Origin of the sequence: Brumimicrobium oceani, from assembly GCF_003143775.1 — a bacterium.
Classification (GTDB): domain Bacteria; phylum Bacteroidota; class Bacteroidia; order Flavobacteriales_D; family Crocinitomicaceae; genus Brumimicrobium; species Brumimicrobium oceani.
Genome location: NZ_QFRJ01000010.1, coordinates 1 through 115,343, shown reverse-complemented (window position 1 = coordinate 115,343; position 115,343 = coordinate 1). Strand labels below are relative to the sequence as shown.

Here is a 115,343-nt window from a genome sequence, read left to right as displayed (position 1 = left end):
CCATTTACAGTATATAATTCAGTTTTAAAGAAATAAAAAGTAATTATAACTATAAAACTACGAAAAGTAGAATATATTTTATTGCGAAGAAGTCATAAACGCAACGAATCAACTATCTTTGCCTAAAAATTTAGAATTTATGTCAGATAAATCAGTTCGCGTAAGGTTTGCGCCATCTCCAACAGGACCTCTTCACATGGGAGGTGTTCGTACTGCATTATATAATTATTTATTTGCTAAAAAAAACAACGGTACTTTTATTCTTAGAGTAGAGGATACGGATCAAAACCGTTTTGTTGAAGGTGCAGAGGAGTACATTATTGAAGCTTTAAAATGGTGCGGAATTACTCCGGATGAAGGCCAAGGAATAGGAGGAGACTTCGGACCCTACAAACAGTCGGAAAGAAAGGCAATGTATAAACCTTATGCTGAAGAGTTAATAGCATCAGGTCATGCCTATTATGCTTTTGACACTTCCGAGGATTTAGACAGAATGCGAAAACAAGCCATTCAAATGAAAATGCCCAATTGGCAATATAATTCTGTTACCCGCTCTTCGATGCAAAATTCTTTGACTTTGCCAGAGGATGAAGTTCAGAAAAGATTGCAAAATGGCGATCCTTATGTAATTCGTTTTAAAATGCCGCGTAATGAGGACGTGAGATTCGAAGACGAAATTAGAGGATGGGTTGTAGTAAATACAAATAACCTAGACGATAAAGTTTTATACAAAAGCGATGGAATGCCAACCTATCATTTGGCAAATATAGTGGATGACCACACGATGGAAATATCACATGTAATTCGTGGTGAAGAATGGTTACCATCTGCTCCTTTGCATGTTTTGTTATATGAAGCGTTTGGATGGAATGCTCCAAAATTTGCGCATTGTCCTCTTTTATTAAGGCCTGATGGAAATGGAAAACTATCTAAAAGAGATGGAGACCGCTTAGGATTTCCTGTTTTCCCAATAGATTGGTTGGCTCAAGATGGCGAAAAATACTCTGGATATAGAGAGCAAGGGTATTTACCTGGCGCATTCATAAATATGTTGGCGTTTTTAGGATGGAACCCGGGTACAACACAAGAGATTTTTTCTTTGGAGCAAATGGTTGAGGCTTTCTCTCTTAACCGAGTTAGTAAAGCAGGAGCTAAATTTGATGCTGATAAAACCAAATGGTTTCAACAACAATACTTACGTGCAGAGTCTGCAAGTTCTCTAGCTAAAATGCTACGCGAAGAAGTGGGCGCTAAGCTCGGAGAAGTTTGTGATGAGTATGTTGAACAAGCATGCCATTTAATGAAAGAACGCGCCACTTTTGTTGAGGATATATACACAGAAGGACAGTATCTTTTTAAAAACCCGACGGAATTTGATGAAAAGACTATAAAGAAAAAATGGAAAGAGGAAGCTGAAGAATTAATGGCCGATTGGTCGAAGGAATTAGACGCCATTAAAGAGTTCAAATCAGAGCATATTGAGCAATCATTCAAAGCATTTTTAGAAGCGAAGGAAATGGGAATTGGAAAAGTTCTTCCCTTATTCAGGTTGGTATTGACAGGTAAAGGAATGGGTCCAAGCATGTTTGAAATTTCGGCATTATTGGGTAAAGAAGAATGTTTGGAAAGAATGAACAAAAACATTCCAACCATTGTAGAATTGAAAGCTTAAAACATCATGCAACATACAATTGAAGTAAACGGAATAAAACTATATGCTTTTCATGGCTGCTTGGTAGAAGAAGAAAAAATTGGCGGTCATTACACTGTTGATGTATCCATAAAAACCGATTTTACAGCTTCTTTCGCTTCAGATGAACTAGCTGATACTGTTGATTATGTAAAAATAAACCAAGTAGTAAGAGAAGAAATGGCCATTCGTTCCAAACTTATTGAGCATGTTGGTTACCGAATTAGTAAACGCTTACAAACAGAAATTAAAGGATTAATAACTTCAAAAGTTAAAGTCATAAAACATTGCCCTCCAATAGGGGGCGATGTTAATGACGTGGCGATAATTATTGAAAATTAATTCAAATTTTATTTTCCTTGCAAAAGCAATAGATAAAATGAAATATATTTGTATATTTGCAGTCCATTAAAAAAATGGTCCTGTGGCCGAGTGGCTTAGGCAATGGTCTGCAAAACCATCTACAGCAGTTCGAATCTGCTCGGGACCTCTAGAAAGTCCTTAACCTTAAAAAGTTAAGGGCTTTTTTTTTGAATTAACAATTTAAAAATCAGCAATAATCTGAATATTTAATTCCATTGAAATAGTGAATTTATGCCTCAGATAGCAAACTATTGCTTATTTTTGCTAAAAGCTATAAAAAACCAGATACTAATTATGTCCAACAAAAGTTTTATCGTTCCTCACGATTTTTCAGAGGTAGCAGATTGCGCATTAAACCATGCAATTACAACAGCAAAAGTTGTTGGCGCAAAAATCTTCGTTCTCCACGTTGTTTCTAAAAACAAGGAAATTGCAGAAGCTGAAACAAGACTAAAAGCAATTACAGATTCACACGGATCTAAGGGGGTTGAATTAACTCCAAAAGTAAGAGTAGGAACAATCTTTGAAGATATTGGAGATTTCGCTGCAGAACACCACGCAGAACTAATTTTCATGGGAACTCACGGTGCTTCTGGCTGGCAACACATTGCAGGATCACACGCGTTAAAGGTAATTACTCACTCCACCGTTCCTTTTGTAATTGTACAGCAAACAAAGGTAGGTGAAAATGGATATGATGATATTGTTGTTCCGCTTGATTTACACAGAGAGACGAAACAAAAATTAGCTATCGTAGCATCAATGGCAAAGTTCTTCAAGTCAAGAGTACATGTCATTACACCAAATGAAACAGACGAATTTTTGAAAAATAAGGTCACTGCAAATATTCTATTCTCTAAACGCTTTTTTGAAGAAAGAGGCATTGAAATGACAGCAACCTTGGCTCCTAGTAGTGGATTTGATAAGGAAGTAGTGAGATTGGCTGTAGAAAAAGACGCCGATCTAATTGCTATTATGAATCAGAATAAGAGCAACTACTTGGGTGCATTTGGATCAAACTATGAACAATACATGATTACTAACGATGCATTAATACCTACATTGGTAGTTAATCCTATTGAAACTCCTTATGGAAGCAGTGTCCTGTTTTCTTAAAGAATAATTTTTTTGATAAAAAGACCGTAATGTACGGTCTTTTTTTTTGACTATTTTATAGCAAAAATTCAATTAACAAACCTTTTTTTATCATCGATCGACAGGCGGTCTACAAAGTTATTTACTCCCTGGTAGCTTCTTTATCCAACCACTTTTTCAGCGATCATTAAAACAATCTGGAATACTCCATAAATCTCTGATTAATCTAAGCTATTGCAACACTTAAATCCGAGAAATTAACAAGGCAGAAAAATGCGATTAAGAAGAATCTTTTCTTCCGCTTTTAACGCTATTTAATCCCTGTATTTATCTTCTTTCAGCTTTTGCTTAATCTCCTCTAGGTTTTTTCTTTTCTTATCTAAACGCGTCTCTATAGACGTTCTTGTGAAATATCTGTGTTTAGTTAAAAACCTCACCTGCATTTCATCCCATTTTCTATCGCTATCTATCTTACCATGCTCCCTCAACTCCCTTCTTAATCTGTCCGCAATTTCATGAAAATCATCTCTTCCAAGGTAGTCCAAGTCTGCATCACAAATAATTTCTTCTAGGTTATTCTTTGGTTTGTGTGGTACTTGAGTCACGAAAATGAGTTCTTTAATTCTTTCAATATGCGCTTCTGTATAACCAAAACTTGGAAGAATTTCGGCAGCCATTTTTGCACCAATTGGCTCATTTCTTTCATATTGATCTATAAATCCAGCATCATGAAAAGATGCAGCAGACTTTAATAAAAACAAGTCTTCGTCCGTAATCCCTTCACCTATGGCAATTCTTTCCGCTTGACGAGTGACATCTTTTGAGTGATCAAAAGAATGGTAATGCAGCTTAGGACTTAAATCCTTTTTTAGTTTGGCCAAGATAAAACGTTCTGCCTTATAGTAATTTATTTTGCTGTAATGATGGAGATTGACTAGCTTATGAAAAGATTTATTTGGTTCTATTCCTAAACCATCTACAGATAATTCAGGCTTAATTGAAATCACCTCATACATCATGATTTCCACACCACTTTTAGTTTCTACTTTCCCTATCTTATTGCACTCAAAGTAAGGCTCAATATCGTCAAATGTATCTTGTGTAACCGCTATTTTCTCAGGCTCACATAACTGCTCCATTCTTTGCGCTCTGTTTACTGCATTACCCCAAACGTCGTATGCATAGCGTTTCGTTCCAATCACACCAGCCGAGACTCCACCGGTATTGATTCCTATTCTTAGCTGCCAATATGGTTTTCCAAGTCTAATCTGTTGCTCTTTAAAGTCCAACATATAGTACTTAATTTGAACCGCTGCCAAGGTTGTATTAATTGGGTTTGTCTTATTACGAATTGGAACACCTCCTGCACACATGTAGGCATCTCCAATAGTCTTAATTTTCTCTAGATCATTCTTATCAATAATAGAATCAAACTTTCTAAAATGCATATCCAAAATAGAGACTAAATCTTTAGCATCCATGGTTTCCGCAATTTTGGAAAATCCAACAAAATCGGTAAACATGATCGAAACCTTACTAAAGTCTCTTGCAGCTGAACGTCCATCTTTCTTCAATTGACTGGCTGTTTCTTTTGGCAGTACGTTATTGAGCAATCTCTCAGATTTATCTCTCTCCCTTTCTAACTCTTCTGTTTGTAAAACAAGACGCCCTTTTTGTTGCAGCACTTTTTCATTCATTTTTCTAAGTTCTCGCGTGCGTTCGGCGATTTTCATTTCAAGTCTTACTTGCTGTCTTCTTTCTTTATCTATACTTTTTCTAACTCTGTAGAGTATAAATAATCCAACAAAAACTACAATTATTGTATAAAACCACCACTTCATCCAAAAAGGTCTCTGAACCTCAATGGTTAACTTTGCAGGATATTTAGTCCAATCTCCATTGGTATTTCTTACATAAATATACAATTGATAAATTCCCGGCGCAATACTAGTAAAACGCAGTTCGTTTGATGCACCAAGCTCTTCTTCGACATCATCATCACCAGACATCACATATTTGTACTCTATACGCTCAGGATTACTTAAATCATTCGCGAAAAATCGTAATTTCAAACTTCTTTGCTTATACGGAATAACAATGTGATCTGTGAAAGCAATACTTTGCGTTAGTATTCCATTTTCTTTTGGAAAAATAGCTTCATTTTCAAGTTCAATTCCTGAAAAATAAACCCTAATATTATTATTCACCTGAAAAGCTTCCGACGGCTTTACATAATTGAATCCTTGAATTCCTCCAAAATAAATTTCTCCATTTTTGGATACGAAACTTGCACCAGAGTTTAATTCATTACTCATTAATCCATCCGTCTCAGAAAAGGTATAAACTGCCTCTGATTTGGTATTTAACGCTATCACTCCCTTGTTGGTAGAAATCCATATAAATTGAGGATCGCTTTCAATTGCCTCAATTCCATAAACTACATTATTGGGCAATCCCTGCATTTTATTGAATTGACTTATCTTATTTGTTTTCGCATCAAATTTAAACAGACCATCTCCCATAGTACCGAACCAAAAAACATCATCACTGGATTGAAGAAAGTCTGAGAAATAATCTCCAGTAACTTCATTCAATGCCGAAAATTCATGAGTTTTTGTTGCAGAAAGTTGTTTATTCTCGTCTTTAATTAAATATAACGCACCAGAAGAAGGAGCAACATAATAATTTGCATCCTTTTTAAAGATCAGTCGACAGGCTCCAGCACCAATAGAAGACTTTGTTTTTTCAGTATTAAAAAGATAACGAAAACTTTTGTCTTTTAAATCCAATAAAGCCACACCTGCGCGGGTTCCCAACAAGTACTGACCTTCATTTTTATACTCGAGAAGTGTATAGGTCATATCAAATTCCCGGGAAACATTTTCGCCATGTTCAATTTTTGTAAAACTGTACTTTTTAGGATTATTTTTATCTATTGAAAGAATAAAAAGTCCATCTAAACAACCTACCAGCAGCTCATACTCTGAAAGTACTTTTATGGTGAGTGTTGTAAGATTTTCGTAGTTATTTGGTCTGCGATAATAATGGTAGTAAATGTGATTTGTACGATCAAAGGCAGAAACACCATGATCTGCAGCGATATACAAATATTTTTGATTTTCAGACTCAGCAAATCCCCATATATTTTGAGAAGGTAAACCTTTATTTAAATCAACAGAAACCCCAACTCCTTTAAAACCAACAAACTCCGGATTAAAACTACTTAATCCTCTTTGGGAAGTTATCCATATAACTCCTTGATTATCTTTAAATAAACTCGACAGATTATTAGAAATAATAGCTCCCTTTTGAAAAATATCTGCCGAATAATTGATCACGTTAATACTATCATTTTCATCTTTTGAGAGTTGAAAAAGTCCAGAATTTTCTGATGCCACAAGTACTTTTTCCTTTGAAAGATAGAGTGCATCTACCACCTTAATGTCCTTTAACGCAGAGAAAAAATTATTCAAGGGTTTAAAAAAACTATAACTTTCATCCAAATACAGAACTCCTTCACTGGTTGCAATCACTATTTCATGATCGGGAGATTCTATAAATCCATTAATAATAAAATCATTTTGACTTTTGGCCGTTGGTTGAATAACTTTTCTATTCTTAAACTTCGAATCTGTTAATAAAACCCCTTCAAATTCACTAACAAAAATAAGGGTATTTCTTTTGTAACGAATATCAATTATTTTAGAACTAAATGTTTGGTCATCAACAAGTTTAAATGTATTATTTTGTGTATCGAAATTAAAAATTCGTCCAAACGCTGTTCCAATCCAAATATTACCTTTGGCGTCCTCTGTAATTGAATTTATGTCTAATCTTTCGTTATTGTCAATAGTGTAGGAAGAGAATTTAACTGTGTGTGGATTGTACTTCGTAAGTCCATTATAAGTACCAAACCACATATTTTCGTTTCTATCGGTGAAACTTGTATTGATATATTCGTTTGAAATATCATACCCTTTGTCCCCCGAAAAAACCTCAAAGTTTTTTCCATTAAACCTGTTTATGCCGTCTTGCGTTCCTAGCCATAACGCTCCCAACTGATCTTGCACGATGCAAGACACTGAACTTTGGGAAAGACCTTCAGTAATAGTATAGTTTTTGAACTGTATGTGATCTTGCGCGCTAACGGTTAAGTAAGAACTCAAAAAAATCACATACAGCAAAAAACATTTAAAAAGTAATTTATAATTCATTTATTCAGTGTAAAAACACTTTTTACCGCTCCATTAGTTAGGAGTTGCAGCCGTAATATTAGAATTTTGCATGTCTCTGTCAAATAAATACAAACCACCTTTGTCAGATCCAATTAATTTTAATTTATCCATAATATTGCGTGCTAAAGCTTCCTCCTCTAATTGCTCAGAAACATACCATTGGATAAAATTGTGTGTTGTATAATCTTTCTCACTTAAACATGCATCAACAATATTGTTAATACTTTCTGTGACTTTAACTTCATGATCTAGTAATGATTGGAAAATAGATTCCATAGAGTCAAAACTTACATCTGGTTTATAAATAGCCGGAATAACAGCAGTTCCACCGCGCTCATTGATAAATTTTACCAATTTCAACATGTGTTCGCGTTCTTCATCACTATGTGCATATAAAAAAGAAGCTGTTCCGTTAAATCCTTGGTTTTCTGACCAAGAAGCCATAGATAAATAGAGTTGACTAGAAGAATATTCTTTTTCTATTTGATCGTTTAATAATTTTTCGATTTTTTTATTCATTTTCAAAAGGTTTTAAACAAAAATACGAATTATTAACAACTATAGAACCCCCTTTAAAGAATGGAATTATTCTAATTAACCATAAGTCTTAACTTTTACATAATGCATTAAGTTATCATTAAACTGTAAATTCAACTATATTTGAAGTAAAATACAATAAATGTCAAAATACAAACTCAAAAAAAAAGGATTACAATCCGCCATACGAAAGATATTCGATAGACAACCAGATCAAAAATACAACGCCAAAGAAATCAGTGCAATTTTACAAATTACGGACAAAAACATGCGAAAGCTAGTTTTGTCTATTTTGAACGATTTAAAAAGTGAGAATTTTTTAAATGAATTTCAGAAAGGTTACTTCATTCTCAACGATAGCTTTACTAATCATTTTATTGGAACTGTAGATTCTACATCTAGGGGAGCTGCTTACATTGTAAGCAAAGATCGTGACGGTGATATTTATGTTTCACAGGAAAACATGAATAAAGCATTTCATGGAGATGAAGTAGAGGTTGAAATAATCCGACAGAAAAAACACAAAACAGAAGGCAGAATTACCAAAATAATCAAGCGAAAGGCTGTTAAATTCGTTGGAACCTTGGATGTAAGGAAAAAATTTGCATTCTTAATACTGGACAACAATAAAATAAATGTAGACCTCTACATACCTTTAGAAAAACTTAAAGGCGCAAAAACTGGTCAGAAGGTAATTGCCCGAATGACCACATGGCCTAAAGGTGTTGATAGCCCATATGGAGAAGTCCTTAAGGTAATTGGTTCACCAGGAAACAATGATGCAGAGATGTACTCCATTTTATTCAAAAATGAATTTGAAATAACTTTTCCACAAGAAGTCATTGAAGAAGCTGAAACAGTTGGAATTGAACTTGACCAAGAAGAGGTAAAAAACAGAAAGGATTTAAGAGATAAGCTCACTTTTACCATTGATCCTTTTGATGCCAAAGACTTTGATGATGCTTTATCTTATGAAGTTTTAGAGAATGGAAACGTAGAAGTGGGAGTTCATATTGCAGATGTGAGCCAATATGTGCAACCTGGCACCGCCATGGATGCGGAAGCCCTTAAACGAGGTAACTCAGTATATTTAGAAGATAGAGTTATCCCAATGCTTCCAGAGCAGTTGTCTAATATGGCTTGTTCTCTTCGTCCCAATGAAGATAAATTTGCTTTTTCGGCAATATTTGAACTCGATGAAAAAGGTAATGTATTGAAAGAATGGTTTGGAAAAACAGTGATTCATTCAGATTACCGTTTTGCTTATGAAGACGCTCAAGACGTAATAGAAGGCAAAAGCGATACTTTAAAGGAAGAAATATTGGCCATGGATAAAATTGCTAAAACCATCCGTAAAGACAGAATGAAAAATGGTGCGCTATCTATAGAATCTGAAGAAGTGAGTTTTGTTTTTGATGAAGATGGAATGCCTAATGGTGTGGTTAAAAAAGTATCAAAAGATGCCAATAAACTCATTGAGGAATTCATGTTGCTCGCCAATAAAAGAGTAGCTTTATTCGTAGGAAAACTACCTGGAGATAAAGGATCAAACAATCAATTTATTTACCGTTGTCATGATAAACCATCGCTTGAAAAATTAAAAACATTCTCTGTTTTTATAGAAAAGTTTGATTATGATTTAGAATTTGAAAACGTCAATAACGTAGCACAAAAAATAAACGGTTTATTAGAGAAGATTAAAGATGCACCTGAATATGGTTTGATTCAAACCATGGCCATTCGATCAATGGCAAAAGCCAATTATCAAACAAACAACATTGGACATTATGGTTTATCCTTTGATTATTACACGCATTTCACCTCGCCCATTAGAAGGTATGCAGATTTAGTAGTTCACCGTTTACTCCAAGATAAACTAGACCATAAACAGAAAAACTACGGCAATACACTAAATGAAATTTCTGAGCATATTTCTGCACAAGAAAGAAAGGCGATTGAATCTGAAAGAGAATCTAATAAATTCTTTCAAGCTAAATTTTTACAAGATAAAGTAGGCGAGGAGTTCGAAGGAACAGTATCTGGATTAGCAGACTTCGGAATGTTTGTAAAAATGAACGATAATCACTGCGAAGGCATGATTACAATGCAATCATTACCAAATGGTAGTTACTATTTTGATAATGATAAATTTCAAATTGTTGGGAGAAGAAACGATGAAGTCTTCAATTTTGGTGATCAGGTTAAAGTAAAGGTTATTGGTGTTGATATGTTGAAAAAACAAGTAGATTTAGAATTGGTATAGGGACGCTTTGTAGGGGTGATTGTATGGGTGATTTGCAAATCACCCATACGTAACACCCGAACCATATCACCCACAGGCAATCTTATCAACTCTCTTCTGGTGTCTTCCTCCTTCAAAACTGCTAGTTAAAAATTTATCTACCATTTTAATTCCTTCTTCTTCCGAAACAAATCTGGCAGGTAATGCTATAATATTGGCGTTATTGTGTTGTCTGGCCAATTCGGCCAATTCCACTGTCCAAGTTAATGCACTTCTTATTCCTTGGTGCTTATTAACAGTCATATTAATACCGTTTCCACTTCCACATATTACTATTCCTAAAGTATCCTCATTGTTTTGCACATGAATTGCAACTGGATGTCCATAATCTGGATAATCTATACTATCCTCAGAATATGTACCATAATCCTTAAATTTGTAACCTCGTTCTGTGAAATGCTTAATAATTGCTTCTTTCAACTGAAAACCAGCATGATCTGCTCCAATAGGTATAATTTTAGCTTTTGTCATAACATTGAATTTTTTACAATATTACGTAATTAACAATAGGCTCTAATTATTAACAATGACTTTTTTTTAAATTCTTTACCCCCTGAATATGCTCACTTTTAAAATTCGAGTTATTGACATAGATATTAACAATGTGTTTTTTGATTGTTTATTACTTTCAATAACTTTAGCTTGGATTATCAAAATATTATTCCAAACCAAAACGCAAATGACAAAAACAATAGTAAGTTATTAGTTTTTACATTTAATTATGAACAGGTAGAATGGGTCAATAAAATTCAGAAATGAAAATTACTTATACAGAATTATGAAATCAACAAGAATGTTAACAAGTCTATAAAAGCTTATACAGTAATAGATTAAAATAATTTACAATGTGTATAACTCCATGTATTATGTTTACAACTTAGAAAACAAATAAAACACTAAAAAGTAATGCACCGTATTAACAGTACTATAATAATAGTAAAGAGGTTTTTAAAAAATTTTTCTTTATTTCAATTATATACTCTTTAAGAAAAAAACAAGGATTTGATTTTTCAAGAAAAAAAAACTATCTTCTTTTCTGAGGATACAAGAAAGCTTTAAACTCCCTTTAAATAAGGGCTTCTATAGATATAGAATTCAAATTAAATTTGAAATAATGTAAGTTTAAATGAAGAGAAAAAGAAATAGAATTTGTATATTTAAAGTTGTTTAAATAAATCGGAAATAATATGTCAAAAATAAAAGTTTTAGTCGTCGAAGATGAGTCGATAGTTTCTAAAGACATTCAGCACAGTTTAAAAAGGTTAGGATATATTATTTCTGGCGCTTCAGCAACTGGTGAGAAAGCCATTAGACTTGCCTCTGAGGAACTTCCAGATATAGTTTTAATGGATATCATGCTCAAAGGAGATATGAATGGTATTGAGGCTGCTGAAGTAATAAAAAGAGAACAAGGCATTCCGGTTATCTTTCTTACCGCTTATGCTGATGAAGCAACCTTGGCAAAGGCGAAAATTACAGAGCCTTATGGTTATATTATTAAGCCTTTTAAAGAAATAGATTTACACACTTCTATTGAAATGGCGTTGTACAAGCATCAGAAAGAAAAAGAAGTGGAAAAAGAGCGTGATTTACTCTATTCTATTGTCGAAAACAAGAGTACACAAGATTTTATTTTCGTAAAATCAAACTCGAAATTAGTAAAGCTCAACACAAAGGATATCTTTTTTGTTGAGGCATTAAAAGATTATGTAGTTATCAATACTGCTGATACAAGATACACCATTCACTCTACAATGAAAGATATAGATAAGAAGTTAGGCGATTCAGATTTCATTCGTGTTCATCGATCTTTCATTGTTCGTTTAGATAAAATATCGACCATTGAGTACCCAAATCTTCAATTGGAAAATGATAAAAAATTGATTCCAATTGGAGGGTCTTACAAAGATAAATTGGTGAATAAAATTAATTTGGTATAAGGAACAGCGGTTTTCAATAAGGAATATTCAAAGTATGTATCTAGTACTTTTGCTTTTCTCGTTTTGAAAATGAATTGAGTAAATATCCAAAAAACACTATTATGAAAAATATTTTTTTCCTATCAATTTCTATGATCTCCCTTTCATTGTTTGTTTCATGTAATAAAAATGAACGATATAACTGTATGAATGGTAATTGTATAGAAAGTAAAAATGGTAAATTTAGATCATTAAGTGAATGTGAGGAATTCTGTATTCCAACAGCTGATCCAGTTATATTTAATCCGGATTTAGTTTATGGTGAAGTATCAGATGTTGAAGGAAATGTTTATAAAACCATTTCAATTAACGGAGAATTATGGATGGCTGAGGATTTAAAAACTAGCAGATATTCAAACGGAGATACCATAAATCATGTTATTGATGAGTATGAATGGTCTGTTAGTGCAGAAGGAGCTTGGTGTTACTTTGCAAATGATGTGAATAATGGAGTAACGAAAAGTAAATTATACAACTGGCATGCTGTTAATGATAGTAGAAATATATGTCCAGAAGGTTGGCATGTACCTACTTTAAGTGAATATGAAGAATTAGAGAGTTATTTAGACACTATAAAACCCATTAATGAAGCGGGGAATAAAATGAAATCTACTGGAACTTTAAACTTAGGAAGTGGATACTGGGCCGATCCAAATGAGGGAGCATCTAATTATTCTGGATTTTCAGGTCTTCCAAATGGACTGAGAAATAGAGAGGGGAGTTTTGTGCGAATTGGCTTAACTCATCCCGGAGGATCTGGGAGTTGGTGGACCTCTACGGACATAAATTCTTTTGGTAATTTAAATGGTTTTTCAATTCTATTAACAACGCATAATAAAACACTAATCTATCAAGACCGAAGACAAACCTCTGGTCAATGTGTTAGATGTAAACAAGATAACTAATTACATTTCCTTTTAGGGCACTCATTCTTTTAGTAAACGTTCAATCAGCTCTTTGGTTTTTCGTTTGTAATCTGTATAGATTTTTCCTGTTCCCGGGCCATTAAATCCCGTGTGAATTTTCACGACTTCACCATATTTATTGATAAAAATAGAAGTTGGAAAAGAGCTAATATTATTTAGCATATCAAAGTCTTTCGAGCATTCTTCTTTTGAGGCATCACCTCCTACCAAAATAGGATAATTAACTTCTTTGTTTTGCGTAAATCGATTGATTCTTTTTACTTTATCTTCAAAAGATTCCGGTCTTTCGTATGCAACTGCAATAATTTCTAATCCTAGATCTTTATATTCCGCGTACAAGTCTTTATAAAACATTGTTTCATCTAGGCAGTTTGGACACCAAGTACCTAAAATTTGAACGATTACCACTTTATTTTGTAATTCTTTATTAGGGTAATTATAATCTTCACCCTCGACAGTTTTAAAATTGAAAGAGAAATTATCTTTTACCATATAGGTTAAGGAATCAGGATTTTCTAATTTAAAATTTTCATTTTTAGATCCAATCCAATTTGTTTTGTAGCCACTACCAGATATAAATTCACCTCTTAAAGTATCATTTTTTAATGTTGCGGTAAACAAAAATACATGGGCACCATCAAAGCTAGAAAGCATTAGTTTATTATTTTTAAAACTTCCACTTAAAAATCTGAAATCACCAGTTTCCGTTAAAAAGGTGCCCGTAACTTTATTTTTTTCTTGATTAAAAATCCCTATTGCAGGAAAATTATGTTCTGTATCAGGATCAAATAAAACTTGCCATTTGCCATCTATTTTGTTCTTCATATTTCCACAAAATTTAGGCTGTTCCTTCCCAAAGTATTTTCCGTTAAAATCTATTCTAGCAAATTCATTTTTACGATCGGGATTAACAAACGATCCAGAAATTCGTTTTTCAGACTCAACTTTAAATATTAAAAAGTTCGGAAAACTTGAGAAATAATACTGAAGACTATCATTTTTTAGGATAGATTCTTTCATTAAGACACTTTCTTCTGCATTTATTATAGTAATTTTTTGATCTTGGTTTACTGAAAAAATAAAAGGTAAAACTTTGTTACCAATTAGTTTAAGTTCTCCTTCCCAATAGCCTTCCCTTAGTTCAATAGCATTTCCTGTAAAAAGAAGTGACATAAAAAAGAGCAACAATAAAATTGTGTAGTGTTTCATTTTTTTAATTTCGGTTTTCCAAAAGTAATAGCTTCTTTATATTGTTGCAACCTTTTGTTTAATATTGTAGTCTTTAATCTGAAGTAACGAAATGGATGATGAAATTCTTGTACAGAAATGTGTTTCTGGAAACGGTGAAGCGCAACGCGAGTTGTTTGATCGTTTTTCCCCGTTAATGTTAGGGGTTGCAATGCGTTATATTAAAGATAAAGAAAGAGCGGAAGATGTTCTCCAAGACGGATTTATCAAAGTATACAAAAATCTTCATCGATTTGAACACAAAGGTTCTTTGGAAGGATGGATTAGGCGAATTATTGTTAACACAGCATTAGATCAGCTAAGGAAAAATAAAAAGAGTCAAAACAATTTACAGTTAGACGATTCAAGTTTCGAGATAGTACAAAAAAGTGATGCCATTGGGCGCTTGGAAGCAGAAGTGTTAATGGAAATAGTTCAGCAATTACCCGATGGTTATCGTATTGTTTTTAACATGTTTGCCATTGAAGGTTATAGTCATAAAGAGATTGCAGAAACCTTAAAAATATCTGAAAGTACCTCCAAATCTCAATATTCGCGTGCCAAATCCGTACTTCGAAAAACTTTAAAAAAATATAATATTGAACGATAAAGACGAAATAAAAGAATTGTTTCAAAAGGAACTAGGAAATTACCAAGCAAAGGTAAACCCTAATCTCTGGAAAGGAATACAAGCTGGTCTGGGTAGTGCGGGAGCTGCATCTGGAGCTGTAACATCTTTAGGTTTTGTAGGTAAAATTGTCATAGGTGTTTCAATTGTAACTGCTGCTGTGGTAGGAACATTTTTGGTGGTAAACAATGGTGAAAAATCTCTCCAACAAGAAACATTAGTTTCAGATTTGAAACAAGCAGACACACTTAAAAAAGAAACAGAGAAACTAAGAGAAGTTATAGAATTTAGCCAAGAGATTAAAAAAGATGCTTTAAAAGAGCAATTCAACTTAGTTGAGAACAAGAAAACATTAAATAATGTAGTAACTGTTGAAAAAGAAGATGGGGGTGAAAATTCAAATGCTAAGCACCTAAACGAATCAATAAAAGTTAAAGATAATCACTTGGAATCTATACCCGTTCAAGAAAACAGTGGGCTTGCGCAAACATCAAAAATTGCAGATCAAAAAGAGTCAATAAAAGAGAATTTAGCTAATTCGGCTTTGGCTACTGTACCTGTCCTGGATTCGTCAAAAGAGCAATTTGTTTCAGAATTATCTGAGGTTGAAATTTCAATAGCCAATCAAGAAAATCAATACGTTTCTTTTAAAAGTGAAGGAATTCCTGACGACGCATACGTGGTTTGGAATTTTGGAGATGGGACAATTGATAGAAGTTTAAATCCCGATCATTTTTATTCAGAATCAGGAATTTATGATGTAACGCTTACCGTTAAAACTGACGATGAAGAAGTGAGTAAAAGAATAAGTATTGAAACCATAATTCAGGGAGAAATAGGTAACTTACCTAACGTTTTTACTCCTAATGGGGATGGAGATAATGATGAGTTTTTCGTGAATTGTAAACACATAAGAAAATTCCAATTGACCATTATGGATAATAAACAAAACATTATTTTCACAACAAATGATGTAGATTTCCGATGGAGAGGTTTGAATAAAATTGGTCAACCGGCAAAAGAAGGTATTTACTTTTACATTATTGTAGCGGAAGATGAATCTGGAAATACGATAAATAAGTATCAACAATTACGACTACAGCGATAGTTTAGTTTAAAAATATGAATTTTTAAAAAATCGTTTATTCGCCATAATTTTATTAATTTGGTCGCAGACTTTTATGTTAAAGCACCTGTAATTTTTGTATGAAAAAAGTAATTTTTGCTCTCTTATTTCTATCCATTAGCGCGGTTTCATTTTCTCAAAATCGAAATTTCAGAATGGTTAAGCCCTACAAATGGATGCTTGGTGTTTATTGGAACGGAGTAATAGATGATGGTTTAGGTTCAAGCTATCTTTTGAATACAGATAAATCTTGGAATATTTCAGAGCTACCTACTTCATTGAATTTAGATGTATACTTTTTAAAAGGGATGAGCGTAGATTTTATTGCTTCTGTAAATACCTATAAATTGGGTAAAACAATCGACAAAGATACCACTCGTTCAGGACAATTTATTTCTATAAAATCGCACTTTAAATACAGTTTTGGTTATGTTATGGACCAACAGTGGTTTGATCCTTTTGTTTTTGCTGGAGTAGGTTATACTTCAAGAGAAGCGCTGGATAATGAAGGTATGATAGGTGCAAGTTTTGGAGCTGGATTTAATCTTATGATGATTGGTGGATTTGGTATACAAGTTAGAGGTTCTGGAAATATTGGTTTTTTATCTGGTGAGTCTAACTATGGACATGCTCATTTGGGTTTTATTTATAAAGTTCAGGATTTGGACAAGAAACCAAGTAGATCTTTTACGAAGAAAAAATACCAATGGGGTTTCAAAAAACCTAGATATAAAAAACCGCGTTCACGAAGAATGTAATAGTTTCTTGTGCAATCCCCATAATCCATCATATTCTCCGAACATTTGTTATTTTTGTGTATGCACCACCTTTTTAAGGTGTAAAAATAAACAGTATGCAAAATAAGAGACCAAAGGAAAATGTAAATATAAAATCGAACAGAAAACCTATTCGTGTGGGAATTTCTGTTGGAGATATCAACGGAATTGGACCAGAAGTAATCATTAAAGCACTTCGGAATACTGAAATTTTAGCAGAGTGTACACCCATTATTTATGGTTCGACTAAAACCATGTCTTTTCATAAAAAAGCAATAGGTGATGATTTATTTAACTATCAAAGGGTAACTGATGCTGCTGATGCAATAGATAGAAAAGTAAACATAGTTTCTTGTTGGAACGAAGTGGTTGAAATTCAGTTAGGAAAAGCAAATGAAATAGGAGGTAAATATGCTTTTCTATCTTTAGAAAAAGCAACACAGGATTTAGCCGCTGGGAAAATAGATGTTCTTGTGACTGCACCAATTTCCAAAGAAACTATTCACTCTGCAGGATTCAAATTTCCTGGACATACAGAATATTTAGCAGATTTATCGGGTAAAGAAGATGCATTAATGATGATGGTTTCTGGCGAATTGCGCGTTGCTTTGGTTACCAGTCATATCCCTTTAAAACAGGTGATTGAAGAAGTAACACAGGATAAAATTTTAGCTAAAATTCAAGAATTAAATAAAAGTTTAAAGAAGGATTTTGGTATCATTCGTCCAAGAATAGCTGTATTGGGATTAAACCCTCATGCCGGAGAAAAAGGAGAAATGGGAACAGAAGAATCTGAACAAATTACTCCAGCAATTCAAAAAGCAATGGAAGAAGGAATAGTGACTTTTGGACCCTATCCAGCTGATGGATTTTTTGGAAGTCGTCAATATGCCAGCTTTGATGCTGTTTTAGCGATGTATCATGACCAAGGATTAACTGGTTTTAAATCCTTAGCGTTTGAAGATGGAGTAAACTTTACCGCCGGACTACCAATCGTGAGGACATCACCAGACCATGGAACAGCTTTTGATATTGCTGGAAAAGGTGATGCCAATGAACAATCTATGCGAAGTGCAATTTATTTAGCGATTGATGTTTATCGAAAGCGTAAATTCATAAAAGAAATTAATGAAAATCCATTACCCAAACGCACGGTAAGGGAAGAGAAAAAATCAAAATTTTTCTAGTAGAGTCGCAATGCATTGCGACTCTACGGAAAAAATTTGCATTGCGTCACCACGGAAAACATTTTGCATTGCATGATATTTACGAAGAGGCGAAAATCATTGCGACTCCACGGATAAATAGTGAATTCCTCCTCCATAGAAAAACACAAAACAATTTAAACCCTATCAAAACATGAGCTTAAACCTTGAATTATTAAGTGCTATTTGCGAAGCTCCAGGCGCACCAGGATACGAACAAAAAATAAGAACTTTAATTTTAGAAGAAATTCGTCCACTTGTCGATGAGGTTGAACTCGATAACATGGGGAACATCTATGCCATAAAACGGGGGAAATCTGACAAAAAGGTAATGATTGGTGCACACATGGATGAGATAGGTTTCATTGTAACGCATATTGATGACAAGGGATTTATTCGTTTTCATACTTTAGGAGGATTTGATCCAAAAACATTGACAGCTCAACGTGTTTTAATTCATGGAAAAGAAGATGTGATGGGAGTGATGGCAGCAAAGCCAATTCACGTAATGACACCTGAAGAGCGCAATAAAAACCCAAAAACAACAGATTTTTTCATTGATACAGGGCGTTCAAAAGAAGAGGTAGAGCAGTTGATTCAAATTGGTGATCCAATCACCAGAGAACGTTCATTTATTGAAATGGGAGATTGTGTAAATTCTAAATCTTTAGACAATCGCTTGGCAGTTTTTATTTTGATCGAAACTTTAAAAAAACTAAAAGATAAGGAAGTTCCTTTTGATATTTATGGTGTTTTTACAGTTCAAGAAGAAGTAGGAATTCGCGGGGCAAATGTTGCTGCTTTAAAGATAAATCCTGATTTTGGATTTGGTTTAGATACTACAATTGCTTATGATTTGCCGGGCGCTGCAGCACACGAAAAAATTACTTCCTTGGGTGAGGGAACGGCAATAAAAATTATGGATGCTTCCACGATTGCCGATTATCGAATGGTAGAATACATGAAAAGAACTGCTGATAGACATAATATAAAATGGCAACCAGAAATTCTGACTGCTGGTGGAACAGATACTGCAGGAATTCAACGCATGACTGCGGGGGGATCAATTGCGGGAGCTATTTCTATTCCTACAAGGCATTTACATCAAGTCATTGAGATGGCGCATAAAGAGGATATTCAACGCAGTATTGATTTATTGATTGCTTGCGTTTCAGAATTAGATGGGTTTGATTGGTCGTTTAGTTAACGAGATTATTGGTAAACAGAGCGAGAGTAGAAAGTAAATAATTTCTATTGGTTTATGTTTTGAAATAAATTCAAGTAGTGGATTTTTAGGAATCGGATATAGTTATTTTTTCTGGTCGCAGAAATAGTTAAAACTATTTACTCTGGTGAATCTAAATTTTTTCTAAAAACCTTCTCAGTATATAAATGATTGGCAAATGTGTCAGATTCAATGCTTGGTTCTTTCAAACCCATATCATTTTATTCTTATCTAAACCTATGCTATTTGGAGTTTATATTGATATGGTTTCGTTTTAGCCTTTTGATGAAGGGTGTGTTTTATTCATAGATTTCATCAATTCTTATAAAGTAAAATAAGTTTTTCTATTATTTCACCTGAAATAGTTTCCCTGTTATATAATTTTTATATTTATGGGGAAAAAAAAACACTAATGCTCTATTAATCAAAATATTTAATGAAAAAGATACCTTACGATTTATATATCTACTTGGATGATTTGCGTTCTTTTTTTAAAGGGAATTTAAAGAAAACAGAAAACTTCTTGAGCTGTGGAATGGCTTCTTTAGAAATATCAACGTATTTGATGGGTAGTTTACTTCGGGTCCAAGAAGATAAAAACATAGAGAAGATAGAACATATCCTTAAAGGAATTGAAACACAATTTAATTTATTGAATGCCTATAATTTCAATTCAGAAAGTATAGGTTTTAATGAGGGATATTCAAAAAATATTGAAAACCTAAAACTCCTTGATCTTAAATATGCAAGAAGAATAGATAGGATTACGGAGCTTTATTTTGAGGTTTCCAAAAAAGTACAATTAGGTCTCGATGATCAAATAAACCAAATAAGAGATTATTTTTTCTTGGTTAAATTGCCTGCGAAAAAACATAATAGTGAAAAAATAATTGAATATCCTGATATTGTAGAGGTGCTCAAATTGAATGAATTGGAATATTTTAATTCCGAGGATGAAACCTTTATGATGGTTCATCAAATTTCCGAATGTTGGTTTAATATTGGAATAAACGAACTAAAAACAATTGAAAGGTCTTTAGATAATGCAGAACTGGATAGCGCTGAAATAGAAGAGAAATTTAAACTTACATTCAAGGTTCTTAATTATTTATCTGACAATATTTTATTGCTAGACCTTATGGTTTTAGCCGACTATCATCCATTAAGGGTTGCGCTTAGAGGAGCAAGTGGTGGTCAGTCTATGCAAGCTTATGAGTTATTCAAAATTTCAAAAAAGCTCTTTGAAAAGTTTTTAATCCTTATAGAAAAAGAGAATAAAAATCTTGTTCATATCATAGAAAATCCGAAAACAGAAGGCGATTTACTATCTATTATAAATAATTTTACGCTGCTAGAACGCGGGTTAAAGAACTTTTTCTTTCAGCATTATGTGTTGACTTCAAATATTATTGGATCTGAATCATTTGGTTCAATTGGACATGATTTAGTTTCATTGGTCGGTAAGTTTATTCAACCAATTTTCAAAGAAATAGATCAAGCAAAATATGATTTAACATTAAAAACGAACTATCAATACGGGAAAATAGCAGGTAAATTAATTTTGGAGAAAGAAGACACTATTCCAGCTCCGACAGAAAAACATACTTCGGATATAGATACGATAATTAGAGTAACAGATGCGTATTTTGCTGCCATTAGTAGTTTCAATCAAGAAAATTGGATAAATCTTTTTGCAAAAGATGGTTTTATTGAAGATCCAATAGGCAGTAGACCTTACCATGGTCATCAGCAGTTGGCTATATTTTTTAAAGGGGTAATACGGTTTTTCTCAGAATTTAGCATGACCATTGAAAATATGAACATTGAAGAAGACTGCGTAAAAGTGTTTTGGAATGCGAAGGCAAAAAGTTATAATAATAAAGAAATTAATTACAGTGGTTTAGAGATATTTAGAATTAATGATAGTGGTAAGATAATGTCGGCCCAAGTAGAGTGGGAGCCTGCGATTATCGCCGACCAATTATAAACTAATTATGATTTTAAACCCTTTATATATTGTAAATCAGTTTTTTATTTTTATTATGTTTACATATAAATTTTCTTAAAACATTTGATTTAGCGTTGATATTCGATATATTTGAGAGGTTAAAAATTATTTGATAAGAGCTCAACAGTTTTGATTCGTTTTATACCCAACTTAATTTCTGCTAAGTCTTAAAAATATTAAATGGAGAGATATAATTCAATAGAAGATCTTAAGTTGTTAAGTGAAAGTGCTTTAGAAAGTTCCCTAGCAGGTTTTTGGGACTGGAATATGATTACGGACGAGGAATACCTTAGTCCACGTTTTAAGGAAATGTTTGGTTACAAGGAGTCTGAGATGGAAAATAGTCCTGAGGCTTGGAAGAGAATTGCTTATCAAGAGGATTTACCAGATATGTTTAATGAATTAGAAAAACATATATTATCAAAAGGTAAACTTCCATTTAATGTTACACTGCGCTATCACCATAAAAATGGAAGTACTGTTTGGGTAAGGTGTAATGGGAAAGTAGTTGAATGGGGAGAAAATGATGAACCACTTCGAGTAATAGGTTGCCATGTTGACATCACTGAAGAAAAGAGAATAGAGGAACAATTAATAAAAGCATTAAAAGAACGTGATATTTTACTTAAAGAAGTACATCATCGCGTTAAAAATAATCTTCAATTATTATTGAGTTTATCTAGACTAAAAGACAAGAATGGCAAGATTGAAACACACGAAATTGAAGACGCAATAAATTCTATTGCTATGGCTTATGAGGCTATTTATAAGACAGATGATTTAAACATTGTTTCAATTAAAACCTATATTACGCAAATCATTAATCCAATTATTTTAGGACAGCACATACAGCTCAATATTGATTCAATTGTTTATGAACAAAATATTGATTTTTTAATTCCTATAGGTTTAATAATTACAGAACTGGTTAACAACTCGCTGAAACACGGACGCGATGCTAAGGCAGACCAAGACGCAATGAAGATATCTATAGAGATTAAAAAAGAAGCAAATATACTTAGCTTAATTTACTGTGATAATGGTGTAGGTTACGGAGAGGTGATCAATTCAATTAGAGAAGATAATTCATTTGGAATCGCTATTATTGATGGGCTAACGGAACAGTTGGATGGTACCATAGATTTTTATGATGACTCGGGAGCTTGCGCCCTATTAAAAATTGATTTAAACTCAAGCAGCAGTTAGCGCAGGTTGTGCTGATGGCTTCTGTTGGTACTAACTTTACCGATGCTAATAACTTCAATCGTTACAAAAATATCTACTTTAGTAAAAGGTGGTTGAACTTCAGTTGTAGTAAATGAAAAAGTACTTAGGGTTCTATTTACTTCCTAAATATTTAGAACTAAGAATACCTGGAGCAATAAACCATAGGGCCAATAAAACCTACCCCTCCAAAACCTCCAAATACTTCCGAAAATTGCTATCCACAGAATATTCTTCCACTATAGTTTTTCTCCCTGCTTGACCAATTTCTTTTCTTTTTTCAAGATCTGTCAATAATTCAACCAAACGGGCTTTCCATTCTTCAGGAGAAGAACATAGATAACCGTTTACGGAGGCTTTTACAATTTTGGTGTTTACACCTACGGGAGACAAAATAGTTGGAATTCCGAGGGCCATATATTGCAGCGCTTTGAAACCACATTTTCCCTTCGACCATTGATCTTCGACCAGCGGCATGACTCCGATTTGGAATGTTGCCAAGTCTTTTATTTCGCTTTCTTTATTCCATGGAACAAAATCTAGAGATTTGAGATTGAACTGCGGTTTTTCATTGGAAATCACACGGAAAATGAAATTATGTTCTTTTTCTAATTCGGCTAAAATAGGCACCAAATCCTCTAAATAACGCAAAGTGGTTTGGGTTCCTGTCCAACCAATTACAACAGGAGAATGATTGTAATTGGTAATTAAATTGTGGTGATTTTTTAAATCTATGGTCGTTGGAACAACAGTGATATTCGCATTAAAAGGTCTAGCATAATCTGCCAAATAATCATTTCCTACGCTTAATTGATGTGCCCATCTCATGCAATATTTGACTTTCCAATAGGCTTTTAGGCGATGTGCTTTGGCATTGACTTCACTGTAATTAGGCAACCAAATGGCATCATCGAAATCGTAAATGTATTTTTTGCGTAAAACTTTAGCCACAAACCATTCAAAAATAGGCGGTCCAACATGCGACATTTCTCGGTGAACAAAAAGAATATCTGATTTTTTTAAGTTAAGAATTGATCGTCCACGTTTAAAAAAACTACCAAGCATTCCCAGTCCTTTCTTTACGAAATTCCCTTCCATATAAAGTAATTTCCAAGTTTTATCGTCCAAAAAGCTATTGTAAACAATTTCATATCCTTCTTTTTCTAACAAAGGCAAATACTGCTCAAAACGAAAACGTTGAGAAGGAGCAGTTCCTCTGGGATATGGTGCAAATATGACGATTCTGGGTTTCATAGGTTCAAATTACCATTCTAAAACTACTTTTCCTGTAGATTTTCCAGAAGACAAGAATTCGTGTGCTTTGTTTATTTCTTTCGCATTATAAACAGCGCTAACCTGAGGCTGAAGCTTTCCTTCCATTGCCATGCGAACCACTTCTTTTAAGCAATGTTGAAGAACAAAAGGTTTTGTATCGGCTACTTTAAGCATGTTTATTCCGATTATACTTTTGGATTGCATCATTAATCCAATTGGAATTATAATTCCCATTTTTCGCACGAAATTCAACTTTGAGAAAATCCCCCATTTTTTACCCGACATCTCACTTCCTCCAAAAAGAACTAGAGTTCCCGTAGTTCCTAAGAGTTTCCAATCTTTTTTGAATGTGGAACCTCCAAAAGGATTAAAAGAAATATGAATAGGCTCTGTATTTAGAATTTGCTTTAACTGTAATCCGTAATCACTTTTGTTGTAATTGACAATGAAGTTTACACCTTGTTTTTTTAAATAATCGACTTTAGCTTCATTTCCAATTTTTGCGATAATTTTCACTTCTTTATCGCGCAATAATTGAATTAAAGCTGTACCTACGCCACCTGCAGCGGCATGAATTAAAACATTATCTCCATCTTGAACAGTAGTGGCAACAAAAGCCATGTAGTAAGCTGTAACGTATTGTGTGGCCAAACACAAAGCTTTATTTCCGTCGTAATCTCCAATTTCGGCAACGGCAAAATGTTTGGTATTCACGCACTGACTATAGCCTCCAAAACGAGTAAAAGCGACTACTCTTTTTCCAAGTAATTCTTTAGGTGCGCTTTTCCCAACTTTAGTGATTTCACCTACCACTTCGTAGCCTAAAACACAAGGTAGAGGAGGAGCTTCTTTATAATTTCCTTCTCTTGCCATTACGTCGGCATAGTTAATTCCAAAACGTTCAACAGCAATTTGAACTTCATCTGCTAAAGGCTCTGGAATAGCTAGTTCAGTAAAAGAAAAAGCTTCTTCTGGAGTTCCAAATTTAGTAAGTTGAATAGATAGATTAGTCATTTTTATTTGCTTTGGTTTTTGCACTAATTACGATTACAATCTCTCCTTTAGGCGGAGTTTCTTCAAAATAAGTAAGCAATTCTTGCGCTGTTCCACGGTGAAAAGTTTCATACATTTTAGAAATTTCTCGTGCAACACAAACTTGTCTATCTGGAGCTAAAAATTCTATCATTTCCTTCAAAGCTTTTACCAAACGATGAGGTGATTCATATAAAATTACAGATCTAGATTCCTCGGCAATCGCTTTCCATTTGGTTTGTCGTCCTTTTTTATGTGGAAGAAAACCCTCAAAAATGAAACTATCGCAAGGAAAACCACAACCAACAATTGCAGGAATTATGGCCGAAGCTCCGGGTAAACACACTACATTAATATCGTTCTCTATACAGGCTCTAACCAGTAAAAATCCAGGATCAGAAATTGAAGGTGTACCGGCATCAGAGACAATTGCTGCAGATTTAGACGCTTTTATTTGATCTACTATTCGTTCAACAGACTTGTGTTCGTTGTGAATATGATGCGAAATTAACTGATTTGAAATTTCATAATGTTTTAGCAATTGTCCTGTAGTTCGGGTGTCTTCTGCCAAAATAAAATCAGCTTCTTTCAGCACACGAAGCGCACGTAAGGTAATGTCTTCTAAATTTCCGATGGGTGTAGGAACAACGTATAATGTACTCATATTTTATCTTCTTAAAACGATGGTTTCGTTATCAAGGCATAAAGGTAATTAATAAATGTAAAAGCTTTTATAAGATAAAAGGAAGTATAGATATTGTTTCAGGCAACTAATTCTAAACTATTTTTAGATTTTCTCTCTGACCAGAGAATAATATCAGCATTTTTAGATTTTAGGGCATCAATATATTCACTTTTAATTTCTTTGTCTAAATCATTTATGATTGCAATGGCTTTAACTTCTTTCTTAGTTATTTTCTCTCTCACAGGTTTAATATCATCCCAAGCAAATAAAAAGGAAGACAAATTTGATTTGTTGATTGTGTTAAAAGATTTTAAGACGGTTTCACTTTTAATTTTTGCAATTTGGAAATCAAAATTGAACTCTAATCCTGTGTGTCCTTTTGAAATAAAGTCAGGAGTATAAATAATATTTTTTTTGTCTAAAAAAAGTCTTACATCTTCTTTAAAAACAGTGCTAACATTTTGTTTAGAAAGTACATATAAATCATTAATCTCAATTATAGCAGATAAAAGGTTGTGTTTAGACTGAGAAAATTTCTCTAGACTACTTTCTAAAATTAATTCATCATGTTGTATTTTAACACCATAATTTAATAAAATAGTGTCCAATAAATCCTTTCGTTTCTTTGATCCTTGAATAAATAAACCTTGTAACTCAAGATTAGTCATAGTTTCGCCATTATCACTCAAAATCAATTGATTATTAGTTTTTCGTGCATAAATTTCAATACTGTCATTAAATGCTCCTAAAAACGGCGTGTTTATTACAAACCAGTCAGTATTTATATCTTTTTGGATATAAGTTTTTTCCTTTAACCAATTGTAATAATCATTTACGTATGTATTTACCCAGTTCAAATTATGGCGCTTTGAATATTAATTTTAGAAATTAAGTTTATTTTTTTACCAAAGTTAAGAATTAAATCACTTAGGTCTGAAGGGTGTTTCAAATCTTTTATAGGAAAATCACTTTCAATCAATGGAATAGCCCAAACCAAAGCTTTGTATCCCTCAACATATATGTGCATATGTGGTTCAGTTGGTTTTATCCATTTTCCCGCAAAAGGGACCAGAAACTTGGGTAATTTATCGCTTATCATTGTGGGATTTTTGTGACCTCCTTTAAAATCTATTCTTAGCAATCCTATAAAAGAATTGCATTCCATATGGTGTATTGAAGTCTTTAAAATTATTTTTTTATTAGAACTTATATCAACTCTAAATCTATAATTAAGGTCTTCATTCGATATAAATCTAAGCTTATTTTTTCTTTTTTTAGATCCACAATTTGATTTGGGGTGACTAAGACTTTATTCAATTTTATTAGGTATTCAGCTTCTTGTTGTGTTAGCATTTTAAATGATTTAGATGTTCCGATTTTAAAAACAGAAACAAGTGGTTACTCTAATTTACGAAATATTTCTTCTATTCTTCGCTTATTATTGATTCATTGTTAAATCTTTCAGACTAAAACCACCTAGTTTATCGCACGAAAACTTAATTTTGAAAAGAATTATCCGTAGCTATTATCAAAATGATTCAATGAGAAACGCTTTTTCATACCTATTACAAGTTAAAAGCTTTACGTTTTTTACAGCCCTTTTTGTGAGTCTTTTGATTTTACAAGTCATTTATCAGAATGCTGATTTTGAATTGGTTGAAATGAATAAACTCATTATAAGCCAGGCGACTGCTGATGGGGTTTCTATTCAATCTCGCATTGATTTATTTTATGGTTTAATTTTCAGATTGATTGCTTTACTGTTGATTAATTTGACTGTTTTTCATTTTGTTTTTGAGCAAATTGGCATTCGGAAATTTCAAAAATCTGTTCTATTTTTATTGAGTAGTGCTGGAATTTCAATTCTCATATTGCAAGTCATTGGGGTGAAAACAGAAGTCCTTATTCATTTGATTTTCTTTGTTTTAATCTATAAAATCGTAATTTATGGATTAGCGAACAGTAAAATAAAGTCCTTGAAATTGTTCCGTGCGGAAGTGCTCAGTAATTCAATTTTAGCGTATGGATTTCTAGGTTATTTTGCGGTGCTTTATCTCACGGGAACAGATCTGTTTTTAATGATTTATATTTTATCCGTTTTCTTTTTAACAGCTCTTTTTCCCCTCCTTAAGTATTTTACGAAGTTCAGTATCCGGCAAATAAATTACCTTCTTGTTCCTATCATTTTTCTTTCTGTTTTATCATTTTTAAGTATTGAAATGGTGATGTTTCAATATCAAAAAGGATATGATATTTTGGGATACAGAAAGCTTTATTTGTTGCTATTTTTAGTTTTTTCTATTGTCTTTTATGGCATCATTTATTTCAAAAAGAAAACACTCAAAAATGCTTCTTCTATCTTTAGAAAAGTGCTCGCTCCTTCGGTAATTATCGCTTATTGTTTGTTGATTTATTATTTCCCAATCGCCATTCATAACACAGAAATGTTTGAGTTGGGAAATCCGGCAAATGCATTAATGAATGTCTTTAAATTTGGCGAAATTCCTTTTGTAGATTTCATGAGTTCGCACATGTTTTCTGAACAGTGGTATGGAATTATTTACTCACTTATTTTTGGTTATGACAACAGTTTAGATTTTCAAATTTACTTCTTTTTCAATCGACTTTTGTTTCTTTTAGTAGTTTATGTCGTATTGAATAAACTGTTTAAAAAGCCTGCCTTTTCATTATTATTTGTGCTTGTTTTTCCGTTTTTAACAGAAGTGTTTTCCAATGATTTAATTTTCTGTTTACTTCCATTTTTTATTGTTCAAAACATTGTAAAAGAATCGAAATCAAAACTTTACTTTTATTTATTTGGGTCTGTTATTTTGTTAATCGTCTGGAAAATTGACACAGGATATGCAGCCTTAGTTTCTACTTTTTTCTATTTTATTTTCTTGGCAATCACACAATCAATTAAGGTCAATTGGAAACATTTATTGAAAGGATTTTTGTTTACCGTTTCTATTGTTTTAGCATTACTTCTATCAGCTATTTTATTGCGAGGAGGCGAAACTATTCTGGAAAATTTCAAGACAGCATTGCATTATGTGAGTGGAAATCAAGCGCATGGTTATACAGAAATAGCCCATAATTATCCGCATCAGTTTTTTATTTCATATTTCTTTTTGCCTTTAATTTCAGTGCTTTCTGTTCTTTATATTGGTTTTCGTTTATGGAAAAAAGAAAGCTTATTGAACATCAAAAAAGCAGATCTTTTGATTTTACATGCTTCCCTATTTTTCTTCTTGATTTCGCTTGCCAACGCGCAAAGAGGAATAGTAAGACATGGATATGCAGAAAATAATGATGGTGCAATAATCACCACATTTTATGTTGCTTTAGCCATGTTAATGGTGTTTTTATTCAGAAACCATGTAGTAAAAAACCGACTAACTTTCTTTTATGTCGCGTGTTTTTCTTTGTTTCTCATTTTTAGGTTTTTCCCTTATCAACCAGCGTATGGAACATTTGATAAAGCAATCAAGAAGAATGCTTTTATTTCGTTAAATGTTGATATTGCTGCGAAAACAGAACTGCGAAGAACAAAAGCAAATCACGGGTTTTATCATGCGCAACTCAAAGATTTCAAAAACTTTGTGGATGATAATTTAACAGAGGAAGAAACGTTTTTAGACTTTTCGAATACGCCAATGTTGTATTATTATTCTGGGAAAAAAGTACCAGGCTATTTTTGTCAGAACTTACAGAATAGCATAGATGATTTTTCGCAATTACAGCTCTTAAAATCGGTAAATCCACAAGATGTTCCAATGGTGGTTTTTTCTTCTTACCCGAAATCTTGGTTTGATGAAACAGACGGAATTCCGAATAGTATGCGCTATTATTTAGTGGCAGAATACATTTATAAAAATTATGAACCTTACGCTATTATTAGCAATAAGCGCATTTGGATGGCAAAGGATTTTAAAATTAAAAAGGATTATAACTCATTAAAAGACACTGTTTCTAATGTTCCGGTAGAATATAATTATAAGAAAACAGCACATTTTATTCATGAGTTTTATCAACGTAATGAATTTGAGGATTTAGAGAAAATAAGTGAATGGAAATCCGGATTAAATCAACCAATTTCAATTAGAAAATCATCTAAAAAGACTTCAAATGCTTATCTATTGTTTGAATTTTCAGAAGATTTCGAAACAAGTACAAAAAGCTTAATTTTACAGGATTCTTTGGGAAATAAGCTGGACATGTTTAAGTTTGAAATCAATAAAAAATTAGGAAATAAATACATGATTCGCATTTCAAATAGTTATCATTGGCACAATGGAAATGCAGTTTCTTTTTTATTGGAAGATGATAATTTAAAGGAGTTAGAAAAGATTACTTTGTTTAAAGACGCACGATTTGAAGACTAAACATCAATTAGCAATAGATAATTACCTCATTAAACCAATTGCGTTTTTGATGAATTTTTTGGTGCGAATTGTTGGGCAAATCACAAGGATAGACCATAGTTTAGATAAAGATTTTAAGCACATTGTAGTTTGTAAATTCAAAGGAATGGGAAGTATAATTCAAGCAACTCCTATGCTTGAAGCGTTGCGAACTCAATTTCCTAATGCTGAAATTACCTTTGTTTCTACCAAAGCCAACAAGACCGTTTTAGAGAAAATAACGCATGTTGATTCCATCATTTGTTTAGATGATAAAAACATTTTGAAACTCCTTTCTACGATGTTTTCTTCGCTATTCAAATTGATGAGAAAACGTCCGGATGTTTATATTGATTTAGAGATTTATTCCAATTTCAGTACATTATTCACCCTTTTCACCTTTTCAAAAAACAGAATTGGTTTCTATTTAAGGTCAAGTTCTTTCAACATGGGAATTTACACCCACATGATGTTTTTCAATAATAATGTTCCAATTTCGGAGGTTTATTTGCAAATTTCGCGTCTTTTTGGCGTAAATCACACAAAAAACGAATTGTTTCCATTGCACGAAAACACACCAGAATTTCTTGAAATTCCAACAAAGGATTACATCATTATCAATCCCAATGCTTCTGATTTAAGATTGGAAAGACGTTGGGGAGCTAAGAAATTTAATCAACTCATTTTGAATTTGGTTGAACTTTATCCCGCGATGGAAATTCTTGTTGTAGGAAGTAAAGATGAAAGACCTTATAGTGAAAAAACGCTGGAAGGAATTTCTCATCCCAATGTGAAAAACATGGCCGGAAAAACATCAATTGATGGACTAATTTCTTTAATTCATAAAGCAACTTTGGTCATCACAAATGACACAGGACCAATGCACATTGCCTTCGCTTGTAAAACACCAACTGTTTGTTTATTCGGACCTTGTTCGCCGGATCAATATGGTGGAAACGAATACACGACGGTCATTTACAAGAAAGTTTTCTGTAGTCCTTGCGTTCATGATTTCAATATTTCACCATGTAATGGCGACAATGTGTGTATGAAACTCATCACAGTTGAGGAAGTTTTAACGAAAGCGAAAATTCATTTAGATAATGAGTTCGTTCCAGATTTAGAAAGTAAAAACAAGACGATTTATTACAGCGATCAAGGGCAAAAAACTTTGGGATTGGTGAGGAGGACGCTATAATGTTGATTTCAATAAAAAACTATTCATTATTCTTTCTCCTGTTTTGCGATAGGCTTCAAATTGGTCCACTTCAAAAGTGAATGTTAAAACGTAGGCATTGTCTTCAAGGACATAAAAGTATTGTTCGAACTGTAAATCAAAAACTCCCTGCTGACCTAAATAAATAATTTTATGAAACTCATTTTCTCCAACTTTAATTCTTTCACTTTTTATTATTTTGCCATTGGTTATGATTGTTTTTACTTGAGACTCTGAAATTTCAACATATTGATCTAAGTTTAATTTAAACCCAGATATATCTTGTATCATGAAGTTGACATTCTCACGAAAATTATCAATTTCTGAAGTTAGTGGACTAAAACAAATAAACTCAGTTCCCATTATTCCAGAAGTGTTGAGCTCCCAACTTTCAGGATATTCAATTGAATATAATTCCTCATCTAAAGTAATCCACTTTTGCGCTTGAATTTGAAAAGAAGTGATTGTTATTAATAACCCAAACAAAAAAAGAGTTCTCATATTTTAAAATGATTGATGAAAAGATGATAAATATAAGATTATTTATGCACTTCCTCGATTTCTCTCAAGGTTTCAATTTCCCCCATTTTTGTAGCCAATACACTGATAATCAAAATCTGAATAGCATGAAAAAGCATTAATGGTAATAGCATTAGCCCCATAATACTAGTTTGACCAAACAGCGCTTCAGAAAAAACTGTTCCATGTACCAAAGATTTTTTCGTTCCACAAAACTGAGCGGTAATGCTGTCTTCTCGGCTGAAATGTAAACGTTTTCCTATCCAACCAGTTATGAAAAATACAAGGAAGAAAAGTGCGATTACCAAAAATAGCATTACCAATAAATCAAAGATGCTTAGACTGCTGAAAACCCTTTCTTCGAAGGAATGAACGAAGCTTTTGTAAATGATGAGCAGAATTACACTTTTATCGAATAAATTCAGAGTACGTTTGTGCTTTTGGGCGAATGTTCCAAGGTATTTACGCAACAATAATCCAAAAATAAGTGGCAGCAAGATTTCTGTTCCCAATTGCAAATAAATAGCAGAGAAATCATAAGCAATATCTGTTTGTTGAATGAAAGAAGTCATCCATAATGGAGTAATAACAATTCCTATAATTCCCGAAATACTGGCATTAAAAATAGCTGCTGGAATATTTCCTTTGGCCAAAGAAACCATCACAACGGATGAAGAAACTGTGGAGGGCAAAGCAGCCAAAAACAGCAAGGAAAGCCATAAAGTTTCCTGATTTGTGTCTTTCACCAAAGGATAGAAAGCTACGACTATCAGCGGAAATAGAATGAAAGTACTGGCTTGCACCACAACATGGAGTTTCCAGTTTTTTAGACCACTTTTAATGGCTTCTGTGGAGAGTTTTAGTCCATAAAAAAAGAAGATGAGTGATATTCCTAGACTTGCAATGGTGTCTAAAGGAATTGGACTATTAGACGCACCCAGTTGAGGCAAGAAATACGCCACAATAATGCTGATGATAATGGCGATAACGAATTTGTCTATTTTCATAGAGGGTAAAGATAAAAATTAAAGCATCAAGTTGTAGAGGTAAGAAAGAGAAGAATCAAAACACTATTTCCACGTCGTTTCTAAAATTTCGTATGCTTTTTGAATTTCAATAAATCTTTTCTGAGCAATTTCCTGATGTTCTATTCCTTGGGTGGCAAAAACATCTGGATGATGCAGTTTTACTAGACGACGATAAGCTTTTTTAACCTCGGCTTGCGAAGCATTTTCAGAAAGTCCCATCACACGGAATGCAAGTGCTATCGCAGCGATTCTAGAATTGGAATTTTCTGATGATTTTGTTCTTTTTTGTTGCTGCGTATACATCGCTATAATGCTATCAAAATCCTCTTCTGAGAGTTTTAAAAGTTGGTTTATTTCTTTTAATAATGCTATTTCGTGTTTGTTCATAGCACCGTCAACATTTGATAACTCAGCCAAAAAATACATGATTTGCAAGCGTTGTTCTCGCCTTGGTAATTTTCTTCGCAACCATTTCGAAATTACGCGCAAACGAATAGGATTTTTTAAACTTTCTGTGAACGAACGTCCAAAATCATAATGAGAATGGGGAAAGTGCTTAGAAAAATAATTGTTTAAATAAAGTATTTTCTCTCTATAAGAAGACCTATCTCTGCGAACCATAAGTGCTCCAAGACTTATGTATGCTTCTAATAAAGGATCATGCGGAGGTATTTCCTTCGTCTCATGTTCATTCTTTACTAAATTATGGTCCCACGCCCTGTCATTTGTAATGTTATCAAATATCCGAATGAACACAACTAAGAATGCAAAAAAGAAAACTAACAAGTAAGACATCATTCTACCGAGATTAATATTAGTGTTTTCAGAATATAAGTGATTTAAGCAATGGATTAGTTTTGAAAATTACAACTTAAGTCCTGACGAAAATAGTTAAAATGAGCGTAATTGGTGTTTGCTTTATGTTTTTCACTCGCTATTTTATTTCTTTTTCAGAATTATTGAACTGAAGTTTTATAGATTTATCAACTCATATTCTCTGGTGTAATGTTAACTTTAAATGCATGAATAATATCACTATTTACCTAATAGCGGGAGTTGTACTAGGAGCACTGCTTGGATACAGAAAATTGAAGGAAGCCAAACAAGGTTTCCACAACTCAATAAAGCCATTAAACAAGAACTCATCGAAAAAACCATTTCCAAGCTTATGGAGAAGCATTCTTCAGGACCGTGTTAGCTTTTATAACCGACTTTCAAGAGAGGAGAAAACGGAGTTTGAAAGAAAAGTACACGTTTTTCTTTTGAATGTTAACATCCGAGGAATAAATACTGAAGTATCGCATGAAGATAAAATACTGATTGCAGCGGGAGCCGTAATTCCTGTTTTTCGTTTTTCGAGGTGGAACTATGCCAATCTTAAAGAAGTTCAGCTGTATCCAGATAAATTTCAGATACCAGATTCAACAAGAATGGCGCATGGATTGGTAGGTTGGGGAGCCATGGAAGGAATAGTTATGTTGTCTCGAAAATCTGTGCTTGAAGGCTTTCATGATAATTCAGATAATAAAAATGTTGTGATACATGAATTCATCCATATTCTTGATAAACAAGATGGAAAAATTGATGGGGTTTTAGGAAACTCCATGAACGACGTTGACTTAATGCCTTGGCTCCACATCATCAACATTAAAATGAATGAAATTGATTTTGGAACTTCTACAATTAGAGATTATGGGGCGGCCAATCGTGCTGAATTCCTTGCCGTTGTGAGCGAGTTCTTTTTTGAAAATCCAGAACGATTAAGGGTAGAACACCCAGGATTGTACAATGCATTGGATGCGTTTTATGGAGAGAAAAGTGGAAAATAGAGTTTGGGCGGCATGGTAGGGGTGGTTTTGTAGGGGCGGTTTGCAAACCGCCCTTACAAAACCGCCCCTACCAAAACCACTGACATCATTCCATTTCCACTACCAAATCATCGGCATGCACCATAGTCCCCTCTTTCAGGTAAATTTTCTTGATTTTTCCATCCGTATTTGCGCAAATTGTTGTTCCCATTTTCATGGCTTCAATCACAAATAAACCTTGGTTTTTCTCCACTTTATCTCCTTCTTTTACTAAAATGGAAGACAAAGAACCTTGAAGTGGAGCGCCCACTTCATTGACATTGTTTTTATCGACTTTTTGATGAACAATTTTTTCTACCGCAATGTTATTGTCTTTAATATCAGTACTTCTTGTTTGTCCGTTGATTTTAAAGAATACTGTTTTTTCTCCATCATCATTGGCTTCTGTTACAGAAATTAACTCAATTAACAGCGTTTTTCCTTTGTCTAATTCAATGATTATTTCCTCACCAGGTTTAATTCCGTAGAAGAAATTCTTGGTTGGAATTTGCATCACTTTTCCAAATTTCACATAGTGATCATACAAATCAGTAAATACTTTTGGATAGAGTTTATAAGACAAGAAATCAGTAATTTCTAGTTCACGGTCCATTCCATCGTCGAATTCCTTCTTGAATTCTGCAAATTCTTTATCAAAATCTATAGGCTTTAAATGCGCATTTGGACGATCAGTGTAGGGCTTTTCATCTCTTAGAATAATCTTTTGAATGTCCTTTGGGAATCCTCCAACTGGCTGACCTAAGTCTCCACGGAAGAAGCTAATTACCGATTCTGGGAAAGAAAGTGTCTCTCCTTTTTCCATGAAATCTTTAATCGTTAAGTTATTGCTCACGAGGTATTGCGCCATGTCTCCCACCACTTTAGAACTTGGTGTTACTTTAACAATGTTTCCGAAAAGTTTGTTTACATCGGTGTACATTGCCGTAATTTCAGAGAATCGGTCTCTCAATCCTAAAGACTCTGCTTGTGGCAATAAATTTGAATATTGTCCACCCGGAATTTCGTGAGTAAATACTTCTCCAGTTCCAGATTTTAATCCAGATTCGAATGGATAATAGTAATCTCTAACATCTGACCAATAAGTAGAATATTCATTTAATTTCTGAATGTCCATTTTATTTTCACGTTCTTGGAAACGCATTGCTTCCGCTACAGAATTGAAATTAGGTTGAGATGTCAAACCGCTTAATCCACCCAAAGCAACGTCTACAACATCAACACCAGCCTCAACTGCTTTAATGTAAGTGGCAGACTGAATAGAGGAAGTATCGTGCGTATGCAAATGAATTGGAATTTTAATTTCTGACTTTAGTGCCGTAATTAACTCTGTGGCTGCATAAGGTTTCAACAATCCCGCCATGTCTTTAATCGCTAAAATGTGTGCTCCAGCGTTTTCAATTTCTTTGGCTAATTCTAAATAATATTTTAAGGTGTATTTGGTCTCATCAGGATTCAAAATATCGCCTGTATAACACATCGCTCCTTCGGCTAATCCTTGTGTATTTTTACGAACGTGTTCGATGGCTGGACCAATAGATTTCATCCAGTTTTGAGAATCGAAAATTCTGAAAATATCGACTCCATTTTCCCAAGCTTCTTTAACGAATCTCTCGATTAAATTATCTGGATAAGCGGTATAACCTACACCATTTGAACCACGCAATAACATTTGGAACAAAATATTTGGCATTGCTTTTCTTAAAATACGCAAACGTTCCCAAGGGTTTTCTTTCAAGAAACGCATACAAACGTCGAATGTAGCGCCTCCCCACACTTCCATACTGAAAACTTCTGGGTGATTCATCGCAAAACCTTTCGCTACTTTTTCTAAATCGTAAGTTCGCATCCTGGTCGCCAACAAACTTTGGTGCGCATCGCGCATTGTGGTATCTGTGTAATGAATTTTCTTTTCATTACTCAACCATTTTGAAAATTCTTCTGGACCTAATTCTGTCAATAAATCTTTTGTTCCTTTTGGATACGCAGCTGTTGAATCAAATTTAGGAATATGTGGTTTAATTAGTTTCTTATTTGGGTCGATGATTTTTACATCTTGATTACCATTCACAATCACATCTCCAAGAAAATTTAACAGCTTGGTAGCTCTGTTTCTTGGCTCTCTAATGTTGAAAAGCTCTGGTGTATTCGCAATATAATTTACTGTTACTTTTCCTTCGCGGAAGGTTGGATCATTTAGAATATTATCTAAGAATGCCATATTGGTTTTTACACCTCGCACTCTAAATTCGGCTAAAGCTCTTCTCATTTTACGACAAGCACCATCCAAGGTTCTACTGTTGGCAGTGATTTTCGTTAACATAGAATCAAAAAACGGAGAAATGGTTACCCCTTGATAAACACTTCCTGCATCCAGTCTAATTCCGAAACCACTTCCGCTTCTGTAAGTTGTGATTGTTCCGTAATCTGGTTTAAAATCGTTTTTTGGATCTTCGGTTGTAATTCTACATTGAACCGCAAAACCGTTTGTAGAGATAGACTCTTGACTATAAATTTTGATTTGTTCATCTCCCAATTTATAACCACCTGCAATGAATATTTGGGATTTTACAATATCAATTCCGGTGACCACCTCCGTTACCGTATGCTCTACCTGAATACGGGGATTTACCTCAATAAAGTAAATACTTTGGTCTTCATCTACTAGAAATTCTACGGTTCCAGCATTGCTGTAATTTACCGCTTTACCTATGTCTAGGGCATATTGATAGAGTTTCTGTTTAACTTCCTCCTGTAAATGAATAGAAGGCGCTATTTCAATTACTTTTTGATATCGGCGTTGTACAGAGCAATCGCGCTCATACATGTGAACTAAATTTCCGTGTTCATCACCTAGTAATTGAACTTCAATATGCTTTGGATTCTGAACATATTTTTCAATAAAAACGGTATCGTCTCCAAAGGCTGTTTTCGCTTCTCTTTTCGAATCAGGATAAGCTTGCTTTAATTCATCTCTGTTTTTAATAACGCGCATTCCACGTCCTCCACCACCAGAAGCCGCTTTTAGCATTACAGGATAACCAATTTTTTCGGCTTCTTCAATGGCTATTTCTACTGTAGATAATTCATTTTTATTGCTTTCAATAATTGGAATATTGTTTTCAATGGCTACTTTTTTGGCCATCACTTTATCTCCTAATGATTTCAAAACTGAAACATCGGGACCAATAAATTTTATTCCGTTGTCTTTACAAGCCTGTGCGAAGGCCGCGTTTTCAGATAAAAAACCATATCCAGGGTGAATAGCATCAATGTTGTTTTCGACAGCGACTTGAATAATTTTATCAATGTCAAGGTAAGGTTTGATTGGGTCATCATCTTCACCAATCTGATAAGCTTCATCAGCTTTATATCGGTGCAAAGAATAACGGTCTTCAAAAGTGTAAATTCCAACGGTTCTCAAGCCGATTTCTGTGCAAGATCGAAAAATTCGAATGGCGATTTCACCTCGATTGGCAACAAGTACTTTTTTAATTTTCATCTCTCTATTTTTATGATTTTGGTGTGAAATATTTAACAATAGGCATAATATCGTGTTTTTTAGGCGAAAAAAGCTTCGTTTTCTAAAGTTTTACCTTTTTTTAGAAAATGGGATTCCAATAGTTCAGGGTGTTAATAAGCAGAACAATTTCTAAATTTATTGTTTGTCATGCTTAAAGTTTAACTTTTTTCGGTTGGATATTATTCTTTATCTGGATTTCCAAATAATAAATTTATACCGAAATTAAAATGGACATTTTTTGTGCTTTCTGGATCGATGAATCCAAGAATATTGTCTGAAGAAAGAAAGAACTGAACCGGACCACCTCGCAAAGAAACACCAGCTCCAATACTCCCCAACGATCTTGCATATTGGGAGTAATTAACCGTGGCGCTTAACCATTGTTTTAATTGTACGCTTCCAGAAACAATTGCTGCAGCACGATAATTAGATTTTATAATTTCGTTGTAAAGTGTTGCTCCAATCTTAAAGTTCTTAGTCACTGCATAGGATCCTCCTAAATAAAATCGAGTGGCCAATCCTGTGTTATAAGCTGCGTTACTTTCTTTCTGTACGAACACATCATTAATTGTATCTTGAAGTTGCTCAAATACGGCTCCTGCTGAATCTGTAAAAAGCTGATTAAAATATATTCCTTCAAAACGATAATTAAACTCTTCGACTTCATAGGTTGCATTCTCTGTTTTCCAAGTAATAAATCCTAAATCGAGTAAACTTGCAGAGATTTTTATTTTATCTGTTAGTTGATAATTAACCCCTAAATCTAAAGCTAAACCAAAGTTTTTAAAATTATAGGCATTTTCATAGGGTTGATAATCTTCGGATGCCAAAGAATCGTAGAACGGTTTGACTCCAGAAGTATTGATAATCGCGGAGCCGTCAAAAGTTAAATCGAAAGTATTTTCTTCTGTATGTATTCCGAAATTGCTTTTACGGGTATTTACATTTGCTATTCCAGAAAGAAATTTTATTCTCGTACCCACATCGAGTTTATCATTGATTTCTCTATTAAAACCCAAGGCGTATTCTACATAAGAATTAAGGTTGATTCCTGTTTCATCAAAACTTGCCCGTTTGCCTAAAAGAGATTGCCGGTTTCCTTCTGCGATTAGGGTAAACATATCTTTTGTATAAATGAGACTCGAATTAAAGCGATTAGTTACAGCAAAGCTGAAATAATTTTTCTTTTGCCTTATTCCAAAAGCAAATATTTCATTGTAGCTTTCGAAAGTCAGTATATTCTTATCTTTCATTTTCAGAAGTGCATTTTCGGGATCTATTTTTAAAGAATCTTCTTTCGATTTTTCCGTCAATAAGTCACCCAAATTAAAACCACTATTTGAAGCTCCAAAACTGTGCATGGACAAGCCTGGAATACTCACAGAAACTTTTGCAGAAGGCTTAAATGATGGATTTAAATAATGCGCCTGAGCTGTGTTTTGAAGTCCATAAAGCGTGTAGTTTTTTTGTCCTAACAGCTCTCCTGAAATGAATAGGGAGCAAAAGGCTATCCAAAAAATTTTTATGTTTAAGTTTTTCATAATGTTAGATTTAAGTAATTACATTTAGTGAGTTCAGGATTATAATCCGCATACACTATTTAGTGTCTGGACGGAAACACATCAAAATTAAAAATATTTCTTTTTGCGATAGTTCCCTTCATTTTTAATCGCCTGATGCTAAGGCATCACCTCATAAAAATAAATTCAACTCTCATCAAAAATAATCTATTTTATAAAATTCGTCTGTTTCCGACCAACCACTATTTAAAATAAGCCGTTTTGAAAATTATATTTTGTCATGCATACAATGGATAACCAATCCTAAACTAAATTAATAACTAAAAAGCTACAATCCTAATTATGTAACTTGTTTTGAAAAAATATACTTAAACTCAATCCCAGAAATAAATTTCCAACCTAAGAAAACCCAGAGCGCAAGAACGAGGGAGAACACCCACCCCAGAAAACTTCTGCGTCAATCTGCGAAGTCTGCGGGAGAAAACCCCAGAGCAACCCAGCGCGAGAAAGATCGCAAGCATGAGTGAGAAAGAATGCAAGCATAAGGGAGAACACCCACCCCACAAAACTTCTGCGGCAATCTTATTCAGTCAACACGACGTAACCCGAAATATTTTTCAAAAAAACCTTCTAAGTGCTTTACTATTCAATAGTTATGTATTATATTTACCGATGGAAGGAGAAGTCTTTTATATTCAATAGCAGATATTTGCAGGGTTAAGAAGTAATAAACAGTGAGTAGATTTAGACGACTCCCCACATAAACTAATAATAAATCAAATAACAAAAAAATTATGAAAACCACATTATCAATTTTTATCGGAATTCTTTTAAGTTTAACATTCACATCTTGTGAAAAAGACCTTTTGGATGTTGATTTCAACACAACCATCAAAGAAATAATTGTTGCAAATATTGATGAAGGTCAACAGACCATCGACCATAAAGTACTTTTAAGTCTAGAAAATGAAGACACTAAGGATTATCTAGATAAGCTAAAGGAAGTGAAAATTAATAAATTGACTTACCAAATAGTTAGTTTTTCAGGAAATGAAGATGCAACTGTTGATATAGAGTTTACAGCAGCGAATACTCCATTAAGAAAAGATGCTTTCGTTGTAAGTGAAGCTTTTAATGAAGGTACCGTTTTTGAGATTACAGACCTAGACAAGTTAAGCAGCATTGCGGATGTATTAAAAGAAAACAAAAAATTAGAAACAGGATTCTCAGGTGAATCAGTTTCAAATGGAGAAGGTGTGAAGTTTGAAATTGAAGTAATCGCTGAATTAGAAATAATCGCAAGTCCATTAGAAAAATAAAGCAGGAAATAAACTTTCTTAGCTGAATGAAAAAAGTCTCCATTTTGTAGTGTTTTTGGAGCAATAAGGGGTAAAATAATGAATAAATTTATTCATTATTTTACCCCTTATTTTTGTATTGTATTAAATAGTTTCCTTCTTTGTTTAATTTGTACATTTTCATTGGTTTAACTATGTGTTTTTTTAATTCATGAATATTTTTTTAGAATATGGGTATCAATTGGATTTTACTAATTATCGGAGGCTTGTTTGAAACTGGGTTTGCCATTAGCCTTGGAAAAGCGCAACAAAGCACTGGAAAGGAGCTTTGGTTATGGCTTATTTCTTTCACTATTTGTGTGAGTTTAAGCATGTATTTGCTTTACAAAGCCATGGGTGGAGAAAATGCCATTCCCGTGGGAACAGCCTATGCTGTTTGGGGAGCCATTGGAGCGGTAGGAACCGTTATAGCGGGAATTCTCCTCTTTAAAGAACCTGTTAGTTTCTGGCGTTTGTTTTTCCTGATGACACTGATTATTTCTATTGTAGGGTTGCAGGTGGTGAGCAGTAAATAGATGCGGTTTGTTGGGCGGTTTGGTACGGGCGGTTTGCAAACCGCCCCTACTACCGAACCACCAACAAAGGCATTTTCCTATTTCTAATCAATAAATCATTGGTTACACTTCCAATAAACAAGGATGCAATTTTATTTCCTCCTCTTGCTGAAACTACGATGAGGTCAAAATCTTCCTTTTCTGCATGTTTTTCAATGGCTTCAACAACCGACAAATCTTTTCTGTCCATATACTTAAAGGGAATATCCTCAGGAACTTGATAACGTTTTCTGAATTGTTGTACTTTTTCTTTTAATTGATTTCTTGTTTTATCTATCGCTTTTTCCGTGTTGATATAAGGGAAGAAAAATGATGGAATATTATAAACATGTAAGGCCTCAATCTTCCCTTTTGATGAAGCAATTATGGTTTTTGTAACTTTAAAAGAGTTTGCAGAATCGGCGCTAAAATCTGTTGGAATAAGCACTTTACTGAGCTCATGACGTGTTTTTTCGGGAACCAACAACACATTTGCATCCATCATTCGCACCAGCTTTTGACTCATTGCGCCAGTTCCTTGTAGCGCATCTTTATTTCCCGTGAGCATAATATCGATTTTATATTCTTTCGATAAGTGGGTCAAAATACTTTCTGTGTAATCATCAGAAGTGAGTAAAACAGTATAGGGAATATCTGCGGTGTAATATTGTTCGATGGACCTTTGTAGTTCCTTGTCAATCACCTCTTCAATAGAAATTCCTTCTTCTAAAAAGCTTTCTTGCAGACTTTCTAGTTTGTATTGTTTGATGTTGTGCACAAAGTAAATGTGCTCCATTCCCCAAACTGTGCAGAGGAAATTTACATAGTTGATAAGAATGGGATCCATTTTGGTTAAATCCAATGCTACCATTATCTTTAAATTCGATTTTAAGTCTTTCTTTCCCATCTTTTATGCGTTTTTATCGTCTGTGTTTTCATTACCTAATGGCTTAGAGGTGTCTTTATCTTTTGGTTTTATTTTCGCCAAATTTTTCTTCTCTCTGTCTTTATTCACTAATTCTAAAATGTTTTTTCGATAGTCTTCTCGTTCAATAAGCTGTTCTTTCCGTTCGGCTTTATCATAATCTTCTTTCACACCAGAAAAGAGCGAAAAACACATCATAACCAGCAGTATGGCAAAGGGGAGGCCGGATATGGTAACTGCGGTTTGCAAAGCATTTAGTCCTCCTCCATACATTAAAACCGCTGCAACAAGTCCTGTTAAGGCAGCCCAAACGACTCTCTGATACTTTGGAGTTTTCGCCTTTCCTCCAGAGGTAATACTGTCTATAACAATAGCTCCAGAATCTGCAGAAGTAATAATAAAACTACTGATTAAAATTACACCTAAAACTTTAAGCACCATTGCCAATGGAAATTTATCGAAAAACACATACAAAGCAGTTGAAATATTGTCTCCAACGGCTGCAATCATTTCCATATCCCCTGTTAGAATATCGCGCATTGTGATTCCTCCAAAAGCACTAAACCATAGGAAAGTTACAAGTGAAGGCAAGATAAGAACGCACAATACAAATTGTTTGATTGTTCTTCCTTTTGAAATTCGGGCGATGAATGTTCCCACAAAAGGAGACCATGAAATCCACCATCCCCAATACATAATTGTACGTGTTTTTTGCCAATCTGTTCCGCGCAGAGATTCTGTCCAAGTGGCCATGTCAACGAAGTTTACCAAGTAGCTTCCTAAATTCTGAATATAGGCACTCAAAATATAAGTTGTTGGCCCTAAAATCAAAACCAATAAGAATATGGCTGAAGCTACACGGATGTTCAATTTACTTAAAGACTGAACTCCTTTATCTAATCCTGTAAATGCGGATAAAGTAGCGGCTAATGTTACTGCAATAATTATGACTATTTGGTAAAATAATGAACTTGGAATACCAAAAACATGAGTTAATCCGGAGTTAATTTGGCCAACTCCAAAACCTATAGTTGTTGCCAAACCAAAAAGCGTTGTAATTACCGCCATTATGTCTATTAGACTTCCCATCCAGCCATAAATTCGGTTTCCAAGGATGGGATAAAAAGCAGAACGCAGCGTTAGAGGCATTTTTCTGTTGAAGGTAAAGTAGGCCAATGATAGTCCTACGACAGAATAAATTGCCCAACCATGAATTCCGTGATGGAGAAATGAAAAATTAATGGCTTCTTGCGCAACTAAAACAGGATCTTCTCCTGCGAGTCTCGGCGGATTTAGAAAATCACGAACTGGATCTGCAATACTAAATAAAACCAACCCATTTCCAACTCCAGCACTGAAAAGCATGGCAAACCAAGCCCACAAACTAAATTCTGGCTTTGCTTTTCGTCCACCGATTTTAATTGGACCGTATTTCCCAAAGGCCATGTATAGACAAAAGACAATGAACATATTTACAGATAAAGTATAAATCCATCCTCCATGCTCTGAAACATAGGTTTGAGCTATTCCGAAATAATGATCTGCTTGTTCTTGGAAGATTAATGTAAAACCTACGCTAAAAATTACAACGGCTACAGTTGCAAAAAAAACGGTTTTGTTAACGACCAATCCAAGAAACGTTGATGTACTGTCTTTTCTGGAAACTTTTATTGACATAAGTGCTTGAAAATTTTTTGAAGGCACAAACTATCATAAATAGATTCATTTTGCAAGTTTTTCAAGTTTTTTGAAGAAAAAGAGACGTTTTTTGATTAAATGAAACGGATTTTGGTAAAAAACTGTATTGTTTTTAATTAAAATTCTTAGTAAAATGAGTACCTTCTAATTGTATTTTAATGTTTATCGAGTACCTTTAATCTGTACTTAAACTTTAATTTGGAAAGATGAATTACGTCAAAATCTCTATTATTTTATTGTTAGCACCAATAATGTTCAGTTGCGAAAAAGAGGATTATCCTAATACAGGGCAGGGAAATACAAGGTGTTTTGATCCGGAAATTCCTGGAGATTATTTCCCAGCGTATGCCAATTCTTGGTGGAGTTATTACGACGAAAACAATGAAATATTTGAGATTAAAATTGCCCCAAATTATCAAGAGTGTGAGGGAGAATGTAGTCCAATTCTAGAAAATATGAATAGATGTATTCAAGGAAATGCTTTGCTTCAGCCCTTTTATGCTGGTTTAGGAACAAGCGGTGTAGCTACTTCACCTATATACTCAACGGTTTTGGATTCAGTTTTAATTTGTCCCATTTCATTTGCTACTTTCGAATACCAAGATGCTTTCCTAGGGTCGAATGATATTCGATACAGGAGAAAAGCAACGAATATCGACACAATTATTTCAGTTAATTCAACGGTTTATGACAATGTACTTGTAGTTTATGAGTACCATATCTTCGATTCTTTACATCGCTATTATGATTATTTTGCTAAAGATATTGGTCTGATTAAACGTGATTCAGTAAATGCGCAAGACACAACAGATTTAATTGAAATTTTAAGACTAAAAGATTATTCCATAAAAGAGTGAGTTAATTTTTTTGAGTAGTTGATTTTAAAGAATAAGCAATTCAAAATCAACCATTCTTAACTATAGGTAATTTCAGTAAGCATTTATCACAGAACTAGAAAATTATATTCAAGCCAGTTTTGGAATTCTTGAAAAGGAATGGTTTTTACACCAACAATTATTACTCTTGGAAAAACCCCCAAAATTTGTTTGGTTAGGGCACTTTCTATTTAAAGGGGTATTGGATGGACAACATCAATTCGAAATACGCGATAATGGAGATGGAAAAACAGTTTTTGTACAAAGCGAACGGTTTAGCGGTATTTTAGTTCTTTTTTCCGATAAAAAGTTCGATTTAATCACAAAAAACGGATTTGTTTTAATGACTGAGGAACTTAAAAAATTAGCAGAAAACTGTTAAAATATTTAAAAAAACGACTAGATTTGGTGTCATTAATACTGCTAAATGTTATTAATGCTAAAACTAACACCAAAGATTAAAAAAATTATGAGCCAAACCCTAACATCACGCGAAAGCGACGCTTTACTGAAAACACTTAAAGAAAGGTTTGAGGAAAACGTAAATAGACATGAATCACTAAAGTGGGAGGATGTTTTCGAAAAATTAAAGGCACAGCCAGAAAAATTATGGTCTCTTCATAGAATGGAAGAAACAGGAGGAGAACCCGATGTAGTAGACTATGATTCAACTACAGATACCTATACTTTTTATGATTGTTCGGCAGAAAGTCCTAAAGGACGCAGAAGTTTGTGCTATGACAAACAGGCTCTGCTGTCTAACCCAAAAGCGCGACCAAAAAACAATATCGTGGATGTCGCCGAGGAGATGGGAATTGAAATTTTAGATAACATTCAATACAGGCAACTGCAAGAGCTTGGTATATTCGATGCAAAATCTTCGAGTTGGTTAAAAACACCAGATCGAATTAGAAGCTTAGGTGGTGCTATTTTTGGAGATTATAGATATGATGAAGTCTTTATTTATCACAATAGTGCAATCTCCTACTATGTTTCTCGAGGGTTTAGAGGACTTTTGAAGTTATAGCAGAAGTTTGGTTGTCTTTCTTTACAATCATTTTTTGAATAAATAGATTACTAGGAATGGTGATTAATCCACCATCCTTGTTTCTAACTGTTACAAAAAATATTCCCACATCGCTTATTCGCCCTGTGACAGGATGGTCTACATCAAAGATTTCTATTTCATCACCAATTTTTGCAGGGTGATTAAAAAAGATAATTAATGTAGCGGTAATGTTTGAAATGATAGACCACTGTGCAAAAAATGCAATTCCTAATACGGTAAGTAAAGAAGAAATAAAGAACATTAACTCTGTTTGCTCTACTCCCCAAATGAATAATAATAGGAGTGCGCTAATGGTAATCAAAATTAATTGAATAATCTTCTTGATAATTTTGACCCTAGTTTGTGATTTAGAAAACTTTCTGGCGGCTCTATTCGTAGCTTTTTTGGTGATATACTTAAGTGTGAAATAAGCAATAAGAACAGCAATTGTTTCTATAATATGCAAAGTATATGGTTCCATTTCTTACATTTTTAAGTGCAAAGGTAATTTATTAAACCTGCGAAAACAAAAAAGTCATTCCCAAAGGAATGACTTTTAAAACTAAAAAACTATTACTCATGATAGCACACTACTACTATATTTTACTCTTTAAGCTAGACCATCCGCCACCATTATAAACTTCAAATCCTTCACTTTTCAGTATGTTTTTAGCGCTTCCACTGCGCATGCCAGACATACAACAAGTGATGATGACTTGGTCTTTCTTTAAGCTTTTTATTTTATTCTTTAATTCAGGTAAAGGAATATTTTTGGCTCCCTTGATATGTCCGCTTTTAAATTCACCCGGATTACGTACATCAAGAATTAAGGCACCATTCTTTTTTAATTCAGCCAAATCAACCTTAGGCCCTCCACCAAATAATCTACTTAAAAATCCCATAAATATTATTGTTGCGCCATTTGATAATTAACTTCCATCCAGCCACCGCCGTTTTCACATTCGATGCCATTAGCTTTCAAGAATTGAACTGCTTGACCGCTTCTATTACCTGATGCACAACAAAGAATAGGGTTGTCCATTGCTCTAAATTCTTCTAAACGATTGGGTACTTCCTGTAATGGAATATTGATGCTTCCTGCAACATTTCCACCCATGAATTCCATTTCTGAACGTACATCTATAACCTTTCTATTATTGCTCATGTCTCTATATTTAAGTTTCAAATTGGGTACAAAGGTAAGCATAGGATGAGGTTTTTACAGTTACTTTTGTCACATAAATGTATAGACGAGGAAAAATTTTGAAAATTCCTATAACAAAAACACCGTTCTATACAGTTGTATAAAACGGTGCTTTACTCTTGAACTAGTTTTATTAGTTTATCCGATACTTTACCAGTAAATACATCTAATCAATGATGTGATTAAGCGGTGAACCGACAAGATCCTTCGCAAATTTCTATTTTCAACAAATTGAAAAAGAAATTTTCCTCTCCTTTGCCCCACCAATCCCCACAACTGTCATCCTTCCATTGTTGAAAATCATAATTTTCAACAATGGAAGGATCTTGTCAAATTAAAGAGAAAACCGTTTTCTATTGTAATTTATTAAACTGCTGGTAAAGTTCCCGACAAGCATTTAGTTTTATTACTTTATCACTTTAAAATTCACATATTTCTCCAATACTTCAGGAATTTCAATTCCCTCAGGAGTTTGGTAATTTTCTAATAATGCGGCCAAAATTCTTGGTAATGCCAAAGCACTTCCATTTAAAGTATGGCATAATTGCGTTTTTTTATTTTCATTTCTGAAACGCAATTTCAAACGGTTAGCCTGGAATGTTTCGAATAATGAAACAGAACTCACTTCTAACCATTTTTCTTGTGCCGCAGAGAAAACTTCAAAATCGTAAGTGATAGCAGAGGTAAATCCTAAATCTCCTCCGCATAATCGTAAAATACGGTATTGTAGACCTAATTTTTCCAATAAACCTTTTACGTGGTTCACCATTTCGTCTAATGCTTTCTGAGAGTTATCAGGGTGTTCTATGCGAACCAATTCCACTTTATCAAATTGGTGCAAACGGTTTAATCCGCGTACATCACTACCATAAGACCCCGCTTCTCTTCTAAAGTTTGGCGTGTACCCTGTCATTTTGATTGAGAATTTCTCATCTGGAAGAATTACATCACGGTAAATATTCGTCAATGGAACTTCTGATGTAGGAATTAAATACAAATTGTCTTTTGCATCGTGGTACATTTGACCTTCTTTGTCTGGCAATTGTCCCGTTCCAATTCCACTTGCTTCATTTACCATCAATGGCGGAATATACTCTGTATATCCTGCTTTTTCTGCTTCTGCTAAGAAGAAATTAATTAAAGCTCGCTGAATCTTCGCACCTTTTCCTTTGTAGAAAGGAAAACCTGCTCCAGTAACTTTAACACCCAATTCAAAATCGATGATATCATATTTCTTGGCCAATTCCCAATGTGGTAAAGGTGTTCCAGAAAATTGAACTTTTTGTCCTACTTCTTCAACAGTGACATTATCATCTTCTGACTTTCCTGCAGGAACTATTTCTAAAGGAACATTGGGAACCTCGTAAAGTAACTCTTGAATTTTAGCTTCTAATTCAGCAACTTCTTCTTTCAAGCTTTGCTCTTCCGTTTTAAGCTTTGCAGTTTGTTCTTTTGCTGCATTTGCTTCTTCTTTTTTTCCTGCACCCATTAGTTTTCCAATCTCTTTTGAGATTTTATTACTTTCGGATTGAACTGATTCTAATTCAGATTTTTTTGTACGCCATGACTCGTCAAGCGAAGTAATCTCGTTGATTTGCGCGCTAAAGTCAACGCCACGTTTTTTTAATCCTTCAATTAGGATGTCTTTCTCTGCTCTAATCCTTGTAATTTCCAACATAATGTATGATTTTTCGAATGCGCAAATTTAATAGTTATTGCTTGAATAACGCTGAGTTCCTAAGATTTCTTTTTGATGGTGAGGAACAATGGCTTCTTTTGAAATGGGTTATGGATATAAATGGTTTTTTCCATGTTAAGAATCCATTAATGAAGCTAAAGTTGTTTTAATTCTAATGCTAGTCTAAACTATACTTCTGCTGTAATTTCATAAATTTGAGTTTATTACATGTACTTTATACATCATTTTTACGTCTTTATTTTGATTTAAGAGCACTATGCGAATTTATTTCATTGGCTCACCCCTTCACTGTCCTTATGAACTAAGGAATGTTTTAGAGGGTTTAGTTCAAATTTTGACAACAACTTAATACTTTAATTATGAAACCAATTGCTTTAATCATTACTTCTTTGATGTTTGTCTTGAATGCCTTTTCACAAAACCCATGCAATCTCAATTTTTCAATTGGAAACGATTCGACATTGTTATGTGGGCAAAGCTACACACTGCAAGCTAATCCGGGTTTAGATAATTACTCTTGGAGCACAGGTGCAACGCAGTCGTCTATCACTGTTTCAACATCAGGAGTTTACTCATGTACAGGAACAGAATTAGGAACAGAACTGGTGGTAAATGGAGATTTTTCAGCAGGTAGTACTGGTTTTACCACGGGATATGTTCCTGGACCAGGTGGGTCTTACGGTTTATTGTCTATTGCGGGTTCGTATGCCATTGCTACCTCCCCAAGTAATGCGCACACCAATTTTAGCTTCTGTTCAGACCATACAACCACCGGCGTAGGTAACATGATGGTGGTCAATGGAGCGAGCACTCCCGGTATTAGTGTTTGGTGTCAAACAATAAACGTAGCTCCAAATACCAATTATCAGTTTAGTGCATGGATTGCTAATGCGCTGAATGATCCAAATGTAGCTCAACTACAGTTTACAATTAACGGTGTCAGTTTGGGAAATTCCTTTTCTACTTCAACGACTGCCTGTGTATGGAATCAATTTTTTGAGATTTGGAACTCCGGAGCCAATACTTCGATTGATATCTGTATTACTAATTTGAATAGTTCAGGAGGAGGAAACGATTTCGCTTTAGACGACATTAGTTTTCGTCCAGTTTGTACTTATACAGACCAAGTGACGGTGACTATTCCGCCAAACCCAGTAATCCAAGTAAGTACAAATCAGACCATTTGTGAGGGCGAAAATGTGGATATAACGGCAAGTTCTGTTTCCTCAAACATGAGTTATACATGGACACCTGGAGGGGTTGGTGCAACAATTAATGTTTCTCCAACAACAACATCAAGTTACAGTGTTGTAGGAGAAGATGCAAATGGTTGTATATCAAACACGGAAACCGTTACCGTAAATGTTAATCCTTTGCCAGTAATCACTTTCCAGGGCAACGATACAATATGTGAAGGAACCGCAGAAATAATTACAGCGAGTTCCTCTATTTCTCAAAGTGATTTTATTTGGACGAACAACAATATTGCGCTTCCCACCATTACTGTTGCACCCGATACAACAACGGTGTATGAAGTAATCGCAACTAGTCCGAATGGATGTTCAGATTCTGCAGAATTTGAAATGACTGTTATTGAACAATTAGCAATTGAAATTGAAGGAAATACCGTTTTTTGTGAGGGAGATCAAAACAGTTTGGAAGGCGTTTCTAATTTATCGGGAACAGATTTTTTATGGTTACCTAGAAATGAAACGGGTTCGGTTTTAAACACAACAATCGCAGATTTGGGATGGGTTTATCTTGAAGGAACTCACCCAATTTGTGGAACAGAAATAGACTCGATTGAACTTGTTTTGGGCCAAAAGCCAACAGTTTCATTACCAGACAGCATAAATATTTGCTTAGGCGATGAAGGAAATGTGCTTGCAACTTCCTCTCTTCCCAATTCAGGATTCACTTGGTTTCCTGGAGGAGCTATTGGTGCGAGTCAAACGTTTTCGCCTGCTGAATCAAGTTATTTTTATGTGCAGGCCAATGTTGAAGGTTGTCTTTCTGATTTAGACTCTATTTTCATTTCAGTTAATCCTGTTTGTGATGTTGAAGTACCCAATGTGTTTACTCCAAATGCGGATGGAATTAATGACTTCTTTAAATTAATTTCTCACGAAGGAATTCAGTCCTTAGAGTGTGTCATTGTAAACCGTTGGGGAAATGTCATCAATGAATTTGAGCAACCAGACTTTAAATGGGATGGAAAAGATAAAAATGGGAATTCGATCTTAGATGGAACCTACTTTTACATTATAAATGCTAAAACAATCACAGGAGAAGAGGTGAAGAAGTCGGGGTTTGTTCAGTTAATCACGAAATAATGATTGATGGGGTTGCGCTGGGCGTTTTAATTATCAATGTTCAATGTTTAAGGGGTAACGTGGGTGGCACTGGACGTTAAACATTAATAATTAAACCTTAAACATTATCGCTTAACTCTATATGCCTTTGCTTGTAAATAACTTTGATAACAAAAGGATCTGTTATGATTTATTCTGGTTGATTATCCGAACACAATATTTTAATTATTAAGGTTTAGTGTTTAACGTGGGTTGCACTGGGCGTTAAACATTAATAATTAAACCTTAAACATTACTCATGTCTTCTCATCAAAATTTTAGTAGGGAAATAGGAAACAATTAACCCCAGAACAGTTACAGAGGCGATAATCATAAATGCATCAGACCATGTGGCCAGCATTGGGAAATTGTCTCCAGGTGCGCTAGGCATAGCTATAAGTCCGAGGCTGATTTGAGCGAAAACTACTAAATAACCAAGCGCTAAGCCGAAAATTACTCCTCTTCCCACAATCATTAATCCTTCAAAAAAGAAGATGTTGAAAACGGTATTCTTGGTCGCACCAAGTCCAAATAAAGTTTTTATATCCGCTTTCTTTTCTACGTAAAGCATGGCGATTGATGCGATTAGATTGAATGAGGCCAAAATGAAAATGAACACCAAAATGAAGTAAACGATTAAACGTTCAGATTGACTGGTTTTAAAAATCAATTCATTTTTTTCAAAATTGGTTTTAACTTCAAAATCTTCCCCTACCACTTCTTGAATGCTCTTTTTAACAGAATTCAGATTGTAGTCATCATTTACATCTACATATAGTGCAGTAATATCTTCTCCGTACTCCAATAATTCATTGGCCAAATCATAAGGTATAACCGCTTTATCTGCATTCACTTCTCTATTGAAATTCATGCGAGAGGAAACGCTGACCACACGAACATTTAAAGGGTTTTTACCGGGTCTCAATTTTCCTTCTCGTAAGGGAACATTAAAAGTGATTTGCTCTTGAATGTGGTCTGACATTGGAATATATCCACCCAATTTATCCAATAAATAAGCGCCAAAAATGGCTTGAGGCTTATTGTTGATATACAATTCAGGAACGCCATCTACAAGGTGATTCTTCATTTTAGACATCGTTAAAAAACTAGTGTCTACACCTACCATTTGCGCATGAACCCATTTGTCTTCATGTTTGAGAATGATGACTTCTTCTATGGCACGAGATGTATTTTGAACTCCTTCAACAGCTTTGATTTTCTCTAAATCTATAAAACCTTGGTTAAAAGTTTTTGCTTTAGCAGAACGAATACTGATTGAAGGATCAAAATCGCTGTATAACTTAATTACCATTTGCTCAATTCCATTAAATGCTGAAAGTAAAATCACCAAAGCCGCTGTAGAAATAGCAATCCCCACAACACTAATCATAGTAATGAGGTTGATTACATTTCGAGACTTTTTAGATTTAAAATACCTTCGCGCTATGAATCGAGCAACGTTCATGGCTTACTTTTTTAACAATTCATCGATTTTTTCAGCGTAATCTAAAGAATCGTCAATAAAAAACTCTAAATCTGGAATATGGCGCATGTCTTTTAATCTGCGGCCAACATCACCACGAATTTTTCCTTTATTGATTTGAATGTTTTGAAGAACCTCCTCTTTAGGTGGCCCAGCAAAAATACTCAAATACACACGCGCCATGCTTAAGTCAGGGGTAACACGAACTACAGTTGCGGTTACCATTGCTCCCAAACACAATTCACGCGCATTCTGTTGGAAAACTTTAGAAACTTCCTCCTGAATGACTTTCTCAATCTTATTTTGTCTTATTGAACCCATACCGCAAAAGTAGTCATAATTTAGATATTGAGTAAAGGCATTCAATGATAAACGTGGAGACGAGAAATGATAAAACCAAGAGATGCAAAATGGAAAAACTTAGAGTGGCACAATGATAAAACCTAGAGACGCAAAATGATAAACATAGGAGACGCAATGCATTGCGTCTCCACGTTTGTGATTAAAATTTTTCTGTCCACTATTTAAACTTGAAATAATCCTATATTTGCCATGTATGAAACAATTATCTACAATTTTTAACGCAACGTTTGTATATAAATGGAGGGCAATTGCAACCATTCTTTTCAACCTTTTTTACGTTTTGTTTAACCTTATTTCTTTGGTGCTTTTTGTACCATTTTTACAGGTTATTTTCCCTTCAGAAGATATTGAAATTGTGAATAAACCCTCATTTAGCGGAGGTGGTGTAACTGCATATTTCGAATATGTGAGTGATTATTATAATTATTTCATGGTTTCAATGGCGCAGGAAGATCCGAAAAATGCATTGCTATTTGTTTGTGTTACCGTGGTAATTGCATTCTTCTTCAAAAGTTTATTCCGCTATTTGGCCATTTATCATCAATCGCAGCTAAGAATGGCGGTGGTGAGGGATTATCGCGATAAAATGTTTTCAAAATCTATGAATTTGCCTGTTTCTTTCTTTACAGAAGAAAAAAAAGGAGATCTAATGTCGAGAATGAATAGCGATGTAAATGAAATTGAAATTGCCGTTGTGGCGGTGCTTGAGTTAATCTTCAGAGATCCACTTTCTGTAATTATTACCTTGAGTGTTTTAGTTTATTGGAGTCCATCGCTTACTTTATTCTCGCTTATTTTATTGCCAATTTCAGCGTTAATTATTTCTAGAATTGGTAAAAGCTTGAAACGAACAGCCAGCAAAGGTCAGAAGCAATTGGGCGTTTTATTTTCTTTCTTAGATGAATACCTCGGAGGAATTAGAATTGTGAAAGCTTTCAATGCAACAGAAGAGTCGGTAAAAAAGTTCGCAAACATCAATTTACATCACCAGAAATTAACTACAAGAGCTTTCCGAAAACGAGATGTTTCCTCTCCTTTAAATGAGTTTTTGGGTGCAGTTGTGATGATTTCCATCGTTTGGTTTGGGGGTTCAATGATTCTCGATGGAACAGGAAACGGGTTTTCAGGTGAGGAGTTTATCGGGTTTATAGTTGTTTTTTCTCAACTTTTAGTTCCTGTCCAAAATATCGCAAAAAACAGTGCAAACTTGAGTAAAGCCAAAGCCAGTCAAGAAAGAATAGAGGAAATTTTAAATGCTGATGAAAAGATTTTAGATCCTAAAAGTCCTCGTGCAATTCAACCACTAGAAAAAAGTATTTCTTTTACCAATGTTTCTTTTGCTTATCAATCCGAATTAGTACTCAAGGAATTGAACTTTGAATTACTAAAAGGTAAAACTGTTGCGTTGGTCGGAGAATCAGGAAGTGGAAAATCTACAATTGCCGATTTATTGCCGCGTTTTTATGATGTAACTGCTGGAGAAATCGCTTATGACGGAACCAACATTAATTTGTTTTCGCTGAATGATTTGCGTGAACAAATAGGAATTGTAAATCAAGAATCCATTCTCTTCAACGATACCGTTTTCAACAACATCGCCTTTGGAATGAAAGGAGTAACAGAGGAAGAAGTGATTCAAGCAGCAAAAATTGCCAATGCTCACGAATTTATCTTAGGCATGGATGAAGGCTACCATACCAATATTGGTGAAAGGGGGAATAAACTTTCTGGTGGACAAAAACAGCGGGTAAGTATTGCCAGAGCAGTATTGAAAAATCCACCAATTATGATTTTAGACGAGGCCACTTCTGCCTTAGATACCGAAAGTGAAAAATTGGTTCAAGATGCCTTAAATAACTTAATGAAAAACAGAACTTCATTGGTCATTGCACACCGCCTAAGTACAATTAAAAATGCGGATTTAATCTTGGTTTTACGCAAAGGAGAAATCGCTGAACGAGGAACCCACGAGGAGTTATTTGCCAAAAAAGGATTGTACCATAAGTTGAGTACGATGCAAGGATTGTAGGTACTCAAACACTTGTTGCCCTTTGAGGTCGATGGAGATTCATTCAATATTTATATGACGTCATTCTTTGTCAAAGCTGGAAACTGGCTTTTAATGTTCAATAGAAAAGAACACAGTGAAATTCTATTTGAGTCATTCTGTTGTCAAAGAGATTTATTCGCATAGGTTTTTCAACATCTTTATTGTAAATTTACTTCAAAACTAATAACTATGAATGAATTTCCTCTTTCCAATATTATAACATTGGCTATTGTCATTTTCTTGATTTACGGCATATTCTTCCTTGTAAAACAGCAAACTTCCGCCATAATGGAACGCTTTGGTAGGTTTCAGTCGGTTAGAAACTCCGGATTACAACTTAAAATTCCTTTGGTGGATAGAGTTGCAGGAAGAATAAACCTTAAAATCCAACAATTGGATGTTATAGTTGAAACCAAAACAAAGGACGATGTTTTTGTTCGTTTGAAAGTATCTGTTCAATTCCAAGTAATGAAAGACAAGGTTTACGATGCTTTTTACAAACTCGAAAATCCACAGCAACAAATTACTTCTTATGTATTTGATGTGGTGCGTGCTGAAGTTCCAAAAATGGTTTTAGATGATGTTTTTGAGCGTAAAGATGATGTTGCGAACGCTGTAAAATCAGAACTGAATGAGGCAATGCAAGAGTATGGATACGATATTATTAAAACTTTAGTTACCGATATAGATCCAGACGAGCAAGTAAAAATTTCAATGAACAGAATTAACGCTTCTGAGCGTGAAAAAGTAGCTGCCGAATTTGAAGCAGAAGCGGAACGTATTAAGATTGTAGCTAAAGCAAGAGCCGAAGCAGAAAGTAAAAGACTGCAAGGACAAGGTATAGCAGATCAAAGAAGAGAAATTGCACGCGGACTGGAGGAAAGTGTTGATGTGCTAAACAAAGTAGGGATTAATTCTCAAGAAGCTTCCGCATTGATTGTGGTAACGCAACACTACGACACTTTACAATCGATAGGTGAAGAAACAAATACGAATCTAATTCTTTTGCCGAATTCGCCACAAGCGGGTAGTGACATGCTCAATAACATGATTGCCTCATTTACAGCTTCAAATCAAATTGGTGAAGCGATGAAAGAAGCGGAAAAGAAGAAGAAAAAGAAGAAAGATGAAGAATAATAGGATGGTAAATAAGTCTTTACCTTACTCATAAGAATTCTCCATTTTTGAGCTTATTTTGATTGCTTGTTCAATTATTGTTGAAAGAAAAAAGTGTTTCAATAAAAATGCTTTTCCCCTCTCACTTGAAATATGAACCTAGCTTAATGTCATCCTGAAGCGAATTTCTTTTTTCAACTGGTTGGAAATGGAAATTTGCGAAGGATCTTGTCAGTTCACCGCTGAATCACATTATGGTAGGGTTAGATATATTTACTGGTAAAGTATCGGATAGGCATTAAAATGAATTTTCCTGAAAAAGAGGTTTCTATAAATTCTCTTTTTCAGGACAAATCAAAGTTCAAAATTCTTTTTCTTTTATTGTTCAATTTCCATCGCTACTTTTTAATTACTTTCACTGGAGTAACACCGTTGATTCCTATTGATTGTACTAAATACACACCTTTGCTCAACCCCGTTTCATTAAAGTAAACTTCATTTTCACCTTTAAGAATATCCAACACTTGTTTTGCGATTATTCTTCCATTGAAATCTAAAAGTATAATTTCAGCATTTGAAATCGCTTGTTGACTTTGAATTTTCACTGTTATTTTACCCTCTGTAGGATTCGGATAAACAATCATACTGTTACTTTTTGGAGAACAAGAAACACTGATCGGACCAAAAACTTCTTCCTTTCCATCAAAATCTATTTGTCTTAAACGATAATAATGAATGCCATTTGAGATATTTCTATCTGTTAATTTGTAATCTATTTCATTTACAGAATTTCCAGCAGCGGATAAACTTTCTACAAAATTCCAATTAATTCCATCCCTACTTTTTTCAACTATAAACTGATCTGAATTACTTTCTGATGCTGTCGTCCAATTGATTTCTACTTGCTCCTCACAGCTTGCAGAAAAGTTTATTAACTCCACAGGTAAAGGAGAGTCAGTGGAACCATGTAGCCACAATTCTGAAAAACCAGGAATGGTAAATTGAACATACTTCCCGTTATTGACCTCTTTTACAAATGAATTTGATAAAGTAATATCACCATTTGAGGTTTGAGTATAAACCACTGTTGTACCGTTTCCACAATTGTCTGCAGCATCATCATTTTCGTTTAATCCGTTATATTTACTTAATCTAACATCAGAAACATTTGTAATATCGTCATTCGTGTTTAAATTGTTATTTGCTTCATCCGTAAGTTTATTAAAATCCACATCATAAAAAGGTAAACGTACATTCACATTGTTTTGAGATGGATTTGATTCAACAACTACCCAATGTCTGTTCATTACAGTATTTCCCCAAGTAGGATTAGGAGACACACAAGCTGGAACAAACAAAGGTGCTGGTTCTTCATACATAATCATTTTCACTAAGCCCAAATCTTGTCCTTCTGGATTTATTGAACCTATTAAACTGCCCGAAGAGTGATAGAAATGAATGTAATTGTTTCCTTTTACATAGCATTCAGCAAACTTTCCATTATCGGCTATCTCATTATTCGTTGCTGGTAAAGTAACTTTTGTTGAACCAGAAAGTGCGGATGGGCAAGAACCTGTAACATTATTAGTTAACTCAAAAATACTAAACACTTCTGTTGAACTTGGAGAAACATTCTTTGACCATGTTCCTGGGCCATTTCCATTAATAACAGAATTATCGCTCAAAGTTAGAGTCCATGGTCCATCAACATCTACATTTCCCGAAACCTCTACTGTAGAACCATGACAAGCAGTAAAATCTGCAGTTGTAATATTTCCACTTGGATATTCTTTTTCTATGACTTTGATCACAATGAATCCGTTTTGTCCATCTGAGCTAACATCACCTCCTCTACCGTAGTTCTTTTGGTTGTATTGATGATTTTCCTGTGCTGCTTTTTGTTGGGAATTACCAGGTAAATCACCATCTCCACCAGCAATAGTTGATGCGTTGGTTAATCCTCCAATATAAGAAGATCCACCACCACCGCCTCCAGCACCAAGACTGAAAGTATGACTTTTACCAGCACCACCTCCGCCGCCAAAGTAGCCTCCGCCACCTCCGCCACCTTCAATATTAGATCCATTACTTCCTAATCCTCCTTGAAATTGTGCTCCAGGAAAACCATGGTGTTGACTGTTGTTAGGATTGTTTCCTATACCTCCAGCACCACCTGTGTTTTGGGTTCCTCCTTTTCCTCCCTGTGTGACAGGTTTGGTTAAGTAGCCTTGACCACGAGATCCATGTCTTCCTTTAATTCCTCCACCAGCGCCGCCAACACCACCTAGTTTTAAACTGTCCTGACCTGAATTCCCCCTAGATTCTCCACCGCCACCACCTGCACCAGCAGTTGCAATAACCGTATTTCCTCTTCTAATTTCAGACCTTCCGCCACCAGTTCCAGTGTATCCACCTTGGTAACCACCTAATCCACCACCTCCATAAATTACAAGATTTTGATTAGAATTTCCGTACTTTCCACCTTCACCAACAATGATTAATAGTTTTTCTCCGGGAGTAACATCAAGTTCACCCTCTACAAAACCACCACCCCCACCATGTGTTTTTGCATTTTGGTTAGAAACATCTCCTCCAGCACCGCCAGCACCCCACATGTATACCTTCACCTTTGTAACACAGTCAGGAACAATTTATTCTTGATTGGAACGGGTAAGTTTAAATTCTTGAACAGCGTTTTTGGGTAGGTTTGGATTGCTTGTCGAAAAATCCTTATCCAAAGTATCTGTTTTTATGTAGCTTTCTTGATGGATTTCAATTTGTGAAAAACTGTAGGACGTGCTAGCAAATACGATATAACTTAGAACTATCGCTGTTAAGAAAAATGTGATACGTGGGAATATAATTTTAGTATTTGAGTTTGTCATTTTTAAAGTTTGAGGGTTCTATTTATGAAGACTCCATTATTGTTTTTAAATCTAATTACTTAAAAAGCAAACACATTGATAATTTAAATATAAAAACACAAAATACAAGGTAGTAATTATTAGTGAATAAAAGAAAATGTGATTTTATGATTTAGTAAAATAATTTATGGAATATCATTTCTTCCCGCATCTCAACACTGAACCAATACATAGAAATGATGAAAACAATAATTAAATTAATCGCAGCAATTTTCTTTGTGAATTTTGCAATGGCTCAAGGAGCAGTAGGAGATATAAGAGGTCAAATTTTTGAAGATCCAGATACAGAGAAACCAGCCATGTTTGCTAAAGTTTGGGTGGAAAGAGGTGCTACAAAATTTGGTGCAGATACAGATGAAAACGGAAGATTTCTAATCAGCTCAATTCCCACAGGAATGTATGTTTTAAATGTAAACTATCTTTCTGATTCTATTCCAAGAACTGTTCTGGCAAAGGTAATGGCAGATGGAACAGAAGATTTAGGTCGAATAAACTTCTACGAGGAAGTAAAAGAATTGGAAGGAATTGATGTGATTTCTTATACAGAACCTTTAATCAGTATTGATTTCGGACAAGAAAGAATTAACAGTCTAGATATCGCTCAAAGTGCGGTTAAAAACGATATAAAAGCCCTAATTATGAGCCGAAATTCCGACATAAAAGTCGATGATAACGGACAAATGATGATTCGCGGATCTAGAGGGAATAACCTTGTTTCTTACATTGATGGAGTGAAAATGAATGAAGTAAAATCTGTTCCCAGTTCAGCAATCGGAGCAATTACAATATACTCAAGTGCCATTCCTGCAAAATATGGAGACACAACAGGCGGCGTAATCATCATAGAAACCAAAAGTTATTATGATTTATGGCGTGCAGCGAAATTGAAAAGAAGTGCTGAAGCGATGAAGTAATTGTAGTTTTAATTTGAAGGAAGTGTGGTTTGAGAGAGCTGCACTTTTTTTATTCCTTTATTATTCTTCCTTTACTTATCCATTTGTATTACTTTAGAGAAAACTACTAAACAACAAAACAAATGAAAATAACATTTGCGGGAGCGGCCAAAACAGTTACAGGAAGTAGACATATTGTTCAGTTGTGGGACAATACAAAAATCTTGTTGGATTGCGGAATGTATCAAGGAATGGGGAAGGATACACATGCTTTAAATTCCGAAGATTTCGCAGATCCACTTTCTGTTTCCGCTATTTTACTTTCTCATGCACATATCGATCACTCTGGACTCATTCCTAAGTTTGTGAAAGATGGATTTACAGGACCAATTTTTTGCACCGAGGCCACACATGCTTTGTGTGAAATTATGTTGCGGGATAGCGCTTATATTCAAGAAGCTGATGTTAATTATTCAAATAAACGACACCAAAGAGAAGGCGATGCAGCTTATGAACCACTATATGGATTTTTAGATGTGGAGCAAGCACTAAATCAATTCGTAATTGTGAAGGAAAATGAGAAAACAGCAATAACAAATGGAATTAAAGCGACTTTTATTCCCAACGGACATATTTTAGGAAGTGCTGCGATTTATTTAGACATCGACGAAATCAGCGAAAAACATACATTACTTTACACTGCAGATATTGGAAGATATGACGCTACTTTAATGCGAAATCCGGAGCGACCACCACAGGCAGATTATGTGATTTGTGAATCCACTTATGGCGACCGTTTGCACGACCATACCATAGATGCAGAACAAGAATTATTGAATGCCGTTTTGCATACTTTAGGAGAAAAGAAAGGAAAACTAATCATTCCTGCTTTTAGTTTGGGAAGAACACAAGAATTGGTTTTTGCTTTGAATAAACTAGATTTGCATGGCCTACTGCCTGATGTGAAAATCTTTGTTGATAGTCCGTTGGCCATTGATGCTACAGATATCATGCGCCGATATTCTCACCTTTTAAACCGTGAAGTTTCACGTTTTAAGAAGGGAACGCGCCATGATCCTTTTGGTTTTAAAAAATTGATTTACGTAAAAGAACAGAAATACTCGCGCAGAATAAATGATTTAGACGAGCCTTGTATTATAATTTCTGCTTCAGGAATGGCTGATGCTGGAAGAGTAAAACACCATATTTATCATGGTATCGAGAAAGCCAAAAACACTATTCTTTTTGTAGGATATGCAGAACCAAGTTCCTTGGCGGGAAGATTACAACGAGGTGATAAAATAGTTACTATTTATGGAGACGAAAGAAAAGTAAATGCCGAAATAAAATACATTAAATCTTTAAGTGCCCATGCCGATTACAGCGAAATGCTTCGTTACCTTGAAGGAAATAATTCAGGAAAAGTGAAACGCTTGTTTTTGGTGCATGGCGAAGAAGAGGTGGCCGAACATTTTAAAAAACACTTAAAAGAAAATGGCTATCATAATGTGCATATTCCTGATAAAAATATGACCTTTACTTCATGAAACTTTATGCAAAATATCTTTTGATTTTTTCCCTTGCATTACTCTTTTCATGTAGTGAAGAGGAGGTGATTTTGGAGAAAGTACAGGTAGACCCACCGCTTACTTCGCAATTGGTTAATTGGAGCGTAATGAATAAGGATGGATGGAAAAACATGAGTTTCCCCACTTGGTTTTCTAAGGCTTTAATTGATTCAAATAATATTGAAAACATAAGGATAGGTTTTACCAATTTCAATTTTACAGACAGCATTATCAGCATCACCGACACAATGCCCAACAGAACAATTGAGATTAATTTTGACCAAAAAGGAAGCGTTATAAAAGTGACGATGGTGGAGTTTATTGACGGAATTCAATTGGCACAGCACATTTTTAGTTATCAATCAACAACTGATTCATTAGGATATTCTGCTCCAGCGGTTTCCAGTAATGTAAAATACCGACAGAAAAGTATGGCTTCTTTCTTAAATACTATTCAAGAATTGCAACAATATCAAAGATTAGTTTTAGAAGAATCCGATGAAAAACTGCTTAAATTTGTAGACAAGAGCAGTAAAAAGGGGATTAATCATTACTTCATTCTGGACAGCGCCAATTGGAATGTTTCCTATATAGATTTTCAATTTAAACCAGAAGGAAAACACGTGTTTTATTATGGCTCACCCAAAGATTACACCTCATCTTTTTCACTAGAGAACTTGGTGGAAAAATCAAAGAAAGAAACCCGCGAATATTACCCTTCGAAAGTTTTAAAAAGACAAGAATTTCACACCAACGATTTTATTACAAAACGCTGGTTTAACTATGATTTAGACGGTGTTTTAACAGGGTTTAATGACAGTTTGATCTCTGCCAGTGATGAATTCCTACACAGCGATATTGGAATAATAAAATACCAAGAAAACTTGCCTAAAGAAATTAATTTTTATTCGGCAGAAGATACTTTGAGGAAAACACCGATTAAGAGAATAGGCTTTGAATATTCAATTACGAAATAAGGAATTACGAATTACGAATTTTTGAAATTACTATCTCAGAAATTTATTGTTTTCAATTTTCAATAAGGCAAACACTAATTAGGGTCAATTATTTCTTATGGTTTTTAATTCGTAATTTGTAATTTTCAAATTCGTAATTCACTTGTAGTTGCCCTCTCCCTTGATCCCTTCCGATTTTTTCGGGACAAGTTCTCCAAAAGAGGGAGACCGGAACTCAACCATTGCTTGAGGGTTTTTAAATTGAAAAGTTTCAATAATAGCATTAGGCTTCGTTCTCCAACAAGATCCTACCCATTTATAAAATCAACGATTTTACAAATGGGTAGGATGACAGTCTATAGTAGTTTTGGAGTGAAAAAGGGGGAGAAAAAGTTGATGCAGAGCATCAACTTTTTCTCCCCCTTTTTCAAAATACTCCGCCTCCGACTGTCATCCTCTGAATATTTTATAAATCAACTTGTTGGTAAATAAAATATTTGGAGGATCTAGTTAGTTGATAGAAGATCTCTTTTGTGTTAAAAATAGGTCAAAACCAAGAAAATGATTTGACAAAATTCGTTTTAAATAAACATTTAACCATCTGATTTTCAATAAAAAACCCCGTCAATAATTAAACCTTAAACATTAATCATTAAAAAAATCATATCCTAAAAACCACCCCTTCATTATCATGGTGTTCCTCGTTGATAAAAGCATCCAATAAAACAGCAACTTCTTGTGGAGTTCTGAGCTCATTGTTTTCTTTTAGGTCTACGAAATTTTGGTGACTAGAAAAGTTTTTTGCTCCACTATTTCTAATGGTCACTTGCATTTCTGTATCTACAACACCGGGTGCTATATTGAAAACCTTTGTGGATTTCCCGAGTTCTTTAATTTCTTCGTTTAAAGTTTCTGCAAAAATGTCCATTGCTGCTTTGGTGGCACAATAAGATCCCCAAGAGGGAACTGGGCGTTGAGCTGCACCAGAAGAAATGTTCACGATGGTATCTACATTTTCAAAACCAAAGGTTGATAAAACATAGCTGCAAAGGTATTGAGGGGCAACAAGATTCACCATTGCCATATCCACATAATGCGTGAGAGTTAATTCGTGCGTTCTTTTAATTTCTCCAATTATTCCTGCATTGTTAATTAAACGCACAGGAAAATCTTCTTTAGAAACATGGTCCAAAAGTGCGATATCATACAATTGATTTTTATCCGATAAATCACAAGCTACATGTGTGAAGTTATCGTCTGTAATGGAATTATTTCTAGAAATTCCAATCACTTTTTCTCCTTTGTTTAGGTAAAATTGAGCTAAGGCTTTACCAATACCTGATGATGTACCTGTTATTATATAAATCATGATTCGTTTACGTCAATAAAGCGCTGTACGTGTTTGGCTGTTCCAAAAACCACCAAAGTATCACGCGATTCAATTACGGTATCTCCCTTGGGAACACCGATTACATGCTGTTCTACTTCGTACTGACCTTTCTTTTTAATGTCATATTCGCGCCTCATGGTTACTAATGTCAATTGATATTTATTTCTAAAATCAATGTCTTCTATTGTTCTGTTCAAGGTTCCTTTCGGAGGTTTTATTTCGGCAATTTCGTATTCTTCCGACAATTGAAGGAAAGATAAAATTGAGGGATTTAGTAATTTTTCTCGAATAACGAAAGCGACCTCGTCTTCTGGTGTTAAAATTTCTTTAATTCCAATTTTCTCGAGAATCAGCCTTTGGTCAGCTCCATTTGCACGAGCAATAATTCTTTTGACACCTAAATCCATCAAATGCACAGCCGTAAGAACAGTAGCTTCAAAATTTTCACCGATTGCTACCACAGCGGCATCCATTTCCTCCAGTTTTTGGGAAGACAAAATCTTGAAATCAGTACTGTTCAATGTCACAGCAAATGCAACATCGTCTTTAATGTTCTCAATTTTCTCTTCGTTATTGTCAAAAGCGAAAACCTGCGCTCCTTTCTCTGCCAATCTTCTGGCGATGTTTGAACCGTATTTCCCAACACCGATTACTGCAAATTTGTTAAATCCCATTTTTATATTTTAAGCCAAAGCTTGTTTTAAGTCATTTATTAAATCTTCTGCATCTTCCACGCCCACGCTAAGTCTGATTAAAGAATCTACAATTCCTGTTGCTTGTCGGTCTTTTGCGGGTAAAGCGGCATGGGTCATTGTTGCAGGGTGACAAGTTAAGGATTCTACACCACCTAGCGATTCAGCAAGAGCAAAAATTTTAAATTTCTCCATAACAGAAAAAGCATCTTCTGCTTTATCACTTTTCAAAGAAAAAGAAATCATTCCACCAAAATTTCGCATTTGTTCTGTCGCAATTTCATGATTCGGGTGATCTTTGAAACCTGGCCAATACACCTTGTCCACTTTTGGATGGTCTTTTAAGAAATAAGCCAGATTTTCACCGTTTTCACAATGTCTTTGCATGCGTAAATGAAGTGTTTTTAATCCGCGTAAAACCAAAAAGCAATCCATTGGACCAGCAATTGCTCCGGAGCTATTTTGAATGCGATAAATTTCGTCTGCAATTTGTTTATTGTCTGTAACAACTGCGCCCATTACCACATCTGAATGACCTCCAAGATATTTTGTTGCACTGTGCATTACTAAATCTGCACCCAAATCAATAGGATTTTGAAGGTAAGGTGTAGCGAAAGTATTGTCTACTCCTAAGATTATCTTTTTATTCTTGATGAGTTCAGCAACACCTTTAATGTCAATTATATTCATCATTGGATTGCTGGGTGTCTCAATCCAAATTAGTTTTGTGTTTTCATTCATCGTCTGTTTTAAAATAGATAAATCATCCATTTTAATGAAGTGAAATTTTATTCCATACTTTGCAAAAACAGTAGTAAATAATCTGTAAGATCCACCATAAAGATCATCAGTGGTAATTACTTCATCACCCGGATTTAGCATTTTCAAAACAGCATCAATGGCTGCTATTCCACTTCCAAAACAAGCGCCATATTTGGCATTTTCTAACTCAGCCAAAGCATTTTCTAGGGCATTTCGTGTAGGATTTGCTGTTCTAGAATAGGCATAGCCTTTATGCTGACCCACTTTTTCTTGAACATAGGTGCTGGTTTGGTAAATAGGAGTCATGATCGCTCCAGTTGCGGAATCCGGCTCAACCCCAGCATGAATTGCTTTTGTTCCGAACTTGTAATTGTTTTCTTGCATGTAATTTTTAATACACACAAATGTAAGAAAATTCAAAGAGAAAGGCGATTTAGAATGACACCAACAAGGATTTCATTAAGTAAGAAGGTACTCTTTTGGTGTGATATGTCTATTTAATTTTGTCATCACCTTAGAGGAATTTGATTTGTACAAAAAGTGTTATTTGAAAAATTATATCTTTACGATTCATATAAACAATTTTGAAGCTTTTTTCGAGTTGAAACGAGCACTTGTTGAAGACATAACTACTTAAAATATATTCTACCAGATGAGTAATTTAAAAACTCCAGACAGCATTCTATATCGTTTTCAGGAAAAAGCAAAGTTTAATTTTGTTTGGCGTATCAACATAGTTTTCACTATTGTAGGATTTGCAATGTCAATTTTTACACTTTTGGTTGAAGATCGCTTTTTTATTTACTATCTCATTTTTGTTCTTACTACCTCCACAAGTCTATTCTTATTAAAAAGGTATGGAGCTTATCATCAAATAGCGAGAGTACTTTACCTGGTAGTAACTTTAGTTATAGGAATTGCAATATTTACTGTTCCAGAATCTCTACACCTGCAAGAAGCCTTATGGATGGTGGTGTTAATTCTTTCAGCTTTCTTTACCTTAGGGAATGTTTGGGGCTTCTTTTATCTTGCTGTGAATGCTTTGTTTTATGGGGTTTACTATAACTTTCAATTTGCAGGAACGGCCTATTTAAGTCTTACGATAAGACCAGACGCCTTGTTTTTATTATCTGTTGAATTTGCTGTTGCTATGTTTATGATAGGTTATGTTATGTACCAATATGGCTTAATCAACAAATATGCTTTCAAACATGCCTCCGAAGCTTATGAAAAACTAAATAATGAAAAGAAAATTGTAGACCACCAAAACAAAGAGAAAACTGTTTTATTGCAAGAAATTCACCACAGGGTAAAAAACAATTTACAAGTCATTGTGAGCTTGCTGCGCTTACAATCTAGAGATATTCAGTCGGAAGAAGCTAAAGTAAGTTTCGAAGAAGCAATTACTCGAATTCTAGCCATGTCACTGATTCATCAAAAGCTATACGAAAAAGAGTCATTAATGAACATTGACATAAAGGACTACATTAGTACTTTAATTCAGAATCTTATCGACAGCAGTGCATTAAACAAGCAGATTGATTTTGAGGTGAATTCGAGCCTTGAAAGTGTTAGTGCTAAGAATATTGTTCCGCTGGGTTTAATTATAAACGAACTAGTTATCAATACAGTTAAGCATGCCTTTGAGAAATCAGGTAGAATAGACCTTTCTTTGGTTTCAGGAAAGCAAGGAGAATTTATGATGACTTATTCTGATGACGGAGTTTGGAAAGAGAATCCTAAAAAAACCTTTGGAACACAATTGATTGAAGTTTTTACAGATCAGTTAGACGGAAGTTTTAAAAGGGAAATTAATGATTCTGGAACGCACTATCATTTTGTTTTAAGCGAAGATGATACTGAGTAAAAGACTTCATTGAGCTTTAAAAGGGTTATTATTCATTTAATTGGTGTAATTGTTTGACACGCTAAACCGGCACCCTCTTTGTGTTTATTGTTTGAAGATAAATTGAAGCAATGGGTTGTGTTTTGATAATCAATGTTTTATCCTTTTACGTTGGTATAAGTTCTTCATTTTTAACTAACTAAGTTTCAAATATTGATTGGAGTAAGGATAAATTTCCTAGCTGACCTTAAATTAACCGTTCAATTACCAAATATTGGCAGAATTAGTGTGTTTTCATTGCTTTTCGATTCTAAAAAAAATTACCTTCGTCAACATTTTTAAAATCTAAGTGTTAGCAATCTAGAATGAAGTCAACAGAAAAGTTTGGTACCGCACCACTGGGGAAATTGCTAGCAGAGCAAGCTATTCCTGCTTCTGTTGGAATTCTAACCATGTCTATATATGCGATAATTGATACGATTTACGTAGGACATTTTGTAGGTCCAGAGGGAATTGGAGCAATCACTGTTGTTTTACCCATCACATTTTTGATATCGAGTATTGGAATGGCGATTGGGGTAGGAGGGTCTTCTGTACTTTCCCGCGCTTTGGGAAATAACAAAATGAAGAAAGCTTTTAAAACATTTGGAAATCAGGTCGGAATGACCATGGTGTTGGCCGTTTTCTTTGTTCTTTTGGGTGCTTTTCTTACCGATGATATTATCCACGTTTTCGGTGGAATGGGGGATATTGAGCAACCCGCCATTGAATATTTTACCATTCTTTTAATTGGTGTGCCTTTCTTGGCTTGGGCAATGATGAGTATCAATGTTATTCGTGCGGAGGGATACCCGAGAGTAGCTATGTTTGCTATGATTGTTCCGGCGATTATTAATTTAATTCTTGATCCAATATTTATTGTAGCACTTGATATGGGAATTAAGGGAGCAGCTTGGGCAACAACGATTTCTTATATTGGAAGTGCTGCCTTTACTTTAAGACATTTTCTTTCTGGTAAGTCGGTGTTAAAAATTTCACTAGAAAACTGTAAACCTTCTTTTCCAATCATTAAAGAAATAGCCTCATTAGGCTCAGTAACATTGGCCCGACAAGGTGTAATAAGTGTTCTGGCTGTTGTATTGAATAACTCTTTGTTCTTTTATGGCGGAGAACAAGGGCTGTCCGTTTACGGAATTATCAACAGAGTTTTAATGTTTGCAAATTTCCCAGTGCTAGGAATTACACAAGGCTTTGTCCCTATTGTTGGATATAATTTTGGAGCACGACTAAAGAATAGGGTTCAACAAATCGTAAAAATATCGATTGCTTGGGCATCAGGGATTTCTGTTTTATTGTTTATCATTCTCATGACCTTTGCAGCAAATATTTCAGAATTATTTACCTCAGATCTGGAACTTATTGCGGAAACCACTCCTGTCATTCGAACCGTTTTTCTTGCCACACCTTTATTGGCGGTGAGTTTAATTATTAGTGCCTACTTTCAAGCCATTGGAAAAGCAGGTCCAGCCTTATTTCTCGCCCTAACAAAGCAAGGAATATTCTTAATTCCTTTGGTTTTGCTTTTGCCATTGTACTTTGGATTAAACGGAATTTGGATGGCTTTTCCATTAGCGGATATAGGAGCGGCTTTGGTAAGCTTTGTTTATTACAAAACGAGCAAAACAAAATATCCTAAAACAGTGGAGGCGGAAAGTCCTTCTACATCAGAAATTTTAAGTCATGAATAAATCAATTGAAGAAAGAATTGCAGCAGCGGAAACAAAAGTTTTTAAGGCAGTATTTCCAAACACCACCAATCACTACGACACCTTATTTGGGGGAGCAGCGCTTCAGTTAATGGATGAAGTAGCTTTCATTTGTGCCACAAGGTTTAGTCGACAAAAAGTAGTTACAGTAAGCTCAGACAGAGTAGATTTTAAAAAGCCTATTCCCAGTGGAACCTTGGTTGAATTAATAGCAAATGTTGAAAAAGTCGGTAGAACAAGTATTGTTGTCTCAGTGGAAATTTTTGTTGAAGAAATGTACTCCCAAAAACGTGAACAAGCCGTTAGAGGAACCTTCACTATGGTAGCGATGGATGACAATAAAAAACCTATCGCCGTTGTTTAGCATTGTCCAAGACAAACTCCCACCAAGCACCCATTAACCCAAAAAAAAGCGCAGCGCCTCATCTAAAAAAAACAAGCGAAGCGCCCATAAAAAAGATCTGCGCAATCTGCGAAAATCTGCGGGAACCCCAAAAGAGCGTTTCGATTTCCACCCAAAAAAGATCTGCGCAATCCTTGAAAATCTGCGAAAAAACAAGCGAAGCACCACTAAAATGATCTGCGCAATCTGCGAAAATCTGCGGGAACCCCAAAAGAGCTCAGCGCCCCCACCAAAAAAACACCTAACAAAAGCCATTTACTAAAATATTCTACTTATCTTAATCTAGAAAACTAAAAACCGCAAAATCACAAAATTACTGTTTAGAGCATACCATCACTTAAATTCAAAAATCAATCTAATAAAGGAAGCACCATGACAGAAAATGAAATCTCTTATAAAATTCGAGGAGCAATATTCAGTATATACAACAACCTCGGCCCAGGACTATTGGAATCGGTCTATTCAGCGGCATTAGTCTACGAACTGAAAAAAGCAGGATTAAGTGTACGGAAAGAAGTATCTGTACCTGTTTATTACGAAGAAGCTAAATTAGAATTAGGTTTCAGACTGGATTTGTTGGTAGAGGAAAAAGTAATAATTGAAGTTAAATCGGTAGAGCAATTAGCAAAAGTGCACCACAAACAGGTACTCACCTATTTAAAAATCACCAATCTAAAATTAGCGATGCTAATTAACTTTAATGTAGAAGAAATAAACTCAGGGATCTTTAGGAAAGTGAATGGATTGTAGGGAGGAAGTTCCCCGCAGATCTCGCAGATTTCCGCAGAGGGTTTGGTGTTTGTTGGGTGGGGTTTTCCCGCAGATCTCGCAGATTTTCGCAGAAGGTTTGATGTTTGTAGGGTGGAAGTTTCCCGCAGATCTCGCAGATTTCAGCAGAAGGTTTCGCAGGTGAGTTGTTCTTAAAAATCTAGTCGATTGACAGATTTTATTAAGATATTGATCTTCATGTGATTAGATGTATCTCGTTCAAAAGTATGTCTGTACTCTATAAGAATAACCTCACGAACACTATACAAAAAAGAGCGCAGTACCCTATCCAAAAAAACAAGCGCAGCGCCCCTAAAAAGATCTGCGCAATCTGCGAAAATCTGCGAGAACCCCAAAAGAGCGCAGCGATCCCCACCAAAAAAATCTGCGAAAAAAACAAGCGAAGCGCCCATAAAAAAGATCTGCGCAATTCGCGAAAATCTGCGGGAACCCCAAAAAGAGCGCAGCGCCCCCACCAAAAAAATCCACGATACCCAAAATATCTGCGAGAAAACCACAGAATTAACCTTATTTTTACCCCTATGAACACAAAACGCATCGCCATTTTCGCTTCTGGATCAGGGAGCAACGCAATTAAACTCATTGAACACTTTGATAAAGTACCTGAAATTAACGCAGTTTTACTGTTAACAAACAATGAAAACGCAGGAGTTTTAGAGAAAACAGAGGATTTAATAGATCATGCCGTTATCAATAACGACGGAGCCAATGACGGTTCTTTTCTAACAGAACTCATGCACGAAGAGCGCATTGATTATATAGTTTTGGCGGGATATCTAAGGAAAATCCCAAACGAATTAATCAAAGCCTTTCCAAGGCAAATCATCAACATTCATCCTTCTTTACTACCAAAATACGGAGGAAAAGGAATGTATGGAATGAAGGTACACCAAGCCGTTTTAGCAAATAAAGAAACCGAATCAGGTATTACAATTCATTTAGTAAACGAAATCTATGATGAAGGAGAAATTCTAGCGCAACATAAAGTAAATTTATCATCGAAAGATAGTGCAGAAACAATTCAGAAAAAGGTGTTGGAAATAGAGCATAAAAATTTCTCCAAGGAAGTAGAGAACTACATTCGTAAACAGGGGTAGAAAGAAGATAAAGTGAATTCAAAAAGGAATAACACTTTCCTTTTCATTAATTTCATTCAACCCACTACAATTCCGTATATTTGTGCACTTAAAGAAATTGGAAATGTCAAATCAAGAAAAATTCAGTACGAATAATGCTCCAAAACCTGTTGGATTGTACCCACATGCAAGAAGAGCTGGAAATTTACTTTTTTTATCTGGTGTAGGACCAAGAACAGCTGGTTCAGACGCTACAGACTCTCACGTTCCCGGTTTGGAATTAGACAAAAATGGAAACTTTATAAAGTTTGATTTCGAAGCACAATGTCGCCAAGTATTTGATAACGTTCGCGCCATTTTAGAAGCATCAGGTTCAAGCTGGAACGAGCTAATAGATGTGCAAGTATTCTTGGTAAACATGAAAAGAGATTTTCATACTTACAATAAAATCTATGCGGAGTACTTCAAAGAGAATCAGCCATGCAGAACAACAGTGGAAATTTCTTCTTTACCTACGCCTATTGCTATTGAATTAAAATGTATTGCAACAATTGATTAATTAAAATTATGATTGGATTTATTCTTAGAGTTATCATTGCCGTATCGGCATTGGCTTTTAATGTTTACTTATTTTACATCGGTTCTTGGGGCTGGGGAATTACAATGATTCTTCCTCTAGCAATTATTTGGATGACCTTTTGGAGAAACGAAAATGTGATTATTGCGCTATACCAAATGCGTTTAGGTAAAGTTGATAAAGCATGGAAAGCATTAAATAGAATTAAAGCACCACAGTTTTTACCGAAATCTCAACACGCCTATGTTTTGTATTTAAAGGGAATGCTGGGATTGCAAAACGATTTAGGTTACGCTCAATGTGAACAGTTAATTCGAAAAGGACTGAGCATGGGATTGAGAACAAAACAAGACCAAGCAGTAGCCAATATGCAACTTGCTGGAATTTGTATGCAAACAGGGCGTAAAAATGAAGCTAAAATGCTCTTGGCTGAATCTAAAAAACTAGACACCAAAAACATGTTGAAAGAACAACTTTCAACCATGAAAAAACAAATGGGAATGGTAGCCTCTGCAAATCAAATGCGTCAAGCACAAATGCACAGAGGAAGAAAGAAAACACCACGAAAAAGATAAGTATGGCGGATGATCTTGACATAGTTGTGGGTTCAAAAGAGGAAAAATACATTCGACTTATTCCTCAATTGAAAGCCTTATGCGAGGGAGAATCGAATAAAATTGCTAATCTGGCTAACGTTGCGGCAGCCATCAAAGAGACTTTCAAATATTTTTGGGTCGGGTTTTACTTGGTTGATGATGAAAATGATTCAGAGTTGGTTTTGGCGCCATTTCAAGGTCCAATAGCCTGCACCCGGATAAAAAAAGGAAAAGGTGTTTGCGGATCTGCTTGGGAGAAATCTGAAACCATTGTCGTGGATAATGTAGATGAGTTTCCTGGTCATATTGCTTGTAGTAGTCAATCAAAATCGGAAATTGTTGTGCCCTTAATCAAAAACAACCAGGTAATTGGAGTGTTTGATCTTGACCACGATGAAATAAGTGCATTTGATGAGGTGGATCATAAATATTTAAACGAAATTTGCTCATGGCTCGCGTCCATCTTATAATTTTGGCAATTGCGTCTATTCTTCTCTTTTCCTGCGGACAAGTGGGAACAATTACCGGTGGAGAAGTAGATAAAACTGCACCAAGAATTATTGAAGATAGGGTAGATCCGCCAATGGAAAGTACCAATATCAGTCCGCAAGAAATAGTCATCCCTTTTGATGAATTTATAGAATTTAATAAAGCAGCAGAAAATATTTTAGTCACACCCAACGATGTGAAACTCGATTTCAAAATTAAACAGAAATCTGTAGTACTGAATGTTAAATCTGGCGAATGGAAAAAAAACACTACGTATACCATTTACTTGAATCGGGCGGTTAAGGATATTAATGAGGCCAATGATTCAATAATCGCTTATGTTTTTTCAACGGGAGACTTTTTAGACTCTCTGAAAACAGCTGTACAAGTTGAAAACGCCTATACTGGGAAAACCATTTCGGGAGTTACAGTTGGTCTGTTTTCCGAAAGAATTCAAGACGATACAAGCAAAGTGGAACCTCAATATTATGCCTCAACAAATGATGAAGGAATAGCTCTTTTTCAATATATTAAAGACACTACTTTTTTTATTTATGCGTTTGAAGATGATAACCTAAATAATCGGATCGATCCCACAGAAAGACGAGCGATTTTAAGAAATCCTGCAGTTTTAGACACCGCTTTTGATGTAACTCCTATCATTCGCTTGATGGCTCCAGAACTAAAAGAATTAAGTATTGTGAGCAATGAAGTGATTCCTACAACAACTTGGTGTTTAGGTTTTTCAAGGCCGTTAAATAAAAATGAAGACTTCTCGTTTGTAAGTCCAAAACCAATGTATGTGGAGTGGAATAATGCAAGAGATTCGCTCAGTGCTTTCTACGAATCAAACGAATCTTCAGGTAATTTGTTGGCCGTTTTGAATACTCCTGAAAACAAGGATACAATATCAAAAAAGTATTTTTTCAAGGACAAAAAAGAATTAACTTTTAAAGTAACTAATAATTTAGTGAACAGTAAGTTACTAGCCAATGACACCTTAAAGCTAAAGGCCAACGAAGCATTTTCTTTTTTTGAAAAAGATCCGATTTCTTTCGAAGTCCTTAAGGAAAAAGACACCGTTAAAAGTAGAATAGATTTTGAGGTAATTAATTTTAGTCCTTTGGAAAGGCACATCTTTTTCGATAAAACAAATTTAGAAAAGGTGTTTATAAATATTCCTCCTGTAGCAGTTCAAGGTTTAAACTATGCACTTTCCGATAGCATTAAAATGGATTTTGCTGTTCAAAAAGAAAAGGAAACAGGAGTGCTGATTGTTGAGTTTGATACTGTTCCAGAATATGGTGTGTTGGTAATTCAAAATAAATCTATGAATTATGAAAACCGTGTTGTTTTTGATGGTTTCGAAAAAAAGAAGCACAGAATTGAATTTTTACAACCAGGTAAGTATGATTTTTATTACATTTATGATACAAATAAAGATGGGAAATGGACAACAGGTTCTATCTTTACAGATCAAGAGGCAGAAAAAATTAAATGGTTTAGTGCCAAATCTACTATTAGAGCAAATTGGGAAGTAAAAACAACACTACCAATTAAAATTGAAAAAGCTATACCTGATGAGGAGGAGTAAGACAATTGTATAAAAAAGCTTTAAGAGTATACCTCTTTTTTTATTTAAGTCATGTTTATTTTTTTGCATTACAAACACTTATGATCCGTAAAAAAAGTCAGTATTTTATAGCTATTACAATAGGGTTATTCCTTTTCGTATCAAGTTCAGCAGCTCAAAAAAATAAACTTGAGAACCTTTCCGAATTCTCAGAAGACACTTTATCTGAGACCATTCGTAAAATTCAATTTTTTACTTCTGAAGAGAACAAAGACAGTCTACAATATTACGTAAAGAGAGGATATGACTATGTCGAGCGTTATAATTTTGTTGCGAAACAATCCAATGAAGTTTTGACGCAATTTGCAGATATATATTTCTATTACGGAGAGGAATACTACGAAACATCCGAAACATTCAAAGCAATCATTGGCTACAAGAAAGCAGCCGAGTTGTATGAAGAATTGGGTGAAAAAAGCAAATTGGCAGATGCTTGGTCTGTGTTGGGTATTTTATTTTCTAACATTGGCGATGAGGCTAAGTGCATTCATTATTTAAGTCAATCTATTGAAATTTATATTGATTTAAAGGACTCTGTAGGGATGGCACTTGGTTTTAATAGCATGGGCGAGTTCTATAGTCGTCAAAATAATTTTAGTGAAGCACAAAACTTTGTTTCTAGAGGTTTAGAAATTGGTGAAGTATTGGAGAACCACTATGTGTTATCAATCCTTCAGAATACTAAAGCTAGAATTGAAAGAGAGTCAGGAGATTACAAGGAAGCGATCAAAAGCTATCAAAAATCACTTTCATACGCCAAGCTAATTGATAATGAAGTTAATGTTTCGCTGATTTTAAATAACTTGGGTTCGATTTACGTGGAAAACGATAGGCCTGAAGAAGGAATTGACTACCTCCGCCGCGCGCTAAATATTTTGAATGAATCAAATTTTGAATTTGGAAAAACTTATGTTTTAACCAATATGGCGAAGTATTATATCCTGAGATCAGAAAATAAATTAGCTCAGGAAAAATTAGATGAGGCCATAAAATTAGCGATTAAGACGGATAATCCAGAAGGTGAATTTAATGCTTTGAAGGTGCAACTAAAAATATATGAGCAAACGCAAGATCAGGCTAAAATCGCAGAGGTACTGAACAAACAGCTTGATTATTACAAATTATTAAATAAGAACTTACGTGACCAATTAAATAGAAATACAACGGTAAAATACAAATTAGAAAAGGAGAAGTATAAAAACGAATATAAAGTTTTTAGAAGACAACTCGAAATTGAGAAGGAGCGCGACATTCTTTCAATTTATTACACCACAGCAATTATTTTTATCATTCTATTGGTAGCTTTTCTACTGTTTATAATTGTTCGGCTTAATTCTAGCAATAAGAAAAACAAGATCATCACCAAACAAAGTGAAGAGCGTAAGTTGCTGTTACAAGAGGTTCATCACCGAGTAAAGAATAATTTTCAAATTGTTTCGAGTATGCTGCGTTTGCAATCGTATAATTTTGATAATGAAACTTTACGTCAAAACTTTGAGGAGGCAGTCAACCGCATTAATGCTATGGCCATAGTGCATGACGTTATTTACCGTCAAGAAAAATTTAAGGATATTGATTCAAAAAGGTATTTGGAAAAACTGATAAAAAGTCTCCGAAAATCTGGAGATAGCCGTATTTTAATTACCATTGATTCTGAAGAAATTCCATTTAAAATTGAAACCTTAATTAACATAGGAATTGCTTTAAATGAATTAATTACAAATTCTTTTAAGCATGCCTTTAATCATGAGATTGCCCAGCCAAAAATTGAAATATCTTTACGAGAAATAGGTGATAAGACCTATGAGTTAGTTTATAAAGATAATGGTGTAGGAATCAGTAAGGGAGCTTACGAATCAAGTTTTGGAATGGAATTAATTGAAACCATTATTTCTAATTTTGAAGGAGAAGTGACCTATGCCCCTATAAATAATTGGAGTACACTATTTAAAATCACATTTAAAGAGGATTGATTAGGATAAAAGGAATTTTTTATCTTTATTGCCGGACAAAAGCTGATTTCTTTGTACACCTTAATAAGAAATTACATTTTTATCTAGCCAATGTCCGGAAATAGAAATACGTAAAATTTTGATGTGTTTCTAAGCAAGAACTATTTATATTTCGCTGATTTTTAAAGCTTTAATCTATAAGTGAATTTTATGATGAAAGATCTATAGCTTTGAAAATGAGAAAAGCAAAATTTTTAAAGGACTAAAATATAGCATTAGCGATCAGGGGTGATAAAAAGTGATGATTTCTTAGTTCGCATTCAGTTTGTCCTGATGTTGGGTGCTTGTTTTGAAATTAAGATTTAAGTCACACTATTTTTTAATTTAGGGTATGAAAAACCAGTTATCAGTTATAAATTTATTAGATTGCAACTACTTATGACACAAAAAAAACTCCAATATTATTTGTTGTTCCTTCTGTGTATTCTGACATGGAGAAGTATTGCGCAGCCTAATGATAACGCTCTATCCAAAGAATCAAGGCAGAAATCACTAGAACATATTCTTGAAAAATTAATGTATTTTGATTCTTTGAAAGTAAGCGATAGTGTAAGTTTCTATCAAGAAATAGGAGTAGAAGTTTTAAAGAATACTCCTTTTAATGTGTCACACTCCAAAGAGCAACAAGTCACAATGGCCAGGGTTTATACCTTCTTGGGAGCAGGTTATTATGGTAAGAATGATTTGGCACAGTCAGTTTATTACTTTAATAAAGCAGCGGAAATTTTTAAATCCAATAATGTAAAGTTTGAGTATGCCAGGGCCTTAAATAACATGGCAATTATTTATATTAAAATTGGTAATCAGACCAATTCATTGCGTTCTTTACACGAGGCCACAGCCATCTTTCTGGACATTAAAGATTCTAGTTCGGCTGCTTTAGGCTATAATAGTTTGGCCAAGATTTACCGAGACCAAGGTGATTTGGAGCGTACAAAAGAGTATTTAGACAAAGCGCTAAAAATAGTAAGAAAGATAAGCAATCCTGATGTTTTGGCAAGTGTGCTTAACTCAACAGCCGGTTTAAAAAAGGAAATGGGAGATCTTGAGGAGGCTTTATCATTGTATCGTGAGGCCTTGTCGTTTTCTAACAACGCGAAAAGTGAAATGAAAGCGGCGCTGATTCTTAATAACCTTGGAGTTATTCATAAAGATATGGGAGAATTGAGTGAGGCCAAGCATTATTTTGAACGCGCATATCAAATCGCCGTCGATAACGAATCCGACTTTGGGGAGGTTTTTACTTTGGTCAATTTGGCGGACTACTATTTTTTATCACAGAACTACGATAAGGCTTTTACACTTGCAAACGATGCCTACCAGCTCAGTGAGCGAACAATCAATAACGAGGGCAAATTAAAGTCTGTGAAAATGTTGATTAAACTTTTTGAATTTCAAGAAGACTGGGAGAAAACCGCTTTTTACCAAAAGAAATTGATTCGTTACAACGACATGAGGGAGAAACAAATCATTGAACAAATCTCCTATCAAGAAACCATAAGGTATAAGGTAGAAAAAGAACAAATAATAGCGAAAAACAAAGAGGCGCAGGCTTTGCTGCTTCGGGAGAAAGAACTGCAAAGGTTAAACTTTTACTATATTCTATTGGGAATTGTTTTTGTTGTTTTAATCACCTCTTCTTTAGTGATTTATGCGCAGTTGAGAGATTCCAAAGAAGTCAATAAAAATATTTCAAAGCAAAGTGAAGAGCGTAAGCTTTTGTTGCAGGAGGTGCACCATAGAGTAAAGAACAACTTTCAAATTGTTTCGAGTATGCTTCGTTTGCAGTCCTACAATTTAGACAATGAAGTTTTACGCCAAAATTTCGAAGAGGCAGTCAACCGCATTAATGCCATGGCCATAGTTCATGATGTTATTTACCGACAAGAAAAATTTAAGGATATTGATTCAAAAACTTATTTGGAAAAACTGATAAAAAGCCTCCGCAGATCTGGAGATAGCCGTATTTTAATTACCATTGATTCTGAAGAAATTCCATTTAAAATTGAAACCTTAATCAACTTAGGAATTGCGCTAAATGAATTGATTACAAACTCTTTTAAGCATGCTTTTAATCATGAGATAGCACAGCCAAAGATTAAAATATCCTTGCGAAGGATAGAGGAGAAGAATTTTGAGTTGATTTATAAAGACAATGGTATAGGGATCAGTAAGGGTGCTTATGAATCAAGTTTTGGAATGGAATTAATCGAAACAATTATTTCTAACTTTGATGGTGAGGTCACTTTTGCTCCAGAAGACAATTGGAGTACATTAATTAAAATCACATTTAAGGAGGATTGAGTGGGATAAAAAGATTTTCTTATCTTTATCATTTATACGCAAAAGCGATTTTTTTGCTTTGCATGTGAAGGATCGAACGTTTATTTTTTTAAGAATTGCTCTTTTTTACAGGAGACTAAGAGCGCTACAATTTATGAATACAAGTGATTTTTACATTGGAAAAGTCTTTTGAAGTTCACTTGTTAACAAAAATTATTTTTATGCAAAAAATCAGTGGAATTACGGCTTACTGGTTTCTATGGATTATGGCATTGAGTTCCTACACCATAGCTGCTAACAGTGATGTTCAACCAATTACTAGGGGGAGTGTTAATCAAATTAAGGAAATTCATTCCAAAATTATATATTTTGATTCACTGGCTATTGAAGACAGTTTGGACCATTACGTTAATATGGGTTTCCATAAATTTAAACACTTCAACTTAAATGAAATTGAATCAAAATCAACTCAACTAGAGCTGGCAAAAATTTTTTATGAATACGGAGAAATAAATTTCGATACCAACGAAACCTTTGAGTCTATAGTCGGTTACGAGAAAGCGGCCGAAATTTTCAAAAAATACAATATCCAAGGCAAATATGCAGACTGTCTTACTGCTAATGCCACAAACTACTCAAAAGTTGGGAGCGAACCCGAATCTTTAAAATTAATGAATGAAGCCACATCAATTTATATAGATCTTAAAGATTCTGTGGGGATGATGACGGGGTATAGGAGCATAGGATTGCTTTATAAACGACAAAAAGACTTTGTTAGGGCACACGAGTATTTCAATAAAGCACTAAGCGTAAGTAAGGGTTCTAAAGATTTGGATGGCACAATACACTTGCTTTTGCCCATTGCATTTATACACAAGCAAAATGGAGAATACGACAAAGCGTTATCGTTTTATTTAGAGGCTTTAAGTTTATCTAAAACAAATAATGATGAAATGACGGAGGCATCCGTTTACAGTAATTTGGGTGAATTCTATAAGAATACGGGAGAGTTAGACAGTGCCAAATTCTACATCGATAAAGCCAGAGTGATCATCGAAAGGAACGACTCAGATTATAAAAAGTCCTATTTGTGGTTAAACTATTCGGATTACTATTTCCTTAAAAAAGACTATGAACAGGCTATTTTATATGGTGAAAAGGCATTGGAATTGAGTGAACAAATTAAAAATTCACGTGCAGAATATATTACCCTTAATATTCTCGTAAAGATTTATAACGAACTGGGAGACACCGATAAAATTGCAGAATATCAAAAAAGAATAATTGCGCATTTGTTTGAACATAAGGACCAGTTAAATAAACAAATTAATGAACTGGAAACAGTTCGTTTTAAACTAGATAAGCAGACTATTCTTGCAGAAAATGAGCAAGGAAAAATGCAACTTCAATTAGAGAAAGAGAATCAAAGACGCAACTACATTTACATTTTTGCATCTAGTATGTTTGCGCTTTTACTCACTTTTTCTTTTATTGTTTACCTCAGGTTAAGAACAACTAGGGTGTACAATAAAAAGATTCTTCAACAAAGTGAAGAAAGAAAAATGCTGCTACAGGAGGTTCACCACAGGGTGAAGAATAATTTCCAAATTGTATCTAGTATGTTAAGATTACAGTCATATGGTTTTGAAAATGAAATTCTACGTCAGAATTTTGACGAGGCGGTTACCAGAATAAACGCCATGGCCATCGTTCATAACGTTATTTATCGGCAAGAAAAATTTAGTGAAATAGATGCTAAAAACTATCTTGAAAAACTGGTAGAAAGCATACATAAATCAGGCAACAACAAAATTGACATCACCATAGATTCAGAGGAGATTCCTTTTAAAATAGAAACTTTAATTAACCTAGGAATTGCACTGAATGAGTTAATTACCAATTCATTCAAGCACGCATTCAACGAGGAGATTACGGATCCTAAAATAAAAATCTCTTTAAGGAAAGTGGGAGAGAAAAGCTTTGAGTTGATTTATAGAGATAACGGAATAGGTTATAATCAAGAGGAATTTAAATCGAATTTTGGAATGGAACTAATAGAAACCATAATCACTAATTTTGATGGGGAAGTCTCTTATCTGGCTGAGGAGGAGTGGAATACAGTAATCAAGATTGCTTTTTCTGAGTAGCTGCACTAATCCAAGGTGGTGCTGTAAACCAAATAAAACATAGCTCACAAACCATGAATTGAGATTTATGGTAAAAGACTTATAGATTTTATTATATTTATGCTGTCGGTTAGATTAAGTAAAAATTTTCAAGCATTAACTGAAGCGAAGGAAATAATTATTTCATTGTGCCGATTTAAAAACTACCGTTTATCTACTTTTGAAAGTTAAGGCAGTACAAAGAAATAAAATGAAGTGAGTCGTTCTTCTTACAAAATACTTTTGAAGTGGGTACCACCTAAACAACAACTTTTATGCAAAGAATCACTGGAAAAGTTAAATACTGGTTTCTATGGATTATGATTCTCAACTCATTTTCTTTAGCCGCTAATGATGATGTTCTTCCTAGTTTAGAGGTAGACAATCAACAATTCCGTGATGTTTATGAAAAGCTACTCTATTTTGATTCAATAGAAGGCATTGATAGTATAAATCATTATGCAGAAATTGGACATTCTTTTTATCATCGTATAAATAGCGATACCATTCAGTCAAGAGAAGTCCGCCTAGCTGTAGCGGGAATATTGTATTATTATGGGAACTCCACTCTCCACGGAAATGACCCGATTAAGTCCGTAAAGGCTTTCGAAAAGTCCTCCGCTATTTATAAGGCGGAGAATGAAATGCATAAGTATGCGGATGCTATCCTCGACCTAGCGGTGGCGTATTCAAGAGTAGGAAAAGAACCGCTTTCCATGCAGTTATTACATGATGCTACATCATTATATGTAGATTTTAAAGATTCAGCAGGTCTAACGTCGGGGTACAGAAGTATCGGCATTTTGTACAATAGACAAAAGGACTATGAACGGGCGAATGAGTACTTAATGAAGGCCTTAGCCCTAAGTAGAGATAGTGATAATGTAGATGCTACGGTGTACTTACTTGTTTCTATCGCGACAATGAACAAACGACAAGGTAAATTAGATGAGGCATTAGAGTTGTTTTTGGAAGCCCTTAGTTTATCTGAATTTACCCACGATGACTTAACTCGAATTAATGTTTACAGCAATTTGGCACAGTTTTACAAGAATACAGGAGAGCTGGACAAAGCCAAGGTTTATTTTGATAGAACTGCGGAAATGATAGAAAAGACCGATTCTGATTACGATAGGTCTTATCTATGGTTAAATCTAACAGACTATTATTTTTTGAAGGGGGAATATCAGACATCAATAGCGTATGGTCAAAAGGCGCTGGATTTGAGCAGAAAAATTAAAAATAGACGTGCCGAATATGTTACATTAAATATTTTATTGAAGGTCTACGAAGAAATCAATGATACAGAAAACTTGGCATTTCATCAGGAAAAAGTAATAGATTTTCTTAATGAGCACAAAGAACAATTAAACGATCAGCTCAACGAATTAGAGACAGTAAGGTATAAGCTGGATAAACAGAGTTTAATTGCAGAAAATGAGCAGATTAAGCTGGAGTTAAAAACTGCTGAGGAAGGCGAGAGAAGAAGCTACATTTATATGTTGCTCGCAGGCTTATTTATTCTTTTGCTAATCTTTGCCTTGATTATCGTTTTCAGGCTAAGGACAGTTAGAAAACATAATAAAATCATTACCAAGCAAAGTGAGGAAAGAAAATTACTTCTTCAAGAAGTACATCATAGGGTCAAGAATAATTTCCAAATTGTATCCAGCATGCTTCGACTTCAATCTCATGGTTTTGAAAATGAAGTTTTACGCCAAAATTTCGAAGAAGCGGTCAATAGAATTAATGCTATGGCAATTGTGCATGATGTGATTTACCGACAAGAAAAGTTTAAGGACATAGATGCTAAAAACTATCTGGAAAGGCTTGTCGAAAACCTGAATAAAACTGGAACGACTCCGATTAAAATAGCCATAGACTCTGAAAAAATTCCTTTTAAAGTTGAAACATTAATTAATTTAGGAATTGCATTAAATGAATTAATTACCAACTCTTTTAAACACGCATTTACCGAAGATATTACTGATCCAAAAATTAAGATTTCTTTACATAGGGTAGAGCAGAACTTTTTTGAGCTCGTGTACAGAGATAACGGTGTTGGCTTTATAAAAGAATACTATGAAACGAGTTTCGGAATGGAGCTGATTGAAACCATAATTTCAAATTACGATGGCATTCTGAAACATAATTCAGAAAAAGATTGGAACACTGTGATTAGTTTTACTTTTAAAGAGGAGTAGTTTAAATAACCGTATGTGCCATGGTTTAGTAAGGATAGAACTCAATTATTCCTCTTCATGAAAATGCGCTAAAGTTCAGCTATTTGTTATTCCAATTCGACATCGTTTGATTTAGTCCAATCGTTGTAAAACCTTTAATAAACTCAGTAGCTGTCTTTATCCTCTCTTCCATTTGTTTAGCTTCATCTGCGCTCCATTCACCCAGCACATAATCTACTTGTTGACCTGTTTTAAATTCACTTCCCACGCCAAATCGTAATCGTGCATACTGGGTGGTATTTAAAACGGCTTGTATATCTTTTAAGCCATTGTGGCCACCATCGCTTCCTTTTCCTTTCATTCGTAATTTACCAAAAGGCAAAGCCAAATCATCAGTAATCACCAATAGATTCTCTGGAAGAATTTTCTCTTTTTGAAGGTAATAATTAACCGCTTTTCCACTCAAATTCATAAAAGTCGAAGGTTTCAGTAATATCACCTGTCGTCCTTTCCATTTTGCTTTTGCAACATCACCTAGTTTTATCGTTTCAAAAACGGCCTTACGCTCTTCTGCAAATGCTTCCACCACCTTAAAACCTATGTTGTGTCGCGTGTTTTCATATTTTGCACCAGGATTTCCCAATCCTACAATCAAATACTTCATTTCTATTGGAATATTTTGTTCTTCTTCCTTTTTTCTACCAAATAATGATCTAAAAAACATCTATTTACTAATTTTCACTCTCAACTCCCTTTTCTTCTCCTCTGCGTAACACATTCGGCAAGCTCAGTGCAGCGCTCTGTGTAATTTTTCTTCCTCTCTGCGAATCTCTGCCCCTCTGCGAAACAGAGCGTCATTTTTTCTTTACTTTGCGCACCACATTCGGCAAGCTCAGTGCAGCGCTCTGCGTAATTTTTCTTCCTCTCTGCGAATCTCTGCCCCTCTGCGAATCTTTGCGTAATTCTTTTTTTCTCTGCGAACCTCTGCACCTCTACGAACCACATTCGGCAAGCTCAGTTCAACGCTCTGCGTCATTCTTGCTTTACTCTGCCAACTTCAACATCTCTGGAGTTAAAATTTACCTTAAGCACGTGGGTTCGAAAAAGTATTTACATCAAACCCTGTAATTTCATGATCACATAAAATCACCATTCTTTCGATGATGTTTCTCAATTCACGAATATTTCCGCTCCAATTGGTGTTTTTAAGCGCTTCCAGTGCATCTTCTGTAAATTTCTTACGTGGTATTCCATGCTCGGCGCAAGTCATGGTTAAAAAGTGCTCTGCCAATAAAGGAATATCCTCCTCTCTTTCGTTTAGCGTGGGAACATGAATGAGAATAACACTTAATCGGTGGTATAAATCCTCTCTGAAATTTCCTTCATCAATTTCTTTACGCAAGTTTTTATTCGTTGCTGCTACAATTCTTGGATTAACTTTAATATTTTTTTCACCACCTACTCTTTGAATCACGTTTTCTTGTAAAGCACGCAATACTTTTGCCTGCGCCGATGCACTCATATCACCAATTTCATCCAAAAATAAGGTTCCGTTTTTCGCCAATTCAAACTTTCCTTTTTTCTGTTTAACAGCAGAAGTAAATGCACCTTTTTCGTGACCAAATAACTCACTCTCAATAAGCTCTGCTGGAATGGCCGCACAGTTGACTTCGATAAATGCTTCATCTTTTCGTGGGCTATTATCGTGTAAAGATCGAGCAACTAATTCTTTTCCGGTTCCATTTTCTCCTGTGACCAATACTCGGGCTTCACTTGGACCCACTTTCTCAATCATTTCTTTGATCTTGATAATGCCATCCGTTTCACCAATAATGGATGAACCCTTAAAACGTTGAACTGTTTTCTTCAGTGCTTTTTTCTCTTCAACTAAATTGCTTTTGTCACTCGCATTGCGAATGGTGACCAAAATTCGGTTTAAATCCAAAGGTTTTTCAATGAAATCAAATGCACCAAGTTTAATGGCTTCTACTGCAGTTTCAATATTTCCGTGTCCAGAAATCATAATTACAGGACTATCGACTTTTTCTGTTTGAAGCGCAGCAAGAACTTCCATTCCATCCATTTTAGGCATTTTAATATCGCAAAATATGAGGTCATAATATTGAGACGTAGCCTTGTCTAAACCTTGTTTTCCATCTTCGGCTTCATCCACTTCAAAATCTTCAAATTCTAAAATTTCTTTTAATGCCCTGCGTATACTTTTCTCGTCGTCTATGACTAATATCTTGCCCATGGAGGAATTATTTGAGTTATTTATCAAAAATAGAAATAATTACGAAGAGATACGCAAAGTTCTCACAAAGGTTCGCAAAGAAAAGGGAAGATTGACGCCGTGATTCGCAGAGGTTACGCAAAGTTTCGCAAAGGAAAGATTTACGCCGAGCTTGCCGAATGTGATTCGCAGAGGTTACGAAATGTTCCTCAAAGGAAAAAGAAGAAAGGTTAAGAGTTGTGTAAAAATATCAAGTCCAAATCTCAACCTGTCACTACTGCATTAATAATTAATCCATAAACATTAATCATTACAAAACCCTACCGCATTAATAATTAAACATTAACAATTAGTCATTCTAAAAACCCTATCGCGTTAATAATTAAACCTTAATAATTAATCATTATTTTCGCTCCGCGTAATTCTTCTTTATTTTTTTCTCCGCGTATCTCTGCCTCTCCGCGAAACTTTGCGTAATTCTTCTTTATTTTTTTTCTCCGCTTATCTCTGCCTCTCCGCGAACCTCCGCGTAATTCTTAATAAGTCACCAGCGTAATTCTTAATCTTCAATTTTCTGCTTAATTACATGCAAAATTTCATAAGTTTCTTTGTCGTAGACATAAATCAAGAAGTGCATATTTGCGATATCTAAGTCTTGTGGTAAAACATATGAATAATCGATAATCTTTTTAGTTCCTGCTGCATCCCCTGCATTAAAAGTTGGAATACCAAATGGATTATTGTCTATACTTCCCAAATGCTTATCTCTGTGAACATAAAATTCATTATCGCTATTATCAGGCATTTTTTGCCAGTCAACCAAACTGTCTTGAATTACATAAACTACAGTATTCATATCTATGGCTTCCGAAGTTTTCTTTTCTACTTCAACGTGTAAATATCCACCGTTGGCAGTTGGGTAGTAATTAAAAACAGATTGTAGATTTACTTTTAACACATTGGCGCTAAGAATATTATCTGCCCTGCTTTGCCAAACACCTGATTGAGAAAACATTTCAGCATTGCCCTTTTTTCTATTCACCGTTCCTTGCGGATTACCAAAAAATCCAAACCCTGATTTGAATTCATCACCATAGGCGATTCCTTCTGGATTGGTGTGATCTGTGTAGTATTTTGAAGCGTTTGCATCTGCCGCTTGAAACGAAAGTGTCCCTGGACCTGTGTGAATAGATGCGATAAATACCCTTTCTGGATTATTTGTATGAATGTCGTGCGCAATGTCTGCCGCATTTGGACAAGTGATACAAGTGTGCCCGGTATAATCTTCTATGAGAACATTCACACCGGTGTTACTGTTTTGAGTAAACACAGGATATTCATTGGCTAAATAATCGCTCCACAAACCTTGGTATAGGTTGGTGTCTACGTTAATTGTAGCGACTTTTTCGTAAGGATTTTCTACTTTATCACAACTCGCAAAGATAAAAGAGGCTCCAACGATAAAGAAAATGTATTGATGTAACTTTTTCATTGTTTTAATGTTTAGAAACTGTGAGTAAATGACATGGTTAAACCGTTTGAAGCGGGAACCTCTCTACATATTCCACCGACACAAAACAATCCTTCGTTTTGGCGTCCGTATCCTACTTGAAGTCTGGTTGCACCCCAAATCTTTCCAACAAATACCATAGGATAGTTTATGCGGTCTTCCTCTACAGGATTTCCATAATTTGATTGTAGAATTGCACTAAAGAACCAATCCGGAGAGATGGTATATTCTATTAATCCAGTAGCCCAAGAACCTCTGTCTTTGTTGTTTTTTGTCCATAATCCTTGAACTTCTGCTCTTAAGGTGTGCTTTCTATTGATTTTGTACTCAACATCTAAAACACCTATGTGCGATTGAATTATTCCTTTGGCATCAGTTAGTTTTAGGACATCATTGTTCATTGAAATGTTAAAATAACTGGCTTCAACTGTCCATTTTCTGTTTAATTTACGTTTGATGTTTACGTTCATATCTCTCCAGTACAACAAGTCACTTTTGTCAAATAACTTTGATTCATAAGTCACCCGAGTAGAATCCATTGCATCAATCCCCGAGGTTTTTTTCAATGGTTCATAAGCGGTGGAGAAATTTAAAGAAACATCTGTTCCGTATTTCCCGCCTAACCATGAACCACGCTTAATCTTGTAAATTACATCTGCCTGAAATGCAACCTCTCCATTGGGTTGTGAGGCATACGGATATAAAGTAGCCACCAAATTGTAGGTATGTGTTTTTGTAAGTGGTGGAATAAATCCAATCGTAACATCGGTTAAAGAGGCGTTTCTATCACTTCTAAAACTCATGTTATCAATAGATTTTGCTGAAAGAATGATACCCAAACCTTTTTGAGAATATCCAGCGTTGATAATCATTCCTTTACCATAGTTGTAAATGTAACCATTGTCCTGCGAAGGATCTTGTTCTTTTATGGTGTATTCACCATTAATAAAGAATTTTTTGTACGCTAATTCCAATCGACCGCCATAAGCACCAGTGTTTTCTGGGAGTATTAATTGCGTGTTGTCATCCTCTTGGTATCTTGAAACAAAGGAAGCTCCTGCATTGATTCTGAAATCACTGTTTTCTAATTTTGGAAACCATTGATTAAGGTTGACTTCAGCATCTGCTCCTCTAACTATCCCAGCGCTGTATTGGTTTTTTCCATCCATGAAAGAAAAACGTTGTCTACCGTAAACAGTTTTGATGGTTACCCCCTTGTATGGTCTTAACTTGAGGCTAATACCATTCATCATGTTGTCAATTCCAATGGCGCGGTCTTCGTAAGAACGAAAAATTAACCCCGATCCAAATTGATCGTAGAAATTTCCAACAGTAACATCAATAAGATCATTTTCGTAACCTACATATCTGTATCCTAATCCTGCTCCATCGAAACGATCTGGATACCCTAGAATTGCCGGAAGATAAGCTTCCAATCTCATTCCTGCTTTAAATCCACTATTCCTATAGTTTACGTTGATGTAAGAATTCAGTAGCGCTTTTTCGTCTGGTTGCTCTGCATTTATTTTATCATCATCATTCAGGTATTGAAAAGTACTTTCCATATTTCCCGAAATGGTTCCTTGAGATAAGGCATTAAAACTCACGAATAGGAAAGCAGATCCAGCAAGTAATTTTATCAATTTCATAAAGTAATTGTAAAGAGTGTAAATTTAAAATTAGTCTTTGTTCTCAACAAGTTCTAGTACATGGTCATACAATTCGTATTCATCACCTGGTGCATAATTGTTGTGAGAATATACAATTTTTCCATTTCCATCTACTAAGAAGGTGTGAGGAACATTGTTTACACCCATTGCGCGTTTAAAGTCTCCGTTTGGATCTAATAAAATTTGGTATTCCCAAGCTTTAGAGTCTACATAGGGAACTACACGACTTGCCGTACGCTGATCATCAATAGAAACAGCTACCAATCGAACGCCTGTTTCATCTTGCCAATCAATGTACATATCGTGAATGGCATTTAATTCTTTTTTACATGGTGTACACCAGGTAGCCCAAAAGGAAATAATCATTGGTTTCCCATCGTTTTCTAGTTGAGCTGTATTAATTGTCTCCCCAACCGTGTTTTTAAGTAACATTTCAGGAATGGTCTTTTCCATAAGCCCTTTGGCATCCTCCTGTGCGAAAGAGTTAGCGGAAAAGAATAGAAAAGCAGAGGCGATTAATAAAGATAATTTTTTCATTGTTTATTTAGTTTTATGTTCAGCAACGTATATGCACACTTCGTACCATATTACGCCTAATTTTCAAATATAGGTATAAAAGTGAAAAAAATATAAAAAATGATGATGCACTATTGGAATCCAAAAAGGAGAAAAAGGCTTTTTTGTTGAGGCTGCAACTGAAAAATGAGTAATGTAAAAATCAAATAGTGTAATCTCTTTTTGGTAGTTCTTTTAGTGAGATGTCTTTTCTATTTGATCAACTGTGTTGAAAACATTTTCCATAATAATAAGGAGTACTAAAGTAGATCGAAATAAAAGTAAGACTTTTCAGCCTCCCAATTCTTTAAGTTTTATTCTTGTAAATCTTAATTTGGAATTGTAAAGTTTGGTAACAAGACACGGTTGTTTTAAGTCCAAGGAGTTGACATCAAGTCAATGCGATGTCCAGAGCCTTTAGAAGGAACTGTTTTAAAATGATTCACGATGGTAAGTTGAAAAATACAGCATAAAAAAAGGGAGACTTTTCAGCCTCCCAATTCTTTAAGTTTTATTCTTGTAAATCTTAATCTTGCAACGCAAGTAGCAAGCTTTAGAATCAAAATTACTTGATTACTGAGATACGTTTTGTCTGCTCACCATTCGCAGTTTTAACTTTTACAATGTACATTCCTGACTCAAGAGAAGAAACATCCATTTGTGTTGCTTGAACTCCTGATACAGTTCCCAAGTTGTTTACAGCTACAGTCTGACCAACAGTGTTCATGATAGAAACTGTTACGTCTTCTTGATTTTGTAATTCAAATTCAACGTTTACAACGCTGTTTGTTGGGTTAGGGAATACTTTGAAAGAAGAAGCAAATTCTTCAGTGTTTACACTTACTTCCGTTTGGAATTGAACATCAAAAAGAACCGCAATACCATCACCGAAGTCTGGGTTTACGTCAATTTTAGAAGTACCATCACCTTGAATTCTAAGTTCTGCTGTAGGCATTTGGTAATTGATTCCATCTCCGTATGAGTCAACAATAACCACGTAGTGACATCCTTCGTTAACTGCGTTGTAGGTAACAGTTAAAGGAGCAGCTCCCTGAGGAAGTGTACCAACCTGTGCAAAACCTAATGGAGTTGTAATTCCTCCCGCCGCATCGTTGTGAATAGTTACAAAAGACTCATTTGGAAGTGGGCCTTCGTCAAAAATAATTCCAGTTTCATCTTTGTAAGCATCTCCTGCAAGAACAACATTTACTGCTTTCGTTTGGTCACCAACTCTTAAAACTGGAGCTGGGGCTACAGAAGCTGTAATTTGATCGTTTGAAGTGTCGTCGTTTGCAGATGTGATTTTGATTGTGTAGTTTGTTGATCCAGATGGAGATACTGAACCTAGAGCTATTGTAGTAACATCATAAGGCGCAAGGTTACCTGTCCAGTTTTCAGTAGCAACAGAAGTAGCCCCATCCATTACTTCAATCGTAGCTGAAGTTAAAGGAGCAGTACTAAAGTTTTGTAAAACTACAGACATATTAGCAGAAGAACCAGCACAGAATAGGTTGTCTGATGCGTTAGCGATTAATCTTGGGTCATTTGAGTTTGATGCTGGTGCACCACAAGTGCTTATTCCAGCATAAAGATTAGCTGTAGACTCTTGTCCTACTTCAGTAACTGATCTGTCTGGACAAACCATAATTACTGTTGGGTAATATGCTAAATTGATGATTCCTGCAATAGCATCATCATTTGCTTGTGGGTAAGAAATACCTACTGTCCAATCTCCCATACCTGTATTAGGATCAGAAATGTTACTTTCAGCCTCTCCCGGATCTGCTTCAATACCTAAAACCATCAACTCATCTGTACCATTTGGTCCATACTGCGTGTAAAGGTTTTCTAATGCATGTCCTTGGTGGTAGTTCCAACATGGTGCACACCAATCTGCGAATGCATCGATGATTACAGTTTTACCTGCATCTAAAAGTGCGTCCATGTCATGGGTAGTTCCATTGATATCTGTAAATGTAACTCCAGCTGGCCATATTCCATTGTCAGGAATTTGTGCTGAAGCATTCATTGTAAATGAAGCTGCTATAAATACAGCTACAGAACGTAAAAATGTTTTCATAATTATTAGTTTTTATTTGGTTTATGAATTCAAAAGTAAACTATTTTGTGAAATTTTTAGAAAAAAAATATTAAAAGATTGTTTTACTATTGTAAAGCTATTTTATTGATTTTTTAATAAATCTTAAATTTTATTGATTCCCTAATGTTTTTTCCTATCTTTACTTTCGATTTTATTAAAAACGTATTATATGAAAATAACTATACTCGCGACAACCATTTTATTATCAATAACTCAACTGTTTGGGCAAGGTATAAAAATCGTTGCAGCAAATGATATGACCACAGACCTAAGCGGAACAGCTGTAGAGGTTGTTGGTGATAAAGACGATGCAACCATCTATTATGACTTTAGGGTGATTAGTGAAGGTCAGGACATTAGTGTTAAATACAACAGATTAAGAACTGTAAATAGCGGAAGAGTAGATCAAATTTGTGATAACTCGCTTTGTTATGACGCAGAAGATCTTTATAATTACACGTCTCCTGTTTTAAATCCAATTGCTAACGGAGAAGCTTCTATATTTAAGCCTCAAATTATCCCTGGAGGGAATGAAAGTTGTGCGGTTCACAAATATTTCGTGGTTTCTGAATTTGGAACAATCTATGATTCAATTACTGTCATTTTTAAAACAACAAATGCAGACTGTAATTTAAGCGTAGAGAAAAACGTGAAAGAAACCCCACTAAACATCTTCCCTAATCCAGCGCAAGACTTTGTAACGATTAAAGGAGATGGACTTAAGGATGGAGGAACAGTTGTGTTCTTAGATGCGTTAGGAAAAGAGGTTAAACGTGCAGAAATAAAGAGTGAAAACGCCAAATTATCTGTTAGTGATTTAAAAAGAGGAGTTTACTTTGTAAATATCCGAGGGAATAACGGATCGAAAAGTAACGTTCAGCGCTTGATTATCCAATAAGCACTTCGAATTCATTATAGAAATTGAAGCCCTGGTCTTAAATGATCAGGGCTTTTTGTTTGTATTAAGTTCAAATTATTCTTTTTTCTACTTCAGCAGCTTCTCCACTAACTCAGGAACTCCCTTCGAAGCTGAATCACGAATCACATTAAAATAACTTGGAACTGAAACTTCACTTGGGTCAATTAAATAATACTTCGCGTTGTGTGGAGCATAATTTAGAATCCCAGCGGCCGGATAGACATTTAAAGACGTTCCCACGACAATTACAATATCTGCACTGTTTATTCTTGAAATTGCTTCGTCTATCATGGGAACCGCTTCGCCAAACCAAACTACGTGTGGTCGCATTTGGTAGCCTTCTTCGCATTTATCACCTATTTTAACTTCCCAGTTTTTTTGATGGAAGTATTTCTTTTCTGCATTCGGTCCAGAGCTTTTAACTTTACTTATTTCTCCATGAAGATGAATAACTTTACTGCTTCCGCCTCTTTCGTGAAGATCATCAATGTTTTGAGTTATGACTTCGACATTAAATTTCTCTTCCAATTTAGCAATAGCAAAGTGAGCAGCATTAGGCTTTGATTCATAACATTGTTTACGGCGCATATTGTAAAACTCTGTTACCATTTCTGGGTTCTTATTCCAAGCTTCAGGAGTTGCAACTTCTTCAATGTTGTATTTTTCCCATAATCCTCCGCTGTCTCTAAAAGTGCCTAAGCCAGATTCTGCACTTACTCCAGCACCCGAAAAGACAATTATTTTCTGTTTTCCCATACTTTGAACTCTTTAATTCTTTTGATGTGTTGGTTTTTGTTAAATTTACACCCTTGCACAAGATTTACAAAAACGCAATAATATGGCTAAGATAAGAAAACAAGACGCACTAGACTACCATTCACAAGGTAAACCAGGGAAAATAGAGGTGATACCAACAAAGCCTTACAGTTCACAACGTGATTTGTCATTGGCTTATTCTCCGGGTGTGGCAGAGCCTTGTTTAAAAATTGCAGAAAATCCAGATGATGTATATAAGTACACAGCAAAATCTAATTTAGTTGCTGTTATTTCTAATGGTACAGCTGTTTTAGGTCTTGGTGATATTGGTCCAGCAGCCTCAAAGCCGGTAATGGAAGGTAAAGGATTGTTGTTTAAAATATTTGCAGATATTGATGTTTTCGATATCGAAGTAGATGCCAATGACCCTGAGTTGTTTATTCAGACAGTAAAAGCAATTGCTCCCACTTTTGGAGGTATAAATTTAGAGGATATTAAAGCGCCTGAGGCTTTTGAAATAGAAGAAAGATTAAAGGCAGAATTGGATATTCCAGTAATGCACGATGACCAACACGGAACCGCAATTATTTCTTCAGCAGGTTTGTTGAATGCTTTAGAATTGGCGGACAAGAAAATTGAAGATGTAAAGATCGTTGTTTCGGGAGCAGGAGCTTCTGCAATGAGCTGTGCTAAGTTATACAATTCTTTAGGCGCAAAAATGGAGAATATCTTCATGTTTGACAGTAAAGGATTGTTGAGCAGCGATAGAGATCTAGACGGAAATAAAAAGTTCTTTGGGGAACACCACAAGAAAACATCTGATATGGCAACCGAATTGAAAGGTGCTGATGTATTGGTTGGACTTTCAAGAGGTGGAGTAGTTTCGAAAGCAATGGTGAAATCGATGGCAGATAACCCTATTGTTTTTGCATTGGCAAATCCAGATCCAGAAATAGCGTACAAAGATGCAATGGCTGTTCGTAAGGATTTAATTATGGCTACAGGTCGTTCAGATCATCCTAATCAGGTGAACAATGTATTGGGTTTCCCTTTCATTTTTAGAGGAGCTTTGGATGTTCGTGCAAAATCCATTAATGAAGAAATGAAATTAGCTGCTGTTTATGCCATTGCTAATTTGGCCAAAGAAACTGTTCCTGAAGAGGTGAGTGAGGCATACGGAGAAAGAAGTATTTCTTTTGGTCGTGATAATTTTATACCTAAACCATTAGATCCACGTTTAATTTATCATGTTGCACCAGCAGTGGCCAGAGCGGCAATGGATTCTGGAGTAGCAAGAACCCCAATAAAAGATTGGGATGCTTATGATGCGAATTTAAAACGCCGTTTGGGAATAGACAATAAATTGGTACGTACTATTACAGAAAAAGCAGAGCGCAATCCTAAGCGTGTTGTTTTTGCTGAGGCAGATAACTATAAAATTCTAAAAGCTGCACAAACAGCATACGAGGAAGGAGTAGTCATTCCAATTCTTTTGGGAAGAAAAGAGAAAGTTTTAGCCATGATGAAGGAATACAAAATGGAGTTTCCTGATGTAGAAATCCTCGATCCTAAAGGCGATGATGAGCAAGAAAGATTAGAACGTTATGCTAAAGAATTCTTTGAATTGAGAAAAAGAAAAGGGTTTACAGAGTATGAGGCAAATAAAATAATGCGAGAACGTAATTATTTTGGTGCAATGATGGTTCAGTCTGGTGATGCTGACGCTATGATTTCTGGAGCAACTAGAAAATACAGTGATGTGTTGCGTCCGGCTTTACAGGTTGTGGGAACTCAAAAAGATGTAGACCGTGTAGCTGGAATGTATGTTTTAATTACTAAACGTGGTCCAATCTTCTTGGCAGATACTACTGTGAATTTTGATCCAACAGCAGAAGAAATTGCTGATATGACTTATCATGTGGCCAAAACGATCCGTAAATTTAAGGTGAACCCAAAAATTGCATTGCTTTCTTATTCAAACTATGGTTCTGCAGAAGGGAAAGATGCGAAAAAGATGGCCAAAGCGGTAAAGATTATTCATGAGAAATACCCAACTTTAACTGTGGATGGTGAAGTTCAAGCAAATTTCGCATTGAGCAATGATTTAATGAATGAAAAATTCCCCTTCTCTGAATTGGCAAATAAAGAAGTAAATACATTTATTTTCCCGAATTTATCTTCTGGAAATATAGCCTACAAACTATTGCAAGAAATGACAGATGCAGAAGCAATCGGACCGGTGTTGGTTGGGTTAAGAAAATCAATTCATGTATTACAATTAGGCGCGTCTGTTCGTGAAATAGTAAACATGGTAAAAGTTGCTGTAGTAGACGCCCAAAACAAATAGATATGATTACATACCTAAATGGAAGACTTGTTGAGAAAACGCCCACCGCATTGATTATTGAATGCGGTGGAATTGGTTATGAAGTAAAGGTATCTTTAAACACCTTTTCCACAATAGGGCAAGAAGAATCCATCAAAATCTTTACTCAATTTATAGTGAGAGAAGATGCTCAAATTTTATATGGTTTTGCCACTACGGAGGAAAGAGAAATGTTTAATTACTTAATCTCTGTTTCAGGTATTGGTCCAAATACTGCTATTTTGATGCTTTCTGGACTTTCTCCTTCAGAAATAGCACACGCAATTACCTCAGAAGACGTTGATACAATAAAGGGTGTCAAGGGAATAGGGAATAAAACTGCACAACGTGTTATCGTTGATTTGAAAGATAAAATGTTAAAATTCGAGGTTTCAGGGGAGAATATCAGCTCTTCAAACAATACACTTCGATTTGATGCGTTAACTGCATTGGTTTCACTTGGTTTTGATAAAAAATCAGCGGAGAAAGCCATTAACAAAGTATCGAATGAGCAAGATTCTGTAGAACTTTTAATTAAAGACGCTTTAAAAGTGCTCTAAAGGGAAAATTCAACTGTGAGTAAAAATACACTATATACAATATGGAATGGGTTTTTGATAACCCTTATTATTTCAGCCCTAACAACGGTTTATGGGCAAAATAATCCTGATTCGACAAATTTAAAATATCCAATCAATAATCCGTACGATCCTACTGGAAACGGAAAACAAAGTTTTGATATTGGAGATCCTAAAAGTGTTCAAAAATCTATTGTTTACGATCCGAAAACAGGAAAGTATGTCTTTAAAGAAGTCATTGGAGGTGTAGATTACCGTAGACCATCCATGATGACCTTAGAAGAATACATCGAGTATGAACGTCAGCAAAAAATGCAAAGTTACTGGCAGGATAAAATCGATGCACAAACAGAGGAGGATCAAGGATTAATTCCACCAATAAAAATTGAGAATCCTGGTTTTGCTAATATTTTTGGATCAGATGAAATTCAAATTCGCCCTGAAGGTAGTGTTGAATTATCTCTAGGAATAAACTCTTCTCGTTATGATAATCCAAGTTTACCAGAAAATCAGCGCCGTATTACTCGATTTGATTTCCAACAACAAATTCAATTGAACTTGGTGGGACAAATCGGAACAAAATTAAAATTGGGGGCCTCCTATAATACTGAAGCAGCGTTTAATTTTGACAATGTTACGAAACTAGAATGGACAGGAAACGAAGACCAAATTCTTCAAAAAATTGAAGCAGGTAACGTTTCTATGCCATTAGAAACCTCTTTAATTGAAGGGTCTCAAACTTTGTTTGGGGTGAAAACAAGAATGAGGTTTGGACGATTGACTGTAGATGCAATTGCTTCCACTTCAAGAGGACAAAAGCAAGAAATTAATATTAAAGGGGGCGCGCAAGTACAAGATTTTAAATTAAAAGCAGACGACTACGAGGCAAACCGCCATTACTTCTTAAACTATTATCACCGAGAACACTATGATGAAGCAATGAAAACTGTGCCCGTGGTGAGTTCTTTGGTAAACATTACGCGTATAGAAGTTTGGGTTACAAACCAAACCAATAAAGTCGAAGACACCCGAAATATTATTGCCTTTACCGATTTAGGAGAAGCGAAACCAGAAAATTGGTCTGGAAATCCTGGGAATGCCTCAAGTAACGAATTTCCGAGAAACAATGCCAACGGTCTTTACGAATATGCGAAAAATAACCCTACAATCCGTGGATTCAACAATGCAGTTGTTGCTTTAGAGTCTGAACTTACCGAGCCAGGTCCCTTCCAACAAGCCAACGATTACGAAAAAGTTGAAAATGCAAGAAGATTAACAGAACAAGAATTTACTTATAATGCTCAATTGGGTTTCATTTCTGTAAACCTACCTTTAAATAACGATGAGGTTTTAGCCGTTTCTTATGAATACACTTATGCGGGAAGAACCTACCAAGTGGGGGAGTTTTCAACAGACGGTGTAGTTGGAACTGATGCACTTTTAATGAAGTTATTGAAGCCAACAATTGTGAATCCTAAAAATAAACTTTGGGATTTAATGATGAAAAACGTTTACTCTATTGGAGCATATCAAGTGAGTCAAGAAGGATTTAGATTAGACATTTTATACAATAATCCAAACAATAGTTTATTGGTAAATTTCCTTCCTTATCCAAACTTAGATGACAAACAAGTAATTGATGTTGTGGGGATGGACAGGTTAAATCAGAATAACCGAGCACAACAAGATGGAGTGTTTGACTTTTTACCTATTACATTTAATGGGAATCAGGCCACAAATGGAGGAACGATTAATACCCGAAATGGACGAATTTATTTCAGTACCATCGAACCATTTGGAGAAACGGTGAGACAAGCAATGATTGAGGCTCAAAATCCTCAGTTAGCCAATAGCGTAGCTTTTGATGAATTGTACGACTCTACTAAAATTGCTGCCCAACAAGTTCCAAAGAAAAATAGGTTCTATTTTGTAGGGAAGTATGAGTCCTCTGTGAGTGACGAAATTCCTTTAAATGCATTAAATGTTCCGGAAGGAGCTGTAGTTGTTACCGCCGGAGGAATTCGTTTACAAGAAGGAACTGATTTTACCGTAGATTATAATTTAGGACGAGTTAAAATATTGAACAGCGCCGTTCTAGAATCAAATGCAGATATTAAAATCTCAATAGAAAGTAACTCGGTGTTTGGTTTCCAAAATAAATCCCTCATGGGAACGCATCTGAACTACATGATTAATCCAGACTTTAATGTTGGAGCAACATGGATGAGAATGACCGAAAGGCCAATTACCCAAAAAGTAGATATTGGAGACGAGCCTTTCAAAAACAATATTGTTGGAGCAAACGTCTCCTACAGAACAGATATTCCTTTCTTAACGAAGCTAATCAACTTTATACCTACTATTTCCACTAAACAAATGTCTACTTTAACTTTAAATGCAGAGGTAGCACATTTGATTCCTGGAACGCCAAGGGCAATTTCAAAAGAAGGAATTTCTTATGTAGATGATTTCGAAGGAAGTCAATCCACTATAGATTTAAAGAACTTCTCCTCTTGGAAGTTAGCCTCTATTCCACAAGGACAATCTAACTTGTTTCCCGAAGCAGCTTTAAAAAACAATTTGGCCGCAGGATTTAAGCGTTCTCATTTATCTTGGTATTCTATTGATCCAATGTTCCATGAAAATCGTGCAATTACACCACAACATATTGCCGATAATCCAGAGGAGACGGAAAATATGAATGTTTCCATTGTAAATAAGACAGACATTTTCCCGAATACTCAACCCGCAACAGGTGATATATTAAACCTACCTGTTTTTAATATGACTTTCTATCCAAAGGAAAGAGGAATGTATAACTATGACACAACCAATACAGTAAATACGGATGGTGAGTTCATAGACCCTCAGGAGAGATGGAATGGAATTATGCGTTCTTTAACGACAACAAATTTCGAAGAAACCAACGTAGAATACATTCAATTCTGGATGTTGGATCCATTTAATGAAGATCAAGAGCTTCAAGATCCAAATACGAATCATACAGGAGGAGATTTATATTTCAACATAGGAAATCTTTCGGAAGATGTTTTACCAGATTCAAGAAAGAGTTTTGAAAATGGTTTACCCAGAGAGTTTTCAAACACAGAAAACACAGACGAAACGAACTGGGCAAGAGTTTCAACGCAGCAAGTTGTGGTAAATGCGTTTGATAATGACCCAGAAACCAGAGCAGCCCAAGATGTTGGTTTAGATGGTTATGATGATGCAAAGGAGCGTGAAGCTTTTGCGAATTTCGTAAACTGGGTGCAAACAAATGGAACACTTTCTCAAGCGGCAAAAAATGAAATTCTAGCCGATGTTTCAAAAGATAACTACAATTATTATCGTGATGACCGATATGATTCAAATGAAGAGGGCATTATTCGCAGGTATAAATACTGGAACGGTCATGAAGGAAACTCACCAACTCCAGAGATGTCTGCACAAATTAATAATGATGGTTATCCTACGCAAGCAACCAACACTCCAGACATGGAGGATGTTAACCGCGACAATAACTTAAGTGAATCCGAAAGTTACTTCCAATATAAAGTTTCTTTGCGTCAGAATGATTTACAAGTTGGAAAGAACTACATCATTAACACAAGGGAATATGCTAAAGGAGACAAAGATTACAAATGGTATCAATTTAGAATTCCTGTAAGAAACCCAGAAAAAGCAGTAAACGGTATTTCAGATTTCCGTTCAATTCGCTTCATGAGAATGTTTATGAAGGCCTTTGAAGAAGAAACAACCTTGCGTTTTGCTAAACTAGAACTGGTAAGAGGTGAGTGGAGAAAATTCAGAGAAAGTTTAACTCAACCAGGCGATGGAGTTCAAACCGACCCAGACTTAACCGCTTTTAATATTGGAGCTGTTAACGTTGAAGAACACGATCAGCGTGAACCTATTAAATATGTTATTCCACCAGGAATTTTAAGAGAAGTTGATCCATCTCAACAGTTCCAAAGACAGTTGAATGAGCAATCGATGACCATTGAGGTGTGTAACTTAAAAGACGGTGATGCTCGGGCGGCCACCAAGAATGTAGGAATGGACATGATTATGTACAAGAATTTAGAATTGTACCTGCATGCCGAAGAAGTGGAAGCCACCAATCCGCTGAATGATGAAGACGTTACGGTTTTCATTCGTTTAGGAACAGACTTTAAGGAGAACTATTATGAGTATGAAGTGCCAATGAAAATTAGTCAATGGGGAGTAACTCAGGACTTACAAATTTGGCCAGAAGAAAATAATTTGAGAATTGTATTTGATGACTTAATTGCATTGAAAAAAGAAAGAAATAACGCCTTAGATCAACCAGGTTCTGGCGCTGCATTTAATATCGAATATGCTAAGCAAGTAAGCCACAAACCGGGGAGTTCTGATATTAATAATGTGAATCATCCACCAAGAATGATGAAGGTGAAAGGAAACCCGAATTTAACAGATGTGAAAACCATCATGATTGGAGTTCGAAATCCAGCTCAAAATGCAGATAATCCTTGGAAACCTGATGATGGACTTTCCAAATGTGTGCAGGTTTGGGTGAATGAGTTGCGTTTAACAGAATTCCAAAACGAAGGAGGTTCTGCTGCATTGGCACAAGCTAATTTACAAATCGCCGATTTTGCTACCGTACAAGTTGCTGGAGCATACAGCGGTTTAAACTGGGGAAGCATAGATAGTCGAGTTTCTGATCGTCAGAGAGACACACGTTTAAGTTTAGACCTTTCTGCTAATGCACAGTTGGGTCAATTATTAGGTGAAGGCGCTAAAATGGATATTCCATTCTTGTACACTTATTCAGTGGGAACAATTAATCCACGCTTTGATCCTTATAATCCAGATGTTGAGCTTTCTTCCTATGATGCAGAAGAGCGTAAGCAACGATTAAAAGACGGACGAGATTTCACAGAAAGAAAATCGTTTAACTTTACAAATGTTCGACGACAAAGAAAACCAGGTGCAGAAGCGCATCTTTGGGACATCAGTAACTTCTCTTTGAATTTCGCTTACAGTGAAGATATGCACAGAGATTTTACAACGAATTATGATAGAACGAAAATTTGGAAAGGAGGTGTGAACTATGTTTATAATGGTACACCAACACTTTGGGAGCCATTCAAGAATTCCAAATTTATGGGGAAATCGAAATGGTGGGATTTGGTAAAATCAACGAATTTTTATCTAGGTGCTAAAAACATTAGCGTTAAGAATAACTTGATTCGTAATTATAATGAAAGACAGATTAGAAATAATATTCCTAATACTGATTTTGAATTCCAACCAATCTATCTGAAAAACTTTACGTGGAACAGAAGATTCGATTTCAAATATGACTTAACGCGAAATTTGAAGTTTGATTTCTCATCTAATACGAGTGCTATTATTGATGAACCAGCGGGACAGGTAGATAGAAATGAAAGTCCTGAACTATATAGAGAATTCCGCGATTCTGTAAGAACTCAAATCAGAACTTTAGGTAAAGCCATGCGTTACGATCAAACCTATAATGTAACTTACAATCTACCGTTCAATAAAATCCCAGCATTGGACTTTATTAATTCTAATATTCGCTACAGCGGTTCTTACGAATGGACAAGACCAAACCTAGGACAAGAAGCCTTTGGAAATACAATTCAAAATAGCCGAACTATAAATACTACGGCACAAATGAATATGTTGACTTTATACAAGAAGTCAGATTTCTTAAAGAAAATCATCGACGATGGTAGAGGGGGAAGAGCTTCTATGCGTGGAGCAATGGGCAACAGAAACCTAAACAATAGGGGAGGCAACCGAGGTGGTGGAAATACTAAAAACGATAGTCGTTTGGCTAAAAAAGTAGGAAAACTACAGAAAAAGCTCGAAGAACTTGAGAAAGTTAAAGTTGATCAACTAGAAACCGACGAACTTGTTGAACATCAAAAAGAGTTGGCCAAAGTGGAGAGAAAACTTGAAAACAAAGAGCCAAGACTAGAAAATCAAGAGGAGCGTATAGCAGCTCAAGAAGAAAGAGAAGAAAAAAATCAGGAGAAATTTGGTAAACCTTATCACCCAATTACTGGTTTTGCGGCTAGGGCATTAATGAGTGTAAGAACTATTTCTGGGACCTATACACAAAACGACGGAATGTTATTGCCTGGTTTCAATGAGGAAGCACAATTCTTTGGAATGAACAGCACAATGTTCGGTGACAGCAAAATTAGAGGATTCGCGATAGGGCAGCAACAAAGAAATGTTTTTGGAAACGAAACAGGATTTGAGTTTGCACCTTATGCTGGTTCTAATGGATTTGTTGTAGACACCAGTGGTTTGAATACACAACACACCATCATGCATGCCCAAAACTATAATTTGAGAGCGAGCATTGAACCAATTAAAGACTTGAAAGTTGATTTAACAATGAAACGTAATTTCACTGAAAATACTTCGTCTTACTATAGATTCTCCGACAGTTTGCAGAATTTCGAGAATCAAAGTGAGTTTAAAACTACTACACTGAGTTATTCAACTATTTCTATTCGCTCGGCATTTGAAGTAATGGATAGCGAATTCCGTTCACCTTCCTTTGATAACCTGAGGGCAAAAAGGGAAGAAGTTTCCCAAGTGTTAGGAGAAGGGAATCCATATAGCGTTTCGGATAGCGCAGGATATGTGGATGGTTACGGACCAAGTCAGCAGGATGTGTTAATAGGGGCTTTCTTAAATACTTTCTCAGGAAAGAAAACTTCTAGAAAAACTATTTCACCAGTGAGAAATGTACCACTTCCAAACTGGCAAGTTTCTTATAATGGATTGACGAAATTTGATTTCTTTAAGAAATACGTTCAAAACTTTACTTTGCGCCATGGTTATAATTCCTCTGTTACCGTAGCAGGAATGCAAACCAATTTGAATGCCGAGGTGGATGATGACGGTTATTTATCTGCACGAGATATCAACGATAATTTTATTTCTGAGCAGCAAGTACAAAACATTACTATTTCAGAGCGTTTCTCCCCTTTAATAGGATTTGATGCAACATGGAAAATCAATGGAAACGGACTATTAACCAAGTTCGAAATCAGTAAAGAACGTTCTTCCTCTCTGTCTTTGGCTAATAACCAATTAACAGAAATGATTGGAACTGAGATTGTGATTGGATCTGGATATAAATTCACGAATTTTAGACTTCCTTTAACTTTCCAAGGAAACAAACTAAAACCTTCAGACTTGAATATCCGAATAGATTTATCCATTAGAGATAACATTACTGTGATTAGAAAAGTGGTTGAAAACACAACGCAAGCAACAGCAGGTCAGCGTGTATTCTCAATTCGTTCAAGCGCAGATTATCTTGTAGGGAAAAACTTAACGGTTTCATTGTTCTACGATCAGCAATTAACAGATCCAACGGTAGCAACTTCTTATGTAACTGGAAATATTGCCGCTGGGTTAAGGGTGAGGTTTAATCTAGGTGGTCTTTAAGAAGCGGATGTAATGAAAGGTCAAACAAATATCAGGAAAGCCAGAAGGGGAGACGAAATAGCGCTCATGGGACTTGTCCAAGAATTGGCAGATTTTGAAAAAGCGCCGGATGAAGTTATGAACACACCCGAACAATTGGCCATCGATTTGTTTGATGATAAAATTTGTGATTGCTTCGTTTATGAAATTGACGGTGTAATTAGAGGAATGGCACTCTACTATGTCTCTTATTCCACTTGGAGAGGAAGATGCCTCTACCTTGAAGATTTATACATCCAACCTGAATTTCGCAGAGGAGGAATAGGTCAAAAATTATTTCAAATTTTGGTCGACGAAGCCAAAGAAATGGGCGTGAAAAGAATGGATTGGCAAGTATTGGATTGGAATGAATCTGCAATTCAGTTTTATAAGAAAATTGGTGCAACGCTAGATCCTGAGTGGATCAATGGGAGATTGTTTTTCTGAACGAAGTAATAACAAAGAACTGTTTTTCCCCTCTCGTTTACTCCCTTATTTCTACAACTGTCATCCTGATCTGTTGAAAATTATGATTTTCAAAGATGGAAGGGTCTTGTCAAGTTAAATAGAGAAGCATTTTCTATTGAATTTTATCAAATGGCTCGTAAAGTTCCCGACAAGCATTTTATTATTAAAAATAATTCAGTTTATAGAATTTACTAAAAGCGTTGTTATCACTGATTTGTAGAGGGCTCTGTCGATAGGGAATATTTAATTAACATTTATTTACAAAATAAATACCATGGTAAGTGATACCGGGAGAATAAATTTAGTATCTTTGCAGTGTTAGGTTTCATAAGTAGTAGTGTTTGATTGGAGATAAGGGCGCCCGCCTTTATCTCCAATTATTATTTTAGGACACTTTGTTACTATGCATGCCTTGCCTTGCTTTACATCACATCTTTTTATCCTTAACAAATTGTTTTCGCCAGGCTACACAAGTTCTTAGCTATAGTTCTGTAATAGGATATGGATTTCGGCAACCAATGAAACTCCAAAAGCTTACCAAATATTATTAGCAGAGGTGTTTATGAGGTTTTACACAGAGATAAAGGAGGGTTTTCACAGAGCTGCACGGAGCATTGCCGAATTTGAGGGGCAAAGAGAAAAAAGAGGTGGTGAAGTAATTATCAACGACGAAGCCCTCAACGAAGCTAATTACCAAAGGCAACCGTTTACTATGAAATGTCGTCATCAGAAGGAGACTTAGAAGTTTATGACTTATCTGGACGAAGCGTAGCTAAGCACAATTTGCGTTCAGCAAAGGACGAAGTTGCGTTGAATACCAGTAAATTTCAAGCTGGAGTTTATATTGTTGTCCTTCGACAAAGTAATGGACATACAATGCAGCAAAAGTTGATTATTGAATAAAAATAATTTGAAATATTAATAACCATAACGGGGTAGGGTTTACCTACCCCGTTTTAAAATATAAAACCATGAAAAAAATACTACTATTAAAAATCATGTTATTATCAACTTTAACTATTTCAGCCCAGTGCTATGAAACCTTGACTTTTGGAGGTGCACATACTATAGGTCAAAAACCTGATGGAACACTTTGGGGTTGGGGTTGGGGAGCTTGGGGAGCCTTGTTAACAACAAACATTGTAGAACCCAATCCAATTCAATTAGGAATTCAAACGGATTGGAATAAAGTGACTAATGGACAGCATAATACTTTTGTGATTAAAGATAACGGTACCCTTTGGGGAGCTGGAGGTAACGAATTTGGTTCCCTGGGTGTTAATTCACCGAATCAGTTGTTTACTTCATTTCAACAAATAACAACTTCCAATGATTGGGTGAAAGTCTCTCCATCTAGCTACTTTACGTTGGCTTTAAAATCAGATAGTACGATATGGGCTTGGGGTCAAAATAACAATTACCAATTGGGTAACTCTCCCGCTACACCGGAGCAATTATCCCCTATTCAAGTGGGAACAGATACTGATTGGGCGGAGATTTCAGCGGGTACCAGTTCTACTTCCTTTGCTATAAAGTCTGATGGTACAATTTGGGGGTGGGGCTCAAACCCTTCATCAATTATTGTCATGGGTTCAAGTACTTATACTGTTGCTACTCCAACCCAAGTTGGGACAGATTCCGATTGGTTAACTATGAGTTTAGGGCCACAGCACATATTGGCTCAAAAACAAGACAGTACCTTGTGGTCATGGGGGGGGGGGGTAGGTCTAGGAATGGGAGGTACTCCCAGTGTGACTAATACACCTCAACCAATTACTACAGATAAATGGATAAGTTTCACTACTGGAATTAATACTTCATACGGAATTAAAGATGATGGGACATTATGGGTTTGGGGTCTTAATTCTCATGGTCAGCTAGGAGATGGAACCACAACTGACCGTTTAGTGCCTACTCAAATAGGTACAGACTCCAATTGGAGTTCAGTACAAGCCAGAAACTCCTTTATAGTGATGGCTACCAAAACAGATGGAACTGTTTGGTACTGGGGTGGCAGAAATTACTACGGTGAATATGGTAACGGTTTAAGTTATGGAACAACTTATATAATGACGCCTACGCAAACCCAAGGTATCTGCGTAACCTCAACAACAGGTGGCGGGCCAAGCTATACACCTTCAACAATTGGAGCAGTTACTGGAAGTGATCCAAGCGGTGTAGGAACATCTGTCGGAGATAGCGTTAAAATTTCAGGTGTTGTGCATTGCCAAAACTTCAGCAGTTCAGGCTATGACATTACACTAATTGATTCAAACAATGATGGAATTACACTTTTTAGTCCAACGGATATAAACGGCTACATCCCCACAGAAGGAGATGAAATTGAAGTGGAAGGAGAAATCACACAATTTAATGGACTATTGCAGATCAAACCAGATATTATTTCTGTTCTTCAACAAGGCGCTGCGCTTCAGAGTTCAACGCTTACAATGGTTCTAGATGAAACAACAGAAAGTCAATTCATAAAATTAGAAAACTTAGAACTGGTAAACGGTGAAACGATGTGGCCAACTAATGGAAATATTGAAGTCACCAACACAATTGATACATTTACGGTTTACATTACTGGAGCATCTGCATTATCAGCAACACCAACACCAGGCACCTATTTCCATTTAACAGGAATAGGAAAACAAGATGATGCTTCAATTCCTTATGATAGCGGTTATCAAATTTATCCATGCGGAGTTGATCCTTATTGTGATATAGATGTTTCAACGACTTTAAGTAATGAAACAATTTCGGTTGTTGATACAGGCCTTGCTTATCAATGGATAAATTGTGCAGATAGTTCAGTAATTACAGGAGAAACAGGAGAAACATTCACTCCAACAGCCAATGGAGATTATGCGGTAATCATCACCCAAGGTCCTTGTGTGGATACTTCTGCTTGTGTTTTTGTTGATGTGCTAGGAATTGAGGATAATGAGTTGAATGGAATTTCAGTTTATCCTAATCCAATTACAGATGAGTTAAACATCAACAATGAAAACGGAGCGTTGCTTTCTGTTGAGATGATTGATGCAAAGGGAAGTGTTGTGGTTTCTAAAAAGGCTTCGAAGAGTTTTAGTTTTAATACTGGTGAATTGAACAGTGGAGTTTATATATTGATTGTGAGGTCGGAGAAGTCGGTGAGGACTTTTAAGGTGGTGAAATAATTACGAATTGGTCAGGCTTGAAGAGCGCCTTCGGCACTGGTTTTTACACAGAGGCAAAGGAGGTTTTTCACAGAGTTACACGGAGAAGAAGGTGACGCGGAGTTATTTGGAGGTGCGGAGGTTCGCAAAGAGCGCCTTCGGCACTTGGTTTTTTCACACCTGTGCTGAGCCTGCCTATGTAGAGGGACACGGAGCTTGCCGAATTTGAGATTTTTCCTTTGTTTCTTCAATGGCTTCTAAAGGCTCAGTCATCGGGATTCTCTTCGATGACTTGTCGAAGGCACCGAATTCGGAGGGAGATTTCTTGAGGAAGAAGTGGAGGTTTTTGGCCTCTTCTTCGTTGTTAAAAATGATATTATTCTAAAAACGAAGGGCTTTGAAAAATTTAAAAAAGAATACCATTTTCTCCTGCGGTTTATTCAACTGAAGGTAAAGTTCCCGATAAGCATATTGTTTTTGTACACAAATTGGACTAAAAAACAGGTTCAAAATTAAACGCTTTTGTCAATTATTGAATTTTGTCTGCATTCATTTATCATTCTTGCAATTAAATAGCTTGAAAACCGACTAAAATCCATTAAATTCGCATACGATTTCTTATCTTTTACCAATTATAAAAGCAAAATAGTCTTTTTAAAGGATTAGAAAAAACACAAGAACAAAAGGATTTAAATGAAAAATATTCGAAATTTCTGCATCATCGCACATATTGACCACGGGAAAAGTACTTTGGCCGATAGATTATTACAAGCAACCGGAACAATTTCTGACCGAGATATGCAAAATCAGGCGCTTGATAGTATGGATTTGGAGCGAGAACGTGGAATTACAATTAAGAGTCATGCCATTCAAATGGATTATGAGCAAGATGGTGAAAAATACATCTTAAATCTTATTGATACTCCAGGTCACGTAGATTTTTCTTATGAAGTTTCTCGATCTATTGCAGCTTGTGAGGGAGCATTGCTAATTGTTGATGCATCGCAAGGAATAGAGGCACAAACGATATCTAATTTGTATTTGGCATTAGAGCACGATCTAGAGATTATTCCAATTCTAAATAAAATGGATTTACCGGGTGCAGAACCAGAGGAGGTAACAGACCAAATAGTAGAATTAATAGGATGTGATCCTTCAGATGTAATTCCAGCTTCTGGGAAAACAGGCTTGGGTGTTGATAAAATTCTTGAAGCCATCTTAAGCAGAGTTCCAGCTCCTGAAGGAGATCCGAATGGACCTTTGCAAGCAATGATTTTTGATTCGGTTTTTAACCCATTTAGAGGTATTATTGCTTATTATAGAATTATGAATGGCGCTCTAAAAAAAGGAGATAAAATTTTATTCTTAAATACTGGTGCAACTTACCATGCAGATGAAATAGGGATTTTAAGAATGACTCCCCAGCCCAGAGATGTCGTAAAGACAGGAGATGTTGGATACATCATCTCAGGAATTAAACAAGCAAAGGAAGTTAAGGTAGGAGAAACAATAACTACATTTGATCATCCTTGCAAGGAGGTGGTTAAAGGTTTTGAGGATGTAAAACCAATGGTTTTTGCCGGAATTTATCCTGTTGATACCGATGATTTTGAAGAGTTGCGTTATTCAATGGAAAAATTACAACTGAATGATTCCTCATTGGTTTTCGAACCTGAATCTTCCGCTGCATTAGGTTTTGGTTTCCGTTGTGGATTCCTGGGAATGTTGCACATGGAAATCATACAAGAACGTTTAGAGCGTGAGTTCAATATGACAGTGATTACCACTGTTCCAAACGTTTCCTACTTCTGTTATACCAGAAAACATCCAGACGTAAAACAAATTGTAAATAACCCATCCGATTTACCGGATCCTTCAACCATTGAAACAATTGAAGAGCCTTATATAAAAGCACAAGTAATTACAAAATCTGAATATGTAGGGCAAGTAATGACGCTGTGTGTTGAGAAACGTGGAGAACTACAGAATCAAGTCTATTTGACACAAGATAGGGTAGAAATTACTTTCAAAATGCCAATGGCAGAGATTGTATTTGACTTTTATGACCGTTTAAAGTCTGTTTCAAGAGGATATGCTTCTTTTGATTATCACCCGATTGGCTACCAAGTTTCGGACTTAGTAAAATTGGATGTTTTATTGAATCATGAACAAGTAGATGCGCTTTCTGCTTTGGTTCACCGCAGTAACGCTTTCGAATTAGGGAAGAAAATCTGCTTGAAGTTGAAAGAATTGATTCCGAGACAACAGTTCGAAATTCCTATCCAGGCAAGTATTGGAGCTAAAATTATTGCCAGAGAAACCGTGAAAGCACTTCGTAAAGATGTAACCGCGAAATGTTACGGGGGAGATATTTCTCGAAAAAGGAAATTATTAGAAAAACAAAAGCAAGGTAAGAAACGTATGCGTCAAGTGGGTCGAGTAGAAGTTCCGCAAGAAGCATTCTTGGCTGTTTTAAAACTAAACGACTAATTAGAATAAAAGGACATTGAGCGAGTTACTACTAAAAGCGATTGTTACAGGATTAATCTTAAGCGTTATGCTTGGACCTGCATTTTTTGTGCTTTTAGAAACCAGTATAAAAAAAGGAATTCGTGCCGCCTTGGCTTTTGATGCGGGTGTTTTAATTAGTGACATCATTTATATCATTATTGCCTATGTTTTTATTCAGCAAGTAGAGGAGCTTTCTAGGGGAGGAGACAATGCACTGATTAGGGCGCTGGGCGGATTGTTATTTATGGTTTATGGCTATCTTACATTCAACAAAAAAGTAGATACAGTTGAAGTAAAAAAGACCAAAAAAGTGAACGCCGACCCAAAAGATTACTGGATTTTATTCATCAAAGGTTTGCTGCTTAATTTAGCTAATCCTTTGGTGGTTTTTTATTGGTTTTCTGTAATGGCGCTAGGGCATTCAGGCGCTAAGTCTGCTCTTTCGGGTGGCGAAACCTTCTTTTATTTATTCATCGTGTTGTTAACTTTCTTCACTATAGATGTCGTGAAAATTGTAGGTGCTAAAAAATTACGACCATTCATTACAATCACACTTTTGCGTTCGCTGAATAGAATTACGGGAACAATTTTGATGGTGTTTGGCGCGTTTTTGGTAATCAACAGTATTGTGATGTGGTTAAGATAAAGTGTAACTTTTCTCAATTTCGTGTTATATGAATACGATAATTTAGTTTCTATTATGTACAAAACAATTTTACTTTCAATATTTGTTCTCCTTCTTTTTGATGGAAATAGTCAGTCAAGAAAAGAGAGAAATCTTTCTAAACGCCAGTCATTTTACTATGATCCGGCCACAAGAACACAAATAGAGAGTCATGGATATTACTACTCCGATGATTTAGGAGAAACTACTGAAAGACATGGGAAATGGTCCTTTTTTAATAGGGAAGGCGTTTTAGTGGAAGAGCGCCATTACGATAGAAATAAACTACATGGCGAAGTAGTAAAATACTACGGAAAGGATAAAATTAGAAGTATTGGATATTTTCATCAAGACCAGCAAGATAGTATTTTTATAGACTTTGCGCTAACTGGAGATACTACGCAGGTGGGCTATTTTAATTTGGGCGAACCATCCGGAAAATGGCGTTATTTCTATGTTGATGGAGCATTGAAAATGGTAGAAGAAATAATTAACGACACCTCCTATGTTTGGCAGTTTTATGGAGCTGATTCAGCACATACACAAACAATTATTGATGGAGATGGTGAAATGGCAACTTATTTTGGGAATGGTCGATTGGAATCTTGGTACAATTATAAAGATGGATTGCGCCACGGAAAATTTGAGGAAGCTTCTGTAAACGGCTATTACTTAATGAAAGGCGCTTTTATTGAGAATAAACCCGAAGGAAAATGGGAATACTATTACTATACAGGAGATTTGGAGAAAATAGCTTATTATGAAAATGGAAAACTGAATGGCGATTATACCTACTATTTCGACAATGGACAGGTAAATGTTGAGGGGAAGTTTAAAGAAGGTGAAAAAACAGGGGAATGGATTTGGTACACGAATTCTGGCGTAATTGATATGAAAGGCGATTTTAAAAATGGGCTCCAACATGGAACTTGGATCTATAATTTTCCTTCTGGTGAATTGTCTTATCGCGCGAGATACAAAGCAGGTGAAAAGTCTGGAAAATGGACCTATAACTACAGAAATGGAAAGAAATTTAAAGTGGGTCATTTTGAAGAGGATTTAAAAAATGGAAAATGGACCACTTGGTATGAAGACGGTACACTTTTAATGGAAGGCGATTACAAGAACGACCTCGAAGAAGGGACATGGAAAAATTATTGGGAAAACGGTCAATTAAAAAACCAATCTGATTTCACAAAAGGAAAGTTAAACGGAGAATGGTTGTCATTTTATAATGATGGAAAACCACTTTCTAAAGGGTTTTACGATCAGGGACAAAAAACGGGCGAATGGACTAGCTATTTTAGTAACGGAATGCCCAAAGACATAGAGAACTTCAAGGTGGTAGAAAAGAAATCGAAGGTTAAGTATGGCCCCACCAAAGACAGAGTGGTTCGCGTATCTGTGAAACATGGCCCATCCGTAGAGTATTCTCAGAAAGATTTTGCTAAAACACAAGAGGGAAAATATAAGAATGGAGAAAAGCACGGAACTTGGACAGTATACCACCCAGGAGGCCTTTTACCCGCAGTAATTTCAAACTATAAAATGGGCGAGCTCCATGGTAAAGTTAAAACCTACGAGTTCAGAGGAAATAGAATCATTTCGGAAGCAGAATATAAGGATGGACTAAAACACGGAAAGGTAAAAATCTACAATGCAGAAGGCAAAGTGGTGAAGGAACAAAATTTTAAAAACGGAATGCAAATCATCGAAGGAACGAAATCAGGTTCATCGTTTGCACCCATACGCTAATGTTTGATTTGTTTTTTATTGTAGAGACGCAATGCATTGCGTCTCCACAATAAAAAAACATTGCATGTCAACACAAATCAAAAACATTGCATGTCAACACAAATCAAAAACATTTCATGTCAACACCAATCAAAATACCATTGCCATGTTTACAAATCAACACCATTACATGTTTACAATCCAAAAACCATCATTCCTACACCAAAGTAAATAAATAGCCCTACAACATCATTTAAAGTGGTAATAAACGGGCCTGTTGCCACCGCTGGGTCTATCTTGTATTTGTGAAGAATCAAAGGGATTAATGTTCCAAAAATAGCGGCAAAAAAGATCACAATAAACAAGGCGATACTTACTGATATACCCAGTTTTATGTCTTGTAAAAGCCAGGTAATTCCAAAGATAAAAGTTCCGCAGATCAGTCCGTTGAGTAAACCAAGAAGCGCCTCTCTTCTTACCCTAGACAAAATACTACTGAATTGACTTGTTCCGTTTGCGATGGATTGCACAACGATTGCACTGGACTGCACTCCAACATTTCCTCCCATTGCGGCTACCAGCGGAATAAAAAAAGCTAAGGAAGGAATGGCTCCGATTTGCATTTCAAAATTTCCAATCACTTGAGAACCCAGAACCCCTCCCAACAAACCAATCATTAACCATGGAAGTCGGGCGCGAGACATTTTCAAAATTCCGGCATCATGCTCTACATTTTCTGAGATCCCAGACGCCATTTGGAAATCTTTGTCTGCCTCCTCACGAATAACATCTACGATATCATCAATGGTAATTCTTCCCACTAATTTCTTTTGCAAATTTAAAACAGGAACAGAGACCAAATCGTATTTATCCATCACCCTTGCTACCTCTTCAGAATCTTCGTTGGTAAACACGTAAGCCATATTTTTATTTTCATAAACATCTCTCACAATGGCTTTTGAGTTGGCAACCAATAAAGATTTTAGAGATAAAGTACCGACTAAAACATCATCATTATCCACCACGTAAATGGTATGCACTTTATCTACCTCTTCCGCTTGTCTGCGCAGTTCGATAACACAACGGTTTATGGGCCACTCGAGTTTTGCACGAATAAACTCCGTTTGCATTAAACCCCCGGCCGTATTTTCATCGTAATTTAGAAGGTCTACTAATTCTGACGCATTTTCGCTGTCCATTTTAGAGATGACCTCCAATTGCTTGTCGATGGACATCTCACCCAAAATATCCACAGCATCATCAGAATCTAAGTTTTCTAATTGCAGTGCAAGTTGATCGGAATTGAAGGTTTCTACGAATTTTTGACGTACATCGTCTTCCAATTCCATTAAAACGTCACCCTGCAAGTCGTGATCTAAGTGGGCGTAAACAAATTTCGCTTCTTCTGTATTTAGTTCGTCTAGAATCTCAGCAATATCTGCGGGGTGCAGATGGATGATGGTATCATTAATGAAATTGCTTTGATTTTCGGCAATCCAATCTCTGATTTCATCTAAATACTCTCTAGTTAATTCGAACTGCATATAAAAAAGATTTGCACAAATTTACAAAAGAAAAAACTAGGAATTTTCTGCAAGTACATAAAACCTTGAGTTTTTTGATTGATTTTATAATTTGAATGAAAGCTCATCAACACTGCGCAACGAAAGATTCATGGCTTTAATTCTTGAATGGGTTGATTAGTCACAGCGTGGCGAACTGTTTTTTGCGCTATTTGCCCATCGCTTGCTCTACAATTTGCGTTAATTCAATAAAATCATCCACACTCAATGTTTCAGCGCGTTGTTTTAAAAATGGATGTTCTGGGAGCAAAGAAACATCAAGAATAACTTTTAATCCATTTCTAACCGTTTTTCTGCGTTGGTTAAAAGTAGATTTAATCACCCTCTTGTACAAATCTTCATCCACAGGGAGGTGAGTTCGCTTATTTCTTAAACAACTAATTACCCCAGATTTCACCTTTGGTGGAGGGTTGAAAACATTTTCATTCACCGTAAAACAATATTTAATATCGTAATAGGTTTGCATTAGAACGCTTAGAATACCATATTGCTTCGATCCTGGAGGCTCTGCGATTCGTTCTGCAACTTCTTTCTGAAACATTCCCATAATTTCTGGAATTTGGTTTCTGTATTCAATACAATGAAAAAGAATTTGCGATGAAATATTGTAAGGGAAATTTCCTACAACAGCATAAGGCTTTCCGTCAAAAAATTGTGAAAGAACTGTTTTCAAGAAATCATCGGAGTGAATTTTACCTTCAAGTTGAGGGTAAGCGTCTTTTAGATAGGCAACAGAGTCTCTATCGATTTCCATTACGTGCAAATCTGTTCCTTCTATATCCAAGAGGTATTTCGTAATTGCACCCATTCCTGGGCCAATTTCTAAAATATTGTTGGCGTTCTGAAAGTTTACGTATTGGTCTACAATCTTCTTGCATGTATTGATATCCGTCAAAAAGTGCTGACCTAAATGTTTTTTTGGTTGTACGCTCATCCTATTTAAATTCTTGAAGTACAGAAAGCAATGTTCTGAATGAAGCGAATTTCCCTTGGAATTTTTCTGTGTGTTCTTGTTGTAATCGCGGAGAGTGTTTTTCCTGATAAGTATCCAAATCCTCTTGAGAAATAGCGGTATACATTATTGCATAAGTTACACCACCTTCTTCCTCACCGTGAACACGACAAATTTTGCTATCTCTAAAATGACCCGTTGCCATTACGTCTGGAATGTGTGTTTCACGCATCCATGTGAGCCAATCTTCGGCAACGCTCACATCCAGACTAATTGTTACATTATATACTACCATGTTGCAAATTTACGAAAGTGTATTTAATAGTTAGGGCTTGGGGGTTAAAACAGATAAAACTTATTTTAGAATGTTAGACTTAAATTAAATTTCCTTTCATAAGCTCGGCATAAAACAACAAGGCGCATTACTCAATCCTTTGAATTTATGAAGAGGAAGGAAAAAGAATAGATCCCTCGTCGCTTAGCTCTGTAGGGATGACATGAATTTGGTTTCTCTCGAAGCCTTATAATATAGACCTGTCATCCCGACAAAATTTTAATTCTTGCAAAAGAATTAAAATGCCGAGGAATCTCTTTTAAATTTCTCAAAGTATACAGGCAAAGATTTACTTTAAATTCGTGAAAAAATGGGTCACATTAAATTTAAGGGGATTAAGCAAATAATTTCTCTAACCTAAACAGGAAAAAAGATGTATCTGTCACGCCTCTTAAATTTGCTCTAAATAATTTGATTTTAGCATTAAAAGACTCAGC

At 35.3% G+C, this 115,343-nt stretch carries 88 protein-coding genes, 1 tRNA gene and 1 pseudogene (1 of these 90 running past the window's edge); 51 read left to right on the top strand and 39 right to left on the bottom strand.

Annotated elements, in window-relative coordinates; genetic code table 11:
* Positions 1-4 carry the start of a coiled-coil domain-containing protein gene (locus DIT68_RS12335; RefSeq protein ID WP_109360116.1) on the bottom strand. The gene continues 3,347 nt to the left of window position 1, outside the view, so the window shows 4 of its 3,351 coding nt (coding positions 1-4); it begins with the start codon at positions 2-4; its stop codon lies beyond the left edge, outside the window.
* Positions 5-139: 135 nt separating this feature from the next.
* Between DIT68_RS12335 and gltX the strand changes: the two genes are divergently transcribed.
* The 4 genes from gltX (at position 140) to DIT68_RS12315 (ending at position 3,169) form a co-directional block, all read left to right on the top strand.
* On the top strand, positions 140-1,672 hold the full coding sequence (gltX, locus tag DIT68_RS12330) for a glutamate--tRNA ligase (RefSeq protein ID WP_109360115.1): 1,533 nt from the start codon (positions 140-142) through the stop codon (positions 1,670-1,672).
* A gap of 6 nt (positions 1,673-1,678) precedes the next feature.
* A complete protein-coding gene (gene folB, locus DIT68_RS12325) occupies positions 1,679-2,032 on the top strand; it encodes a dihydroneopterin aldolase (RefSeq protein WP_109360114.1) in 354 nt (117 codons plus the stop codon).
* A gap of 76 nt (positions 2,033-2,108) precedes the next feature.
* Positions 2,109-2,180: transfer RNA gene (locus DIT68_RS12320), tRNA-Cys, on the top strand.
* A 167-nt stretch (positions 2,181-2,347) separates the two neighbouring features.
* Positions 2,348-3,169 (top strand): universal stress protein, encoded by an 822-nt coding sequence (locus DIT68_RS12315; RefSeq protein ID WP_158276182.1) that lies wholly within the window; start codon positions 2,348-2,350, stop codon positions 3,167-3,169.
* Positions 3,170-3,462: 293 nt separating this feature from the next.
* Here DIT68_RS12315 and DIT68_RS12310 read toward each other — a convergent pair whose 3' ends face one another.
* Both DIT68_RS12310 and DIT68_RS12305 read right to left on the bottom strand, forming a co-directional pair.
* Complete coding sequence (locus DIT68_RS12310; RefSeq protein ID WP_109360112.1) at positions 3,463-7,362, bottom strand: adenylate/guanylate cyclase domain-containing protein; 3,900 nt, start codon at positions 7,360-7,362, stop codon at positions 3,463-3,465.
* A gap of 33 nt (positions 7,363-7,395) precedes the next feature.
* On the bottom strand, positions 7,396-7,902 hold the full coding sequence (locus tag DIT68_RS12305) for a ferritin (RefSeq protein ID WP_109360111.1): 507 nt from the start codon (positions 7,900-7,902) through the stop codon (positions 7,396-7,398).
* A 160-nt stretch (positions 7,903-8,062) separates the two neighbouring features.
* Between DIT68_RS12305 and rnr the strand changes: the two genes are divergently transcribed.
* A complete protein-coding gene (gene rnr / locus DIT68_RS12300) occupies positions 8,063-10,183 on the top strand; it encodes a ribonuclease R (protein ID WP_109360110.1) in 2,121 nt (706 codons plus the stop codon).
* 66 nt (positions 10,184-10,249) lie between these two features.
* On the opposite strand, the gene rpiB is transcribed toward rnr, so the two are convergent.
* A complete protein-coding gene (gene rpiB / locus DIT68_RS12295; RefSeq protein ID WP_109360109.1) occupies positions 10,250-10,693 on the bottom strand; it encodes a ribose 5-phosphate isomerase B in 444 nt (147 codons plus the stop codon).
* Positions 10,694-11,409: 716 nt separating this feature from the next.
* Between rpiB and DIT68_RS12290 the strand changes: the two genes are divergently transcribed.
* Together DIT68_RS12290 and DIT68_RS12285 are read left to right on the top strand one after the other, a co-directional pair.
* Positions 11,410-12,162 carry a response regulator gene (locus tag DIT68_RS12290; RefSeq protein ID WP_109360108.1) on the top strand — a complete coding sequence of 251 codons (753 nt, stop codon included), beginning with the start codon at positions 11,410-11,412 and terminating at the stop codon, positions 12,160-12,162.
* A gap of 101 nt (positions 12,163-12,263) precedes the next feature.
* Positions 12,264-13,106 (top strand): fibrobacter succinogenes major paralogous domain-containing protein, encoded by an 843-nt coding sequence (locus DIT68_RS12285; protein WP_109360107.1) that lies wholly within the window; start codon positions 12,264-12,266, stop codon positions 13,104-13,106.
* A 21-nt stretch (positions 13,107-13,127) separates the two neighbouring features.
* Here DIT68_RS12285 and DIT68_RS12280 read toward each other — a convergent pair whose 3' ends face one another.
* Entirely contained in the window at positions 13,128-14,336 is a 1,209-nt protein-coding gene (locus DIT68_RS12280) for a peroxiredoxin family protein (protein ID WP_109360106.1), read from the bottom strand.
* A 91-nt stretch (positions 14,337-14,427) separates the two neighbouring features.
* Between DIT68_RS12280 and DIT68_RS12275 the strand changes: the two genes are divergently transcribed.
* The 7 genes from DIT68_RS12275 to DIT68_RS12245 all read left to right on the top strand — a co-directional run bounded on the left by DIT68_RS12275 (position 14,428) and on the right by DIT68_RS12245 (position 22,528).
* Positions 14,428-14,964 carry an RNA polymerase sigma factor gene (locus DIT68_RS12275; protein WP_109360105.1) on the top strand — a complete coding sequence of 179 codons (537 nt, stop codon included), beginning with the start codon at positions 14,428-14,430 and terminating at the stop codon, positions 14,962-14,964.
* Positions 14,954-16,090: a T9SS type B sorting domain-containing protein gene (locus DIT68_RS12270; protein WP_109360104.1), complete on the top strand. Its 1,137-nt coding sequence runs from the start codon at positions 14,954-14,956 to the stop codon at positions 16,088-16,090. The genes DIT68_RS12275 and DIT68_RS12270 overlap by 11 nt, the downstream gene beginning before the upstream one ends.
* A 98-nt stretch (positions 16,091-16,188) precedes the next feature.
* Complete coding sequence (locus DIT68_RS12265; protein WP_109360103.1) at positions 16,189-16,866, top strand: hypothetical protein; 678 nt, start codon at positions 16,189-16,191, stop codon at positions 16,864-16,866.
* Between the two features lie 95 nt (positions 16,867-16,961).
* Positions 16,962-18,071 carry a 4-hydroxythreonine-4-phosphate dehydrogenase PdxA gene (gene pdxA, locus DIT68_RS12260; protein WP_109360102.1) on the top strand — a complete coding sequence of 370 codons (1,110 nt, stop codon included), beginning with the start codon at positions 16,962-16,964 and terminating at the stop codon, positions 18,069-18,071.
* A gap of 172 nt (positions 18,072-18,243) precedes the next feature.
* Entirely contained in the window at positions 18,244-19,296 is a 1,053-nt protein-coding gene (locus tag DIT68_RS12255) for a M42 family metallopeptidase (protein ID WP_109360101.1), read from the top strand.
* A 454-nt stretch (positions 19,297-19,750) separates the two neighbouring features.
* Positions 19,751-21,301 carry a nuclear transport factor 2 family protein gene (locus tag DIT68_RS12250; RefSeq protein WP_109360100.1) on the top strand — a complete coding sequence of 517 codons (1,551 nt, stop codon included), beginning with the start codon at positions 19,751-19,753 and terminating at the stop codon, positions 21,299-21,301.
* A 201-nt stretch (positions 21,302-21,502) separates the two neighbouring features.
* Entirely contained in the window at positions 21,503-22,528 is a 1,026-nt protein-coding gene (locus DIT68_RS12245) for a sensor histidine kinase (RefSeq protein WP_109360099.1), read from the top strand.
* Positions 22,529-22,726: 198 nt separating this feature from the next.
* On the opposite strand, the gene DIT68_RS12240 is transcribed toward DIT68_RS12245, so the two are convergent.
* From DIT68_RS12240 to DIT68_RS16700, 5 genes and pseudogenes are all read right to left on the bottom strand, one after another.
* The gene (locus DIT68_RS12240) at positions 22,727-23,800 is read right to left on the bottom strand and encodes a glycosyltransferase family 4 protein (RefSeq protein ID WP_109360098.1); all 1,074 of its coding nucleotides are present in this window, start codon (positions 23,798-23,800) and stop codon (positions 22,727-22,729) included.
* A 9-nt stretch (positions 23,801-23,809) separates the two neighbouring features.
* Positions 23,810-24,835 carry a zinc-binding dehydrogenase gene (locus DIT68_RS12235; RefSeq protein WP_109360097.1) on the bottom strand — a complete coding sequence of 342 codons (1,026 nt, stop codon included), beginning with the start codon at positions 24,833-24,835 and terminating at the stop codon, positions 23,810-23,812.
* The gene (gene rsmI / locus DIT68_RS12230) at positions 24,828-25,517 is read right to left on the bottom strand and encodes a 16S rRNA (cytidine(1402)-2'-O)-methyltransferase (protein WP_109360096.1); all 690 of its coding nucleotides are present in this window, start codon (positions 25,515-25,517) and stop codon (positions 24,828-24,830) included. The genes DIT68_RS12235 and rsmI overlap by 8 nt, the downstream gene beginning before the upstream one ends.
* A gap of 98 nt (positions 25,518-25,615) precedes the next feature.
* Positions 25,616-26,395: a DUF1828 domain-containing protein gene (locus tag DIT68_RS12225; protein ID WP_109360095.1), complete on the bottom strand. Its 780-nt coding sequence runs from the start codon at positions 26,393-26,395 to the stop codon at positions 25,616-25,618.
* Positions 26,392-26,805, bottom strand: a pseudogene (locus tag DIT68_RS16700) (DUF6978 family protein); the annotation flags it as partial. The gene DIT68_RS12225 and the pseudogene DIT68_RS16700, both read right to left, overlap by 4 nt.
* Positions 26,806-27,079: 274 nt before the next feature.
* Between DIT68_RS16700 and DIT68_RS12215 the strand changes: the two are divergent.
* Positions 27,080-29,923 carry a hypothetical protein gene (locus DIT68_RS12215; RefSeq protein WP_109360093.1) on the top strand — a complete coding sequence of 948 codons (2,844 nt, stop codon included), beginning with the start codon at positions 27,080-27,082 and terminating at the stop codon, positions 29,921-29,923.
* A complete protein-coding gene (locus tag DIT68_RS12210) occupies positions 29,913-31,139 on the top strand; it encodes a glycosyltransferase family 9 protein (protein WP_109360092.1) in 1,227 nt (408 codons plus the stop codon). The genes DIT68_RS12215 and DIT68_RS12210 overlap by 11 nt, the downstream gene beginning before the upstream one ends.
* Here DIT68_RS12210 and DIT68_RS12205 read toward each other — a convergent pair.
* The 3 genes from DIT68_RS12205 to DIT68_RS12195 all read right to left on the bottom strand — a co-directional run bounded on the left by DIT68_RS12205 (position 31,134) and on the right by DIT68_RS12195 (position 33,502).
* Positions 31,134-31,658, bottom strand: coding sequence for a PsbP-related protein (locus tag DIT68_RS12205; protein ID WP_109360091.1), 525 nt, complete (start codon positions 31,656-31,658; stop codon positions 31,134-31,136). The two genes, DIT68_RS12210 and DIT68_RS12205, sit on opposite strands and share 6 nt — an antisense overlap.
* Positions 31,659-31,696: 38 nt before the next feature.
* Positions 31,697-32,683: a bile acid:sodium symporter family protein gene (locus tag DIT68_RS12200; RefSeq protein ID WP_109360090.1), complete on the bottom strand. Its 987-nt coding sequence runs from the start codon at positions 32,681-32,683 to the stop codon at positions 31,697-31,699.
* Positions 32,684-32,746: 63 nt separating this feature from the next.
* The gene (locus tag DIT68_RS12195) at positions 32,747-33,502 is read right to left on the bottom strand and encodes a DnaJ domain-containing protein (protein WP_109360089.1); all 756 of its coding nucleotides are present in this window, start codon (positions 33,500-33,502) and stop codon (positions 32,747-32,749) included.
* A 224-nt stretch (positions 33,503-33,726) separates the two neighbouring features.
* Between DIT68_RS12195 and DIT68_RS12190 the strand changes: the two genes are divergently transcribed.
* Positions 33,727-34,533 (top strand): M90 family metallopeptidase, encoded by an 807-nt coding sequence (locus DIT68_RS12190; RefSeq protein ID WP_109360088.1) that lies wholly within the window; start codon positions 33,727-33,729, stop codon positions 34,531-34,533.
* An 85-nt stretch (positions 34,534-34,618) separates the two neighbouring features.
* Here the strand turns inward: DIT68_RS12190 and DIT68_RS12185 are convergent, their stop codons facing one another.
* Positions 34,619-38,071 (bottom strand): pyruvate carboxylase, encoded by a 3,453-nt coding sequence (locus DIT68_RS12185; RefSeq protein WP_109360137.1) that lies wholly within the window; start codon positions 38,069-38,071, stop codon positions 34,619-34,621.
* Positions 38,072-38,271: 200 nt separating this feature from the next.
* Positions 38,272-39,633 carry a DUF5723 family protein gene (locus tag DIT68_RS12180; RefSeq protein WP_109360087.1) on the bottom strand — a complete coding sequence of 454 codons (1,362 nt, stop codon included), beginning with the start codon at positions 39,631-39,633 and terminating at the stop codon, positions 38,272-38,274.
* A gap of 773 nt (positions 39,634-40,406) precedes the next feature.
* Between DIT68_RS12180 and DIT68_RS12175 the strand changes: the two genes are divergently transcribed.
* The gene (locus tag DIT68_RS12175; RefSeq protein ID WP_109360086.1) at positions 40,407-40,931 is read left to right on the top strand and encodes a hypothetical protein; all 525 of its coding nucleotides are present in this window, start codon (positions 40,407-40,409) and stop codon (positions 40,929-40,931) included.
* 215 nt (positions 40,932-41,146) lie between these two features.
* On the top strand, positions 41,147-41,485 hold the full coding sequence (locus tag DIT68_RS12170; protein ID WP_109360136.1) for a DMT family transporter: 339 nt from the start codon (positions 41,147-41,149) through the stop codon (positions 41,483-41,485).
* A gap of 49 nt (positions 41,486-41,534) precedes the next feature.
* On the opposite strand, the gene DIT68_RS12165 is transcribed toward DIT68_RS12170, so the two are convergent.
* Positions 41,535-42,410: a universal stress protein gene (locus DIT68_RS12165; protein WP_109360085.1), complete on the bottom strand. Its 876-nt coding sequence runs from the start codon at positions 42,408-42,410 to the stop codon at positions 41,535-41,537.
* Between the two features lie 3 nt (positions 42,411-42,413).
* Complete coding sequence (locus DIT68_RS12160) at positions 42,414-44,105, bottom strand: BCCT family transporter (protein ID WP_109360084.1); 1,692 nt, start codon at positions 44,103-44,105, stop codon at positions 42,414-42,416.
* Between the two features lie 227 nt (positions 44,106-44,332).
* On the opposite strand from DIT68_RS12160, the gene DIT68_RS12155 reads away from it, so the two are divergent.
* From DIT68_RS12155 to DIT68_RS12145, 3 genes are all read left to right on the top strand, one after another.
* A complete protein-coding gene (locus DIT68_RS12155) occupies positions 44,333-44,983 on the top strand; it encodes a hypothetical protein (protein WP_109360083.1) in 651 nt (216 codons plus the stop codon).
* A 166-nt stretch (positions 44,984-45,149) separates the two neighbouring features.
* Positions 45,150-45,383 carry an SRPBCC family protein gene (locus DIT68_RS12150; RefSeq protein ID WP_109360082.1) on the top strand — a complete coding sequence of 78 codons (234 nt, stop codon included), beginning with the start codon at positions 45,150-45,152 and terminating at the stop codon, positions 45,381-45,383.
* 87 nt (positions 45,384-45,470) lie between these two features.
* The gene (locus tag DIT68_RS12145; protein ID WP_109360135.1) at positions 45,471-46,028 is read left to right on the top strand and encodes a DUF4256 domain-containing protein; all 558 of its coding nucleotides are present in this window, start codon (positions 45,471-45,473) and stop codon (positions 46,026-46,028) included.
* Here DIT68_RS12145 and DIT68_RS12140 read toward each other — a convergent pair.
* The 4 genes from DIT68_RS12140 to serS all read right to left on the bottom strand — a co-directional run bounded on the left by DIT68_RS12140 (position 46,006) and on the right by serS (position 48,931).
* Positions 46,006-46,530: a mechanosensitive ion channel domain-containing protein gene (locus DIT68_RS12140; protein ID WP_109360081.1), complete on the bottom strand. Its 525-nt coding sequence runs from the start codon at positions 46,528-46,530 to the stop codon at positions 46,006-46,008. The two genes, DIT68_RS12145 and DIT68_RS12140, sit on opposite strands and share 23 nt — an antisense overlap.
* Positions 46,531-46,645: 115 nt before the next feature.
* Complete coding sequence (locus tag DIT68_RS12135; protein WP_109360080.1) at positions 46,646-46,951, bottom strand: rhodanese-like domain-containing protein; 306 nt, start codon at positions 46,949-46,951, stop codon at positions 46,646-46,648.
* 5 nt (positions 46,952-46,956) lie between these two features.
* A complete protein-coding gene (locus tag DIT68_RS12130) occupies positions 46,957-47,214 on the bottom strand; it encodes a rhodanese-like domain-containing protein (RefSeq protein ID WP_109360079.1) in 258 nt (85 codons plus the stop codon).
* A gap of 445 nt (positions 47,215-47,659) precedes the next feature.
* Entirely contained in the window at positions 47,660-48,931 is a 1,272-nt protein-coding gene (serS, locus tag DIT68_RS12125; RefSeq protein ID WP_109360078.1) for a serine--tRNA ligase, read from the bottom strand.
* A 380-nt stretch (positions 48,932-49,311) separates the two neighbouring features.
* On the opposite strand from serS, the gene DIT68_RS12120 reads away from it, so the two are divergent.
* Complete coding sequence (locus tag DIT68_RS12120; protein ID WP_109360077.1) at positions 49,312-51,285, top strand: gliding motility-associated C-terminal domain-containing protein; 1,974 nt, start codon at positions 49,312-49,314, stop codon at positions 51,283-51,285.
* 271 nt (positions 51,286-51,556) lie between these two features.
* On the opposite strand, the gene DIT68_RS12115 is transcribed toward DIT68_RS12120, so the two are convergent.
* Positions 51,557-52,768, bottom strand: coding sequence for an ABC transporter permease (locus tag DIT68_RS12115; protein WP_109360076.1), 1,212 nt, complete (start codon positions 52,766-52,768; stop codon positions 51,557-51,559).
* A 3-nt stretch (positions 52,769-52,771) separates the two neighbouring features.
* The gene (rbfA, locus tag DIT68_RS12110) at positions 52,772-53,107 is read right to left on the bottom strand and encodes a 30S ribosome-binding factor RbfA (protein WP_109360075.1); all 336 of its coding nucleotides are present in this window, start codon (positions 53,105-53,107) and stop codon (positions 52,772-52,774) included.
* A gap of 235 nt (positions 53,108-53,342) precedes the next feature.
* Between rbfA and DIT68_RS12105 the strand changes: the two genes are divergently transcribed.
* Positions 53,343-55,178, top strand: coding sequence for an ABC transporter ATP-binding protein (locus DIT68_RS12105; protein ID WP_109360074.1), 1,836 nt, complete (start codon positions 53,343-53,345; stop codon positions 55,176-55,178).
* 210 nt (positions 55,179-55,388) lie between these two features.
* Positions 55,389-56,336, top strand: a complete 948-nt coding sequence (locus tag DIT68_RS12100) for an SPFH domain-containing protein (protein WP_109360073.1) — start codon at positions 55,389-55,391, stop codon at positions 56,334-56,336.
* Between the two features lie 377 nt (positions 56,337-56,713).
* Here the strand turns inward: DIT68_RS12100 and DIT68_RS12095 are convergent, their stop codons facing one another.
* Complete coding sequence (locus DIT68_RS12095; RefSeq protein ID WP_146194208.1) at positions 56,714-58,942, bottom strand: T9SS type A sorting domain-containing protein; 2,229 nt, start codon at positions 58,940-58,942, stop codon at positions 56,714-56,716.
* 24 nt (positions 58,943-58,966) lie between these two features.
* Positions 58,967-59,200: a hypothetical protein gene (locus tag DIT68_RS12090; protein WP_109360071.1), complete on the bottom strand. Its 234-nt coding sequence runs from the start codon at positions 59,198-59,200 to the stop codon at positions 58,967-58,969.
* A 215-nt stretch (positions 59,201-59,415) separates the two neighbouring features.
* Here DIT68_RS12090 and DIT68_RS12085 point away from each other — a divergent pair, with 215 nt between their 5' ends.
* From DIT68_RS12085 to DIT68_RS12075, 3 genes are all read left to right on the top strand, one after another.
* Complete coding sequence (locus DIT68_RS12085; RefSeq protein WP_109360070.1) at positions 59,416-60,153, top strand: carboxypeptidase-like regulatory domain-containing protein; 738 nt, start codon at positions 59,416-59,418, stop codon at positions 60,151-60,153.
* Positions 60,154-60,275: 122 nt separating this feature from the next.
* The gene (locus DIT68_RS12080) at positions 60,276-61,679 is read left to right on the top strand and encodes an MBL fold metallo-hydrolase RNA specificity domain-containing protein (RefSeq protein ID WP_109360069.1); all 1,404 of its coding nucleotides are present in this window, start codon (positions 60,276-60,278) and stop codon (positions 61,677-61,679) included.
* Positions 61,676-62,677 carry a hypothetical protein gene (locus DIT68_RS12075; RefSeq protein ID WP_109360068.1) on the top strand — a complete coding sequence of 334 codons (1,002 nt, stop codon included), beginning with the start codon at positions 61,676-61,678 and terminating at the stop codon, positions 62,675-62,677. The genes DIT68_RS12080 and DIT68_RS12075 overlap by 4 nt, the downstream gene beginning before the upstream one ends.
* A gap of 640 nt (positions 62,678-63,317) precedes the next feature.
* On the opposite strand, the gene DIT68_RS12070 is transcribed toward DIT68_RS12075, so the two are convergent.
* The 3 genes from DIT68_RS12070 to DIT68_RS12060 are packed head-to-tail and all read right to left on the bottom strand — an operon-like array spanning position 63,318 to position 65,884.
* Positions 63,318-64,025 (bottom strand): SDR family NAD(P)-dependent oxidoreductase, encoded by a 708-nt coding sequence (locus DIT68_RS12070; protein WP_109360067.1) that lies wholly within the window; start codon positions 64,023-64,025, stop codon positions 63,318-63,320.
* Positions 64,022-64,720: a potassium channel family protein gene (locus tag DIT68_RS12065; protein ID WP_109360066.1), complete on the bottom strand. Its 699-nt coding sequence runs from the start codon at positions 64,718-64,720 to the stop codon at positions 64,022-64,024. The genes DIT68_RS12070 and DIT68_RS12065 overlap by 4 nt, the downstream gene beginning before the upstream one ends.
* Before the next feature lie 9 nt (positions 64,721-64,729).
* Positions 64,730-65,884: a trans-sulfuration enzyme family protein gene (locus tag DIT68_RS12060; protein WP_109360065.1), complete on the bottom strand. Its 1,155-nt coding sequence runs from the start codon at positions 65,882-65,884 to the stop codon at positions 64,730-64,732.
* Positions 65,885-66,152: 268 nt separating this feature from the next.
* Between DIT68_RS12060 and DIT68_RS12055 the strand changes: the two genes are divergently transcribed.
* The 13 genes from DIT68_RS12055 to DIT68_RS11985 all read left to right on the top strand — a co-directional run bounded on the left by DIT68_RS12055 (position 66,153) and on the right by DIT68_RS11985 (position 83,339).
* Entirely contained in the window at positions 66,153-67,367 is a 1,215-nt protein-coding gene (locus tag DIT68_RS12055) for a sensor histidine kinase (protein ID WP_109360064.1), read from the top strand.
* Between the two features lie 344 nt (positions 67,368-67,711).
* Positions 67,712-69,094, top strand: coding sequence for an MATE family efflux transporter (locus tag DIT68_RS12050; RefSeq protein WP_109360063.1), 1,383 nt, complete (start codon positions 67,712-67,714; stop codon positions 69,092-69,094).
* Complete coding sequence (locus DIT68_RS12045; RefSeq protein WP_109360062.1) at positions 69,087-69,476, top strand: acyl-CoA thioesterase; 390 nt, start codon at positions 69,087-69,089, stop codon at positions 69,474-69,476. Before DIT68_RS12050 ends, DIT68_RS12045 begins: the two co-directional genes overlap by 8 nt.
* 411 nt (positions 69,477-69,887) lie before the next feature.
* Complete coding sequence (locus tag DIT68_RS12035) at positions 69,888-70,265, top strand: GxxExxY protein (RefSeq protein ID WP_109360060.1); 378 nt, start codon at positions 69,888-69,890, stop codon at positions 70,263-70,265.
* 560 nt (positions 70,266-70,825) lie between these two features.
* Complete coding sequence (gene purN, locus DIT68_RS12025; RefSeq protein WP_109360058.1) at positions 70,826-71,401, top strand: phosphoribosylglycinamide formyltransferase; 576 nt, start codon at positions 70,826-70,828, stop codon at positions 71,399-71,401.
* Positions 71,402-71,504: 103 nt separating this feature from the next.
* Positions 71,505-71,939 (top strand): RidA family protein, encoded by a 435-nt coding sequence (locus DIT68_RS12020; protein WP_109360057.1) that lies wholly within the window; start codon positions 71,505-71,507, stop codon positions 71,937-71,939.
* 8 nt (positions 71,940-71,947) lie between these two features.
* Positions 71,948-72,532, top strand: coding sequence for a hypothetical protein (locus DIT68_RS12015; RefSeq protein ID WP_109360056.1), 585 nt, complete (start codon positions 71,948-71,950; stop codon positions 72,530-72,532).
* Positions 72,533-72,534: 2 nt separating this feature from the next.
* The gene (locus DIT68_RS12010; protein ID WP_109360055.1) at positions 72,535-73,023 is read left to right on the top strand and encodes a GAF domain-containing protein; all 489 of its coding nucleotides are present in this window, start codon (positions 72,535-72,537) and stop codon (positions 73,021-73,023) included.
* Positions 73,002-74,636, top strand: coding sequence for an Ig-like domain-containing protein (locus DIT68_RS12005; RefSeq protein WP_109360054.1), 1,635 nt, complete (start codon positions 73,002-73,004; stop codon positions 74,634-74,636). Before DIT68_RS12010 ends, DIT68_RS12005 begins: the two co-directional genes overlap by 22 nt.
* An 80-nt stretch (positions 74,637-74,716) precedes the next feature.
* Entirely contained in the window at positions 74,717-76,648 is a 1,932-nt protein-coding gene (locus tag DIT68_RS12000) for a tetratricopeptide repeat-containing sensor histidine kinase (RefSeq protein ID WP_109360053.1), read from the top strand.
* A gap of 417 nt (positions 76,649-77,065) precedes the next feature.
* Positions 77,066-78,991 (top strand): tetratricopeptide repeat-containing sensor histidine kinase, encoded by a 1,926-nt coding sequence (locus tag DIT68_RS11995; RefSeq protein ID WP_109360052.1) that lies wholly within the window; start codon positions 77,066-77,068, stop codon positions 78,989-78,991.
* A gap of 200 nt (positions 78,992-79,191) precedes the next feature.
* Positions 79,192-81,117, top strand: a complete 1,926-nt coding sequence (locus DIT68_RS11990) for a tetratricopeptide repeat-containing sensor histidine kinase (RefSeq protein ID WP_146194207.1) — start codon at positions 79,192-79,194, stop codon at positions 81,115-81,117.
* A gap of 293 nt (positions 81,118-81,410) precedes the next feature.
* Positions 81,411-83,339, top strand: coding sequence for a histidine kinase dimerization/phosphoacceptor domain -containing protein (locus DIT68_RS11985; RefSeq protein ID WP_109360050.1), 1,929 nt, complete (start codon positions 81,411-81,413; stop codon positions 83,337-83,339).
* Between the two features lie 79 nt (positions 83,340-83,418).
* Here DIT68_RS11985 and pth read toward each other — a convergent pair whose 3' ends face one another.
* The 7 genes from pth to DIT68_RS11950 all read right to left on the bottom strand — a co-directional run bounded on the left by pth (position 83,419) and on the right by DIT68_RS11950 (position 91,366).
* Complete coding sequence (gene pth / locus DIT68_RS11980) at positions 83,419-84,042, bottom strand: aminoacyl-tRNA hydrolase (protein WP_233244191.1); 624 nt, start codon at positions 84,040-84,042, stop codon at positions 83,419-83,421.
* Positions 84,043-84,210: 168 nt separating this feature from the next.
* Positions 84,211-84,354 carry a hypothetical protein gene (locus tag DIT68_RS16350; RefSeq protein WP_158276181.1) on the bottom strand — a complete coding sequence of 48 codons (144 nt, stop codon included), beginning with the start codon at positions 84,352-84,354 and terminating at the stop codon, positions 84,211-84,213.
* Positions 84,355-84,402: 48 nt separating this feature from the next.
* Positions 84,403-85,572 carry a sigma-54-dependent transcriptional regulator gene (locus tag DIT68_RS11970; RefSeq protein ID WP_109360048.1) on the bottom strand — a complete coding sequence of 390 codons (1,170 nt, stop codon included), beginning with the start codon at positions 85,570-85,572 and terminating at the stop codon, positions 84,403-84,405.
* A 538-nt stretch (positions 85,573-86,110) separates the two neighbouring features.
* Positions 86,111-87,043 (bottom strand): Omp28-related outer membrane protein, encoded by a 933-nt coding sequence (locus tag DIT68_RS11965; RefSeq protein ID WP_109360047.1) that lies wholly within the window; start codon positions 87,041-87,043, stop codon positions 86,111-86,113.
* Positions 87,044-87,054: 11 nt separating this feature from the next.
* Positions 87,055-88,710, bottom strand: a complete 1,656-nt coding sequence (locus DIT68_RS11960) for a DUF6029 family protein (protein ID WP_109360046.1) — start codon at positions 88,708-88,710, stop codon at positions 87,055-87,057.
* Between the two features lie 30 nt (positions 88,711-88,740).
* Complete coding sequence (locus DIT68_RS11955) at positions 88,741-89,268, bottom strand: TlpA family protein disulfide reductase (RefSeq protein ID WP_109360045.1); 528 nt, start codon at positions 89,266-89,268, stop codon at positions 88,741-88,743.
* A gap of 583 nt (positions 89,269-89,851) precedes the next feature.
* On the bottom strand, positions 89,852-91,366 hold the full coding sequence (locus DIT68_RS11950) for a T9SS type A sorting domain-containing protein (RefSeq protein ID WP_109360044.1): 1,515 nt from the start codon (positions 91,364-91,366) through the stop codon (positions 89,852-89,854).
* A 190-nt stretch (positions 91,367-91,556) separates the two neighbouring features.
* Here DIT68_RS11950 and DIT68_RS11945 point away from each other — a divergent pair, with 190 nt between their 5' ends.
* On the top strand, positions 91,557-92,285 hold the full coding sequence (locus tag DIT68_RS11945) for a T9SS type A sorting domain-containing protein (protein WP_109360043.1): 729 nt from the start codon (positions 91,557-91,559) through the stop codon (positions 92,283-92,285).
* 87 nt (positions 92,286-92,372) lie between these two features.
* Here DIT68_RS11945 and DIT68_RS11940 read toward each other — a convergent pair whose 3' ends face one another.
* Complete coding sequence (locus DIT68_RS11940) at positions 92,373-93,062, bottom strand: NAD-dependent deacylase (RefSeq protein WP_109360042.1); 690 nt, start codon at positions 93,060-93,062, stop codon at positions 92,373-92,375.
* A gap of 82 nt (positions 93,063-93,144) precedes the next feature.
* On the opposite strand from DIT68_RS11940, the gene DIT68_RS11935 reads away from it, so the two are divergent.
* The 9 genes from DIT68_RS11935 to DIT68_RS11890 all read left to right on the top strand — a co-directional run bounded on the left by DIT68_RS11935 (position 93,145) and on the right by DIT68_RS11890 (position 112,058).
* A complete protein-coding gene (locus DIT68_RS11935) occupies positions 93,145-95,409 on the top strand; it encodes an NADP-dependent malic enzyme (RefSeq protein WP_109360041.1) in 2,265 nt (754 codons plus the stop codon).
* A gap of 2 nt (positions 95,410-95,411) precedes the next feature.
* A complete protein-coding gene (ruvA, locus tag DIT68_RS11930; protein WP_109360040.1) occupies positions 95,412-95,987 on the top strand; it encodes a Holliday junction branch migration protein RuvA in 576 nt (191 codons plus the stop codon).
* Positions 95,988-96,002: 15 nt separating this feature from the next.
* A complete protein-coding gene (gene sov, locus DIT68_RS11925) occupies positions 96,003-103,484 on the top strand; it encodes a T9SS outer membrane translocon Sov/SprA (protein WP_109360039.1) in 7,482 nt (2,493 codons plus the stop codon).
* 12 nt (positions 103,485-103,496) lie between these two features.
* The gene (locus tag DIT68_RS11920; protein WP_109360038.1) at positions 103,497-103,949 is read left to right on the top strand and encodes a GNAT family N-acetyltransferase; all 453 of its coding nucleotides are present in this window, start codon (positions 103,497-103,499) and stop codon (positions 103,947-103,949) included.
* Positions 103,950-104,687: 738 nt separating this feature from the next.
* On the top strand, positions 104,688-104,873 hold the full coding sequence (locus DIT68_RS11910) for a T9SS type A sorting domain-containing protein (protein ID WP_109360036.1): 186 nt from the start codon (positions 104,688-104,690) through the stop codon (positions 104,871-104,873).
* Positions 104,874-104,941: 68 nt separating this feature from the next.
* Positions 104,942-107,149 (top strand): RCC1 domain-containing protein, encoded by a 2,208-nt coding sequence (locus DIT68_RS11905; RefSeq protein ID WP_109360035.1) that lies wholly within the window; start codon positions 104,942-104,944, stop codon positions 107,147-107,149.
* A gap of 672 nt (positions 107,150-107,821) precedes the next feature.
* Complete coding sequence (gene lepA, locus DIT68_RS11900; RefSeq protein WP_109360034.1) at positions 107,822-109,618, top strand: translation elongation factor 4; 1,797 nt, start codon at positions 107,822-107,824, stop codon at positions 109,616-109,618.
* Between the two features lie 16 nt (positions 109,619-109,634).
* Positions 109,635-110,285 carry a LysE family translocator gene (locus DIT68_RS11895; RefSeq protein ID WP_109360033.1) on the top strand — a complete coding sequence of 217 codons (651 nt, stop codon included), beginning with the start codon at positions 109,635-109,637 and terminating at the stop codon, positions 110,283-110,285.
* Positions 110,286-110,339: 54 nt separating this feature from the next.
* The gene (locus DIT68_RS11890; RefSeq protein ID WP_109360032.1) at positions 110,340-112,058 is read left to right on the top strand and encodes a toxin-antitoxin system YwqK family antitoxin; all 1,719 of its coding nucleotides are present in this window, start codon (positions 110,340-110,342) and stop codon (positions 112,056-112,058) included.
* Positions 112,059-112,231: 173 nt separating this feature from the next.
* On the opposite strand, the gene mgtE is transcribed toward DIT68_RS11890, so the two are convergent.
* From mgtE to DIT68_RS11875, 3 genes are all read right to left on the bottom strand, one after another.
* On the bottom strand, positions 112,232-113,581 hold the full coding sequence (gene mgtE, locus DIT68_RS11885) for a magnesium transporter (protein ID WP_109360031.1): 1,350 nt from the start codon (positions 113,579-113,581) through the stop codon (positions 112,232-112,234).
* Positions 113,582-113,768: 187 nt separating this feature from the next.
* Positions 113,769-114,554, bottom strand: coding sequence for a 16S rRNA (adenine(1518)-N(6)/adenine(1519)-N(6))-dimethyltransferase RsmA (gene rsmA / locus DIT68_RS11880; protein ID WP_109360030.1), 786 nt, complete (start codon positions 114,552-114,554; stop codon positions 113,769-113,771).
* A 1-nt stretch (position 114,555) separates the two neighbouring features.
* A complete protein-coding gene (locus tag DIT68_RS11875) occupies positions 114,556-114,867 on the bottom strand; it encodes a DUF4286 family protein (protein ID WP_109360029.1) in 312 nt (103 codons plus the stop codon).
* Positions 114,868-115,343 lie beyond the last annotated feature (476 nt).

Excerpts from the sequence above, each read along its gene's own strand:
- gltX (WP_109360115.1), top strand. The coding sequence starts at position 140 with ATGTCAGATAAATCAGTTCGCGTAAGGTTTGCGCCATCTCCAACAGGA.
- folB (WP_109360114.1), top strand. The coding sequence starts at position 1,679 with ATGCAACATACAATTGAAGTAAACGGAATAAAACTATATGCTTTTCAT.
- DIT68_RS12315 (WP_158276182.1), top strand. The coding sequence starts at position 2,348 with ATGTCCAACAAAAGTTTTATCGTTCCTCACGATTTTTCAGAGGTAGCA.
- DIT68_RS12310 (WP_109360112.1), bottom strand. The coding sequence starts at position 7,362 with ATGAATTATAAATTACTTTTTAAATGTTTTTTGCTGTATGTGATTTTT.
- DIT68_RS12305 (WP_109360111.1), bottom strand. The coding sequence starts at position 7,902 with ATGAATAAAAAAATCGAAAAATTATTAAACGATCAAATAGAAAAAGAA.
- rnr (WP_109360110.1), top strand. The coding sequence starts at position 8,063 with ATGTCAAAATACAAACTCAAAAAAAAAGGATTACAATCCGCCATACGA.
- rpiB (WP_109360109.1), bottom strand. The coding sequence starts at position 10,693 with ATGACAAAAGCTAAAATTATACCTATTGGAGCAGATCATGCTGGTTTT.
- DIT68_RS12290 (WP_109360108.1), top strand. The coding sequence starts at position 11,410 with ATGTCAAAAATAAAAGTTTTAGTCGTCGAAGATGAGTCGATAGTTTCT.
- DIT68_RS12285 (WP_109360107.1), top strand. The coding sequence starts at position 12,264 with ATGAAAAATATTTTTTTCCTATCAATTTCTATGATCTCCCTTTCATTG.
- DIT68_RS12280 (WP_109360106.1), bottom strand. The coding sequence starts at position 14,336 with ATGAAACACTACACAATTTTATTGTTGCTCTTTTTTATGTCACTTCTT.
- DIT68_RS12275 (WP_109360105.1), top strand. The coding sequence starts at position 14,428 with ATGGATGATGAAATTCTTGTACAGAAATGTGTTTCTGGAAACGGTGAA.
- DIT68_RS12265 (WP_109360103.1), top strand. The coding sequence starts at position 16,189 with ATGAAAAAAGTAATTTTTGCTCTCTTATTTCTATCCATTAGCGCGGTT.
- pdxA (WP_109360102.1), top strand. The coding sequence starts at position 16,962 with ATGCAAAATAAGAGACCAAAGGAAAATGTAAATATAAAATCGAACAGA.
- DIT68_RS12255 (WP_109360101.1), top strand. The coding sequence starts at position 18,244 with ATGAGCTTAAACCTTGAATTATTAAGTGCTATTTGCGAAGCTCCAGGC.
- DIT68_RS12250 (WP_109360100.1), top strand. The coding sequence starts at position 19,751 with ATGAAAAAGATACCTTACGATTTATATATCTACTTGGATGATTTGCGT.
- DIT68_RS12245 (WP_109360099.1), top strand. The coding sequence starts at position 21,503 with ATGGAGAGATATAATTCAATAGAAGATCTTAAGTTGTTAAGTGAAAGT.
- DIT68_RS12240 (WP_109360098.1), bottom strand. The coding sequence starts at position 23,800 with ATGAAACCCAGAATCGTCATATTTGCACCATATCCCAGAGGAACTGCT.
- DIT68_RS12235 (WP_109360097.1), bottom strand. The coding sequence starts at position 24,835 with ATGACTAATCTATCTATTCAACTTACTAAATTTGGAACTCCAGAAGAA.
- rsmI (WP_109360096.1), bottom strand. The coding sequence starts at position 25,517 with ATGAGTACATTATACGTTGTTCCTACACCCATCGGAAATTTAGAAGAC.
- DIT68_RS12215 (WP_109360093.1), top strand. The coding sequence starts at position 27,080 with ATGAGAAACGCTTTTTCATACCTATTACAAGTTAAAAGCTTTACGTTT.
- DIT68_RS12205 (WP_109360091.1), bottom strand. The coding sequence starts at position 31,658 with ATGAGAACTCTTTTTTTGTTTGGGTTATTAATAACAATCACTTCTTTT.
- DIT68_RS12200 (WP_109360090.1), bottom strand. The coding sequence starts at position 32,683 with ATGAAAATAGACAAATTCGTTATCGCCATTATCATCAGCATTATTGTG.
- DIT68_RS12195 (WP_109360089.1), bottom strand. The coding sequence starts at position 33,502 with ATGATGTCTTACTTGTTAGTTTTCTTTTTTGCATTCTTAGTTGTGTTC.
- DIT68_RS12190 (WP_109360088.1), top strand. The coding sequence starts at position 33,727 with ATGAATAATATCACTATTTACCTAATAGCGGGAGTTGTACTAGGAGCA.
- DIT68_RS12185 (WP_109360137.1), bottom strand. The coding sequence starts at position 38,071 with ATGAAAATTAAAAAAGTACTTGTTGCCAATCGAGGTGAAATCGCCATT.
- DIT68_RS12180 (WP_109360087.1), bottom strand. The coding sequence starts at position 39,633 with ATGAAAAACTTAAACATAAAAATTTTTTGGATAGCCTTTTGCTCCCTA.
- DIT68_RS12175 (WP_109360086.1), top strand. The coding sequence starts at position 40,407 with ATGAAAACCACATTATCAATTTTTATCGGAATTCTTTTAAGTTTAACA.
- DIT68_RS12165 (WP_109360085.1), bottom strand. The coding sequence starts at position 42,410 with ATGGGAAAGAAAGACTTAAAATCGAATTTAAAGATAATGGTAGCATTG.
- DIT68_RS12160 (WP_109360084.1), bottom strand. The coding sequence starts at position 44,105 with ATGTCAATAAAAGTTTCCAGAAAAGACAGTACATCAACGTTTCTTGGA.
- DIT68_RS12155 (WP_109360083.1), top strand. The coding sequence starts at position 44,333 with ATGAATTACGTCAAAATCTCTATTATTTTATTGTTAGCACCAATAATG.
- DIT68_RS12145 (WP_109360135.1), top strand. The coding sequence starts at position 45,471 with ATGAGCCAAACCCTAACATCACGCGAAAGCGACGCTTTACTGAAAACA.
- DIT68_RS12140 (WP_109360081.1), bottom strand. The coding sequence starts at position 46,530 with ATGGAACCATATACTTTGCATATTATAGAAACAATTGCTGTTCTTATT.
- DIT68_RS12135 (WP_109360080.1), bottom strand. The coding sequence starts at position 46,951 with ATGGGATTTTTAAGTAGATTATTTGGTGGAGGGCCTAAGGTTGATTTG.
- DIT68_RS12130 (WP_109360079.1), bottom strand. The coding sequence starts at position 47,214 with ATGAGCAATAATAGAAAGGTTATAGATGTACGTTCAGAAATGGAATTC.
- serS (WP_109360078.1), bottom strand. The coding sequence starts at position 48,931 with ATGTTGGAAATTACAAGGATTAGAGCAGAGAAAGACATCCTAATTGAA.
- DIT68_RS12120 (WP_109360077.1), top strand. The coding sequence starts at position 49,312 with ATGAAACCAATTGCTTTAATCATTACTTCTTTGATGTTTGTCTTGAAT.
- DIT68_RS12115 (WP_109360076.1), bottom strand. The coding sequence starts at position 52,768 with ATGAACGTTGCTCGATTCATAGCGCGAAGGTATTTTAAATCTAAAAAG.
- rbfA (WP_109360075.1), bottom strand. The coding sequence starts at position 53,107 with ATGGGTTCAATAAGACAAAATAAGATTGAGAAAGTCATTCAGGAGGAA.
- DIT68_RS12105 (WP_109360074.1), top strand. The coding sequence starts at position 53,343 with ATGAAACAATTATCTACAATTTTTAACGCAACGTTTGTATATAAATGG.
- DIT68_RS12100 (WP_109360073.1), top strand. The coding sequence starts at position 55,389 with ATGAATGAATTTCCTCTTTCCAATATTATAACATTGGCTATTGTCATT.
- DIT68_RS12090 (WP_109360071.1), bottom strand. The coding sequence starts at position 59,200 with ATGACAAACTCAAATACTAAAATTATATTCCCACGTATCACATTTTTC.
- DIT68_RS12085 (WP_109360070.1), top strand. The coding sequence starts at position 59,416 with ATGATGAAAACAATAATTAAATTAATCGCAGCAATTTTCTTTGTGAAT.
- DIT68_RS12080 (WP_109360069.1), top strand. The coding sequence starts at position 60,276 with ATGAAAATAACATTTGCGGGAGCGGCCAAAACAGTTACAGGAAGTAGA.
- DIT68_RS12075 (WP_109360068.1), top strand. The coding sequence starts at position 61,676 with ATGAAACTTTATGCAAAATATCTTTTGATTTTTTCCCTTGCATTACTC.
- DIT68_RS12070 (WP_109360067.1), bottom strand. The coding sequence starts at position 64,025 with ATGATTTATATAATAACAGGTACATCATCAGGTATTGGTAAAGCCTTA.
- DIT68_RS12065 (WP_109360066.1), bottom strand. The coding sequence starts at position 64,720 with ATGGGATTTAACAAATTTGCAGTAATCGGTGTTGGGAAATACGGTTCA.
- DIT68_RS12060 (WP_109360065.1), bottom strand. The coding sequence starts at position 65,884 with ATGCAAGAAAACAATTACAAGTTCGGAACAAAAGCAATTCATGCTGGG.
- DIT68_RS12055 (WP_109360064.1), top strand. The coding sequence starts at position 66,153 with ATGAGTAATTTAAAAACTCCAGACAGCATTCTATATCGTTTTCAGGAA.
- DIT68_RS12050 (WP_109360063.1), top strand. The coding sequence starts at position 67,712 with ATGAAGTCAACAGAAAAGTTTGGTACCGCACCACTGGGGAAATTGCTA.
- DIT68_RS12045 (WP_109360062.1), top strand. The coding sequence starts at position 69,087 with ATGAATAAATCAATTGAAGAAAGAATTGCAGCAGCGGAAACAAAAGTT.
- DIT68_RS12035 (WP_109360060.1), top strand. The coding sequence starts at position 69,888 with ATGACAGAAAATGAAATCTCTTATAAAATTCGAGGAGCAATATTCAGT.
- purN (WP_109360058.1), top strand. The coding sequence starts at position 70,826 with ATGAACACAAAACGCATCGCCATTTTCGCTTCTGGATCAGGGAGCAAC.
- DIT68_RS12020 (WP_109360057.1), top strand. The coding sequence starts at position 71,505 with ATGTCAAATCAAGAAAAATTCAGTACGAATAATGCTCCAAAACCTGTT.
- DIT68_RS12015 (WP_109360056.1), top strand. The coding sequence starts at position 71,948 with ATGATTGGATTTATTCTTAGAGTTATCATTGCCGTATCGGCATTGGCT.
- DIT68_RS12010 (WP_109360055.1), top strand. The coding sequence starts at position 72,535 with ATGGCGGATGATCTTGACATAGTTGTGGGTTCAAAAGAGGAAAAATAC.
- DIT68_RS12005 (WP_109360054.1), top strand. The coding sequence starts at position 73,002 with ATGGCTCGCGTCCATCTTATAATTTTGGCAATTGCGTCTATTCTTCTC.
- DIT68_RS12000 (WP_109360053.1), top strand. The coding sequence starts at position 74,717 with ATGATCCGTAAAAAAAGTCAGTATTTTATAGCTATTACAATAGGGTTA.
- DIT68_RS11995 (WP_109360052.1), top strand. The coding sequence starts at position 77,066 with ATGACACAAAAAAAACTCCAATATTATTTGTTGTTCCTTCTGTGTATT.
- DIT68_RS11990 (WP_146194207.1), top strand. The coding sequence starts at position 79,192 with ATGCAAAAAATCAGTGGAATTACGGCTTACTGGTTTCTATGGATTATG.
- DIT68_RS11985 (WP_109360050.1), top strand. The coding sequence starts at position 81,411 with ATGCAAAGAATCACTGGAAAAGTTAAATACTGGTTTCTATGGATTATG.
- pth (WP_233244191.1), bottom strand. The coding sequence starts at position 84,042 with ATGTTTTTTAGATCATTATTTGGTAGAAAAAAGGAAGAAGAACAAAAT.
- DIT68_RS16350 (WP_158276181.1), bottom strand. The coding sequence starts at position 84,354 with ATGACGCAGAGCGTTGAACTGAGCTTGCCGAATGTGGTTCGTAGAGGT.
- DIT68_RS11970 (WP_109360048.1), bottom strand. The coding sequence starts at position 85,572 with ATGGGCAAGATATTAGTCATAGACGACGAGAAAAGTATACGCAGGGCA.
- DIT68_RS11965 (WP_109360047.1), bottom strand. The coding sequence starts at position 87,043 with ATGAAAAAGTTACATCAATACATTTTCTTTATCGTTGGAGCCTCTTTT.
- DIT68_RS11960 (WP_109360046.1), bottom strand. The coding sequence starts at position 88,710 with ATGAAATTGATAAAATTACTTGCTGGATCTGCTTTCCTATTCGTGAGT.
- DIT68_RS11955 (WP_109360045.1), bottom strand. The coding sequence starts at position 89,268 with ATGAAAAAATTATCTTTATTAATCGCCTCTGCTTTTCTATTCTTTTCC.
- DIT68_RS11950 (WP_109360044.1), bottom strand. The coding sequence starts at position 91,366 with ATGAAAACATTTTTACGTTCTGTAGCTGTATTTATAGCAGCTTCATTT.
- DIT68_RS11945 (WP_109360043.1), top strand. The coding sequence starts at position 91,557 with ATGAAAATAACTATACTCGCGACAACCATTTTATTATCAATAACTCAA.
- DIT68_RS11940 (WP_109360042.1), bottom strand. The coding sequence starts at position 93,062 with ATGGGAAAACAGAAAATAATTGTCTTTTCGGGTGCTGGAGTAAGTGCA.
- DIT68_RS11935 (WP_109360041.1), top strand. The coding sequence starts at position 93,145 with ATGGCTAAGATAAGAAAACAAGACGCACTAGACTACCATTCACAAGGT.
- ruvA (WP_109360040.1), top strand. The coding sequence starts at position 95,412 with ATGATTACATACCTAAATGGAAGACTTGTTGAGAAAACGCCCACCGCA.
- DIT68_RS11920 (WP_109360038.1), top strand. The coding sequence starts at position 103,497 with ATGAAAGGTCAAACAAATATCAGGAAAGCCAGAAGGGGAGACGAAATA.
- DIT68_RS11910 (WP_109360036.1), top strand. The coding sequence starts at position 104,688 with ATGTCGTCATCAGAAGGAGACTTAGAAGTTTATGACTTATCTGGACGA.
- DIT68_RS11905 (WP_109360035.1), top strand. The coding sequence starts at position 104,942 with ATGAAAAAAATACTACTATTAAAAATCATGTTATTATCAACTTTAACT.
- lepA (WP_109360034.1), top strand. The coding sequence starts at position 107,822 with ATGAAAAATATTCGAAATTTCTGCATCATCGCACATATTGACCACGGG.
- DIT68_RS11890 (WP_109360032.1), top strand. The coding sequence starts at position 110,340 with ATGTACAAAACAATTTTACTTTCAATATTTGTTCTCCTTCTTTTTGAT.
- mgtE (WP_109360031.1), bottom strand. The coding sequence starts at position 113,581 with ATGCAGTTCGAATTAACTAGAGAGTATTTAGATGAAATCAGAGATTGG.
- rsmA (WP_109360030.1), bottom strand. The coding sequence starts at position 114,554 with ATGAGCGTACAACCAAAAAAACATTTAGGTCAGCACTTTTTGACGGAT.
- DIT68_RS11875 (WP_109360029.1), bottom strand. The coding sequence starts at position 114,867 with ATGGTAGTATATAATGTAACAATTAGTCTGGATGTGAGCGTTGCCGAA.